We start from the raw sequence: 115,343 nt of genomic DNA on the forward strand, positions 1-115,343 counted from the left end.
TCTTATGGGGTCAGTCCCCATACAGCGGGCGCTTTTTTGTTATTCAGATTTTTCGCCTTTCAGCAGACACATAAAAACGATAATCAGGATAAAAGCAATCAAGGCCAGGAATGGAATGGTTATAAAACCAAACCAGTTAATATATTGGCCTGAGCACGGCACGCCGCTTACACAAGGCTTAATGCCGGTAAAGCCGGGCACTTTTTGCTCTAAGTAGTGCATGATCGAAATAAATGCCCCGATAATCGCCATGGGGAGCACATATTTTTTCACGCGTGTGTCACCTTGAAAGGTGGCGATGCCTAAAATCAGGACGAGCGGATACATGAGGATACGCTGGTACCAGCACAGTTCACATGGAATGAACTTTCTGATTTCACTGAAATACAGGCTGCCAAGCATAGCGACAAGAGCCACAACCCAGGAAGCATATAAAAATACAATTCTATTTTTCATATGATTACTTCCCTTTCAGCTCTTTTTCTATCGTTTTTTTGATTTCATTATAATCCGCAAAATTTTTGATCACTTTATCATTTACGTAAATCGTCGGTGTTGCGTTTACGTTCATTTTTTGATTAAGGTCAGAATCCTTTTCCACTTGAGAAGCGAATGTTTCCTTATCAAGATTGTCCTTGAGCGTCTCAGGTTTTACCTTTGTGGTGCTTTTTGCAAGATCACCGAGAACGGCTGGGGTCACCCATTCCTGTTCTGTGTCCGGCTGTTTTTCGAACAGCTTTTCATGGAATGCCCAGAAAGAGTCAGGATCTTCTTTCCATACTTCTTCTGATGCAAGAGCCGCTAATCTAGAACCCTTTCCATGAAACATGACGTTCACGAATGAAAATTTCACATCGCCCTTATCAATAAAGTCTTTTTGTATTTTTGGGAAGATGTCACTGTTAAACACCTTACAAGACGGACATTTGTAATCTCCGAATTCCACTACAGTTACCGGTGCATCATCCTTGCCAAGCACAGGCTGGCCTTTGATAGAAGGCTGTCCGGAAACCGCTTCATTGCCTTGTTCCGTTTTGTTATTAATGATTACAATGGCTGCTAGCAATACAACAACCACAATCGTAAGGATGACCGCGAATTTCGCAGAAGACTGCTGTTTCTTTTTCACTCCGACACCTCATCGTTTTCAAATTAAAAAAGAAGCGGATCGCAATTGACCCACTTCTTTATTTTAACAAGACAAGTGCCTATAAGAAAACCCCGAAAAAATGAATTCTCTCCGACAATTTATCTGTTTTTGAGACGCATAACGCGCATGGCGTTTGCCACAGCGAGCAGGGTAACGCCGACATCTGAGAAAACCGCTTCCCACATGGTCGCAATTCCAAATGCTCCAAGAATGAGAAAGATCGCTTTTACCCCTAAAGCAAAGCCGATGTTTTGCCACACGATTCGCCTTGTCCGTTTCGCAATCCGAATCGCTTCCGCTATTTTCGACGGCTGATCTGTCATCAGCACGACGTCTGCGGCTTCTACCGCAGCGTCTGAGCCAAGGCCTCCCATGGCCGCTCCGATATCCGCGCGCGCAAGCACCGGCGTATCATTGATGCCGTCACCGACAAAAATGAGTTTTTCGTTTGGCGAAAGCTTGGCTTCCAATGCTTCGACCCGCGACACTTTATCCTGCGGCAGCAGCTCCGCATATACCTCGTCAATGCCAAGCTGTTTTCCGACGGCTTCTCCCGTTTGTTTCGAATCACCTGTCAGCATAACTGTCTGTTTGATTCCAAGCGACTTCAGATCAGCAACCGCCTGTGCTGCATCTTCTTTTACTTCATCCGCTATGATGATTGCTCCGGCATAGCGTTGATCAACAGCAACGTGCACGATTGTTCCGGCATGTTCATCCGGGACGCCCTTAACCTGTTCTCTATCCATGAGCTTCTTATTCCCAGCAAGGATTTCTGTTCCGTTTACTTTTGCAAAAATGCCGTGGCCGGATATTTCCTCGTATGACTCTATCGCATCAGATGAAAGTATTTTCCCGTAAGCTTTACGCACAGATTCAGCAATTGGATGCTGGGAGTGAAGCTCAGCATATGCCGCCGCTTCAAGTAATCTGTCCTTTGTAAATCCTTCCGCAGGTTTGATTTCTGTCACTTCAAAGCTTCCTTTTGTTAATGTTCCTGTTTTATCAAACACCGCGTATTTGACTTGATTCAAGGCTTCTAAATAATTGCTTCCCTTCACAAGCACTCCGGCCTTTGAGGCTGCGCCGATTCCGCCGAAGAAACCGAGCGGTATAGAGACAACAAGCGCACATGGACAAGAAATTACTAAGAAAATAAGTGCGCGGTACACCCAATCGGAAAGTGTGGCGCCAGGAATCACCAGCGGCGGGACAAAGGCCAGCAATACCGCGATGATCACAACAGCTGGTGTATAATACTTGGCAAACTTCGTGATAAAGTTTTCTGTCCGGGCTTTACGGCTGCTCGCATTCTGAACCAAATCTAATATTTTTGATACTGCAGATTCCTGGTAGCCCTTTGTGACTTCAATAAGCAGAACGCCGTTTTGATTGATAAAGCCTGACATCACATCTTGTCCTTCTGCAGCTTTTCTCGGAACGGACTCACCTGTCAAAGCAGACGTATCAACCATCGCTGATCCCTGCACGACCTTACCGTCAAGGGGTATGCTTTCTCCCGGATTGACCACAATGATGTCTCCTGTCTGTACGTCCTCCGGAGAAACCAGTTCGATGCCGTTCTCTGTTTTGACATTGGCGTAATCAGGCCGTATGTCCATTAACGCACTGATTGATTTTCTGGACCGGCTGACCGCGGCTCCTTGAAAAAGCTCACCGATTTGGTAAAACAGCATAACGGCGACACCTTCAGGGTATTGCTGAATCAGAAAAGCACCGATTGTGGCAAGAGCCATTAAGAAATGTTCATCAAACACCTGACCGCGGCTGATGTTTTTGACTGCACGGATGATAATGTCACCGCCGATGATCAAGTAGGCAGCGAGGAAAAGTATAAATTCAATGGGTCCGGAATGAACGACATATGCTGCTGCTCCGAGTATGATAGCCGCCGCCATTCTGATCAGCATATTGATCATTCGATGACGATAGCCGTCATCAGCTGATTTCTTTTTATGCTTTTGACGAACCGTTACGTGCGGATCGATTGATTTCACTTTTTTCTCCACCTTATTGGTGACCCATTGCTCTTCTTTTCCATCGGCTGAGACAGTCAAGGTGCTTGCCGCAAAATTAACCGCACATCCGTCAATGCCTTTTATGCCTTTGACTCCGTTTTCGATTTTTTGGGCACAATTGCTGCAATCCAAACCGTCCAGAACGTATTCCTGTTTCACTAGTCTCACCTTACCTTCCGATTTAGGGTTCCCTCTTCAAAGTGTATCAATGAGTGTTGGTATTGAATTTATATATATGAGCACATACTCATATATTGGTTACATCTATTATATGGCGTTTCCCAAGAAAGTGTCAATGAAAAACAAAAACCGGCATATGGCCGGTTTTTATTTTACTTTCTGCAGACGCAGCGCATTCAGAACAACAGAAACGGAGCTGAATGCCATTGCTGCTCCCGCTATCCACGGCGCTAAAAATCCGAGCGCTGCGATTGGGATACCGAGGCTGTTATAACCAAGCGCCCAGAATAAGTTTTGTTTAATGTTTTTCATTGTTAATCTGCTCATGCGAATTGAGTCGGCAATGCTGTTCAGATCTCCGCGAATCAACGTAATATCCGCTGTTTCCATGGCAATGTCCGTGCCTGTTCCGATCGCCATGCCAATATCGGCTGTGGCAAGCGCCGGCGCATCGTTAATTCCATCGCCCACCATGGCCGTCTGACGGCCTTCTTTTTGCAGGCGGGAAATTTCCGCCGCCTTTTGTTCAGGAAGGACTTCCGCAATGACACTCGTAATTCCCGCTTCCTTCGCAATCGCTTCTGCAGTTCTGCGATTGTCACCTGTCATCATGATGACATCCAGGTCCAACTCTTTCAGACGGGCCACTGCCGCCCGTGACGTGTCTTTTATCGTATCAGCAACGGCTACGAGTCCCGCTGCTTCCCCATCAATGGATACAAGCATAACCGTTTTTCCTTCTGCCTCAAGTTCTTCCATTTGAGCAAGAAGAACCCCATGCTCAACCTGTTCGCTCTCCATTAACTTTCTTGTGCCGACGAGAATGGTTTTGCCTCCGGCTTCAGCCAAAATGCCTGCGCCAATCTTTGCTTCAAAGCGGGTCAGCCTCGGTATCTCAAGCCCTTTTTCTTTCACGCCGGCAACAATCGCTTCACCGAGCGGATGCTCTGATCCCGTTTCGGCTGCCGCCGCAAATTGAAGCAGATCTGTTTCTTCAAAACGGCCGAACGGAATGGCATCAGTCAGTCGCGGCTTCCCGTTTGTCACAGTTCCGGTTTTATCAAGAACAATCGTATCGAGACGATGTGTTTTTTCTAAATGCTCGCCGCCTTTAAAGAGAATTCCGAATTCAGCAGCGCGCCCAGATCCGGCCATAATGCTCGTCGGAGTGGCAAGGCCGAGGGCGCAAGGACATGCAATGACAAGAACCGCAATGAACTTGCTGATCGCTTCGGCAAAATCGCCGGGAGCCGCCCAAAGATACCAAATGAGGAAAGTGAGAACGGCAATCCCCAATACGATAGGCACAAAAATGCCGGAAATCTGATCAGCGAGACGCTGGATCGGCGCTTTTGACCCTTGTGCTTCCTCGACAATTTTGATGATATGAGAAAGTGCCGTATCCCTTCCAACGTTGACAGCTTTGATTTTTAGGAAGCCGTTTGAGTTGACGGTTGCACCTGTCACGCTGTCACCTGGATTTTTGTCAACAGGAAGACTTTCTCCTGTAATCATCGATTCATCTACTGCCGAGCGGCCTTCAACCACTTCCCCGTCGACAGGAATTCGTTCGCCCGGTTTGACGTAAACAATGTCATTGACTAGCACTTCGTCTATCGGAATAATTTGCTCCTGTCCGTCTCTTACGACAGTTGCTGTTTTCGCTTGGAGCTTCATCAGCTTTTTAATTGCATCCGAAGAACGGCCCTTTGCTTTTGTTTCAAACAGCTTGCCTAATAAAATCAGCGTCAGCAAAATCGCGCTTGTTTCATAGTAAAGGCCGTCTGTATGCCCATGGGAACCAAGGCTTTGGATGGTAAGATAAAGACTGTAAGCATAAGCAGCCGTCGTTCCGAGCGCGACCAATACATCCATATTGGCGCTTTTATTTCTGAGCGCCTTATACGCACCCGCATAAAACGGCCAGCCGATCAGAAACTGGACCGGTGTCGCCAACGCAAACTGCATCCACGGATTGAGGAATATATCTGGCACCCAAATAAACGATGTAAACGTAAAATGGCTCACCATCGCCCAAAGCAATGGAAATGACAGAACCGCTGAAAAGATCAGTCTCGCCGTTTGCTTCCGTTCTTCTTTCTTTTTAGAAGCTGCCGTTTCTCGTTCCTCATCACCCTTCAGCTGAAGCTTATATCCCAGCTTATCTACCGCTTCTTTCAAATCGCCGACAGACGCTTCTTTTGGATTGTACTCGACCGTAACCGTTTCTAAAGCGAAGTTTACAGGAGCATTTGTGACGCCTTCTATTTTGTTAAGCCGCTTTTCAATCCGATTGGCGCAGGCTGCACAAGTCATGCCTTCAATATCGAATTCAGCTTTTTCTGTCACGACGTGATAGCCCAGTTTTTCTATTTTTTCCTGAATCGCTGCAGCCCCTGTCTCAGCGGGATCGTAGGTGACATTTGACGTTTCCATTGCCAGATTGACATTGGCATCCGTTACACCGGGCATCCGCTTCAGGCCTTTTTCAATTCTGGAGGCACATGCCGCACAGGTCATACCCGATACCTGCATCGCGATTTCCTTTTGTTCACTCAATCTACTCACTCCTTTATATACACCCGGGGGGTATATAAAAATGAAAGAAATATCGCGCCTCCCTAAAGGCGCGACACCTTGAATCAATCGGCTACATCATAGCCCTGGTCTTCTATCGCTTCCGAAATTTCCTTGACTGATACTTTGTCAGCATCAAACGAAACGTCGACTTTTCCCGCTTCCAGATTGACATGAACAGCACTGACGCCGTCCAGTTCTCCTACGCTCGTTTCCACAGCTTTGACGCAGTGCTGACAAGACATTCCTTCAACTTGCAATGTTTTTTGTTCCATTTGAATTCCTCCTGTTTATCTTTCTGTTTTCATCCTACCATACCCCCGTAGGGTATTACAACAAAAAAAGACTTTATGATTTTGTGAACTTTTTAAATACGTCCAAAAGCTCAGAAATGGCCTGTTCCCCGTCTCCGCTTTTGATGGCATCTGCTACACAGTGATGGGCGTGGTCCTCAAGCAAGTGAAGCGCCACATTTTTCATTGCCGCCTGAACAGCTGAAATCTGCACAAGAATATCTACACAATATCTATCGTTTTCCACCATATTTTGAATGCCTCTGACTTGGCCTTCTATCCGTTTCAGCCGGTTTATGATTTGATCCTTTTCTTTCGAGCTTTTATGGTTTAATGCTTTATGTTCGTTATGCTTCTCCATGCGTACACCTCTGTTTCTTATATTAATTCCCATTATACTGATTGTCCAAACTGTTGTCTAAGCATGCCGCCGCAAAAAATGAATCAGTTAGGTTTTACCATTTATACAGGAGGGTATATATCTCTTGTGAAAACGCTTTTAAAGGGGAGAAGAAAAGTGGATACAATAAAGGTTGGGATATTAGGGTACGGACTGTCTGGTTCTGTTTTTCACGCGCCGCTGCTTGCTGTTCTGGAAGAGTATCACATCAGCAAAGTCATGACATCGCGGACAGAAGAAGTGAAACGGGATTTTCCGGATGCAGAAGTTGTGCATGAACTTGAGGACATCACAAATGACCCGGCCATTGAGCTTGTCATTGTCACCACACCGAGCGGCCTTCATTACGAGCACGCTATGGCATGCATTCAGGCCGGAAAACATGTTGTGATCGAAAAACCGATGACAGCGACGGCCGAAGAAGGGGAGAAATTAAAGAAGGCTGCCAATGAAAAAGGTGTATTGTTAAGTGTCTATCATAACCGGCGCTGGGATAACGACTTTTTAACGATTAAAAAGCTGATCGCTGACGGATCCCTTGAAGATATCAATACATATCAAGTCTCCTATGACCGCTACAGACCTGAGGTTCAAGCACGGTGGCGGGAAAAAGAAGGCTCGGCCACTGGTACGCTGTATGATCTCGGCTCCCACATCATAGACCAAGCCCTGCATTTGTTCGGGTTGCCAAAAGCCGTGACTGCAAACGTAATGGCCCAGCGTGAAGATGCCGAAACCGTTGACTATTTTCATTTGACTCTGGATTACGGCAAACTCCAAGCCATTCTATACGGAGGATCGATCGTTCCGGCAAACGGCCCTCGTTATCAAATCCACGGACAGCATGCCAGCTTTATGAAATACGGAATCGACGGACAGGAAGACGCACTCAGAGCGGGAAGAAAACCGGAGGATGACAGCTGGGGAGCGGATGATCCGGAGTTTTACGGAAAGCTGACAACCGTTCATGGCACGGACAAAAAAACAGAAACCATCCCATCAGTAAATGGCTCCTACCTTACCTATTACCGCAAAATAGCAGAGAGTATACGCGAAGGCGCTGCGCTGCCTGTCACCGCTGAGGAAGGAATTGATGTTATTCGCATCATTGAAGCCGCAATAAAAAGCAGTGAAGAGAAACGAACCATTATGCTGGAGAAATAAACAAAAGCCTCCCCAAGAAAAGGGAGGCTTTTTCATTAAAATGTTTTACCTGCTTCTTTCGCACGCGCAATCGCGTCTTCTTTGATTTGCTGTGCTTTATCAGGCTCCGCATTATGTCCCTCTACGAAAATGCCATCGAATGATGGTACACCGAAGAAGTTCATCATGATGCCGATGTAGCGGTGACCCATTTCCATTTCAGCCGCAGGGCCTTCAGAATAGTAGCCTCCGCGCGCTTGGATATGAATCGCTTTTTTATCAGTTAACAAGCCGATCGGGCCTTGTTCAGTGTATTTGAATGATTTTCCTGCAACTGCAACAGAATCAAGATACGCTTTCATTACTGGCGGGAATGAGAAGTTCCATAAAGGAGTAACGAATACGTACTTATCAGCAGATGCAAATTGATCACTAAGCTCTCCCAGACGGCCCACTTTCGCTTTTTCGCTTTCAGAAAGCTCTTCAAAGCCTGTGCCTGACTGCAGCTTGCCCCAGCCGCTGAATACATCCGCGTCAATGTGCGGGATGTTTTCTTTGTACAAATCGATATGTACAACTTCATCATTTGGGTTCGCTTCTTTGTAAGATTCGATGAATGCTTTACCTGTTGCCATACTGTAAGAAGTTGCTTCATCATGCGGGTGAGCAGTGATATACAATACTTTTGCCATTTTTACCAGCCCTTTCGTTTTTAAAAATCACACATCAATTATTATCATACAGACGCATTATGATTATTCTTTCTCTATTAGTCTTTATTATAGGGGCTCTAAAAATTACTTTCAAGTAAAACATCTTGAATTAAAGATTATTTCGCTTTTCGAAAGCTGTCCGCAAGCCCGAATACAGTGCGGAGAGCTCTTTACTGATACGCGGGTAATAAGGAACATGCGGCACTTGTATGTCAGCCGGCATCCTTTTCATCAAAGCGGTTTGCTCAGCCTGTTCAAAAAACACTTTTAGCTGGTTCATCTCTTTTTCAGAAAACGGAGCAGGCGGTCGATGATGGGCTTGGGCCGAGAGCAAATAATACCCTAAGTGCTGAGCACCGGAAATGGCAGGCCAAAGCACATCTGCATTCGCGTTAGGAAAGTCCCCAAGCGCCTTGTCATACGCATCCCGAAGCCTAACCAGACTCACCCTTAACTTGTTCTCGTCTGCTTTCTGCCCGGTCAACAGTTTCTCCATAAAGTGCCCTTCCAGCCGAATCACGTCCCGCATTAGTTCAGGCAGCCGCTTCGTTGAAAACCGTCTCCACAAAACCATCGTTCCCAATAGCCCGATTACACTGCCAACAGCTACATCCGTCAGCCTCGCTATCATAAAATAACCGACGTCCGAGCCGCCATGCATGCTTTCTGTTATGACAAGCGCATTTGCGGTCAAAAAAGGAACCGCCAGCGCATAATTGCGGACAATCAGCATCTCAAGAAGACATTGCAGCGCTGCAATACACAACGCAATATAAACACCGCCCGGCTTAACAAACAGGATTGCTCCTGCCAGCCCAACACCGATCACGGTTCCGATTGAACGCTGAATGGCCCTGTGAAGCGTAAAGAGAACAGTAGTGCCAAGCATGACCGCTGCTGCCGAAAGCGGAATCCAATAGGAGCGTGCAAAGCCGAATGTGAGGGCAAACATATCGGCGGCAAACAGCACAATTCCGTACTTTAATGCCCGTATCAAAACGGGAGACTGCCAGTCAAAGGCATTTCTCAAAAAGTAAAAAGAGGCTGGCAGGCGGCTCGGTTCCCCGTCCGATTGCTTATCATTCCGTCCTGAAGCGAAAGACAAAGCCTCATTGATTTCTTCAAACAGCTTCCGGCTTGGCTCAGATTCATTCTCTTTAATCTGAAACGCACTGGAACTACGAGCATGCCCCAGCGCATCTCCGGTTTGACGGAGTGCCTTTTCAATCTCGGCCGTCTCTCTGTCTGGCGTTTCAGCTGAAAAATGAATAATGGCAAGGAATATGTCGTCAGCTTTTTCGAGCAGGCGGAAAAATCGTTCATCATACTGTGATTTTTTCCGCCTGTTCCCCTTGCCGAGAACCGTTTGACGAGCTGTTCTGAGCATAAGCACCGTCTGATGCTGCGCATTATGAAAGCCTTGCGTACCGACGGCTGAAAGACATGCAGCCAGCTGATGATATGTTTTTTGCAGCACCGCCTCCTCCGGTCCATGTTTGTTCCATAACCAGCCGATTAAGGCGATACCCATGGCGAAAATGCCGCCGAGAAACGTCAGTCCCGATCTGAACAACGCTTGTGAAGGATCGGCCGGCAGCCCGGAGCTGACTAAAAAGGCAAGGACAAAAAACATCGGCGCAGGACCTTGTATACCGAGCGCGCTAAAAATAAACATCGCAGCTGCACCAATCAAGCCCAGGACAGCCGCCATTATCCAAACCGTCCCAGACAAAATAGTGCCTAATCCAAATGAGAGCGCGATCCCAATGGAAACCAAGAGCAGCTTCAAAGCGCGCTTTTTATACGATTCACCGCCCGCATATAAATAAACAAAGCCCCCGATGCTTGCAGTTAAACCATAATCCGTGTGACCCGCCAATGCGCCGATCAGCACAGGAAACCCTGAAGCGATCCCTGATCCGATCGCCTTTTTCCATGGAAATGGATTCGCATGAATGCGAAAGGCATCCTTCACGATGCTTGGCATGGTTCTTTGATTGTTCTCAACAGTTTTGTTCATTTGACAAAATCCTTTTCTATGAATGTATAGGACTTTTCCCGATTATTCACTATAGTATGCCCCAAAAACGCCTTCGCAGAGACCATACGTCTCTGCCTGTTTTACATCAGTTTATTCGCAATATCCTGAATCGGCTTGATCCAGTTGCTGTACGTCAGCTCGGCAGCTTTTTTCCGATCCTTTTCCCTACATGCCGCAATGATTTGTTCATGTTCTTCAATCGAATTTTGCGGCGATTTAAAAAAAGACAAAAATAAAAGCAGCGCCTAACAGCACTGCTTTGTCCATTTGCTTTCTTTTAAGAGAAGATGAATAAAAAATAAAGGATAAATCAATAGATACCCATTAAACAGCCACCAAACAAGATCGAAGTCCAGGCTGAATGTCCAGAATGAAATCGCCTGAAGGCCTGAACAACAGGTCAGCACAAGAGAAATCAGCGCCATCAGCTTCCAGTCAGCACTGTTCTTCCGCTGCAAGTACAAGCTGTACAATCCTGTGAAAGAGATCAGGATATCCAGCGGGAAAAAGGACCAGTTCCAGGCGATCATAAACGGATGGTCATGATGTTTAAACGCCCAGCTTTCCGGTATCAGCGAAAACCCAGCTGACAGCCAGTACAAGATAAAACCGATATCAGTCACGAGAAAAAACAGTTTCATATATCTCATTTGTACTGCCCGCTTTTATGTATCGGCTCAGACTGCGCCCCATGATCGATCAGGTTTAAAGACACAACACCGCCGATAATCAATCCGATTGAAATGAGTTTCATGACGCTAACATTCTCTTGAAAAAACAAAAAACCAACGACTGTAATCAGGACAATCCCCATCCCTGACCATACAGCATAAGCGACAGAGACATCAAATGATTTTAGCGTAAGCGTCAGAAAGAAAAGACTCCCGCCATAAAAGAAAATCAACAGCACACTGGGAGTAAGCTTTGTAAAACCCGACGATAGCTTCATGCTGACCGTCCCGGCAACTTCAAACAGAATCGCTAAGCATAGAAACACCCAATTCACGTAGCATCAGCCTCCTCATCAGCTGTTATGCCGTTAAACAATACATCTACAATCGATTCAAGAACCTCTCCTGTCGTGAACTGATGTTTGAGCGGATATTCGGGATCATACACTTGGTTGATGCTTCCTATATACATGTGAACAAACAGGTCCGGATTGATGTTTCTGATTCTCTTTTGCTGTTTGCACTCGTTTAATAATTCAAGGACAATTGTCCATTCTTCCTTAATAAACGTATCTAATGTAAGCCACGCATCGTAATGGTATTTCTTCAGATCACTTAATAATCCCATATTCAGCAGTTCCATCCCCTGCGGAAGACCGATCAGCATTTTTTTCACTTTTTCAAGAATGTCTAAACTTTCATTTTCATAGATGTCTTTTTCCATTTGCTTCATCTCTGCGATAAATTGCTCAACGACCGCTTCCGCAAGCTTGTCTTTTGATGAATAATGCGCATAGAGCGTCCGCTTGCTCGTTCCCAGCACTGCTGCCAAATCATTCATCGTAAATGAAAATCCTTTCTGCCTGATCAGCCGGATGGTTTCCTCCAGAATTCTTTTTTCCAAATCAGTCCCTCGCTTTCGGTACTGATAAAACTATATCGGTACCGAAATTATACGACAGAAATTTATGGAAATCAACAACACTAAAAAAACCTCTCCCAAAAGGAGAGGTTTAAAAGACACTGCGAACCAAACCGCCGTCCACCCGAAGCGCCGCGCCATTGATCGCGGAGGAAAGCGGACTGCTTAAAAATGTAACGAAGTGGGCGATTTCTTCCGGACGGATCAGTCTTTGAATAATGGATGTCGGCCGGTTTTCTTTCATAAAACGTGCCTCAGCTTCTTGAACAGTCAGGTTTTCATCAGGATACAGCGAATTCAGCATGGTTTCCACACCCTCTGTTAAGGTAGAGCCCGGCATGACGGTGTTGACCGTCACATTCGTGCCAGTTGTCAGCTCCGCCAAACTGCGGGAAATGGACAGCTGCATCGTTTTTGTCGCACTGTAATGGGCCATTTCCTGTGACGGCATAACCGCCGCTTCACTGGCAATGAAAATCACACGCCCTTCTTTTTTCTCTATCATGTTGTGCAAATACTTGCGTGTCAGCCTTACCCCGCTCATAATGTTTACTTCAAAAAAACGAAACCATTCATCATCGGGAATATCAAAGTACTCCGCCGGTTCAAAAATCCCTAAATTGTTGATCAAAATATCAACCTCTGGATATGCCTGAAACAGCTCATTGCAGCCTTCTTCTGTTCCCAAATCAAATGCAGCCGGATATAGGACCGCTTCGGAATGTTGTGTTTTCAATTCATCTATCGTCTGATTCACTTTCTCTTCCCGGCGTCCGTTAATGATCACTGCCGCGCCTTCTTCCGCTAACGAAGAGGCAATGGCTTTTCCGATCCCCGATGTCGAACCAGTCACCAGTGCGGTTTTTCCTTGTAAATTCAGCTTCATTCGTTCATCCCTCCGTTTTTGATTCCTCTTATTTATTGACAGAAATGCGTTTGGTGAAACATCTGCTCTGCAATCAGTATGAAACAGCTGGGATTGAAATGGAAGTACGCACTTTTTGGTGCCTGTGATCTGGAGAAAAAATAAAGCAGAACCCTCTAAGAGGTTCTGCTTTATTGATGTTGTTGATAACCATTATATGTTTGTTCCTTGTAGAAAGGTGTACAAACTGCTTGAGAATTATTAAAATTTTTTTAATTTTAATAATAAGACATTAGAATATGCCTTTGAAAATGTGAACCCTGACTATGCTGAATCAAATAACCTGTGCAAAGTGATTTACTCATTGATACCAGAAGAAAAATAAATTTACAATCACATTTCAATAAAAATGTCATAAAACGGAAAGTGAACCGAATTACAAATTATTGTTAATATGCGCCTGAGCTGAAAGCACCCGACATACCTGAACTAAAAAGAAAGACTGAGAAAAGCGAACAGAAAATACGTGAGGCCATGCACTTTCTAGGAATAAAAAATATGAATTATTTAAAAAGCCCTCCTCATGTGAGTTGGGCTTATTTTGTGAGGATGATATCTTTATCCTTCCTCAATAGGATTGTGTTTTGTTGCTTTAAATATTGTTATAACTTTTTTCACTATCCTTAGTAATACATAGACCATCAGAACAGCGATTAAATAATTAACCACATTAAACTCTGTCTTTATAAATTCTGTTGGAGTAAATAACAAAAACCTATTTCCTACAAATCCATCATAGCTACGATAAATCACAAATTGAATAGGGAAACCGAGCGCATACCCCAGTTCTGAAACCTTCTCATAGGGTATTACAAAAATCGAAATAAGTGGAACTAGAAAGCTTATCAAACCTAACTTGTATTTTTTCAATCGGTTTTTCATGCAATCACTCCCTTCCCCTTATATGTTACCCGGCAATTATAACATATCCAAATAAATAAATTTATTGAAAAATATAAAAATTTTGGTTTTTTATGGATCCCGGGACTTTTATATGTTTTAATTGGTTTGTAAGAACTAAATTGAATGGAGGTTGAAAGTATGAAAAGGATTTTAGTCTTAGTCATTGCCCTTGGCTTGGCTTTGGTTCCTTTTGCTTCAGCCAACGCAGAATCCACAACAAAAGAAATTGCTGAAACAAAGAACCAGGTGGAAAAATTAGAAAAGGACCTTGGTTTTGAATTAGTGGATGTCTCAAGTGAAGAATTTTCAAGTGTATCTAAAAAGGATTTTTTGAAGTTTGACTCAATTCAGGATTTTGAAGAGTTTATCAAAGATGCTCAACAGCCCCAAGAGTTTGAAGAGACTATTAATGTTAGTGAAGATACTCCCCTAATAAAACCACAAGTAAGTGACTCACATGTTATCAATTGGTGGGCTCCATTTACAGGTTGGGGTATGACAGGGATGGCTTGCTGGAAAAATATCGCGTTTAATTATCAATATAAATTTGTGAATAAAAAACCTCAGTTTACTAAAGTGTCAGGTATTAACTCTTATGTTACTGGTCTTAACGTAGCTTGGTGGAAACAAACTGGAAAAAGTTATAACATCACTACAACCAAAACAACTAAAGACACTGCAAAAATTAAAGTAGTTGGAGCTATGGTTCTCGGTGTAGACATAAAAGGTTTCACAATTGGAGCAAAAATTGGACAAACTTGGAACGGTAGTTTGCGTTTATATTAGAAATAAAAAGGGGTGATTGTTACCCCTTTTTATTTTATTTGATTTACGCAAAAAAGTGCATACATAGGGACAGTTAAAAGCTTATGTTCAGTAAGATTTATTATTTCAATAAAAATTCAAGTTTTGCTTTTGTTTTTTATCCATACAGCCGTTATCCTTATGCCTAACACGTCATAGAGAAATTAAAAGACATAAAAAAGCGCTGAAACACAGCGCCAGTAAATTCTTCTTATAGGGTTCTCGGTTCTTTTTAGGATACAATAGCAACCAGTACAATTAAAATAACGAAAGAATTAAGGGTTAAAAAATAGCACTCCATCAATTCATACATTCACATGCGTCATACTCGATCAATAAAAAGTGCAATTCTTTGGTAATCACTCAAAAGATTGGACATAAGAATATTGCCAAAATGTTACCGCAGTGCCCTCGAAAGCTTCGGAAGCCTTGATAGCACTGCGGTCCCAAAGTATGTATGGAGACGGTGGGAGTCGAACCCACGTCCAGAAACATCGATTACTTAAGCGTCTACGAGCGTAGCCTGCATATTTATGTTTTCACTCATCTTCTTGCCTGCGGGCGGGCCTTCCGAGAGCTAGTCTGTTCATCTCTTCTTACGTTCTCAGACGGGAACGCAAGCGTAGCCTACTTGGATGTGCTCTTCACAGACACATAGGCAATGTCAGGAAGAGCTCGCTGCGCTTATTAGGCAGCTAATGCTACGTTTTGGTTAAAACTGTTAGTTTTGCCAGTTATATTTAAGTGCGTGTTTACGAGATCGCCTCTCGGCTCGCAGCTCAAGCTCGATCCATCCCTGTCGAATCCGTAACGTCCCCCTGTTATAAGGGAAATACGGGAGAAAATATCAAGCTCTCACTCAAACTGGCTATAGTCTTATTATAACACGATCACGGTTCTTTTCAATTGTCAAATCCTTGAAATGAAAAGCATTATGATCTGATCGTGAACACAGTATAGCACAGGCCTGATTTTTGAATCAAGCACTATGCCTTTAGAAGCCTTTTTGACTGTCTCTGAACGCTCTTTCGATTTCCCGCTTCGCGTCCTTGCGCTTCAGGTCTTCCCGTTTGTCATAGTTCTTCTTCCCTTTTCCAAGGCCGAGAAGCACTTTGGCAAAGCCGTTTTTCAAATACAGCTTCAGCGGAACGAGGGAATAGCCTTTTTCCTTTGTTAACCCGATCAGCTTATTAATCTCCTTGCGATGCATTAACAGCTTTCTCGTCCGGAGCGGATCGTGGTTATAGCGGTTTCCCTGCTCATACGGGCTGACGTGCATATTGTGAAGAAACACTTCTCCCCGTTCGATTTTGGCAAAGGAATCCTTAAGGTTTACGCGGCCAGCGCGAATCGATTTGATTTCGGTTCCTTGCAGAACGATGCCTGTTTCATAGGTTTCTTCTATAAAATAATCGTGATTGGCTTTCTTATTTTGAGATAATACTTTTCCTGACCCTTTTGGCATGCCAGAACCTCCTCTCTCTAAGGAAAAACTGTCCACCTTTTGCGATACGCTCTATTTTACCAAATGTCACGTACCGCTACAATGAAAAGCTATTTCCGAAAGAAAGCAAATAGAGCGCTGCGGCCCTATTTGCTGGTTGAGCTGCTATTTCTTCTTTTTCCGTTTCTGTTTCGGCGCGTTTTGGAAGCCGCGTTTTTTCTTTTTCTTCTTCGGCTTAGTGAACCACTCCCCTTTTTCCTCAGACGGAGCTGGAGAAACAGGCGTATTGGTGCTTTGGACGCGCTTTCTGGCAGGCTTTCCGCGTTTTCTGCTCCGACTGCTGTCCAGTTCTCTCGGACGACGCGGAGTGCCCTTCATGCCGACGATTTCAAAGTCGATATTGCGCTCGTCTTTGTTGACATCGACAACCTTGACTGTGATTTCATCTCCAATGCGGAAGACGTTGCCTGTCCGCTCGCCGATCATCGCAAAATGCTGTTCGTCAAAGCGGTAGTAGTCATCCGTCATAAAGCTGACGTGGACGAGTCCTTCGATTGTATTCGGCAGCTCGACGAACATTCCGAAGTTTGTCACTGAACTGATCATCCCGTCAAACTCTTCACCGATTTTATCAAGCATGTATTCCGCTTTTTTCAGATCATCCGTTTCACGCTCGGCGTCAACTGCACGGCGCTCCATTGTTGATGTATGCTCGGCGATATCCGGCAGGCGTTCAGCCCACTTTTCCTGTGTCGCTTCATCGACTTTGCCGTTGATTAAGTACGTTCTAATCAGACGGTGGACGATTAAGTCCGGATAACGGCGAATCGGTGATGTGAAATGCGTATAGAATTCCGTTGACAGACCAAAATGCCCCAAGCTTTGCGGGTCGTATTTCGCCTGTTTCATCGAACGGAGCATGACAGTAGATATAACTGTTTCTTCAGGTCTGTCACGCACAGCGTCCAGAATGCTTTGCAGCGCGCGCGGATGAATATTTCCCGCCGTTCCTTTCACCACATAGCCAAATGTCGTCACGAACTCTAAAAACTTTTGCAGTTTTTCAGCATTCGGCTCTTCGTGAATCCGGTATATAAACGGTACGTTCATCCAATGGAAATGCTCCGCTACCGTTTCGTTCGCCACAAGCATAAATTCTTCAATCAGTTTCTCGGCGACAGAGCGTTCTCTGATGACAACGTCTTTAACCGCGCCTTCGTCATCGACAAGCACTTTCGCTTCCTTGAAATCAAAATCAACGGCGCCGCGGTTCATCCGCTTATCGCGCAGAATTTCAGCCAGACGCTCCATGTCTTTAAACATCGGAACGAGAGGCTCGTATTTTTGTTTCAGCTCTTCGTCATCGTCAACAAGAATTTTATTCACATCTGAATAAGTCATTCTTTCCGTTGTTTTGATGACACTTTGGAAGATTTGGTGCTCCGTCACCTGTCCCTGACTGTTAATTGTCATTTCACAAGAAAGTGTCAGGCGGTCAACCTTTGGATTTAAGGAACAGATGCCGTTTGACAGTCTGTGCGGAATCATCGGGATGACTCGGTCAACCAAATACACACTCGTCCCTCTTTCGAGCGCTTCTTTGTCAATCGGCGAGTTTTCGGTTACGTAATGGCTGACATCAGCAATGTGAACGCCAAGCTTGTAGCTTCCGTCATCAAGCTTCGTCACGGTAACTGCATCATCCAAATCCTTCGCGTCCGCACCATCAATGGTGACAATTACCTGATCACGGAGATCACGGCGGTCTTTCAGGTCTTTTTCGTCAATTGTGTCAGGCGTACTTGATGCCTGTTCCATTGCGTCAGCAGGAAATTCTCCCGGCAGGCCGTGCTTATGAATGACCGATAAAATATCAATGCCCGGATCATTTTTATGGCCGAGAATGGTTTCAATCTCGCCCTCTGCGTTCATGCGGCCTTCAGGATAGCTCGTCAGCTTGACAACAACCTTGTGCCCTTCCGCCGCTCCGTTTTTCCCATTTTTCGGGATAAAGATGTCACTCGTGATTTTTTTGTCGTCCGGAATGACAAAGCCGAAGTTTCTTGTTTCTGTATACGTACCGACAACCCGCTGAATCGCTCTTTCTAAAATGCGGATGACGGTCCCTTCCTGTCTGGAGCCGCTTGACTGTGAATTCAGCCGAACCATGACGATATCGCCGTTCATTGCCGTATTCAGCTCAGTAGGCGGAATAAACACATCGCTTAATGACGTATCCTCAGGCAGCAAAAAGGCGAATCCTTTTGCATGTGCTGAAATCTTTCCTTTTATTAAATTCATCTTCTCCGGAATGCCGTAGCGGTCGCTTCTCGTCCGTACGATAAGCCCTTTGTCTTCCAAAGTGACTAACGCTTTGACGAGCTCTTTAAACTCCTCGGCTTCCGTAATATTTAAAATCTCCTCAAGTTCCTGAACGGTCAGAGGCTTGTACGCCTCTTCCTTCATAAACGAGAGAAGCTTATCCATAAATGCTTCTTTTTCCATTATCCGACCTCCTGTTGATTACCAATCGAGCTTCTCTAAAAATTCATACACATCCTGATGGACGAGGTCACGTTCTTTGTCGAGCGTAATGACATGGCCTGATTCCTCGTACCATTTCAGCTGTTTCTCATCAGTTTCCACTTCGTTGTAAATAATATTTGCGCTTTCGGTATTAATCATGTGATCATGACGGGCCTGCACCACAAATGTCGGTGAATAAATCATATCGACATTGTTTCGCACATCGGCAATTAAGTCTTGCAGCGCCTTGAGGGTGTTCATCGGCGTTTTTTCGAATTCCTTCATTTCCTCTTCAATTTGCTCCGGGCTTTTCCCCTCGAACTTTTTGTAATTGCGAGCGTATGAAAGAACGCCCTGATACATGACCTCTTCACTCTTAATATGCATTGGCGCGCACATTGGGACAATTCCCTTTATGGGTACAGTGTAACCCAATTTCAGCGAAAAAACCCCGCCAAGCGACAGTCCGCAGGCAGCAATGCTCTCATAGCCTTCAGATTTTAAGTATTCATAGCCATCCATCACGTTTTTCCACCAGTCTTCAGGCCCTGTATGTACAAGTTCTTCAGGGGGAACGCCGTGTCCTTCATATTGAGGCGCGTGGCATGTATAGCCCCGTTCATTCAAATAACGTCCCAGCATTCGTACGTCCGCTGTATTTCCTGTAAAGCCGTGCAGCAAAAGCACCGCTTTGTCTCCGCCTTTAAATGTAAATGGTTTTGGTGTCACAACTTTCATGCTCATGTCTCCCTTTCTATCTGCACGATCATTTTAGTTTTCCACAGTTTGATCAGAAAAAAACACTCTGAATATCAGCCAGAAACGTGAAAAAGGCCTGACTTCACATCAGACCTTATACAAACATTGCCCTATAGGATATAAGCAAGCGCAATCGTTAACACGAAAAACAAGACTGCCAGCACAACCGTGATGCGGTGCAAAATCAAATCAAGACCTCTTGCTTTTTGTTTCCCGAAGAGCTGCTCCGCTCCGCCTGAAATCGCACCAGATAATCCGGCGCTTTTACTGGATTGAAGCAAAACGACAATAATAAGTGCAATGCTGACGATAACCAATAAGGTAATCAAAACCGCGTGCATCCCTTACACCTCCAGACTCACTGGCCTACATTACTTCTATTTTACATGAAAAGGGTTGGCATGTCACGCTGTATCAGACGCCAAAAGGCCGGATAAGACGTTTTATCTTGGTTACCCTATTCATATGAAAAGGTCAAAAGGAGAAAAACGATGCCCCTTATCAGCATAGCCAGCAGAAAACATCTTTATTATGAGGAATATGGACAGGGAATGCCTATCATTTTTATCCACCCGCCGGGCATGGGACGTATGGTTTTTTATTATCAGCGCCTTCTCTCCGAGCATTTCAGGGTGATTTTTCCCGATTTAAGCGGCCACGGCGACAGTGATCACGCGGATCAGCCCGCCTCTATTTCTTATTACGCAGATGAGATTGTGCAATTCATGGACGCTCTGCACATTGATAAAGCTGTGTTATTCGGGTATTCCGCCGGCGGCTTAATCGCCCAGCATATCGGCTTTACCCGCCCGGACAAAGTGTCACATCTTGTTCTGTCCGGCGCTTATCCGGCTGTTCATAACGTAATCGGAGAGAAGATTCACAAGACGGGGATGTATCTGCTCGAGAATAACGCCGGTTTGCTCATAAAAATCCTTGCCGTCAGCCATACAAAAAACAAAGAACTTCGAAACTTATTAACAGGCCATATGAAAAAAGCAGACCTTGCCCATTGGCATCAATATTATCAGGATTCGCTCCGCTACAGCTGCATTGAACAGCTGCCCCATTTACACATGCCCATGCTGTTTATGTATGGCGGCCTGCGGGACTGGACCTTCCCAGCCTCAGGCTATTACCGCAAAGCTTGCAGCCATGCCGAATTTTTCAGATTGGAATATCAGGGGCATCAGCTACCGACAAAACAATGGAAAACATGCAACGAACTGGTGACAGGGTTTGTGCTGACACATCATTCATAGGAATAGAAAACGCTTGGCTTCCTTGCGTTTTTTGTTAATTCATTGACTTTTGTCAATAAAATCATAGTAAAAAAGATCCTCAAATTTCAAATTAAAATAGTGAAGCATTTTACCGATCACAAGCTGCCCCGGCCGTCTTTCTCCATTCAGCACGCGGCTCAGTGGCGGGTGAGACTCCGATTTCCAGCGCAAGCTGATTAAGCGAATAATCGTTATTGACCATATACTGCAAGACATAATCACGTCTAATCTGTATCTTTTCTACTGGCACTTTCCTCACCTTCCGTTCCTGAAAAAACTTTTTTCTATACTTTACATTACGGCTTATGTTAACTTTTGTCAATACATTTCCAGCCTACCTATTCCCTTTAGTCAATAAACATACTAAAATATGAGTAACAGTGAGGGACGGGGTGAGACATATGGAAAGCTTTGGCGAACAATTGCGGGCATTGCGCGAAGAGAGAAAGTTAACAGTCAACCAGCTGGCGACTTATTCTGGCGTAAGCGCGGCTGGCATCTCCAGAATCGAAAACGGCAAACGGGGCGTTCCCAAACCTGCCACCATCAAAAAACTGGCAGAGGCCTTAAAAATTCCTTACGAAGGGCTTATGTATAAGGCTGGTTACATCGAAGAAGTACATGAAGACAGAGCTCCTTATGAAACGAAGTGCAAGCTGCTTGAAAAAGCGGAGGCCTATGACCTGAAAAACCTTGCTCTTCTTGAGAACGAAAAGTGGCAATATCTCAATAAAGAGGATTTGCTCATGCTGGATCATTATTTTTCGTTTATTTCAGACGAAGCCAAAAAACGGTCTGCTGATGACTAACTCTTGATAGGAATGCGAGGCGATCACCATGTCACCGTTCGGACAGCAATTACGGGAGCTGCGCCGCGCCCGCAAACTGACAGTGAATCAGCTTGCGGTGTACTCAGGCATCAGCTCGGCCACCATTTCAAAAATTGAAAACGGCAAGCGGGGCACGCCAAAACCTGCCACTATCAAAAAACTGGCGGCAGTACTGAAAGTGCCCTACGAAAACCTGATGGCTACCGCTGGTCATATTCAAGCCTTTCCAGAAGAAATCCGCGAGGCTTCGGAAAGCTATCAGTCCATTTATGACATTTACCAGACTGCAGTCACTCGCGGAGCGGAGCACCTTCCGATTTTCAACAGCCAAAAATGGGAACATCTCTCAAAGCAGGATATTGAAAATCTCAGCAAATACTTCGATTTTTTAGCCTCGGAAGCGAAAAAACGCGCCTCTTCTTCATAATCCCCTGCTTCTCTTTCTGCATTTTATCAATCACGCTTGCATACCTTCCCTCGTTATTTGCGTTATAATAGTGACAGACGAGGTGAAAAGTATGAACCAATCAGAAATGTGTCCTAGATTTGAAAAAGCAGTCGACATCTTGAGTAAACGCTGGGTCGCTTTGATCGTATTTCAGCTCTTGAACGGGTCGCAGCGATTTAGCGAAATTGAAGCAGCACTTCCAAATCTAAGCGGCAGAGTTCTGTCAGAACGGCTGAAAGAACTTGAGCTTGAAGGAGTGGTGAAGCGGGATGTCATCCCGGAAACTCCGGTTCGCATCGAATATTCATTGACCGATAAAGGAAAGGCGCTAGCCCCCATTTTGGGTGAGATTTCAAAATGGGCAACGGATTGGATTGACCCTTCCTTTCTTGACTAATTGCTAAAACGGTTCTGATCTCAAAGACGAGAAAAGGAGCCGTTTTTTTATTTTTTATTTTCCAGTGAAAAAACGATTTCTCAGCCGATATATAGTACATCCACACATTACGTTTCTAAAGGAGACCACTATATGCGACTGACGATTTCCCGCAAATTCAGCCTGGTATTTTTGACACTGATCCTGATCAATTTACTTATAGGCGGAATAGGCGCTTTTAATATGCAGCACATCATTCAAAAGACAGATGAAATCAACACAAAATGGATTGACGGCATCAAAGAAATTACTTCGATCAATTATTTGACCGAGCATCTGTCTTCTAAAGAAAAGGATTTTCTGATTTTCACAGACAAAAGCAAAATGGATACGCTTGAACAAGACATGAATCAGATCCTTGAAGACATCAATCAAAAGCTTGATAGCTACGAAAAAACGATTTCCAATGACAAAGAACAGAAACTGTTTGAGCAGCTTCAAACTGAAGTAAACACCTATACTGATATTCATACGCAAATTATAGAAAGCGGCCGCACGAATGACATGGACAAAGCAAGAGGTTTATTGGTGCAGACTGAGGCCAGATTTGAGGATATGAAAAAATCAGTCACTCAGCTCGTTGACTTTAATAAAGAAGGCAGCAACACAGCGGTAAAAGAAACGAAGGACGCATACCATAAAGGGCTCATTTACACTGCTTTGCTTCTGGCAGCATCTATCATTATCAGTATTTTCATCTGGCTTTATATCACGCGAAACATTGTAAAGCCTATCATTCGCATGAAGGAGTCTGCCAATCATATTGCCGAGGGAGATCTGTCGAATGACATGGAGGCGCTCAACTCAAAAGACGAGCTGGGCGATCTGAACGAAGCGCTGCAAAAAATGGTAGGCAATCTGAGAGATATTGTCGGATACTCCAAAGAAATATCAAGCCGGGTTCTTTCTTCTTCACAAGTGCTGGCAACCGCAACAAATGAAACAAGATCCGGCAGCAAACATATTACCGAGACAATGAACGAAATGGCTGAGGGCTCCGAACAGCAGGCCCAAGACGCCGTGACGATTGCCGAATCGATGAATGAGTTCACCGAAAGCATTGATAAAGCCTATAATCGCGGCATCACCATCAGCGATACGTCTCAAAACGTCCTCGAACTCGCGGTAAGCGGAAACGAAAATATGGATACATCATTACAGCAAATGAAAACCATCCATCATATCGTTCAGGAGGCCGTGCATAAAGTGAGGTCACTGGAACAGCATTCTCAGGATATCAACAAGCTCGTTCAGGTTATCAACGGCATTGCCGAGCAAACGAATTTGCTGTCACTTAACGCCGCGATTGAAGCTGCCCGCGCAGGAGAAAGCGGTAAAGGCTTCGCCGTTGTGGCAGAGGAGGTCAGAAAGCTGGCTGACGGCGTTTCTGATTCTGTCCAGGATATTACCCGGATTGTCAACGGGACACAGCAGGAAATCCACACTGTCATTGGGTACTTAGAAAGCAGCTTTACAGAAGTCGAAAAAGGAACAGAAAACCTGACAGACACCGGACAAGCTATGCAGCATATCAGACAATCGGTCACTCACGTTGCAGACAGCATTAAGGAAGTAACGGATGGCCTGAAGCAGTTAACAAACCAATCGATTACCATCAATCAATCGATTGAAAATATCGCTTCTGTATCTGAAGAGTCGGCTGCCGGCATTGAAGAAACATTTTCGATTACCGAGCAGTCCGCCCATTCCATGGATCAAGTGCTCCAGAATGCTAAAGAGCTTGAGAAGCTGGCGAAGGAGCTTAATGAGAAGATGGATCAGTTTACAATCTAAAGAAAAAAAGAGGCTGGAGTCATCCAAGCCTCTTTTTCTATTCTATGCAGCTGTTTGAACGCGTTTCGCTCTCGTTCGTTTTTTCTTTACCGGACTTAATGCCCTCTCCAGCCAGGCCATGAGCAAATCAGCTGCAACCGCCATCACCGCAGTCGGTATCGCGCCGGCGAGAATAATCGCTGTTCCGTTTGTCGCGTTTGAGCCGCGGACGATCATATCTCCAAGGCCGCCGGCTCCGACAAATGTGCCGATCGCTGTAATCCCGATGGCAATGACGAGAGCCGTGCGCAAGCCTGCCATAATGACAGAAAGCGCGAGTGGAAGCTCAACCATCCGGAGAACTTGGAATTTCGTCATGCCCATTGCTTTTCCCGATTCTAAGTAGGCATGTTCAATGCTGACTATGCCTGTGTACGTGTTTCGGATAATCGGCAGAAGGGAATACAGAAATAATGATACAATCACCGTGTTTGCGCCGAGCCCCATGACAAGCATCAAGACGGCCAGCATGGCGAGCGCCGGGATTGTTTGAATAACGTTTGTTACGGCGAACACCCAGGCTGACAAACGGTGAAAATGCGCAATGAGGATTCCGACCGGAACCCCGACGACAGCGGCAAACAAAACGCCGTAAGCCGACATGAGAAAGTGCCGGCCGAATTCTTCCATGACGTAGCTGCCGTTCTGCGCATAATACGTCATGACCTGTTCAAGCATGTTCATTGACTTCGTCCCCCTTCACGATTCGAAGTAGTGGTGCTTTTCTAAATATTCCTTGGCAACGACTGAAGGCTCTTTTAAATTGCCGTCGACTTCATAGTTGAGCTCCTGCATTGTGGCTGTGTCGATTTTCCCGATCATTTTCTGAATGACGCCTTCAAGCTCAGGATGTTCTTTGAGCACTTGTTCCGGAACAACCGGAGAGCAGTCGTACGGCGGGAAAAATTGCTTATCATCCTTTAGCATTTTAAGACCATAGGACTTGATTCTTCCATCAGTCGAATACGCAAGCACAATGTCCATTTTTCCGCTCTTCACCGCGTCATACACAAGGCCGATCTGCATTGGATACGTGCCTCCGAATGTCATGCCGTAGGTTTTCGTAAAATCCTGATAGCCGTTTCCCTTGAGCTTCATCCAATAGTTATCGACACCCAGCTTTAATTGCGGCGCCCATTTTTTAACGTCTGATACGTTTTCTAAATGATATTGATCGGCCAGTTCCTTACTGACCGTAAAGGCATATGTATTATCAAACCCGTAGGAGTCATACCATTTTAAATCGTATCTTTTTTTAAACTCCCACTGTGTCAGCGCCAGCGCTTTGTCCGGATCTTTCTCAGGTTCCATTCTCAGCGTTCCTGTCAGCGCATCGCCGGTATATCTTGTGGCCGCAATGTCGATTTCCCCGTTCATTAAGGCCTGCTGCTGCACCGCGTTGGAGCCGAGATTTTTAATGGTTGTTGTTTTGAGATCAGTATGATGTTCGATCAGCTGCCCAAGCATGCTGGCGATGATTTCTGATTCGCTCATGCTTTGCGCGCCGATTTTAATGGTCTGGTCTGAAGCAGCGCTGAGACCCGGAAGTGAACAGCCGCTCAACGTCAGCATTGCTGCGAGCGTTAACCCGATCATCCATTTGAGATATTTTCTTTTCATGAGCCGCCTCCTTATGAAACTTCCTTCAATCTCTGCATGCCGGCAGGTGTCAGTTTTCGTTCAGTCACCGCCAGCACGTAATCTATCACAATCGCCAATATCGTGACGGGCACCGCGCCCCCGATGATATATTCCGGCTGATATAAATTCAGTCCGATAAAAATGTAATCACCCAAACCGCCGCCTCCAATAAAGGAAGCGAGCGTTGCCCAGCCGATTAAGTAAATCGTCGATGTTCTGATTCCCGCCATGATCACAGGCGCGGCAAGCGGCAGCTCCACCAGGCGGACTTGTTCAGCCGGTGTCATGCCGATGCCTTTGCCAGACTCAAGCAGATTTTTGTTGACGCCGCGAATGCCGGTATACGTGTTGCGGAGGATCGGTAATACAGAATAGAAAAACAAAGCCGCGATCGCTGGAACCTTCCCGACACCCAGGAGCGGAATAAAGAAGGCAAGAATCGCCAGACTCGGCAGCGTTTGAATGATATTGACGATGCCGATAATGGTGCCGGCGCCCTTCTTCATTCTAGTAAGCACAACCCCGAGGGGTACGGCAACGAGTACGCCTAAAATAACAGCAATGAGCGATATCGTGATATGCTCATATGTTTTATAAAGGAGCTCGCCCCCGTTGGTTTGCAAAAATTGAACAATATGATTCACAACTTATCGCCTCCCTATGACAATACCGCGAGCTGCTTTTCTTCTCCCCAGAGAGAGTCATACACAATGTCGACCAGACTCGCTCTCGTCACAATTCCGATTAAGCGCCGGTTTTCATCCACAACAGGGACGTATTTAACACCCCGTTTTAAAATTTTGCGGACCGTGTCTCGCAGCAGTGTGCCGCCCAATACTGTGTAAAGATCTTCATGTAAAACCTCTCCTACGAGATTGGCTTTTTTCCGGCATTGATCAATGATTTCAACATCCACATAGCCTTGCAGAACGTGCCCGTCATCGACGACAAGCAGTGAATCGACACGCTCCTGCCTCATTACCTGAATCGCTTCAGAAAGCGTTTTATCCGCGGTGATCGTCACAGGCTGTGTGTTCATAATCTGGTCAACCCGTTCCACATCCGGGCTGGATGACTGAATCAGCCGCTCCTTGCCGATAAATTCCTCAACAAATTCATCTGCCGGATTTCTCAAAATATCATCGGGCGTTCCGACTTGAACGATTTCTCCCGCTTTTAAAATCACAATCCGGTCTGCCAGTTTAATCGCTTCATCCATATCGTGGGTAACAAATACGATGGTTTTATGTAAGGTTTTTTGCAGTTTTTTAAATTCTTCCTGAAGGGAATCCCTCGTAATCGGGTCGAGTGCCCCAAACGGTTCATCCATTAAGATAAGCGGCGGCTCCGCGGCAAGTGCCCGTAATACACCTATTCGCTGCTGCTGCCCCCCGCTTAATTCATGAGGGTAACGGTCTAAATATTCTGGCCCCATATCGACCAATTTTAGAAGCTCACGCGCCCGTTCTTTTCGCTGCTGCTCCGGCCATTTCAACAGCTTAGGGACAAGTGAGATGTTCTGCTGAATAGTCATATGCGGAAACAGGCCGATCTGCTGAATGACATAGCCGATCTTACGCCTAAGCTCTACCGGGTCCTGTTCCATGATGTTTTCGCCGTCAATGAAAATCTTGCCGGCAGAAGGCTCAATTAATCGATTAATCATTTTCATTGTTGTTGTTTTTCCGCAGCCGCTCGGGCCGATAAAACAGATAAATTCACCTTTTGCAATTTTAAGATTCACGTTGTTCACGGCTTTTTTGCCGCCTTTGTATGTTTTCGAGACATTTTCTAATGTCAGCAAACATCGCACCTCCAAAGTTAAGTTTATTCAATTCGTTCAGTTTGTATTTAATTTTTCAGACAATTGAATGGTTCCCATTATAGAATAAAGTTTATAAAATAAAAAGTTTACAATTTGTTCATATTATTTATAAAGTATGTGTAAACGCTGATTTACCCGCATTGACCTGTAATGATCTCCTTATTGCTCCAATTTCCTGCCAAATTCTCTTGTTGCGGCATTTCCGCCGCATCAAAAATGTGGTATATTGACATCGGAATTGTTAGCTGAAAGGATTGAAACCGTTGGAGAAAGATCCGATAACGATCATTGAACAAGCTGAGGACCATTTAATAGAAAGAATCGCGGAAAACATGCATGCATTTGGAATGCCCTCTACCGTCGGACGTGTGCTGGGCATTATTTATATGAATCGAAAACCGATGACGCTGGCCGAATTATCTGAAGCGACCGGCATGAGCAAAACACGCATGAGCCAGGTTGTGCGGGAAATGCTTGATGCCAACATCGCCGAGAAAGTGTTCGAAAAGGGCGTGCGAAAAGATTTATATGAGGTGGAGCAGGATTACTACCAAACGTTTATTACCCTGTTTACAGCCACTTGGAGCAAAGTCGTCAGCAAAAACAAAATGATGCATAAAAAACTCAATCGGGAACTGCTCAGCGTCTTGGACGAAGAGCTTACTCCTGAAGCGGAAGAAAAAGTGAATGAGCTGCTGAAGGAACTAAAAGAATGGCTCGATTATTATAATTGGCTCGGGCGATTGATTGAGTTTTTTGAAAGCGAAGAGATTTTTAAATATGTGCCGAAGCCGTAAAAAACGCCCTGTCATTCACAAGGCGTTTTTTCTTATGCGGCGCCGGCCAGGTTTTTCTTCTTTTTCTTTTTAATCGGGCTTAACGCGCGCTCAAGCCAGCCCATGACCAAATCGGCAATTACCGCCATCAGAGCCGTGGGGATTGCGCCCGCTAATATAATCGCGGTTCCGTTTGTTGCGTTTGATCCCCTGACGATGATATCTCCGAGACCGCCTGCACCGACAAATGTCCCGATTGCCGTAATCCCGATGGCGATGACAAGCGCGGTGCGGAGGCCGGCCATAATGACAGAAAGCGCAAGCGGAAGCTCGACCATGCGAAGGACTTGAAATTTTGTCATTCCCATCGCTTTTCCGGATTCAAGATAGGCGTGTTCAATGCTGATAATGCCTGTATACGTATTTCTGATAATCGGCAGAAGAGAATACAGAAATAATGACAATATCACCGTATTAGCGCCCAGCCCCATGACAAGCATCAGCACGGCGAGCATGGCGAGGGCCGGGATGGTCTGAATGACGTTCGTCACCGCAAAAATCCATCCGCTTAATGTTCTGTACCTGGCTATCAGGATGCCGAGCGGAATCCCAACAATGGCGGCAAACAAAACGCCGTACACCGACATCAGAAAATGGCGGTAAAACTCCTGCAGCACGTAACCGCCGTTTTGCGAATAGTAAGTGCCTAGCTGCTGTAGTACTTCCATATAATCTGCCTCTTTTCTTAATCAAAATAATGATGTTTCTCTAAAAATTCCTTTGCTACGACAGACGGCTCCTTCAGCTTGCCATCCACCTCATAGTTAAGCTCCTGCATCGTTTCCGTATCGATTTGCCCAATCAGCTTATTGATAACGCCTTCAAGCTCAGGATGCTCCTTAAGCACCTTTTCCGGAATCACCGGTGAACAGTCATACGGCGGAAAAAAACGCTTGTCGTCTTTTAAGATTTTCAGATCATAGGCTTTAATCCGTCCATCCGTTGAATAAGCCAATACGGCGTCCATTTTCCCGTTTTTGACTGCGTCATAGACAAGCCCGATCTGCATCGGATAGGTTGTGCCGAACTCAAATCCGTACGTGCTGACAAAGCCTTTATACCCGTCGCCTTTCCGTTTCAGCCAGGCATTGTCGACGCCCAGTTTATATTGGGAAGCGTTTTTCTTCAGGTCAGACACGGTGTTGATATGCTCCTTTTCCGCAAACTTTTTTGTCACGGTAAAGGCATATGTGTTATCAAAACCGTAGGAATCAAACCATTTATAGGCAAAGCGCTTTTCAAATTCATTCTGCACAATATTCAGCGCTTTTTTCGGATCTTTTTCCGCTTCCTTGCCGAGGGTGCTTGTTAAATCCGTCCCGGAATAGCGCGTGGCAGAAATATCAATGTCACCGCCGAGCATCGCTTGGTGCTGAACATAGTTTGACCCGAGGTTTTTGACTAAAGCGGTATTCAAATCTGTATCATGTTCAATAAGCTGCGCCATCATGTTCGCTAAAATTTCTGATTCTGTCATGCTTTGCGCCCCGATTTTGATCGTATCGTCTGAAGCGCCGCCGAGCCCCGGCAGAGAACAGCCGCTCAGCAGCAGGACAAAGGCGAGAGCGAGCGCGCCGAGCCGTTTGATTTTTTTTGTTTTCAACAGAGCCAACTCCTTACGAAACTTCCTTCATCCCTTGCAATCCTTTCGGCGTCACCTTTCGTTCTGTCACGGCCAGCACATAATCAATAATAATCGCCAGGATCGTGACCGGCACGGCGCCGCCAATAATATATTCAGGCTGATACAGGTTCAAGCCGATAAAAATGTAATCACCGAGACCGCCGCCCCCGATAAACGAGGCAAGTGTCGCCCAGCCGATTAAATAGATCGTTGACGTGCGGATTCCCGCCATAATGATCGGAATCGCCAGCGGGATTTCGACGAGCCGAATCTGCTCCCAGCCGGTCATACCGATCCCTTTTCCCGATTCCAGCAGATTTTTGTTGACACCTTTGATGCCGGTATACGTATTGCGCAGGATCGGCAGCACCGAATAGAAAAATAAAGCGACAATCGCAGGCACTTTTCCTACGCCGAGAAGCGGAATAAAAAAGGCTAAAATCGCCAGACTCGGCAGGGTTTGCACAATGTTGACCACGCCTATAACCGTACCTGCACCTTTTTTCATTCTAGTGAGAGCAACACCGAGCGGCACTGCAACGATAATGCCCAATACAACGGCAATGAGTGAAATATATAAATGTTCTCCTGTTTTATACAACAGCTCTCCGCCGTTCGTTTGCAAAAAAGTCATCATTTGATTCATCTTAATAGAGCTCCTCCCCTGGTCAGATCGTCATGAGCTGGTCTTCCTCGCCCCATATGGAATCGTATACGATATCAACAAGGCTTGCTCTCGTCACAATTCCTGCTAAATGGTTCTCCTCATCCACCACAGGAACATACTTGATGCCCTGCTTCAAGATTTTTCGGACCGTATCGCGAAGAAGCGCCCCTTTTTGCACGGTATATATATCGGAGCGGTATACATCGCCAACGACGCTCGCTTTTTTGCGGTTTTGATCGATCATTTCCACATCAACATAGCCCTTCAGCACATTTTGCCGGTCTACAACGAGCAGTGAATCGACACGTTTTTCTCTCATTAGCTGGATCGCCTGGGAAAGCGTTTTGTCCGCTGACACCGTCACTGGCGTTCTGTTCATCATTTGCTCAACCCGCTCGATATCCGGCCTTGACTGGATCAGGCGTTCTTTCCCGATAAATTCTTCAACAAATTCATTTGCCGGGTTCCGGAGAATCTCATCAGGTGTGCCGACTTGAACGATTTCTCCCGCTTTTAAAATCACGATCCGGTCAGCAAGCTTAATCGCTTCATCCATATCGTGGGTTACAAACACAATCGTTTTATTTAAGGTTCTCTGCAGTTTTTTGAATTCTTCCTGAAGGGAATCACGCGTAATCGGATCAAGCGCTCCGAACGGTTCATCCATCAAAATGAGTGGGGGTTCCGCAGCCAGTGCGCGCAGCACACCGATTCTTTGCTGCTGACCGCCGCTGAGCTCATGGGGATAACGGTCTAAATATTCCGGGCCCATATCGACTAGCTTTAACAGCTCTCTCGCCCGTTCTTTCCGTTTTTCCTCAGGCCATTTCAGCAGTTTCGGTACGAGTGAGATGTTCTGCTGGATGGTCATATGGGGGAACAAACCAATCTGCTGAATCACATAACCGATTTTTCTCCTCAGCTCAACCGGATCCTGTTCCATAATATTTTCTCCGTCAATAAAGATCTTTCCTGACGATGGTTCAATCAATCTATTAATCATTTTCATCGTCGTCGTTTTTCCGCAGCCGCTCGGGCCGATAAAACAGATAAATTCGCCCTTGGCAATATCTAAATCAATGCTGTTCACAGCTTTTTTGCCGCCTTTATATACTTTTGATACTTGTTCCAATTTCAGCAATCCGTGCACCTCCGCAGGTTTCCTTTAAATTTTCTGAAAAGTATAATCTTTATTTATTATAGTTTGAACTTTGTAAAATAAAAAGTTTACAATGTGTTGAAATTATATGTTATTTACAGATTATTTATTGTTATGACCAAGACGGAGAGGGTGTTCTTACAATTACGCCGGATCCCTCCCTCTTCCTCTGTATTCAGCTATTTTCAACAACTGGCAGAAATATGTTATATTGACACCATCAATTGCCATTTGAAGGGATGATCAGCTGTGGAAAAAACTGCTCTCGACATCATTGAACATGCTGAAGAGCATCTCATTGAGAAGATTGCCGAAAATATGCATACGTTTGGAATGCCTTCAACTGTCGGGCGTGTGCTTGGAATTATCTATATGAATCGAAAACCGATGACCTTAAGCGAGCTCTCGGAGGCAACAGGCATGAGCAAAACACGGATGAGCCAAGTTGTCCGCGAAATGATCGATGCCAATATTGCCGAAAAGGTGTTTGAAAAAGGCGTACGAAAAGACCTATATGACGTCGAGCAGGATTATTATCAAACCTTCATTTCTTTATTTGCGGCGAACTGGACAAAGGTCGTAAGCAAAAACAAAGTGCTGTATAAAAAATTAAACCGGGAGCTGACTGATCTTTTACAAAGGGACGGGCTAACCCCGGAAGCGGAAGAGAAAGTCAATCAGTTGCTGAATGAATTAAGAGAATGGCTCCATTACTATGACTGGCTGAACAGATTGATTGAATTCTTTGAGAGTGAGGAAGTCTTTCAATACGTGCCTAGAACGAAAGAAAGCAGTTCCCTGAAGTAGGGGAACTGCTTTCTTTTGTTAATAAAATTTTAAAATTCGGTTTTAGGATTTTATCAGTGTCTGCATAGGAAAAAAGAAATATTCTCCACCCTTGTAGCAGAAGGCGATTTCTTGATAAACGTTTATAGCCTGTCAGAAACGCTCCATGCTACAATGAAGTGACAAATGGAATAGGAAGGACGTATACAGATGTTCAAAAAAATTGCAGCAGATGCACTGGGCTTATCTGATATCGGAAAAATTATCGAACCTCAGGATTATGACAAAACAGATGCTGATGACTATGTCATGCATGAAGACAATGAAAAAATTTATTTCTTGATTAAAACGAAAGCAGACGAATACTGCTTTACGAATCTGGCTCTGATCCATGTAGACGGCGCACGCGCCACTTCCTCAAAACGAACGTTGAAACGCTATCCTTATTCGCAATATAAAATCTCTGATGTTTTTCTGGAAACTGCCGGAAAAGTCGATTTGGATGTTGAGATTAAGTTCAAGCTGGGCGGTGAACAATTCGACATCGATGTGCACAAAGACCAAATTGAAAAGTTAAAAGACCTTTATAAAGCACTGCTTCGCATCGCTGAAACAACCTATGAAAATGATATTTTAATCAATCAAGCGGAACAAAGCTTGGATAAAGCCGTGACGATTCTTCACCATACCCGCCCCGAACACGTCAATATTGAAACACAATATAAAGAGCTGACTGAATTCGGATTCAGATGGCTGACATCCGTTCGCTCGCAGTATCATATTAAGGATTTTGGAGATGTATTTGAGAAATATATGAATAACTAACATAAAAAAAGACACAGCTGGTATTAGGCTCGTGTCTTTTTTTGTGTGGTATTTTTGTATGAATATTGGTTACTTTACAACTTTTTTCTTTTATAATAAAACTATTAGTCTATTTTCCCTATATTACAGATAAAGGAGTTATTTTATGTATTGTCCTCAATGCGGCCATCAAACAGATGGCGGAAAGTTTTGTGAGAAATGCGGATCGCCGCTCCCTGGTCAATCAGGCCAGCAGCAGGCAGTTCAAACTGGAGCCGCTGCAAAACAAGCGGCAAAGCAGTTCGGTTCTTTTGTCCTGGCCGTCCTGAAACGCCCTTATCAGGAATGTAAAACAACAGGCGGAGAACAGCTGATCAGCGCGGTTATTACGATGGTTCTATTCAGTTTGCTGACCCCTTTGATGTTTTATACTCTTTTTTCAGACGGTCCCGGAAGCGTAAGCTTTACAGCAGTCTTTTTAGAGCCAACCATTTACTTTGCCCTGTTTATTTTCGGTTTGCATGCACTGATCTTTTTCGCCTTGAAACTCGCGGGAAACCAAGTATCTTTTAAAGATTCATTTTCCAGATTTGGTGCGTTTCTCATTCCGTTTACAGCTATTTTGATTCTTGCCCTTTTATTGTTTTTATTACAAACAGACATTTGCTTCACCGTGTTAGCCGTTGGTTTAATCGGTGCATTCTTTGCCATTCCTCCTGCAATGCTGAGCAGTTACCAGCATTCATATAAAGGAAAGGTTGATATGATTTACTCAACGATTGTGATTTATCTGATCACCTGCGTTACATTTCAGCTTATTATCGAACACTATATTAAAGAGATTTTCCGTTATATGTTCTTTTAAAAAACAACCCCCATCACCTGCTGGTGATAGGGGTGTTTTTTATTGAATCGATGTTAAATAAATTCTTCCGTCCTTCACTGTACCGGTATAGGTCCAGTTATATGTTCTAAGCTTTGGACTGCCGCCTGATTTTGTGATATAGAATTCTTCATACGTCTTAATCGTAATCGCTGATCCATTTTGACTCCAGCTTTTCACTTTATAGTTATTAAAGTCTTCTGTTGTCCCCTCTTTATTTAATTTCGTTACGAGATGCTGCTGGTCGGAATAAAGGGAACTGCCTTTTTCAAGGCTGTCTGCCATCAGTGAGAAATTATTTTGATTGACGGCATCTGCCTGACTTTGCAGATAACTGCCCATAAATAATGTCACTTGTTCATCTGTAACATCACCGCTTGCAGAGCTTTCACTGTTTTTGTTTTTCGAGCCTGCCCAGGCGGATGTGTATGTCTCCGGTTTATCATTTTTGATTTTCTTTACATTTGTTCCGGCAGATTCGAATGTTGATTCTGCATCTTCGAAAATCCACTTCTTCTGTTTTTTATCATATGAAAGGAGATATTCGTAACTCGGACTGTTATCAGTCATTTCGGATTTTGAATAGTCGTTATACGAAGCAGACTGGTGAAGTTCTTTCCCTGTTACCGATACCTGCCACGTCCCGTCATTTTCCTGAGAGAGTGCGAATGTATCCAGGTCAAAATCAGTTTCTAAGTACTTGTCTTTTAAATATGAATCCGTGTTTTTCATAGAATCGACGGTATCCTTCGTCTCTGCCTTCCATTTGGCACTCGCCTCTGTCATCTGGGCTGTATTCCCGTCTGATAGCGCTTTGGAGTACTGTTTTGTGGCTTTGACAATCGTGTTCATAATCGTTTCCTGTGTAGCTTGATCAGGAATTAATGGTAACTCCATATCTTTATGATCGATCGGAACGCCCGCTGTTTTTATTTTTCCCCACGGAAATTCCGCTTCGACCGCAGCCGTCATTGATCCGTCTGTCAGAAGCGGACCGTAAGTTACGGATTTGAACGGGTCTTTATGAATCGATTTGCCGTTAATCAGCAAATCTCCCTTCCCGCTCTTGATGTCATCTGCTAAGCTGAATGTCACATCGTCTGCTTCCAATGAGAGATCCACACGAAAGCTGTTATCGCCAACCGCCTGAATGTCTTCCTTTTTCACAAGATCGACTACATCGTTTTTCAGTTTGGCTGAGACTGTATATTCTCCGGGAATGTACGGTCCGAGGGTTTGTGCTTGATCCGCTTTCTTTACAGATCCGGCATCCTCTTTATTGACATATAGATCGGTATTTTTATAATTGCTGGTCACTTCAAAATAAACAGGTGCTATCTTTAAGTCATAATGGTCAAATATCAGCAGGCTTTTTCCGTCTTTCTCTGCGTATACGATATCCTTTTGAGGTGTTTCAGCACGCAGTGATGCAAAAAGCTCATCTTTTTTGTCAGGATGATCCTTTAAATATGTAAGAAACGGTTTTACATTATTTTTAGTAAGCTTAAGCTTGTCATTTACCGGCGTAAGGAGAGACGCGATTTGGTCTTTATCCTCATCATTTACAGCCTGTTCAAACTTGTCGACTAACCTATCCTTTGAAGTAAAGTACGCTCCGGTTTTATATGCGGCAAATAATATGACGCACGCTGCGGCAATGCTGCTCCATAAAATGATGGTTTTCTTAGGGATTGGTTTTCGCGGAGCCTGCCTCGTTTCAGCAGTGCTTGCTGTTTCTTTTTGTACCTGTCTGCTGCTCCCACCGATCGGGGTGCCGCATTCTTTACAAAACTTGGCCCCTTCATTATTTTTTTGACCGCATTCCTCACAAAACATGTGACTTTCCTCCTATTTGTTATCAACTATTTTGTACATATTTCCTATGTTACATATTTTATAATAGAATGGTATGAAATTGGAGGAAATCACGAAAATATCTCTATAAACATATGAAAAGGTGGAATGACGATGCAACATCTCACCATTCAAAAAGCAATAAACCATGATCAAGCGCTGTATGAGCTTCTGCTGCTTGCCGATCCTTCAAAAGAGATTGTTGATGAATACATTGCCAGAGGAGAATGCTACACAGCTTATATATCGGGCGAATTAGCTGGTGTATACGTGATCATCACAACTAGACCGCAAACCGCAGAAATCGTTAACATCGCAGTAAAACAAACAATGCAAAAACAGGGCATTGGCAAGCTTCTTATCCGCGACGCCATTGAAAAAGCGAAACACATGGGAGCAAAGGTGATTGAGATTGGCACTGGAAATTCCAGCATCCATCAACTGTCGCTTTATCAAAAATGCGGGTTTCGCCTTCAAGCAATTGACCATGATTTTTTTATCAGACACTACGATGAGGAGATCTTTGAAAACGGCATTCAATGCCGTGATATGGTGAGGCTTTATTTGGATCTTTAAAAGCACAAAAAAGCCGCCGAGACATATCTCGGCGGTCATTTTATTACTTGTTTAAGTTGTAGAAAGAGTTAATACCGTGGTATTGAGCAGTTTCAGCCAACTGATCTTCGATGCGAAGAAGCTGGTTGTATTTCGCAACACGGTCCGTACGAGACGGAGCACCTGTTTTGATTTGTCCTGCGTTTGTTGCCACAGCGATGTCAGCGATTGTGCTGTCTTCTGTTTCACCAGAACGGTGAGAGATAACAGCAGTGTAGCCTGCGCGTTTCGCCATTTCGATCGCATCGAATGTTTCAGTCAATGTACCGATTTGGTTTACTTTGATCAGGATAGAGTTGCCTACGCCGTTTTTGATACCTTCAGCAAGTTTTTTCGTGTTTGTAACGAAGAGGTCATCACCAACAAGCTGAACTTTTTTGCCAAGACGCTCAGTAAGAAGCTTGTGGCCTTCCCAGTCGTTTTCGTCAAGTCCGTCTTCGATAGAGATGATTGGGTATTTAGAAACCATTTCTTCGTACCAGTCAACCATTTCAGCAGATGTTTTCACAACGCCTTCGCCAGACAGATGGTATTTACCGTCTTCTTTGTTGTAGAACTCAGAAGATGCAGCATCCATTGCAAGCTTCACTTCTTCGCCAGGTTTGAAGCCGGCTTTTTCGATTGCTTCAACGATTGTTTGAAGCGCTTCTTCGTTAGAACCAAGGTTTGGAGCGAATCCGCCTTCATCACCTACAGCTGTGTTCATTCCTTTAGCAGAAAGAACTGATTTCAGGCTGTGGAAGATTTGAGCGCCCATGCGAAGTGCTTCACGGAAGTTAGGAGCACCTACAGGCATGATCATGAATTCTTGAATATCCACGTTGTTATCAGCATGCTCTCCGCCGTTTACGATGTTCATCATCGGTACAGGAAGCGTTTTTGAGTTGAATCCTCCAAGGTATTGGTAAAGAGGAATCTGTAAGAAATCAGCAGCTGCGCGCGCACAAGCCATAGATACGCCAAGGATTGCGTTCGCACCGAGTTTGCCTTTGTTTTCAGTACCGTCAAGCTCGATTAAAAGCTGATCGATTGCGTTTTGTTCAGTTACATCAAAGCCAAGAAGCTCTGGAGCAATGATTTCGTTTACGTTGTTAACAGCTGTTAACACGCCTTTTCCAAGGTAACGGTCTTTATCGCCGTCACGAAGCTCAACTGCTTCGTATTCACCTGTAGAAGCTCCGCTTGGCACTAATGCGCGGCCGAAAGCTCCTGATTCTGTATATACTTCAACTTCAACTGTTGGGTTGCCGCGGGAGTCTAATACTTCGCGTGCATAAACATCAACAATGTATGGCATGAGTTTTGTCTCTCCTTTTGATTTCAACTTATTTTTGAATTAAAGATGTTCCTGTCATTTCTTTCGGTTTTTCAACACCGAGAAGGTCTAATAACGTTGGTGCAAGGTCGCCTAGGATTCCGCCTTCACGCAGCGTAATGCCTTCTTTCGTAACAATCACAGGGACTGGGTTTGTCGTATGCGCAGTGTGCGGTTCGCCTGATTCTGTAATCAGAATGTCAGCATTACCGTGATCAGCGGTAATGATAGCATGTCCGCCTTTAGCGAGAATCGCGTCAACGACTTCGCCTAAGCATTCGTCCACTGCTTCAATTGCTTTAATTGTTGGTTCAACCATTCCGGAGTGGCCGACCATATCAGGGTTTGCGAAGTTAAGAATGATCGCGTCATGCTTGTCAGCTTCAATTTCTTTGACCAACGCGTCCTTCACTTCATACGCACTCATTTCAGGCTTCAAGTCATATGTTGCAACTTTCGGCGAGTTGATGAGAATACGCTCTTCACCCGGGAATTCAGCTTCACGGCCGCCGCTCATAAAGAACGTGACGTGCGGATACTTTTCAGTTTCTGCAATTCGAAGCTGTTTTAATCCGTGCTGAGATAATACTTCTCCGACTGTGTTATCAAGATTTATCGGTTTAAACGCCACATAGCCGTCAACTGATTCACTGAAGTGAGTCAGGCAGACGAAATGCAGGTTCTTCGGATAATTCTCGCCGCGGTCGAAATCGCGGAAGTCTTTGTTTGTGAACGTGTTAGAAATCTGGATGGCGCGGTCCGGTCTGAAATTATAGAAAATCACAGAATCACCATCTTGGATTTTCGCAACAGGCTCACCGTTTTCTTTTGTGATGACGGATGGAATCACGAATTCATCGTAGATACCATTCGCATATGAATCATCCACAACATCCATTGCGCTGCGGTATGTTGGGCCTTCGCCGTACGCCATTGCGCGGTACGCTTTTTCTACACGGTCCCAGCGTTTGTCGCGGTCCATTGAGTAGTAGCGTCCGGAAACGCTGGCGATTTCTCCAACACCGATTTCCTCAATTTGTTCGTTCAGCTGCTTGATGTATGTTTTCGCTGTTTGCGGACCTACATCACGGCCGTCAAGGAAACCATGAATGTAAACCTTTGTCAGCCCTTCATTTTTCGCAAGCTTTAACAGCGCGAATAAATGGTTGATATGGCTGTGCACGCCGCCGTCTGATAAAAGGCCGAACAGGTGCAGGGCTTTGTTGTTTTCTTTCGCGTTGCTAATCGCGTCAAGGAATGTTTGATTGCGTTCGAACTCCCCTTCACGAATGGCAACATTTACGCGTGTTAAGCTTTGGTACACAATACGTCCCGCACCGATATTTAAGTGACCTACTTCGGAGTTCCCCATCTGTCCGTCAGGAAGACCTACAGCCTCGCCTGAAGCAGTCAATGTTTGATGTGGATACTGGTTCCAATAGCGGTCAAAATTCGGTTTTTTCGCTAAAGCGACTGCGTTTCCTACTGTTTCGTTTCGTAATCCGAACCCATCAAGAATGATGAGTGCAGCTGGTTTTTTACTCATATTGACCTTCCTCCAATAATTGAACGAATGACTGTGGCTCAAGGCTCGCGCCGCCGACCAAAGCACCGTCAATATCGGACTCTGCCATATATTCTTTAATGTTTGCAGGCTTTACGCTTCCGCCATATTGGATGCGAAGCTTGTCTGCAGTTTCTTGGCTGAAGCTTTCAGCGACGGTTTTACGGATATGCGCACACACGTCGTTCGCATCTTTCGCTGTAGAAGATTTGCCTGTTCCTATTGCCCAGATTGGCTCATAAGCAATAACAGAAGCAGCAACTTGTTCTTCAGAAAGACCAGCAAGGCCTTTTTTCACTTGGTCTGCAACAAGATCATTTGTTTTGCCGGCTTCGCGCTCTTCAAGCGTTTCACCCACACAGATGATCGGCACAATGCCGTGTTTGAAAGCAGCATGTGCTTTTTTGTTAACTGTTTCATCAGTTTCAGCGAACATTTCACGGCGCTCAGAGTGGCCGATGACGCAGTAGTCAACGCCAAGGTCTTTCAGTGCAACCGGGCTGATTTCGCCTGTGAACGCGCCGCTTTCTTCGAAGTGCATGTTTTGAGCGCCGACTTTCAGGTCAGTGCCTTTAACAGCAGAAGTAAGCTTTTCTAAGAAAAGTGCTGGCGCGCAAACAACAGCTTCCGCTTTGTCTGCTGCTGGAATGGAAGATTTCACTTCTTCAACGAAGCTGACAGCTTCGCCGAGTGTTTTGTTCATTTTCCAGTTACCGGCGATAATTGGTTTTCTCATCTGTTCCACTTCCTTATAGCAGTTTTGAGATTATTTATCGTTAAGTGCAGCTACCCCTGGAAGCTCTTTGCCTTCCATAAACTCAAGGGATGCGCCGCCGCCTGTTGAGATGTGGCTCATTTTGTCAGCAAGGCCGAATTTTTCAACCGCTGCCGCAGAGTCTCCTCCGCCGATGACAGAGTATGTATCTTTCGCCTCTGCCAATGCTTCCGCAACCGCTTTTGTTCCTTGAGCGAACAAGTCGATTTCGAATACGCCCATCGGTCCGTTCCACACGACAAGTTTGCTGTTTTTGATTACGTCAGCATACGTTTCGCGTGTTTTCGTACCAATGTCGATTGCTTCTAAATCACTAGGGATTTCAGAGATCGGCACAATTTTCACGTTTGCATCGTTAGAGAAATCATCTGCAACGAGTACATCTTCAGGCATGTAGAAGTTAACGCCTTTTTCTTTCGCGCGGTCCATAAATGATTTCGCAAGCTCGATTTTATCCTCTTCAAGAAGAGATTTACCGACTTCATGGCCAAGCGCTTTAACGAATGTATAAGCAAGACCTCCGCCGATGATCAGGTTGTCTACTTTATCAAGAAGACTTTCGATCACACCGATTTTGTCTTTTACTTTCGCTCCGCCGATGATTGCTGTGAACGGGCGGTCAGGGTTAGAAACCGCTTTTCCGAGTACGTCAAGCTCTTTTTCCATTAAGAAACCTGCAACTGCTGGCAGATGCTCGGCAATTCCAGCTGTAGATGCGTGAGCACGGTGGGCAGCACCGAATGCGTCATTTACATATACATCTGCAAGCTCAGCAAATGCTTTTGCAAGCTCAGGATCATTTTTCTCTTCACCAGGGTAGAAACGTACGTTTTCCAATACAAGAACGTCTCCGTCCTTCATGTCAGAAATTTGTGCTTTTACAGCATCGCCGTAAGCTTCATCTGCTTTTTTCACTTGTTTGCCAAGCAGTTCGCCGAGACGTGCAGCGACAGGAGTTAAACGAAGCTCCTCAACCACTTCGCCTTTCGGACGGCCTAAATGGCTCGCAAGAAGGACTTTCGCGCCTTGTTCTGCAAGGTGTTTGATTGTTGGAAGCGCAGCACGGATACGTGTATCGTCTGTTACTTCCCCGTCTTTCATTGGAACGTTAAAGTCAACGCGGCAGAATACAACTTTGCCTTTTACGTCGATGTCTTTGAGAGTTTTCTTATTCATGCCTAGGAGATCCTCCTTCAAAATGGTTTGCATACAGCACGAAAAACGTGAAACCGTCTGGTCAAGCGATAACTCCGCCAGGGCAGATCGCAGTCTTTTTCGGCACAGGGCAGTTCGTCTGAAGCCAGGGCAGCGGCCTTAGGCGAAAGCGCCGGCAAAACTGCTGAAACGCGGTCGTTTCTCTTTCACAGAACGTTTTCTGAAAGCCGGTCTTCATGGAAAAAGGGAAAGGGAGTCCGTCCCCTTCCCTTGTCCGCTTTCATTATAGCGCTTCTATTCAAAAGAACCAAGTCAGGTCCTTTTTTCAGCTATAAATTAAAGACCTTTTTTTGCGATGTAAGCTGCAAGGTCAACAACGCGGTTAGAGTAGCCGCTTTCGTTATCGTACCAAGAAATTACTTTTACCATGCTGCCTTCCATAACCATTGTAGAAAGAGCATCGATTGTAGAAGAGTTTTTGTTTCCGTTGTAGTCGCCAGAAACTAATGGCTCTTCGCTGTAGCCAAGGATTCCTTTAAGATCGCCTTCAGCCGCTTCTTTAAGAGCTGCGTTTACTTCTTCAGCTGTTACTTCTTGGTTCAGTTCAGCAACCAAGTCCACTAGAGAAACGTTTGGAGTTGGAACACGCATTGCTCCACCGTTCAGTTTGCCTTTTAGTTCAGGAAGAACTAGAGAAACTGCTTTAGCAGCACCAGTTGATGTTGGGATGATGTTTTCAGCTGCTGCACGCGCACGACGGTAGTCTTTGTGCGGAAGATCAAGGATTTGCTGATCGTTTGTGTAAGAGTGAACAGTTGTCATCATACCGCGTTTGATGCCGAATTTATCGTTAAGTACTTTTGCAAACGGCGCAAGGCAGTTTGTTGTGCAAGATGCGTTAGAGATAACATCGTGGTTAGCCGCATCGTATTTATCTTCGTTAACACCCATAACGATTGTGATATCTTCTTCGTTAGCAGGAGCAGAGATGATTACTTTTTTCGCGCCAGCTTCTAAGTGTTTCGCAGCGTCTGCGCGTTTTGTGAAGAAACCAGTAGATTCAACCACGATTTCAACGCCTTGTTTGCCCCAGCTAAGTTTAGCAGGATCGCGTTCTGCAGAAACTTCAATTGTTTTGCCGTTAACAACAAGGTTGTTACCGTCAACTGAAACTTCAGCGTCTAATTTTCCGTGTACAGAATCATATTGTAAAAGGTGAGCCAGCATGTTAGCATCTGTTAAATCGTTAACCGCTACTACCTCAACTTCAGGATTGTTTAATGCTGCGCGGAATACGTTACGTCCAATACGACCAAAACCGTTAATACCGACTTTTACTGCCATGATTGTTTCCTCCTTTAAATAAGTGAGAGATATTTATATTGAGGGATTATTCATCCCTTAATAACTTCTTTGCGGCTCCTTCGTCTGTGACGAGAACCGTGTTGCGGGGCTTTTTAAAGTAAGCCTCGATCGCCTCGGCTTTTGATGATCCGCCCGCTACCGCAATAATATCGGGGATGGCGTCTATGTCATCCAGCTGCATTCCCACAGAATGCACTTTGTGGACCACTTCGCCGTCCGCGTTAAAATAGTAGCCAAACGCTTCTGTCACCGCGTCGTTGTCATCTATTTTCTTTAAGTCTTCTAAAGGCGTATTTCTCCGCTCAGCCATAGTTTTAGCTTCGCCGATTCCGTGAATCAGCATACTCGCTGATTTAATGGTGTTCAGCACCTCTTTGACTGAAGGCTCTTCAATAATAGATGAATAGGCGCCTTGTGACAGCTGTCCCGGAACAAACAAAAGCCGGTAAGTGCCTGAAGCCTTCTCCGCCATATGCGCGCATATGGTGTTCGCCTGGTTTTTCACGTCTTCGCCTAAACCGCCTCTTGCGGGCACAAACAAAAGCTCGCGGTTTTTAGAATCCGGCGTCATCATTTCGGCGACAGCTTCAATTGTCGTACCGCCAGTTACAGCGACGATATTTTTGCCTGAAAATCTTTTTTTCATACATGCGACAGCTGCTCTTCCCATTTCTTTTTTGACCCATGGGGATTGGTCGCTGTCTCCGGATACGATAATGGCATCCTTTAGATTTAAACGTTCCTTTAATGTCTTTTCCAAAAGAGTCAAACCTAAAACATCTTTCATCGTATCTTCCAGAACGGAAAGCAGTTCGTAGCCCTCTTCTGTCAATGTCATGCCGTTTGTTTTAATATCGACCAGGTTCTGTTCCTTTAAAAACTGAACCTCGCCCCTCAGCACACGCTCGCTGATTCCGAGACTGGCAGACAGGCTTCTTCGCCCGATGGGTTCTGTCAGCCTGATATACTGCAAGATTTCAAACCTCTTTTGCATAACGATCAGAAGATCAGGCAATAATTTTTTTTGAGCTTGTATTAACTGGTTCATGACTCAAACGTTCCTTCCTTTTTTTGCTGGACATTATATGTCCCGCTATGACAAAAAACGTCCCATCATAGCCAAAAAAAATTATTTCTGCTTTCTTTAATTATTTTAACAGGGTGGAATTGTTTATTCAACTGTTAAGAGCCAATTCATCGACAATATTCGCAGAGTTTTCATGCCGCGGGGTTTTATCCAGCAATATTTTTTCCTTTATATCTTTATCTTATACAGAAAACGCCAAAAGGTGCATCCCAACATAAACAGCCCTTCCAATAGAAAGGGCCGCCTTTTTAAAGCGTTTTCATTTTATCCAGAGCTTTTCAATCTCTTCGAGCGATTTGTTCTTTGTTTCCGGGCAGATCGTAACGACAAACAGGAAGCAAAGGATATTAATCACCGCAAAGATCCAGAATGTATAGGCGAGCCCGAATGAGTCGATCATCATTGGCACAAACTGTCCGATCGCCCAGTTTGCTCCCCATAAGAAGATGGTCGCAATCCCTGCGGCTCTCGCCCGAAGATGATTCGGGAAGATTTCAGAAATCATAATCCATGTGATCGGCCCTACAGATACACAAAATGCCGCCACAAAACCTAAAATAAAGAAGATCAGCATAAATCCGCTTGTTAACTGAAAGTAGAACGACGTTCCGATTAAGATCATAAAAATAGCCATAAAAGCAGAACCGATGGACATCAATTTTTTTCGTCCGACTTTATCAATCAGCAAAACCGCAATAACTGTAAAAATGACTTCTACAACACCGACAATACAGGTTGTCACAAATCCGGCATTTTGACCGAATCCCATCATTTTGAAAATTTCCGGCCCGTAGTAAGTAATCGCGTTCATGCCGATGACTTGGTTAAAGAGCGCCAGCAGGATTCCAATGACAAGCGCCTTTCTGAGACCCGGCTTGAACAGCTGGGAGAGCGATCCCATTTGTTCTATTTTTAAAGAGTTCTCAATGTTCTTTAATTCTTCTTTTGCGACAGTTTCCCCATTAATACGTGTCAGTATCTTTAAAGCTTCATTTGTTTTGCCCGCTTTCGCCAGCCATCTCGGACTTTCCGGCACGACGAGCAATACGAGGAAAAAGATCACGGACGGCACCATTCCATAAGCAAGCATCCATCTCCAGCCGGTGTGAACGCCCCATTCGTATGTTCCAGACCGCTGCACAGCGAGATTAATAAAGTACGTTGCGGATATGCCCAATATTGTAAAGAGCTGATATAAGGAAGAAAGGCTTCCCCGGATGGCTGGCGGCGCCGCTTCCGTAATATACGTAACAGAGAGTGATGAGCCCATCCCAATCCCAAGGCCCCCGATAATCCTTGCAATGATTAAGGTAGACACATCTTGAGAAAGCGCCGAAACAATTGCTGATATCGCAAATAACAAAGCGGCTGTCATTAAAATTTTTCTTCGTCCGAACCTGTCGCTTAAAAATCCGGATATCCCGACGCCCGCCACTCCTCCAATCATAATGCTGGAAATCACAAGACCTTCCATAAACGGACTCAGGCTGTATAAATCTTTCAGAAAACCGATGGCGCCTGAAATCACTGCCGTGTCATAGCCGTACAATAAGCCGCCAAGTCCCGCCGCGCATGAGATCAAAATGACAAATCCCATTGAATGGCTTCTTGTTACAGGAGCATTTGGTTCTAATTGAGTTGGAGTATTCTTCATTTCCCTGCCCTCCCGAATGTTGAGTAAAGCGTTTACATTTACTTTTGTAATTGTACGTACTTATATTAAAATTTAACGAAAATTTCATTTAATTAGTACGTACAAATATAGAATAATCTTATTTGCACTTTCTGTCAATGTTTTCTTACAAAGAACGCTGTGATATACTGAAATTTGTCCGTATACATTTTGGAGGAATAGATATGTTACCAAAATACGCTCAAGTAAAAGAAGAAATCAGTTCATGGATTAATCAAGGCAAAATACTGCCTGATCAAAAGATCCCTACCGAAAACGAGTTAATGCAGCAATTCGGCGTCAGCCGGCATACCATTCGCAAAGCGATCGGAGACCTCGTATCACAAGGTCTGCTGTACAGCGTGCAAGGCGGGGGAACCTTTGTCGCTTCACGCTCTGCTAAATCAGCGCTGCATTCCAATAAAACGATTGGTGTTCTGACAACCTACATATCAGACTATATTTTCCCGAGCATCATCAGAGGAATCGAGTCCTATTTAAGCGAGCAAGGATATTCCATGCTGCTGACCAGCACAAACAACAACCCGGACAATGAAAGAAGAGGGTTAGAGAACCTGCTGTCCCAGAATATCGACGGACTTATCGTGGAGCCGACAAAAAGCGCCCTGCAAACGCCGAATATCGGCTACTATTTAAATTTGGAGAAAAACGGAATTCCTTTCGCGATGATTAACGCTTCATACGCTGAGCTTGCCGCACCGAGTTTTACCTTGGATGATGTGAAAGGCGGCATGATGGCGGCTGAGCATCTCCTTTCTCTCGGCCACACGCACATGATGGGCATTTTTAAAGCTGATGATACACAAGGTGTGAAGCGGATGAACGGGTTTATTCAGGCGCACCGGGATCGTGAGCTATTCCCTTCTCCGGATATGATTGTGACATTTACGACGGAGGAAAAAGAATCAAAGCTGCTGGAGAAAGTGAAGGCCACACTGGAGAAAAACAGCAAGCATATGCCGACAGCCATTCTTTGTTATAACGATGAAATTGCGCTGAAGGTGATTGATATGCTGCGGGAGATGGATATCAAAGTGCCGGAGGATATGTCTATCGTCGGATATGATGATTCGCATTTTGCCCAAATCTCCGAGGTGAAATTAACCTCTGTGAAGCATCCGAAATCCGTGCTTGGAAAAGCAGCTGCCAAATATGTCATTGACTGCTTAGAGCATAAAAAGCCGAAGCAGGAGGATGTCATTTTTGAGCCTGAATTGATCATCCGCCAGTCCGCACGAAAACTGAATGAATAAAAAAGCAATGTATGGGTCTCCCCGCTACATTGCTTTTTTTATAATTGTTATCTGTTTTTCCAAACGTCTGCGATGATTTCAAACGAACGCATTCTATCTGTATGTTCAAAGGTTTCTGAGTTGACCATAATTTCATCAGCCTGTGTCGTATTGACAAAGTCTTCGAGCTTCGCCTTCACTTCTTCCGGACCGCCGACAATCGTCGAGCTCAGCTGCTCATTGACCATTGCTTTTTCATACGGGCTCCAGATTTGATCCATATCCTCAACAGGCGGCTTAAGCTGATTCGGCGTGCCGCGGACAAGGTCAAGAAATCTTTGATAATGCGAAGTCGCAAGGTGCTGCGCTTTCTGGTTTGTATCTGCCGCGATAATGGTGACGCCGACCATCGCATACGGTTCATCGAGCACGTCTGACGGCGTAAAGGAATTGCGGTACAGCTCCAAAGCGGGAACCGTATTCGCCGGTGAAAAATGAGCGGCGAATGCAAACGGAAGACCTAGTTCGCCTGCCAGACGGGCGCTGAAGCCGCTTGAGCCCAGCAGCCAAATCGGCACATCTATGCCCTCTCCCGGAATGGCGCGGACTTGATTGCGCACATTTCCGGATGGTTTAAAGTAATTGCGCAGTTCCTCTAATTGTTCCGGGAAATCTTCACCGCTGTTGATGTTTCTGCGGAGCGCTCTTGCTGTCAATTGGTCCGTTCCCGGAGCACGTCCGAGCCCCAGATCAATCCGTCCGGGATACAGCGTTTCCAGTGTGCCGAATTGCTCGGCAATCACTAGTGATGAGTGGTTCGGAAGCATAATACCGCCGGAACCGACGCGGATTTTCTTTGTGCCGCCGGCAATATGGCCAATCAGAACCGCTGTGGCAGAGCTTGCGACACCTTCTATATTATGATGCTCAGCGAGCCAGTAGCGATGATAGCCCCATTCCTCAGCACGGCGCGCTAAGTCCATGCTGTTTCGGAATGATTCCGCAACCGTTCCTCCCTGAACAACCGGAGATAAATTCAAGACAGAAAGCAAGGTATCTTTGCGTTGTTGAGTAGACATGTTTTTCTCCTTTGCAATTGTGATATCAGTAAACAGCCTCAAGCTGACAAGTCATGATCGAAAGGACTTCTATCACACCATAACACAACTGCAATCAGGAATAAAAGAATTTGATTCGATGAAATTCGAACAATATAAAACGAACGGTTTGGCACCGTTATTTTGCCCCAAACAGTTCCTGCGCCATATCAATAAATAGTTTAGCCGCCAGAGAAGCCTCCTTTAATGACGGAACAGCAAGCTGCACATCACGGTATACCGGCGGGTCCAGATCCCGCGTCACCACATGCTCCGGCAGCGGCATGCCCGACATGGACATTTCTGATAAGATCGCCAGGCCCAGTCCTTCTCTGATCATACTGATCGAGGTGTTCATGTTATAGACTGTGAAAGCGGCGTTCAGCGTAGCACCCGCCTGCCTGAACATATCGATAAAAGGTGATTCATAGCCCCCGTCACAGACGATCATCGGTTCGTGATCGAGATCTTTCAGCGTAATGGCCGAACGGCTGCAAAGCGGGTGATCGTCCCTGAGAACGACGGACATTTTGTCTTTTTTCAGCGGAATGTACTCGATTTCCTCCGTCGGATACAGAAGAATGCCGACATCTATCATTCGCGTGTGAAGCCACTCCTTGACTTCATCTACCGTTCCTTCGTGCAGCACAAGCTCCAGTTTCGGATATTTTTGTTTAAACTCACTGATCAGCTTCGGCATAAAATAAGCCGAGGCAGTTGAGAATGTGCCGATATGGATCGTTCCCAGTTCAAGCCCTTTTTCCGCGGCTGCCACTTGCTCAACTTTTTCAATGCCTTTTAAGACTTCCCTGATGTGGACTAAGATCTTTTTCCCCGTATCGGTCAGCATCAGGCCATTGCGGCGGTCACGAATGATCAGCTTCACATCAAGCTCAGCCTCGATCGCAGAAATCGCATGGCTGACAGCCGGCTGTGTCATGTTCAGCGCCTGCCCCGCTTTTGTAAAGCTCCCCGTTTCAGCTATTTTTACAAAAACCCTTAATTGTGTAATGGTCATAACAATTTACTTATGCTCCTTATAAAAAAGATTCATTTTATTTATCTTATATTCTACAGTATCATAATGAAAAAGTTCTACAAGGAGTGATTGAAAAGTGAAACAGCTTTCAAAAACGCAGACAGCTATCCTTCTCGCCTTTCTCGTCATCACGTGGGGCATCAATTGGCCGCTGTCGAAAGCAGCGCTCGCCTATTCGCCGCCATTATTGTTCGCGGGCATCCGGACGCTGATCGGCGGGCTTTTATTAGTCATCGTCGCACTGCCGCGTATTCATAAATTGCGATTAAAAGAAACGTGGCCGATTTATCTTGTTTCTGCACTTTTAAATATTACGTTATTCTACGGCCTGCAAACGATCGGGCTGAATTACCTCCCGGCGGGACTGTTTTCCGCGATCGTCTTCTTTCAGCCGGTGCTGATGGGCGTGTTTTCTTGGCTTTGGCTCGGCGAATCCATGTTTGCGCTGAAAGTGATCGGGCTTATCCTCGGTTTTGCGGGAGTAGCTGTCATCAGTGCCGCAGGCTTTGGAGGGCATATTTCTGTCATTGGGGTTCTGCTGGCTCTCGGCTCCGCACTCAGCTGGGCGCTCGGGACAATATATATGAAAAAAACAGGCAGCCGCGTCGATTCCATCTGGATGGTCGCTTTGCAGCTGACGATCGGAAGCGTGTTTCTGCTTATATCCGGCTTTTGGACAGAAAGCTTTTCTGCGATCCAATGGACAGTTCCGTTTATTACGAGCCTGTTGTTCATCTCTGTCTTCGTTATCGCGCTTGGATGGCTTGTCTTTTTTACACTTGTCGGTTCAGGAGAAGCAAGCAAGGTCGCATCCTACACCTTTTTGATTCCGCTCATTTCGATCGTGGCAAGCTCCATTTTCCTTCATGAACCGCTTACCTTAAGCCTCTTGGCGGGTCTGCTGCTGATTGTGACGAGCATCTGCCTCGTGAATTCAAAATCAAAAGCACAGAAAGCGGCGGCGATTGGTGTAAATGAGAAGGCTGCACAATAATAAAAAAACCTCTTGTCGTTGTGACAAGAGGTTTCTCATTTACTGATGTTTACGTCCATTGATCCAATAAAAAATTGTAATCAAAAGATAAATCGCGGCAGTGATGAGGGTAATGACAATTGACGTTGTCATGATGACCCCGATCAGAATGGCGAGTAACGCCAAAACCGCAAACCATGTCGTGTACGGGAACCATTTTACATAATAGGCCGGTGTTTCTGTTTGCTCTTTTCTCGATTTCAAATGAGCAAATCCGATGATCAGCCAAATGAATAAAACGGTATACCCCAAAGATCCCATTAAGTAATTAAAGGTTTGGCTTCCTGCGAACAGAGAAATCAATACGCCAATATATAGAGAGGAAGTGCACATCAGAATCGCAAACATCGGTACATTTTTCGATGAAAGCTTCGAAAAGATCTTCGGGAGCCTTCCGTCAGTAGCCTGTGTATATAAAATGCGTGATGATCCGTATAAACCTGAATTCATTGAAGAAATGATCGCCAGCAGGATGACTGCGTTCATGATATGATCCGCGCCCGGAATGCCTACCATTTTAAAGACCATGACGAAAGGACTTTCTGGAACGGAATTGACTTGATTCCATGGAATCAGGCTGACGATGATGAAAAACGGCAGCAGGTAGAACGCGACAATCCGTGTCAATGTGCTGCGGACTGCTTTCGGGACAACCTTTTCAGGATTCTTTGTCTCAGCAAGCGTCACACCGATAATTTCTGTACCGCCGTAGGAGTAGATCACGACAAGCATCGCCGTAATCAGCCCTGTGCCGCCGTGCGGGAAAAATCCGCCGTGCTCTGTCAGGTTTGAAAACCCGGCAGCTGTATGATCACCGAATGATACAAATAAGAGCAATAATCCTAAAATAATAAAGACAATAATAACGGTAATCTTGATCATTGCCAGCCAATATTCAGTTTCGGCAAAGATTTTAACAGAAAGCAAGTTCACAATCGTGACGATAAGAGAAATCCCTAATGCCAGCACCCAGATCGGGCAGCCCGGCAGCCAATATTGAATAAAGATCGCAGCGACAACAGCTTCAGCCGCAATGTTAAGCACCCACATTTTCCAGTATATCCAATCCAAGAAATAAGCAGCGTAATTTCCTAATACCTGCTGGACAAGATCTCGGAAGGTTCTGGCGTTACGATTGCGCACAGCCATTTCCGCGAGCCCCTGCATAATAAACAGCAAAATAATTCCGCCGAGCAGGTATGCGATAATGACAGATGGACCTGCCACATCGATCGCTGAGCTGCTCCCTTTAAATAAACCTGCGCCGATTGCTCCGCCCAGCGCCATCATCATAATATGGCGGGACGTCATCGTGCGTTTTAACGTCTGATTGTCCTTTTTCATCCTCTTGTACCTCTCCTTCTCATTTTCAAAAACAAAAAAAGCCCGCCGTCTCCTATCTAATAGATAAAGAGACGACGAGCCTTTGGCTGACCGCGGTACCACTCTTGTTGATTCTTCGTAAAGAATCCAGCTTTTGACCTGTAACGAAGGTTAGCCGTTAAAACATAGGGAATATTCAATCTATTCCGTTCCGTCTTACCACTCCCGGGCGAGTTCAAAGAAGAATCAGGCTGCGTCGCACCACCCCGCAGCTCTCTTTTCTGATCTCTTTCTTTTACTGCTCCCATTCTATGTGTTGTAGTTTTCTGAAAAACTTAAATTTTATGATCTGAATATATTAACATAATATACGTGCTTCTCTTTTACCTGTCAATAACTTCAGAGAAAAAAGAAACTGTTATTTTGTCCCTTTTTGGATGGCTTTCCAAAAGGATTCTGACTCGTTTCCTAATGCATAGACTGAGACACCTGCTATTTTATATTGCTTTGCCAGATGGCTTTTCGTTTGAACGGTTTTCTCATTTTCATACCACACGACATGTTTATGCTTCTTTTTGTCAACGTAAGAAAACGTCATCGAACCTGATTTTTTGTTGAATGCCGGCTTTGCTTTCTGCTTCTTGATGAGGGACTTAAGTTCATTCCATTCCCGCATGGCGCTGCCGCTTCCGTCTTTTACATCCCAGTCATAGCCGTACGCAGGGATTCCCATAATGACTTTATTGGCTTTGATTTTTTTGACTGAAAACTGCAGAGAGCTTTTGATCCAGCTTGTGCTTGCCACTGATCCCGGCTCGCCCCATATGCCGTGTTCGTCGTAAGTCATGACTTGTACGTAGTCGGCATATTTACCGATTTTCGCATAATCATACGGCCAGCTCCAGTCATCGTTTTGATCATCGGCGCTTTTGGCCGGAACGGAAACCATTGTTTTAATATGTTTCTTTTTCAGAGCCTGTGAGACATATTGAATGAAGCTTGAGTATTTGGATCGGTCTTCTGGATGCACTGCTTCAAAATCGATATTGATACCGTAGTATGAGTGCTTTTTGGCCAGTTCTATCAGCTGATCTGTGAATCGTTTTTTCGCTGTTTTATTACTCATGACTCGACTCGCTAAATCTCCGTCAAAATCGTATATGGCGTCATTATAGTTTGAAATGACAGCCCATGTCTTGATTTTTTTCTTTTTCGCATATGTCAGCTGCTTGCTCGGGGCATCGCCAATGACTTGTCCGTTTTTTTCAAAGGCAAACGTATCTGTGGCGATGGAATTCATGTATGAATGATATTTCGTAAGAGAATTGTATGAGGCCGTATCTCCAGTGGTGTAGCCTAATGTCATGCCGGCTGCCTTCGCTTCTGTTTTTGTATACATAAACAGCACGATCGCAATTGCCAGTGAAACAGCAATAATCAGCCATTTTTTCATCGCATTTCCTCCTTTTTCAAGTCATACTCTTCTCATCGGCCAAAAAATTGGAAGTTGAAGTTTTTTCAAGCAAAAAGCCCGGCAGCACATGCCGGGCTTCCTGAGATCAGCGATCAGATACGAGAATGTATGCAGCCTTTACAGGTCCGTGCACCCCGACGACCAAATCCATTTCGATGTCGGCTGAGTTGCTCGGTCCGGTAATGTAGTTGACGCATGAGGGAACAGTGACGCCGTCCGCAATGTTTTGGCGGATGATATCACTGGCTTGCGTCATTCTCGGTACAATGCTTGATTTCGGCACAATCGCAATATAGGTCGTCGGCAGAAGGCTGACGGACCGGCCGATGTCTTTTGAGGAAAAGAGGACAACCGTCCCCGACTCAGCCAGTGTGATTTCACTGAATGTGATCCCTACATTGGCTTGCTCCGCTTTTTTGATATTTTCTTCGCCTTTGTCAGCATCCCACTCCCAGACCGGTGTTCCATCGCTCGGCCAGTCTTTGGTAAGCAGGCTTTTTAGTCCGTATGCTTCAAAGCGGGAGTCTTTCGGAATGATGACAGGGCCTCCGGAAAACCGGCTGACTTGTTCGCGGAGGGCATCGTAAAGGCCGGTTGAATCGGTTTCAATCAGCTCTGTATGGATTTTGACACAATGGTTTTTGAGCACTGTCACTAAGTCATCTGCTGAATATCCTTCAAGTGTTTTATATTGCGGCTGGTGCGCCCACTCAGGGACTGCCACGCCTCCTGTTCTTCTTTCACGGCCCAGGCGTGATGCGATCCGGTTTAAAAAGCTCTCCTGGTTCTGAACGGTTCCCTTCGTCATCACTGCTCCTCCTTCGTGCGTTCACTTGTTTCTCTGTCTGTAAACCAGTCTCTGAATCTTGATTTATGCGGTGCCGGGAAGTCGCGGATCTGAGTCCAGCTTTTGAGCGGGCCGGGCCCTTTCGAAATTTTTTCGTCCTCTGTAAAAGGCGTCATGGCGACTGGCGCCCATTTTGAGCCCATTTTATAAAGCGACAAAGAGGACGCGCCAAGTCCGAACGCTTTCATCGCAAGCTTTTCGCTGATCGGCGCTCTTCCTTCTTTTTCGACGATGTTCTGGCGATGCTTGAGAAGCAGCTCGTGAAGTGGAATTTTGACCGGGCAGGCTTCTGAACAAGCCGCGCACAATGTAGACGCGTACGGGAGCTCCTTAAAATCGTCATAACCGCCGAGCAGCGGCGATAAAACCGCTCCGATCGGCCCCGAATAAATTGAGCCGTAAGAGTGTCCGCCGACATGGCGGTACACAGGGCAGACATTGATACAGGCGGCACAGCGGATACATTGCAGCACAGACTGGAATTCCGTACCGAGAATGTTGGAGCGGCCATTGTCAACAATGACAAGATGGAATTCCTCCGGCCCGTCCACTTCCCCTTCCAGCCTCGGGCCTGTCAAAGCCGTAATATAACTTGTCAGCCGCTGTCCGACAGCGCTTCTTGTCAGCATGCTGACAAGCACTTCAAATTCAGAAAATGACGGGACAATCCGCTCCATGCCCATCACGGTGATTTGCGTTTTCGGCAAAGTGCTCACAAGCCGTCCGTTACCTTCATTGGTCACAAGGCTGACAGAGCCCGTGTCAGCGATGGCGAAGTTACAGCCGGTAATGCCGATATCCGCTTCCAGAAACTTTTCCCGGAGGATGGTGCGCGCATGCATGACGAGCTCTTCCGGTTTTTCTGTATGTTGATAGTCCAGCCTCTCTTTAAACACATCGCGTATCTGCTCTTTATTTTTATGAAGGGCGGGCGCTACGATATGTGACGGCGGATCATGATCATCAATCTGCAAAATATACTCGCCGAGGTCGGTTTCGACGACTTCGCAGCCTTCCTGTTCCAGCACCTCATTCAGATTGATTTCCTCTGTGACCATTGATTTTGATTTCACGATTTTCTTCCCGTTCTTCTTTTGAATGACATCGCGAATGTAAGAAGACGCCTCTTCCGATGTTTCCGCGAAATAGACATGCCCGCCTCTTTTCGCCACATTTTCCGCAAGCTGGCCGAGATAGAAATCGAGGTTTTCAAGGACATGCTGCCTGATTTCCTCTGATAGCGAGCGCCACTCTTCCCAGTTTCCCAGCTCTTCGGCTGCTTCAAGGCGCCGTGTCCGCAGACGTTCCTGCGCACCTGAAACAGCGCCTCTCATAAATTCATTATCAATCCCCTGTGATACCCGCTCTTTAAAAGCGTCAGTACCGATTTTCATCGCCATGATCCTTTCCCCCTCTGAATCCAGTTTTATCTGCTGTTGAGCACTTCGGCGATGTGCATCACTTTGACATTCTTGTCTTTTCGGTCAAGCCGTCCCCCGATATTCATCAAACAGCCGCAGTCAGCACCGATCAGCACCTCTGCTTCCGTTTCCTCCACGCATGCGACTTTTTCATCGACCATCTGTTCAGAGATCTGCGCCATTTTGACGGAGAATGTTCCTCCGAATCCGCAGCAATTGTGTTTGCCCGGAAGCGGCGTGAATTCAAGCCCTTTCACATGGCTCAGCAGCTTCATCGGCTCCTCCGATACCCCGAGGAGCCTTGTCATATGGCATGACGTATGTAAGGTTGCTTTTTTATGAAGGGTTGCGCCGACATCCTCCACCCCGAGGACGTTCACGATGAAATCCGTTAATTCATACGTTTTATCCGCAAGCTTCTGCGCTTTATCCGCCCATTTCGGGTCATCTTTAAACAGGTGCGGATACTCCCTGAACATTGTGGTGCAGGAACCGGATGGACTGACGACATAATCTGACTCCTGAAACGTTTCAATCATTCGTTTCATTGCTTTTTTGGCATCATTCACGTAACCGCTGTTGTATGCCGGCTGGCCGCAGCAGATCTGCCCCTCCGGAAAATCAACCTCACACCCAAGCCGCTCCAGCAGCTCAACCGTTGCTTTTCCTACGTTTGTTTGAAACATATCAACAAGACAAGTGACAAAAAGTGAGACTTTCATGATGAACCCCTCTCTCATCCCCAATATATGATCAGGTCATCAGATGACCTGAGTTAAAATAACTATATGAATATCGTACACTATTCTGATAATGGAAGGAAAGGGTTTTCTGGGGATATTTTCATTTGCGGGCATATAAAAACACTCCTGATCTTTCAGGAGTGCCGTGATGGTGAAAAACATATGGTTAAATCCAGCCCTTTTCCTCAGCAATGCTGGCGGCTTCTGTCCGATTTTTCGCATCAAGCTTTTGGATGATTTCTGATATATAGTTTCGGACTGTGCCTTGAGATAAATAGAGTTCAAGCGTAATATCTTTTGTTGTCTTGCCTAAAGCCGCCAGCCGCAGAATTTCTTGCTCTCTTACAGTGAGAGGATTTTCGTCTCTAATCATATTAAACGTCAGCTCCGGGCTGAACACTCGTTTTCCCTTTACACACTTTCGGATGGCATCGGCCAGATCGTCAATTTCCCCGTCTTTCAGCAGGTAGCCATGTACGCCGGCTTTGACGGCGCGTTCAAAATATCCGGGGCGGGCAAAGGTGGTTAATATAATGACCTTGCTGCCGCAGCCTTTTTGCATTAATGCCTCTGCCACATCCAGCCCGCTTCGAACCGGCATTTCAATGTCCATGATGCACACATCCGGCTCCAGCTTCAAAATGGCTTTTAGCGCCTCTTCCCCGTTTAATGCTTGTCCGATGACTGTCATATCCTTTTCTAAATCAAGCAGAGATCCCAAAGCGCCTAAAAGCATTCGCTGGTCCTCAGCAATAAACAGACGAATCATTCTTTTCGTCCTCCTATCATTCTGCTTTTTTAATAAGCGGAATCGTCAGTGTCAAAACCGTTCCGTTATGGGCTGAAAGCGTTAATCCTCCTTCAATGAGCATGAGCCGTTCTTCCATTCCCCGCAGGCCATTCCCAAATGTTTTCTCCTTTGCCGCTCCCTTTCCGTCATCCCGTATGACAATCCTCATTTTGTCAGCAAACTGAGAAATGGTGATGGCGCAGTGGGTTGCTTTACTATGCTTGATGATATTGGTCACGGCTTCCCGCATACACATACTGATAATGTTTTGAGTGACGGGAGATATTGCTGAAAAGTCTTCGTCTCCTTCGTATTGAAAGGTAATGTTCCCCGTTTTTAATATGTGCTGAATGTTGGCGAGCTCCTCCGTCATCGTGACCGTTCTCATATCAGAAACAAGCTCACGAACTTGCTTAAGTGCGGCTCGTGAGCTTGTTTCCATTTCTTTTGCCTCAAGCCGTGTCCGTTCTGGATCAGATGTTGCCAGCCGCTGAATCAGCTGGCTTTTTAATGTAAGGAGCGACAGGGTATGGCCGAGGGTATCGTGAAGATCACGGGCGATTCGAACGCGCTCCTCCCTTTTGGAGAGTTCCCTTATCTGTTCGTTTGCTTGGTCAAGCTTCGTTTCAAGCTCTATTCTCCGAAACATAGAACGGATTCCGAATGGAGAAATGAGCATGATGACCTGAAATGGAAGAATAGAGAAAAGCTCCCGAATTGAGACCGAATTCGCAAATAATTGATACAGACAAGGGAGCAGCAACATGAAGATTAAACCGCAGAAAGCACGGTTAAACTTCGTTTTCTCTCTGTAATACCCAACAAAGTTTGCCGGGAAAAAACCTAAGTACATATAGCTGATATCATAAAACAGACTGTATATAAAAATAACTGCCATTTGCACGATGAGCCAACACGTAAACGATCCTCTGCCCAAGCTGCAGAACAACTGGCGATATGCTGCGACAAAAAGGACCAGCATGCCATATCCAATCACCTGTTTGATGCCTGATTCTTTCAATAAAGAGAGGAACGGCATAATGGTGTACACCAGAAAGATATAAGGGAAAAACCCGAATTGCTTCGGGAAAATTGATATTGCCTTTTTCATGTATTACACCGCTTCTTGTTTTCTTCTAATATACTTAGATAGTAGCATGAAGAGCATCAAATAAGCGATTAATATCAGAATATTTTTCCAGGATGGGAATTCGCCTCGGACAAGTTCCCACGCTCCGCTCCCGAAATGATAAGACGGAAGCCACCGGCCAATGTTCTGCATCATGTCAGGCATGATCTCAAACGGCATCCACATGCCACCGCCTAAAGCCAGCAGCATGTAAAGCACATTACTGATTCCGGCCGCTGTTTCTACTTTTCTCATGAGGCCTATTAGTGTGCCTAATGCTAAAAACGGCAATGCGCCAAACAAAATCCACAGTCCGCTCATGATCCATTCAAACGGTGACAAGGCAATGTCATTGATAATGGCGCCGAAAAGAAAAATGACGGTAATGGATAAAACGTGAATCACACTTTGGCCAATCATCTGAGCTGATAAATAAATATGATCCGGAAGAGGCGTAATGCGGATAAAGGCAGTCCAGCCCTGTGACCGTTCTTGAACCATACGGATTCCAAGCGTCATGATGGAAGAACCCATCACGCTGAAGACTGTCATCGACATTAAGTAATGGGCGTCCCATGCACGTTGATCAGGGACGTTGGTATTCACTACATTGGTAAAGAGATAATAAAAAGCAATCGGCATCATCAGCGACCAAAGTACAAAGTACTTATTCCTAAGCACCCTTTTCATTTCAGCTATGCTTTGCTTCTGGAGCATGTTCACTCACATCGCCTCCCTGTTTCCGTCAGCCAGCTGACGAAATGCCTCATCAAGCGTTCCTTGCTCAATTCGAATATCGCGTGCATGTATGTTTTCTTGAAAGATCAGCGCTAAAACTTGGTCTGTATTTGATGTTTGGATGATGGTTCTCTGATGCTTTTGGATCACTCGCTCTACTTCCGGGTGACGAGACAGCTTTTCCAATGATTCATCTGAATGGAGCGTAAAAGAAACAGACTGTTTTTGAATCCTAGAGCGGAGCTGCATTGGTGAGTCGTCTGCCACAAGCCGTCCATCAGCAAAAAATAAGATTCGCTGTGCGGCATCATCTGCTTCCTGTAAATAGTGAGTTGAGAAAATAATCGTTTTCCCTTGATCCGCCAGTCCATGAATGGTCTGCCAGAATCGATGTCTTGATGATGTGTCCATTCCGACTGTCGGTTCATCGAATATAAGCAGCTCCGGGTTCCCGGCAAGAGCCAAAGCAAAGCTCAAACGGCGTTTTTGTCCGCCGGATAATTTTTCTGCTCTTGTTTTCAAGTCTTCTTTTGTGAGTGCTGTTAACGAAACGAGTTCTTTCATGGACAATGGATTCGGATAATAGCTTCGGAAGAGTTCGAGGATTTCATTCACCTTTAGACCCGGCATGACACTCACTTCCTGCAGCATCACGCCTATTTTTTCGCGAACCCGTTGATCATCGGGAAGCCGGTTAAATAGTTTGATTTCTCCCTTAGTCGGTTTCAGCAATCCTAATATCATGGAGATAACGGTCGTCTTCCCTGCCCCATTCGGTCCGAGAATGGCTGCAATTTCTCCTTTTTCAATGCTGAAGCTGATGTTGTTTACAGCTGTTTTTTGCTGGAAATGTTTTGTCACATTGCTTACTGATACTGCCTCATTCATCACATGAGCACCTCCTGATGGCTTACATTGATTGTAAAATGACTGAGATGATGATGTTAGTATGGGGTGTCATGATGATTGAGTGACAAATGTCATATTCTTTCCCGCCGCAGGTGCCTAGGCCATCCATCCTCTACATCTTCCAATTCATCCAGCTCTCCTATGCCGGATGTCCTCTTTCTTTTAAACTGCTATTTACTTTCATAGAAAGACACCCTCTTCAAACCGCCCGAGTGTTATGATATACATATTGAACTTTATTTTACTCTCCAGCTGAAAGGAGCCAATCATGAACGAAGCGATTTTGTCTCGAAATGATGTGAAGGTGAAAGGCAGCGGCAAAGCATCTATCATTTTTGCACCTGGTTTTGGATGCGATCAAAGCGTGTGGAATGCCGTGGCGCCGGCCTTCGAAGAAGATCATCAGGTCATTTTATTTGATTACGTCGGTTCGGGACATTCAGATTTGCGCGCATATGACCTGAATCGTTACCGGACACTTGACGGCTATGCCCAAGATGTTCTAGATGTTTGTGAAGCTCTAGATCTGGAAGATACCGTGTTTGTGGGTCACTCTGTCGGAGCTGTGATTGGGATGCTTGCTTCCATCCGCCGTCCGGAACACTTTTCCCATCTGGTGATGGTGGGCCCTTCTCCTTGCTATTTGAATGATCCGCCTGAGTATTACGGAGGATTTGAGGAGGAACAGCTAATTGGTTTACTGGAGATGATGGAGAAAAATTACATAGGCTGGGCAACTGTATTTGCGGCCACCGTTCTGAATCAGCCAGACCGGCCTGAAATCAGGGAAGAGCTTGAAAGCCGTTTTTGTTCTACTGACCCTGTGATTGCCCGCCAATTCGCGAAAGCAGCGTTTTTTTCTGATCACCGGGAGGATCTTTCGAAGGTAACGGTTCCCTCTCTTATTCTCCAATGCGCAGATGATATCATCGCACCGACAACAGTAGGTGAGTATATGCATAAGCACCTGCCTTATAGCAGGCTGAAACAAATGGAGGCTCGCGGGCATTGTCCCCACATGAGCCATCCTGAAGAGACGATACAGCTGATCAGCGATTATTTGAAAGCACACGTGTGATATGGAACGAAAGGGATAGAGGTGACCCTCTGAATGGACAAACAATTGAATAATGCACCATGCGGTTTCCTCACTTTGTCAGAAGAGGGTTCAATTATAGCGGTCAACCGTACCCTGCTCAACATCCTAAAATATGAGCAGGAACAGGTAATCGGCCAGCATATGGATACGATCTTGACCGTTTCCGCACAGCTTTTCTACCAGCTTTATTTTGTTCCGCTTTTGAAACTGGAGCAGCACATTGAAGAAATGTACATTTCCCTGCAAACAAGAGATGGAGAAGAAATTCCCGTCCTTGTCAATGCGGTTGTAAGAGCTGATCGCGGTGCATCTGTCACCGAGTGTGTTCTGATTCCGATGCGGAAGCGAAATGAATATGAAAATGAACTGCTGATGGCCAGAAACGCGGCCCAGGAAGCTTTGTTTGCCAAACAGAAAGCCAATGCAGAATTAGAAATTGCTTTAGGAAAGCTGAAGGCTAAACAAGAAGAGCTTCTTGAGATCAACAAACAAAATCAGCAATTTAAATTAAACACCAAAAGAGAGCTTGAGCTCGCCAGAAAGATTCAGGAAAACTCGTTGACTGAACCGATTGTAAATGATCAGATTCAGATTGAGTCTTATTACAAAGCATCCAGTGACTTATCAGGTGATCTATACGGATTTTATCAAATCGATGAACACCGTTACGGCATTATTATCCTTGATGTGATGGGTCATGGGATTTCATCTGCTTTGATTACGATGTCTCTTCATCCTTTGTTCCAGCGCCAGATCACGCAAGGTCTCAGTCCCGTCAAAGTCATGAAAGAATTAGACCGCCATCTTCACAGCTTGTTTCAAAATGATGAGGAAGCAAGACATTATTGCACTGCCATTTATCTCGAGATTGATACAGCCCGGCAAAGAATTGATTATGTCAACGCAGGGCATCCCCCGGCATTATGGCAGGGCGCCGGAGGAACCCAAAATCTGCTGCAGGCAACTGCGCCTCCGATCGGGATGTTTGAAGACACGGTGTTTCAGTCAAGCAGCCTTCCATACACGGAGGGCGGAAGGCTTCTTCTTTATACAGATGGCGTGATGGACCCTACGGCTTCATGTTATTTATTTGATTTATTGAAGGAGCATCCCGAGTTGCCTATTACCGACCTGAAAGAGAAAATGCTTACATCACTGCATCAACATAAGGAAGCCCATCATAAAAGTGATGACGAATGTTTTATAGTAGTTGATTTGAAATAAAAACATCCATGAGACATAACAATGATTTGTTACATCTCATGGATTTTCTGTTTCAGCGTTTTTTCGGGTTATGTCCTGACTCCGCATATTGAAACACCTGCAAGGAAGGCAACGGGTGTCCGTTAAAATCAAACAAAGCTTGATTATCCACAGCGCTTCCCCCATACCATTTCCCGGCATCTTCAGGGTCGTATTCGGCAGCGTAGCTGGAGGCCCAGCCTGACCCGTACGTTTCCCATAACACTTTGTTTTTCTCTATTTGCGTTTTCGGCCCGACTGGAATCCACGCAGGCTCCCAATAGAAAACGCCAAGTCCTGCCGTGCCCGTATTTGCTACAGCCTGCATCACATCTCTTATCGCATCTGCCTGGCCTTGAACGGACATTGGATATGGCAGCGTCTGCCCGCTTTTTGGCGCTGTATTTTCATGACCGTCGCCATCCTCAGCGGTATAGGTGTATGATGTCTCCGCGACCATAACTTTTTTGCCGTACGTATCAGCGACAGCCTTCAGCACGGAGGTCAAATTCTGTACTGTGCCGTGCCAGAAAGGATAATACGAGCTGGCAAACACATCATAATCCACTTTGTTTTTGCGTAGTGTTTCTGCAATAAATGAATACCTTCCAGTCGTTTCAGGATTGGTAAAATGCAGTGCGACCAGAATGCCGCGGTTTGTTTCCCTGACCGCTCGGCTTCCTTCGTTAAACAATTGGCTCATCTTCGCCCAATCGGTTTCGCCGGCAAATGCCCCTGTTGTTTCATTTCCGACTTGAACCATGCCGATGTTGACGCCTTCCTTGATCATCTTTTGAAGGCTTTGTTTCGTATACTCATAGAGCTTTGCTTTTTTAGCTTCAAAGCTGAGATTCGTCCAAGCTTTGGGCACCTTCTGTTTCGCAGGATCGGCCCAGAAATCAGAATAATGAAAGTCGGCCAGCACCTTCATTCCGTTCGCTGTCGCTCTTTTTCCGATTTCGATCGCTTTTTGGATATCATTGTTTCCTCCTCCATACCCGTTGCCATTTGAATCATATGGGTCATTCCAGATGCGGACGCGAACATAGTTGACGCCAGCTTGTTTTAAGGTTGTAAAGATGTCCTGAGGTTTTCCGCTTGTATTGTAAAAGGTGACGCCGCTGTTTTCTAAAGCAATAACACTGGACACATCTGCCCCTTTGATAAAATCCTTGTTCATACCCTCTACTTTTTTAACGAAAAGCTCATCTGTCTGAAGCTCTGGTACATGTTTCTCCCCCTCAATGGCAGCGGCATATCCCGTTGAACTGAATGCACTCCACACGATAACAGCCGCAAAGAACATTTTCACTCTGCTTCTCATGATTCCACCCCTCTCTCCAAAGTAAGCGTTTTCAAATATACAAGAAAAAAGAATCCGCCCAAATCGAGCGGAGCATCAGCCTAATGTGTGTTTACGACGATTCTCACTTCATATTTTTCCATCGTCAGGTCGCCTGACAATATGTCTCCTGTCATCATATCCTTCACACTCTGATCAAACGTGACCAGCTGCTTTTCTTCCGTAAAATTCATGACAAAAATATAATCATGGTCCTGATCCTGCCTCGCTTGTACGGAGACGCCTTTTCCGTGCCGAACCAGAAAAACAGGAGAAAGCGACAGGTCTGTGATCAGTCCTTTATAGAAATCCCGATGAAATTGATCTTCTAAACGCGCACCGATAAAATACGCCTTGCCCTGCTGATATTGATGGCTTGTCACCGCTGGCGTACGCGCATAAAAATCTTCTTGATACACCGCTTCTGCTGATGCGGTCTTGACATCGATCACCGTTGCATAATCCCTCATTTCATATGTTTGGCTGCGATAGCTGACAGCATTTCGATCCTTCGGATACAGCGTGTCAGTTTCAAGAGGCTCAATCCCGAAAATAGCCTGCAGGTCCGGATGCCATCCGCCTGTGTACGTTAAATCATGCTCATTTACAATTCCGCTGATATACGTCATGACTAAAGTGCCCCCGTTAGCCGTAAACGCTTTCAAACGGGAAATGGTGCCTTCGCTCATCAAATACAGCATCGGGACGATCAGCAGTTTATATGGTGAAAAATCTTGTTCTTTCGTGATGACGTCGACAGGGATATCGTGTTCCCAGAATGTGCGATAATGCTGCTGAAGCGTTTGCGGATAACGTTTTGTCGCCTTCGCAAACCCCTGAGCATCCTCGAGCGCCCAATGATTTTCCCAGTCATATAAAATAGCGGTTTCAGCGGGCCTCTTCGTTCCGACAACCTCGGACAGCCGTTCTAATGTCTCGCCGACTTTGGCCACTTCTTGAAAGACCCGGTTCTTCGGGCTATTGTCATGATCCACTACTGCCCCGTGCAATTTTTCTGATGACCCTCGTGATTTACGGTATTGGAAATAGAGAACGCTGTCCGAACCGTGGGCAATCATTTGCATGGACGACAGCAGATTCATGCCCGGGCGCTTCGCCTTGTTGACGTTGTGCCAATTGACTGCGCTTGGCGTACACTCCATTAATAAGAAAGGCTGCTGCTTCAGGCTTCGGTACAGGTCGTTGATAAAGCCGACCTTCATCGCTAAATCAGCTGTGCTTTCCCAGTCATTGTGCCAAACCGGATAAGCGTCCCAGCTGATGACATCGACATGCTTCGCAAATTTGCTGTAGTCGAGGCCTTGATACGGTATCAAATCCGGTGTATCAGCCATAAAGTTCGTTGTGATAGGGATATCAGGCGTCAGTTCCTTCAGCGGAATGATTTCATTTTCATAAAACGAAATCGTTTGATCGGTGACAAACCGGCGCCAATCTAAATTCAAGCCATGCAAGCCATTTTCACCGATCGGCGAAGGGCTTTCGATCTGTGACCAGTCATTGAATGTATGGCTCCAAAAAGGAGTCCACCACGCATGATTTAATGTCTTGAGGCTGTTGTCATATTTCGATTTCAGCCACTCCCTGAAAGCATGCTGGCACTGTTCGCAGTGGCAATCTCCTCCGTATTCGTTTGAAATATGCCACATTAACAGCGCCGGATGATTGCCATATCTCTCTGCTAATAACCGGTTGATGTGGCGCGTTTTTTCACGGTAGGCATTTGATGTGATGCAGTGGTTGTGCCTTCCGCCGTGCAGCTGTTTGACTCGGGAAGCATTGACACGTAAAACTTCAGGATAGGTTTGCGATAGCCAGGCAGGACGCGCTCCGCTTGGCGTTGCTAATATGACTCTGCCGCCTATGCTGTGAATCTGTTCAAAAATATCATCCAGCCATTCAAATTGATATACGCCCTCCTCCGGCTCAAGCGCGCTCCATGCAAAAATGCCGACAGAAAACGTATTCGTATGAGAAAGCTTCATCAGCTTGATATCATCAGCTAAAATATCGGGCCGATCAAGCCACTGATCAGGATTGTAGTCTCCTCCGTGGAGCATAAATTTTGCTTCTGTTACGTGCGTTTTTTCAAGCTTCGACATCATATTCTCCTCCTTATTCTCCTAGCCTTTCGTTCCCCCTGCGGTTAATCCGGACACAAAATTCTTTTGCAGCATGATAAAGATGACGGCAACCGGGATGCTGATGAGCAGGGCTCCGGCCGCAAATGTCGTATAGCTGGCCCCCATGACATCGTTCACTAAATTGAATAGGCCGACGGGCAATGTATATGATTCAGGCGTTCTCAATATCGTTGAGGACAGCACAAAATCTCCGAGCGGGCCGGTAAAGCCGTTCATAGCGACCACTGCCGCCATCGGTTTTGATAATGGCAGAATGATCTGGAAGAAGATTCTTGTGCTGCTGGCCCCGTCAATCTTGGCGCTTTCGTCTAAATCCATCGGGATGGAATCCATGTACCCTTTCATCAAATACGTATTCATCGGGATCAGGCCGCCGATATAAAGCAAGATTAACAGCCAGTGGCTATTGATCATCCCCAAGATTTGCGCCAATACGAACAAGGCAATTAAAGCCGAAAACTGGGGAATCATTTGCAGCAATAAAAAGAGGGTTAAAGCGTATTTCCTCCCTTTAAATCGAAAGCGTGAAAACGCATAGGCGGTAAATGTCACACAGATCAAAGACCCCGCCATCGTAAACAGGCTAATCTTCATTGAGTTGATATACCACTGCACATATTGAAGGCTTTCTTTGCCCGCAAATAATTCCTTGTAATGGTCGAATGTCGGATGCTTCGGAATGATGGATGTACTGATCAAGCTGTTTCCGGGGTTAAAGCTAGCGCCTGCCGTCCAAAGGAGAGGATAAACGATGATGACCGTCATACAGGCTAACAACAAGTAAGAGAAAAGGAGACGGATAAATTTTCTGACCTTCATATCTGCCAGCATGCTTCATGCCTCCTCTTTAAAAGACTTCGTCCGCCTGAACTGCCACAATGCAATGGAAATGACGAACACAGATAATAAAATCGTTAAAGCCGCGGCGAGTGAATATTGGCTGGACTGCATTGTCAATTTATAAATCCACGAAACGAGGATATCTGTCCCGCCAGCTGTTGATCCGGTGACAGCCGGACCGCCGCCATTGAATAGATAGATAATATTAAAGTTATTAAAATTAAACGTAAACTGAGTAATGATAATCGGAGCCATGGCAATGAACACCATTGGAAGCGTGATGTATCTCAGCTTTGCGAAGACAGAAGCGCCATCAATCGTGGCTGCTTCATACAGATCGTCCGGGATCGACTGCAACACGCCTGTTGAGACAAGAAAGATGTACGGAAACCCGAGCCAGCCCTGCATGAGAATCAGCGCAAGCCTAGACCAATTGGCATCTGTCATCCACGGAAGAGGCTCTATCCCGAAAAAAGCCAAGATGTCGTGATTCATCGCACCGAAGCTGTCATTAAACAGCCCTGCAAAAATTAAAATCGTTACAAATCCGGGAACGGCCCAGGGCAAAATCAGAATCGTCCGGAAAAAGCGTTTAAAACGAATGTCTTTCTGATTGACAATGATCGCGAGAAAAATCCCTAAACTGACTTGCAGTGTGGATGCGGCAAGTGTCCAAACCACCGTCCAAGCCAGCACATCAAAAAAAGTCGATCTCCAAATATCAACTGTGAAGATGTTTGAGAAGGTTTGAAAACCGACCCAATCGATTAATTTAGCAGGAGGGGAATGGTACAAATCATAGTTTGTAAAAGCTACTGCAAAGCTGAACAAGATCGGAAAAACCACGGCGAATATTAAAATAAACAAAGATGGGCCGCTGACAACATAAGGATAGCCCTGAGAAATGATATTTTGGTATTGTTCCTTTAGGGAACCCAACGGCTTGTTTTCATCACGCCGTTTTCCGCTTTGAAACGCATCGCGAAGATTCGCATAATACACCGCAAGGCCAAAGCAGGTCACAATCACAGCGATAATCCCTTCCGCCAGGAGAAACACGGAATTATCCCGCGGCACTTCTGTTCCCAGAGTAAAGATTCCCCAAAACCCCATATTGAGCAGATCTCCAAAGACCGCAAAAAACGATGCGCCTAAGAAAAGAAAGACAAAACCTTTTATCCATTGCTTGTTATAAAATTGCCCCAGCCCCGGGATGATTGACAGGAACAAAGCGATTTGACGATGCTGCACCGTTTTCACCTCTCTTACAATACAAATCTAGCTTTCTCTTTATTTTCCGCTGTGCTTTGCCTTGATTTGTCCTTTGGCCGTTTCAGCTGCTTGATCCAATGCTTGTTTGGGATCCGCTTTTCCTGTTGCAATCGTTTGTAATGCCGAATCAGCCGGCGTCCATATTTCATTCATTTCCGGGATATTTGGCGTCAGCTCTGAGAAGCGGGATTGTTCAGTAACAGCCCGTGCCGCCTCGCTTTTCATAATAGCCTGGTCATTGGCTAAGGATTTCACAGCAGGGACTTCCTTCGTTTGTTCATATCGTGTTTTAGAATTCTTTTCGTTCGCGAGAAAAACGGCTAATTCTTGCGCCAGCTCCGCATTCTTTGAAAACGCACTGACGTTGTAGCTTTTGACGCCGATAAAGGAGCTCATGTTTTTCCCATTTTCCAGCTTCGGCAGTTTCGTTATGCCATAATTGATTCCTGCTTTCGAAAAGGCTTCTACATTCCACGGGCCCGAAATAATCGCGGCGGCTTTTCCTTCTGTGAACAGTGATTCCAGCACATTAATCCCTTGTTCTCCAATTATGCCGGCCGGGAATAAGCCCTCTTTGTAAAACTTCTGAATCAGCGCCGCACCTTTGACAGCGCCTTCATGATTGATCCCGATGTCAGACGGGTTATAGCTGCCGTCATGATTCTTACCGAAAATGTATCCGCCGTATCCGCTCATCACACTTTCCGCGTAATAAATTTGATCGAACAGGGCTAAAAATCCAAACTTGCTTCCGTCAGCTGTCTTTTTAGAATAGTCGTACCACTCTTCCAGCGTTTGCGGCAATTCCTTCTCTGAGATGAGATCTTTGTTGTAAAAAAGCACTGTCGTTTCGACCGCTTTAGGCAGCCCATAAAGCTTTTGATCTACCATTTGAGACTGAATGGAAGCGTCAGTATAGAGCGATTGAACGTCCTTTTCGACATGTAATTCCTTAAGTAATCCTTCCGTCACAGCCGTTCCGATTTGGTCACCTGGCATTGTTAACACGTCAGGCCCCGTGCCGGCCGGTCCGTCCATCCGCAAATCTTCAATCTGCTGGGCATACGGTTTTTCCACGACTTTAACCTTTACATCATGCTCTTTTTCAAACGCAGCAACGGCGTCTTTAATGCCGATGCTCTTTTCTTTATCCTCCCACACGACAAGCTCTGACCCTTTCGAACTTGATTTAGCACTGCTGCTTTCCTTTGGGCCGCAAGCCGCCAAGGATAAACTGACAGCCGAGCAGAGCATGAGTACGGAACACTTTTTTACCATTTTCATTGATTGTCACCCTTTCGGTATGAATGAAAGCGCTTTTAAAATAATATAGCACGCCTGAGAAAATGTGTAAACAAACTATTTACTTCTATCAGTAAATTTTTTTACCTAAATAAAAAAATGACTTAGTGTCCTAAGCCATTGTTAATTCATACTCTTTCTGACGATTAATTCCGCCCCTATATATAATGTTTTTACCGTTCTTCTTTTGTCTTGCACTTGTTCAAGCAGCATTTCAACAGCATTTTTACACAATTCATGTATATCAATATGAAACGTCGTCAAAGGAGGCGAAACATACTTTGCGAAGCTGATGTTGTTGATGCTTACAACGCTCACCCTGTTCGGTATGGCAATTCCCTTTTCATTCAGGGCTTGCAGACAGCCTACTGCAATCGGGTCCGCCGCGATCAAAAAAGCGGTCGGGAGCTGATCACCTAATGTGTCAATCGCTGCTGTCATCAAGCGGTAGCCATTTTCTACAGAGAACCCGCGATGACAGAAAATATACCGCTCGTCCAGCATGCCTTTTTCCCGCATATAGGATCTAAAGGTTTGTTCACGGATGTCCATTTCATCCTGATTGTTGTTGGGGTTTTTGTATGTGCCGCCGATAAACCCGATGGTCTTATGCCCCTTCTCGCTCAGGATGTTTACCGTCTTCCTTGTCATTTGGGCTAAATCAGGCCTTACCGAGTCAAAATGATCGGGATCAGGAGTTGAATCGATAAAGACGCCGTTTTCAGTGAGATTTCTGAGGAAAGCCAGCTCTTGATCAGAAAATGTGCCGACAGCAATAAACCCTTCGATATGTTCAGGAATGCTTTCGATTCCATCCGATATTTTATAAGTGGTCATGTCGATATTGAATGCTTTCGCCAGTTTCTCTACCTCTAATCTCATCGTTTTAAAATAGACATCTTCTAATTCTTCTTTATCTGTCAGCCAATATAAAAACACAATATGTTTCACTAGCGGCCTTACTGTTTTCTTGCGGTAATTGAGCTTTTCTGCCGCTTCATAGATTTTCTCCCGTGTCTCATCAGGAACAGAAAGGCTTTCATCGTTATTTAAAACGCGGGAAACGGTTGAAATCGAAAATCCCGCTTCCTGCGCGATATCTTTAATTGTCGCCATTGCATCTGCCTCCATTATTCAGCTTGCCGCACATTTTAGTAAAATATTTTACTTCCTTTTCCGTAAATGTCAAGTGCACAAGGCCCTTACTGCATCATGTAAAAAGACTGAACCATTTGCGGCTCAGTCTCGGTTGTTTGTATCATGCGGCACCGGCAGAATTGCCCGGGAAATGAGTTGGTTATTGCACATTTTCCTCGAAATATCCCGAAAGCACATCTTCCACATTCGTTAAATGCGCCAGCATGGCAGCCTCCGCCTGCGCTCCATCCTGTGCTGCCACGGCCTTGTAAATCCGTTCATGCTCCTCATAAAGCCGCTGAACTGAGGTCTTTTTGGAAAACAGCCAGATTTTCCGTGTTTCTCTCATCGTTTCCAGCAGCAATGATGAAACATGATTCATCAAATGTTTGAGAAGATCATTTTGGGAAGCGTCAGCAAGCGCCAGATGAAATGCGAAGTCTGCTTTCTCGCCCAGCTCCCCGTCCGCTTCAATGCTGCTCATTTCCTTTAACGCAGCATGAATTCTTTCGAGATCCTCTTCTGTCCTTTTTTCAGCAGCTAATGACGCCACGCCGATTTCAAGCAGTTTTCTGACCTCGAGCAGCTGCTTGACGTCCTCTTTTTTCATAAGAAGCGCGGCTGAGAGCGGCTGAGAAATTTGATTCGGTTCAAATTCCTTCAAGTACGTGCCTTCTCCCTGTTTCATCTCGACAAGCCCCATCGCTTTTAATGCAGAAAGTGCTTCGCGGACCGCTGAGCGGCTGACTTGAAAGCTTTCAGAAAGCGCCTGAACGGAGTCCAATTTATCTCCCGGCTTCAATTCGCCGTTTTTGATCATATCTAATAATGCATCCGCCACTTCTTCATATATTTTCTTTGTTTTAATCTGTTTGTATTTCAATGCAATTCACCCCGTAACTTGTAGGTCTGGCTGGTTACGATCTATTATACTCTGTTTTGGGGGCCGCCAAAAGATTTTGACAATTTTGTCAAAAAGTCTTGTACTTTGATTTTTTTCAAAATATAATGCTAGGTAACTGGTCTTATTACCCAGTCATCAGATGATCATATCATCTTTAGAAACCGCTTACATATAACGCCAGTTTATGTTTCAAGGAGGGGTTTGGGATGCAATGGACACAGGCATTTACGCCTATAGGGGGAAATTTGCTTTTATCAGCGCTTGCCGCACTTGTACCGATTATTTTCTTTTTTTGGGCACTCGCGATTAAACGGATGAAGGGGTATACAGCGGGCTTGTCCACCTTGGGGATCGCGCTTGTGATTGCTGTATTGGTTTATCGGATGCCGGCGGAAAAAGCGCTGATGTCCGCTACACAAGGAGCCGTATACGGGATTTTGCCGATCGGCTGGATCATTGTAACGTCTGTTTTTTTGTATAAAATCACTGTGAAAACGGGACAGTTTGATATTATTCGCAGCTCTGTTCTCTCGATTACCGATGACCGCCGGCTTCAGGCGCTTCTGATCGCTTTCTCATTCGGTGCTTTTTTAGAAGGAGCGGCGGGCTTCGGGGCGCCGGTCGCCATTTCTGCCGCGCTGCTGGTCGGCCTCGGCTTTAATCCTCTTTATGCAGCGGGAATCTGTTTGATCGCCAATACAGCCCCTGTGGCCTTTGGGGCGATTGGGATTCCGATTACAGCCGTAGAAGGGCCGACAGGGATTCCGGCGATGGAGATTTCGCAAATGGTCGGGCGGCAGCTGCCGTTTCTATCCGTATTTATTCCTCTTTATTTAATTATTATCATGAGCGGGTTCAGGAAAGCCTTTGAAGTTTGGCCGGCGATTCTCGTTTCCGGTGTTTCCTTTGCTGTTGTTCAATATCTCAGTTCTAATTTTTTAGGGCCTGAGCTGCCGGATGTTTTGTCGGCTCTGGTTTCGATGGCTGCACTTGCTGTGTTTTTAAAATGGTGGAAGCCGAAAACAACATTCCGGTTTGCCAGTGAACAGGAATCGGCCGCTGCGATTGAAACAGCGAAAACGAATCCGGCAGCACCTGCGTACAGCGGCGGACAGATATTCAAGGCCTGGTCGCCATTTCTGCTGCTGACAGTCATGATTTCTGTATGGGGCATTCCCTCTGTCAAATCGGCGCTGACCGGGCATTATGAAGGCTCCGCTGTTTTCTTGAAGTGGCTGAATGCTGTTGGAGAAAAATTGACTTTTGCCCCCGGTGTGCCTTTTTTGAACAATCAAATTGTCAATGCTGACGGTGCGCCGATTGAAGCGGTTTACAAGCTCGAGGTGCTTGGTTCGGCCGGCACCGCGATATTGATTGCCGCTGTGCTGTCAAAGTTCATCACGGCGATTTCGTGGAAAAACTGGGGATCTGTTTTTCAGGAAACGATCCAAGAGCTGAAGTTTCCGATTTTGACCATTGCTTCTGTCGTTGGTTTTGCCTATGTCACCAATTCCTCTGGAATGAGCACGACACTCGGGATGACACTCGCGCTGACAGGTTCAATGTTTACCTTCTTCTCGCCTGTTCTCGGCTGGCTCGGTGTCTTCATTACAGGCTCAGATACTTCTGCCAACCTGCTGTTCGGCAACCTGCAGAAAGTCACCGCATTATCAGTCGGCATGGACCCTGTTCTGTCTGTCGCTGCCAACTCATCAGGCGGTGTCACAGGAAAAATGATTTCGCCGCAGTCGATTGCGGTGGCCTGCGCCGCGGTAGGACTCGCGGGAAAGGAATCAGATCTTTTCCGCTTTACGATTAAGCACAGCTTGTTTTTGCTGCTGCTCGTTTGTATCATCACCTTTTTGCAGCATCATGTGTTCAGCTGGATGATTCCGTAAAAAAATCCTCCCGTCAAGGGAGGATTTTATTTATACCGTTTTCTCGACGCCGATGACGGAATGTTCATTTGATCGCGGTATTTTGCCACGGTTCGTCTGGAGATTTGGATGCCGTGCTGTTCATATAGCAAATCAGCTAGCTTTTGATCTGAGAGCGGTTTTGTTTTGTCCTCTTGATTGATCAGGTCTTCAAGATGCGTTTTGACTGCATAGTTAGACGCATCTCCATCTCCTGAAGCCTCGGCTTTTGCTGAGAAAAAGAGTTTCATCTCAAACAGTCCGTACGGCGTTTGTATCGTTTTCCCTTTAATTGCCCGGCTCACAGTTGATTCATGAAGGCTTAGGCAGTCCGCTACCTCCCTGAGAGTCAGCGGCTTCATTGCGCTTCGCCCTTTCAGAAAGAAATCCTTTTGGCGCGTGATCAGCTCATTTACAATTCTCGTGATCGTCTGTTTTCGCTGTCGCAGCGCACGGCTAAGCCAGCGCCATTCCTGATATTTCGCAGATAAATAAGAGGCGGTATCCTGACAGGAGCCGGACGATAAAAGCGTTCTGTACTGAGGATGCAGGTCTATTTCTGGAAACGAGCGGGTATTCAGCTCCGCTGCGATGTGCCCGTTTTTCACGGTGATAAAAATGTCAGGCTCGATATACACATCTTGCTCTGGCCGGGCAAATAGAAGGCCCGGTCTTGGATGAAGAGCTGCGATGTCATCAGAGATATCTTGAATGGTATGAAGCGGAATTCCCGTTTCTTTTGAAAGCGCTTTCCAGTTTTTTTGTGCAAAAGCATCAAAATGAGCTGAAACAAGCATTTCCGCTTGTTCATTTCTGTTCGGCAGCCGCTGTAATTGAAGAAGGATACATTCCTGCAGAGATCTTGCGCCGATTCCAGCCGGCTCTAACGACTGGAGTTTTGCCAAAACAGCTTCCGCTTCCTTGATTGAAACCGATAATCGCCGTGCTGCCTCCTCCACTTCTTCTTCCAAGTACCCGTTCGAATCAAGCGAATGAATCAGATAATTGAAAATCTTTTTTTCAGAGTTTGTCAGATTCATATCAAGTGACTGCTGTTTTAACACATCCTGCAATGTTTTTTGCGGATCACTTAATTGAAGGCCTGCTTCCTGTGCATTCATCCTGTTTTTGTTTATTTTATGGTAAGATAGTGGCGGTGTGTCTGATTCCTTTCGTTCAATAAGAGGGTTTTCCAGTGAGAGCTCATCAATGTATTCGGCGAGTTCTGCCGAATGATAGCCAAGCAGCGTGATGGCCTGCCTGAGCTCCTGTGTCAGTTGAGGCTTTAATACTTGTACTTGCTGAAGTTTCATATCCATCTTGCTCACTCCCCTTTCTTCATTGTACATGATTGAGATCACACCGTATACATTTATGAAAAAGGAGCTGCCAAAGAAATGTCTGAACTTTTTTCCGTACCTTATTTTATTGAGAATTTTAAACAGCATATCGAAATGAATCAGTCTGAGGATAAAATCCATGCGATGAACAGCTACTACCGTTCCGTCGTCTCAACGCTTGTGCAGGACCAGCTGACGAAAAACGCAGTCGTCTTGAAACGGATTCAGCATTTAGATGAAGCGTACAACAAAGTCAAACGGGGAGAATCAAAATAAACCTTCCGCTCACATGTGAGCAGGAAGGTTTTCCTTCTTTGAAGCGCTCTGGATGAGTCGAGTATTCGGCACGCCTTCCATCCAGGTGTGATAGTAATTGGCGTTTTTCCCGTAGGAATTATCAATGACCGTGTTTTCTTTTTGAAGAAGAGAGGACAAGATGTGGCCGTGCAGTCTAGACGTTTCCACCGATTCGTAACGGCTGAAAAACCGAATCGCTTTTTTAACGATATAATCCGAGTATTTTTCCCATATATACGCGATGGGCAGAGGGTTGCCTGCTTTTTTGTTCAAGACGTTCAGCGTTTGCAGAAAAGCGATCGTCCGGCGGTCTGAAGCTGACAGCACCGTGCGCCAATCGTAGCTTTCCGCTTTTGCGTCTTCCTGAAGCTCCTTGTTTGCTTCATGATCTGTTCTGATAAATCTCAGCTTTTGATTGATCGGCTGCTGCGTTGGAACGACGGGAAACAGCTGATGAGCCATATCAGGCAGAAGCTTAATATGATTGCTTGTAAAGTAAGCCTGTGCTGTTGCATAGGAGGCTTTTTCCCTTGTGATGATGTGGAGATTCGCATGTTTAGAAAATATCTCCGCTGTCCGTTTGAGATTGTCTTTGTTTTGAAAATAAATTGATTGCGGCAGGATCACGATTTTGTGGTTCGGATAGGTTTGGACGATTTTCTCTCTAAAGTCTTGATAATACGGATACAAGTCCCCGAAGTTGCCGCCTCCCTGGCAGACGATGATGAGGTTCGGATCCAGCTTTCGTCCAACTGGAAAATTGTCGGGATTCCAGCGTTTTCTGACCCGGATCCCATGTTCTTTAAAAAATGCTTCTGTTCCCTTCATAATAAATAAATCCCCTACATTTCCGTATAGAGGATAGTCGGCATATATGATCTCGGACTGTTTCGGAATGACATCGAGCAGCCCGGACAGTTTCTGTTTCAGGCTGATCATCGAATACTTGCTGTCCATTTCTTCACCTCGGCAGTTTGGAATAAGTGTACTAGCACATCAATGACCCGGTCTTGCTCTTTTTCCGTCAGATTTGACCCTGATGGGAGACAGATCCCTCGTTTGAAAAGTTCTTCGCATATGCTCCCATTACCTTCATGAGAATAAAATAAAGACGGTGCAAACAGCGGCTGGGTATGGAGCGGCTTCCACAGCGGCCGCGCTTCAATGTTTTCTTCAGCAAGACGCTGAACCGCGTTGTATGGATTCAGCCCGTTATCAAGTGTGAGTGTGGTAAGCCAGCGATTGGATACGCCTGCTGCATACTCCGGCATAAAGCTGACGCCGTTTATGTGACCGAGTGCATTTTTGTATCTTGTGAAAATGGCCCTTCTTTTCTCCACCCGCTCATCCAATACCTCAAGCTGGGCAATGCCCACGCCGGCGAGGATATTGCTCAGTCTGTAATTGTGTCCGATTTCGCTGTGCTGATAATGAACAGCCGGCTCTCGTGCCTGCGAAGCGAGAAATCTTGCTTTTTCAATGGCGGCTTCATCGTCTGAAACGAGCATCCCGCCCCCCGATGTGGTAATAATTTTGTTCCCGTTAAATGAAAAAATGCCGAAGCGCCCGAATGTCCCGCTTTGCTTCCCTTTATATACTGTGCCGAGAGATTCGGCTGCGTCCTCAATGACAGGAACTCCGTATGCGTCACACAGGCTTATGATGTCATCCATTTTCGCGCTTTGCCCATATAAATTGACGGCAATGACCGCTTTTGGCAGCTTTCCGTTTCTTTTCGCATCCTCCAGCGCTCTTTCAAGGGCTTTCGGCGACATATTCCACGTATCAGGCTCAGAATCAATAAAGACGGGCACCGCTTTTTCATATAAAATCGGATTGGCGGTCGCCACAAATGTAAAGGACTGGCAAAACACACAGTCTCCTTCTTTTACCTCAAGCAAACGCAGCGCCAGATGAATCGCCGCCGTTCCAGAGCTGACCGCAGCCGCCCCTTTTACGCCGACGCGTTCAGCCAATTGTTCTTCAAATGAATTCACGAGAGGCCCAAGCGGCGCAATCCAGTTTGAGCGAAAGGCTTCTGAAATATAGTGCTGCTCTCTGCCGCTCATGTGAGGGGGAGATAAGTAGATTTTTTTATGCATATAATCATCCTTTGTTTTATGTTTGAATGGAAGAAATAATGCGCGCCGGGGCACCGGCCGCCGTTACCCTGTCCGGTATGGAACGGATCACCGCGGAGCCGGCGCCGACAGTGCTCCAGGCCCCGATTGTGAGCTGCGGTATGACGGACGCGCCGATTCCGACGTGAGCGCCTTCCTGAACAACGACCGCTCCTGACAGCGTGACACGCGGGGAAAGATGGACATAATCGCTGATTTGATTGTCGTGCTCTGCCACTGCACCCGTATTGATGATGCAGTGGGCGCCGATACGCGCATCCGCCTGAATGATCGCGCCCGCCATAATTACGCTCCCTTCTCCGATGACAGCGGACTTGCTGACGATGGCTGTCGGGTGAATCAATGTAATGAAATCTTCTTTCTTCAGTCCCAGTCGCTCTGCCAGCTGTTTTCTGACACTGTTGTTTCCGATGGCGATTAGGAACAACACATCGGGGACCAGCCTGCGCACTTCAGAAATGGCTTCCGGCGGGCCTGTGCACCACTCTTTTCCGGCTTCAAACGATCTGAATTTATCATCCAGCACAGCGGTTAAGCGCGTGTCTGGCCGGGCGTTTATCAGCTCTCTGATCACCTTTCCGTGTCCGCCGTCACCCACAATGGCCACGTTTCTCATGAGGACACATCTCCGCTTCCTGTAAACCGTTCCGCCGTCACATGATTGGTTTGCTGAATCCCTTCTGAAACAAGCACTTTTCGCACCGTCAAACATAAAATTTTCAAATCGAGAAAAAATGATCGGTTGTCAACGTACCAAACATCGAATTCAAATTTCTTTTCCCAGGAAATTGCGTTTCTGCCGTTGATTTGCGCCCAGCCTGTGATACCCGGCTTCACCTCATGGCGCCGTGCCTGCTTTTCTGTATAAAGCGGCAGATAGTCCATCAAAAGCGGCCGCGGACCGACAAGGCTCAGATCACCTTTTAGGACATTCAGCAGCTGCGGAAGCTCATCGATGCTCAACTTCCTGATCAGCCTGCCCGTTTTCGTCAGCCGGACTTCATCAGGCAGCAGATTTCCTTCACTGTCCCGTTCATCCGTCATCGTTCGGAATTTATAAAGGGTGAACGGTTTGCCGTGCAGGCCCGGCCTTACTTGCTTAAAGAAGACGGGTGATCCTATTTTCAGCCTGACAACGGCGATGGTGAGCAAAATGATGACACTCGTACAGCACAATAACAAAATGGCGGCCGTCAGATCAAAAAGTCGTTTCAGGATCAAAGATTCACAGCTCCTTTCGTTTTTCGAAACCGTTTCAGTACCAGCTGTCTTTCCTCTTTCGTACAAACGAGCGTAAAAGCGAAAACGGCGTAGCAGCAGCTGACTGTCATTCCCGCCGCGATTAGTGATGTCCAGCCGTCAATCTTCACAAAGAACCGGATCGCCTCACAGACCGCCCAGGCAAACGCAGCTGCTGAAAGAGGCCCGATTATGCCTTTGAAGAACACGTGCTTTTTGTAGCCGGTAATGCGGGATACGTAAAGCGGCGTAAAGATGGCATTTTTTAAAATAAGGGAAATCGCCCCAGCCAATGTAATGCCGTACAGGCCAAAATGAGCCGGCCCGCTCAGGGCGACGGCCAGCACCACATTCACCGCGCCTAACAGCAGGGTAACGATCGCCGGTGTTTTTTGTTTATTAAAGGCGGTCCATATATAGAACATTGGCATAAAGGCGAGGCTGACCACCAAGTATCCGGCATGAATATATAAAAGCGGTGCTATAGACGAAAAGGACGGTCCGAGCCAGATCGTCAGAAAAGGCCCCGCCAAACCGCCCAATAAGGCAGCGGGAAGCGCAAGCAGAAGACCGTTCAGCCTCACTGCCTTGTTGGCGTAATTCACCAATCCATCCATATCGCCTTTTGAATAATACGAAGTCATAAGTGGCGCAAACAGGGATGCGACCGTACCAGCCAAGCTGCGCAGCAGCAGCGGAAACTGGATTATCGCCGCGTATTTCCCGGATGCAGACGCCCCCAGCACCAAATTGGCGGTTAATAGATCAATCTGCAAAAAAAGCAGGACGCCGATTTGATTGACGGAGCTCCATGTGCCCGTCTGAAACAGCTCCTTGCTTGTGCGGAATGAAAGATCCTTCATACGAAACGAGAACCACGGAATCAGCTTTTTGAAGAAATAGAAAGACAGCACAGACGCGATGGCAGCACCAGCTAAAGCGGCAAGCTGGATCTGCCAGATTTTCGGCGTGAAGCATGCAAACAAGAGCAGCACAGACAGCACGCGTACAAGCATTTGCACCGCCTGAATTGAGCTGGTGATGTATAGGCGGTTGGCATAAAATGGAGCAGCGCCGAAACCCGCCATCAGAAACGTTAAAATGAACAGCAGACTGCCGATCAAAATCGACAAACGCACATCGGCCAAAAGCGCTGGCGGCACGTTCATGATACGGTCAATAAAAAAAGCCGAACCCGCAAGAGGCAGCAAAAGAGGCAATGATATCAGAACAGACGCCGCCAAATAGTTGCTGATATACGCATTTGCTTTATCCCACTCTCCCCTGTGGGCGGCGACAGAAAAGAACCGCACAACAACCGAGCTGAGCGCCACGGTGATAATTGAAAAGTAATTAATCACATTTTGTGTCAAATGAACAAAGCCGAACGCTTCCACACCAAGCGTTTTGACAATAAAAGGCGTCATCCAGACTGACAGGAATACGGACAAGAGAAAAGCCGTGAGATTAGCGCTGAAGTTTATCGTGAATTTCATGCCTGCTTCGCACTGCCTTTCATCGTCCCCCGCTGCTCGAAAAACAGCTTGATGAGAAATATGAGCCGCAATTTGCACAGTCCTAATACCAAACGCTCGCCTCTTAATAATTTCTCATGCTGAAACGGTGTATTTCTGACAGCCTGCCGCACCATGTCATAGGATAAAATCTGCCTGATCTGCTTTTTGATGTCTTTCGGCGGATTTGGAGAAGCACAGGCATTTGCCAGAAGCATCGGAAGCTGGTGCTTGCAAATGTACACATTTAAATCTTCTTTGCATGCACCTGCTAAACCGTAATGATTGTAGAATGCTATTTTAGCCTGATATTGCTTTTGAATCTGTTCATCCATCGCCGGCTTATAAGGCATTTCCGTCAGGCTGTTCGGGTTTTCACGATAGATGTACAAACCCTCATCCAACATTTTCACCCGCTCCGCTTCGAAAAAAGCGGACAAATTGAAGGGAGAGTCTTCAGCAAAACGGATGTCCTCATCAAACATCAGATTTGCCCTTTCCAAAAGCTCACGGCGATAAACATAACGCCATACATACCAGATAAATCTCGTTTCGTGAGCATGTTTGAGCCGTTCAGCAATTTCCGCTTTTGTCAGCACGCGGTTTGTGTCAAGCTGCGGCGGCACATATACCCGACTGTCCGCTGACTGCTTGTAAAAACCGCATCCAGCGATGTCGAGCCGGTTCTCCTCCGCTTCTTCAATCAGCCTCTGGAACATGGCGGAAGATACATAATCGTCTCCATCGACAAAGCCGATGTACGTGCCCCGCGCGGCCTTTATTCCCGCATTTCGTGCTGAACTCAGCCCACCGTTTGTCTGATGAATGACCCGGATTCTCGCATCCCGTTTTGCATAGTCCTCTGCAATCTCGCCTGAACGATCCGGAGTTCCGTCATTCACGAGGATGATTTCAATATCAGAAAGCGTTTGACGAAGCAGAGAATCGATGCATTCCTCTATAAATGCTTCAACGTTATACATCGGGACAACAATGCTGACGACCGGGGTCATTGCGCTTCACCGCTGATTTTGTCCCGCAGCCCTTTAAAATACACATCTCTCGGAAAGCCAGCACGGGGTGTTTCTTTTGTTAACAGCTCTTTTACTGCGTCTGTCACGCGCTCGGGGTCCGGATGTTCAATCAGCTTCATGAATGGGATGTCTTTGAGCCATTGATAGCCCTCCATCACCTTGTGGTCGAAGGAACGGATGACGACACACGGCGTTCCTGTCAACGCGCAAAAAATCATGCCGTGAAGCCTGTCAGTGACAACAGCTTCTGCGCTTTGCAGCTTAGACCACAGCGCTTCAAGTTCCTGCTCTCGTGAATCGCGGCTGACCCGGCGCCCGATCGTTGTTGTAAAGGATTGGATTTCGCCGAATTCTTCAAAAAGCGCGGCCTTGACCCGGTTTCTCTCATCCTCCTGAAGGACGCTTTCCTGATCCTCGCGCAAACACATATAAACCCCTTCGCGCTCTGCGGGGGTCTTGCTTCTATTTAAATACAGCACCATGTCCGGCTGCTTCAAAATCGTTTTTTCTTGAAAATGCCGTTTCATAAATTGATACGTTGTTTCATCCCGAGCCATCAGCAATAGGCCGGGGTGCGCGTTATAAATTTTCTGTGCCCGTTTCAGCTCTTTGCGCCCCTTTTTCGTGTCAGAAAAATGAGCCGTTGCCGGAAGCTGGACAACTCGATAGTCGTGAAATGTTTTAATGATAAAGCGGCGCGTCCACTCCTCATAACGGTATAAATCCCCCATGTTTCCGCCGCCGATGATAAAGACCATATCCTCCGGATGGCGCGAGCGGAGCAGCGCTTTCGCTGATTTGTAAATGTCCTTCATATCGACCTCGACGATGTCAAAATCGGGATATTCCCGCTCAAGAAATGCCTTGCTGGCATAAGCAATCGCGTGGTCTCCCAAATTGTCATGAGACGGCAGCAGGGTCAGTATGATTTTTTTCTGATGTGCTGCGGCCTTTACCGGCTGATCGGCCGCACCCAGCCAATATTGGGACGGGTATTTGACCTTAAGCAGCAGCCATTCTGCAAGATTGATTTTCAACGATTGTAACGACATGTCCTCACCCTCTGTTCCTCATTTTGTACTCGATTACCCGCTGATACACGGCCGATGCCATAGCGACGAACGGAATCATTCTGTATTTCGCCATCAGAAGCAGGCATGACCGTTTTGCATCAAAAGGCGCAGTACCCGTTTTTGAGAGGCTCTCCTGAAACACCGGGTCCGCGCAAATCACGCCGACATTTCTAAGCTTTTCAAACAGCCGGCCGCTGCCGCTTGTTTTCCATTCGTTCAGCATACAGATGCTGCTGTGAAGCACGATAAAGGTATCAAGCTCCTTTCGGTACTCCTCCATTTTGTTGTTCTCCTGTAAAAAAGCCGCATTCGCCTCATACAGCGCAAGTCCTGATTCAAACAGTTTTTTCTGATAGCGCTGCACGATGGATGATAGGTGAATTCTGTAATGATAGAGCGGCGCTTTTACATAGGATACCGAACGGGCGAAAAAATGAGCCCGGAAGCTGAAAAACTGATCCTCGACATGCTCCAGCTCGCCTCGGAGGGGAAACGACAGCCGGTGTGCTTCAATCATGCTTCTTCTGTAAAGTTTGTTCCATGAAAACCCTCTGACCTTCCCTTCGAATAACGCCTTGATATAGTGCTCCTTCGGCTGCCACTGATAGGTTTCCGCAATGTCAGAGAGCATCGTTTTTCCAGTGTCCTCAAACTCCGCGGCGTAATTGCAAATGACCAGATCAGTTTCATCGCCTGCTGCCTGGAGCATCCGCTCGCAATAATCAGGCTCGATCCAATCATCTGAATCGATAAACGCGATAAAATCGCCGCGTGCCGCCTCGATGCCTTTATTCCGAACCGCGCCGAGCCCTTGATTCTCCTGATGTATCACTCTGAACCTGTTGTCGTTTTTGGCGTATTCCTCCGCGATATCAGGGCTGGCGTCTGCTGAACCGTCATTGACGACGATGATTTCAATATTGTCCACCGTCTGATTCCGCAATGATTCTAGACACGTTTTGATATATGTTTCTGTGTTATAAACAGCGACTAACAGACTAACCGCAGGTGTTTCCATAATGACCGGCTCCTCTTGCATAAATTACCGGGAAAAAATCGTTCTGTAGGGCAGAACGGACGAATCAACCGGCATAAGCAAATAACTGTAAAGAAAATAACAAACAACGATAGCGATATAGATAAGGGCATTCGATTTTTCATCAAAGATCCTGACGAAATAAGGGACTAAGATCATTTGATACAGGCCGAAATAGATATTGAATCTGGCAAAGATCACGTCCTTTGTGGCCAAAAGCCCGAACAAAAACCCGAGCAGGCACAAATTGACGACGATATCGATTTGCGGCCACAGCTTCCGCAGACGCGCTCTGTAGCAAAAGGCGAGAAACAGCGGCAGAACCAAGACAGCGATTTTGATCACATTCATTCCATTTGTGTTTGTCATGAGCCATTTTTCATAATGACTGTATGAGCTGTTTTCAAGCACAACGACAAACACAGAAATAAATTTTTGATATAAAAACGTCATGCCGAGAAATAAAGCGGATAGGCCGAATATCGCCGGTGACCAGGCTTTTCTTCTGACAATAAAGTACACTGGAATCATAATCAGCACCGAGGAATGAAAGAGCGAGCTGATCAGCACGATCAGAAAATATCGCTTCCAGTTCCCGCTGATGATATAACGGATCGCCCAAAACAAAGCAGCGGCCACCATGTATTGCCTGATGCCGTTAAAAGACGCGTAATAATGGAAGGTTCCTAAAAATAAAAAGACACTCAGCTCAAACGGCCTTCCGTAGTCAGCGAGTGTCTTCATAATAAAGCTGTAGGTCACGGCCGCAACCGTTATATACATGATTTGGGGATCTTTCGTGATGAAATTCATCAGCCAAAGCAGTGCGGTAAAGCCCGGATCTGTCGCCATTTTCGCTGTCCCGAAACCGAATATCTGCCACACGTTTTGATAATCGCCCGCCATTTCGTACAGCAGCGTGTACGTCTGAAAATCCGTGCCGACTCTGTAGCGGAGACCCGACACGAGCACAAGTGAGGCGAGCGGAATCCAGATCAGAAGCTTATTCGGCCGATACCCCGTAGCGAGCGAATCGTCACGGCCGCCGCACATTTTAGCGAACCAAGACCAAATATATACAATTCCCATATTGACGGCATATACAATCATCGTTTATAGTCCTTTTCCGCTGCTGATGTTGTACACATTCAGCAGCTCTCCTACATTTTGCTGTGCATCGTAGCCGAGTTCGGCAAGTGTTTCTTTGATGAGCTCCCGCTTCGGCCTGCCTGAGGCGGCCGCCCTTGCAATGGTTTCAGCCCAGATACCGATCGGCTCAGAAAGACTCAATCTCGTCACAAGCCCGAGACCGGCGTCGACTTTTTCTGTAATGTTGTCTGAAATGATGCATGGAAGCCCCGATGCCTGCGCTTCCACAAGCACAACCGGCAAGCCTTCGTACAGAGACGGCATGACAAACACATCAAATGTGCGCATCAATTCATGAATGCGTTCTTCAGTGCCTAAAAAAAGGACCTCTGAAAGCAGATTCAGCCGCCGCACCTCCTCTTCCATTTTCTCGCGCAGCGGCCCGTCTCCTGCGAGAACGAGCTGAAAGCGGACCCCTCGTTCCTTGAGATGTGCGGCAAGCTTTAGCAGAAACGCGTGGTTTTTCACTTCATGAAACCGGGCCACATGGCCAATGATCAGACGGTCAGCCGCTATGCCGCGTGCTGTTTTTTCTTCATCAGCCCTCTGCCCATTTGGAGCGAACAAATCAAGATCAATCCCGTTCGGAAGGAGATGAACGCGCTCCCTTTCCATGTTGGACTGCCCGAATAAAAACCTGCCCGCATCCTCTCCGCAGGCACACAATGCTGTCGCATTCGCCAAGATAAGCTGCCTAAACACCATCAGCTGCAGGCGATCCTTCCAATTGAAGCCGGTCTTCCACGACGTATTGTGGGAATGGCATACCCTGACCGGCACTCCGGCAAGCCTTGCCGCAAGGGCGATAAAGCCCGTTTGGAAATCCGTGTGGGCATGGACCGCGCTGAACGGCCCGTTATCTTTTATCGTGTTTCTCACATTCCTCACAAATGTAAGGGGATTGCTTTGTCCGATGCTCGGGACATAAAAAAGCCGCCCGCCTAAAGATAAAATTTCTTCATCATAAGCGCACGGATCATTTCGATACGTTAAAAAATCAAATTGTACTATGCTTCTGTCCATTTTCCGATATAAATTCATCACCATGGTTTCCGCGCCGCCCCTGTTCATGCCGCTGAGAACATGGAGCACGCGTTTTTGGCTGCTACTCATGCTTGACAAGCCCTTCCTTTTGGTTCGTCACTCTATTTTTGTGGTAGCGGTTCATCACGGCTGGAGGCATAAACGCGCGGATTAACGGTTTTGCGATATATATGTAATCATATAAAGGGAGCTTCAAACGTCTGCATGCCTGATAGACAAGGATGGCATTGTCAATTGAATACGTAAATGACCGCCGTTTGAATGCATCGCTGTCTTCCCTTACTTTATACAAGGCCTCCTGGAGATTGTAGCCCCTGAAGCCCTCTTCAAAAAAGCGAAGCCACAAATCAATATCCTCCATCCGTCTCGTCCGCCGCACCGAACGGTAGCCTTTCAGCGTGCGGTAGGCGCTGGCTCTCATCATAATCGTTCCGTGGCAAAACGGGGTCCCTTTTGCCATGATGGCCGGCTCTGGAACAGAAGGCAGGATGCGTGTGCCTCTTACGCCACATTCATCAAACACAAGCATGCCGGTGCCAACCACCTGATAGTGGCGGTGTTTTTCTAAAAACGCGACCTGCTTTTCCAGACGGCGCGGAAACGAAAGATCGTCTCCGTCCTGGCGGGCGATATATTCGCCTGTCACATGCGAAAGACAATGATTTAATGAGGCGGCAAGCCGCTTGTTAGTTTTGTTTTGAATCAGCTTGATGCGGTCGCTGTAATGAGCGGCATACTGCTTCGCAATGCGGAGCGTGCCGTCTGTTGACGCATCATCGCACATAATCAGCTCCCAATTTTTATAGGACTGGCTGAGAATGGATTCAATGCTTTCCGCCAAAGTGCGTTCACAATTATAAATGCCCATAATGACAGAAACTTTCGGTCCTGAGTTCATACGCTTTTCTCCTTTGTATCCATATCCATGTACGCGGAATAAATATCTGCCATTTCTTCCACCGTTCGCGCCTCCGAAAAGCGCAAGGCTGTTTTTCGGCCTTCCTGTCCCAGCCTTCTGCAGAGTTCCGGCTGATTGTAAAGCTGTTCAATCCGGCGGGCAAAAGCGGCACCGTCACCGATTTTGACCAGAAAACCGTTTTCTCTATCCCGGATGATTTCCCGATGCCCGCGGTTATCCGTGGCAATCGCCGGTTTTTCCGCCGCCATCCCCTCAAGCACATTCATGCCGAGGCCTTCTCTGATGCTGGATGCGACAGATACATCTGCCAGCTGAATCAGCTCGTGAATGTCGCGGCAAAAGCCGTAAAAGCGGACATTGCCGGAAGCGCCAAGCTTTTCAGCCAACGTTCGATACGTTTGTTCCATCGCCCCTTCTCCGGCAAAAACAAGGCGGAGCGACGGAATTTTTTCTTTCAGCAAGGCTGCGGCTTCAATTAACAGCTTCTGGTTTTTGTTCAGATTGAGCTCAGCCGGATAAACCAATATAAAATCGTCTTCACGGAATCCGTGTTTTTCTCTGAGTCTTTGCTGTTCTTCCAGGCTGACAGGCCGGAACCGATCGGTATTGACGCCGATGCCGTGAATTTTTTGCGTCTTTCCGCCCGGCCTTTGAAGTCCTTTTGCCCGAGTGTAATCCTCTTCATTGATCGTGATCAGGCAGTCGGTATATGCCGAAAGCCATTTCTCAACCGGATAGTAAAGAAGCCAATTTTTTATCGGCGCTCCGCTGCAGAAGTGAAAGCCGTGCGCTGTGTACAGCACCTTTGTTCCGTGCCGCCTTGCCTGCCTCGCCGCTAGTCTGGCGAGCACGCCGCCGACCGGCGTATGGCAATGGACAATGTCATATTGATTGGTGTCGATCACGTCCTTCAGCTGTCTGTAAACGGCCAGATTCTGAGGATGAAAGGGTGATCTGCGAATCGGGATGGAGAATTTCTCATCCACATACGGCAGCTTGGTTTGTCCGCTCGCGGCGACATGAACCTCCCAGCCCATTCGTTTAAACCATTTAAAGTAAGGGAGGTGAAAGGCCTTAAAATGATAATCAACAGTCGCGCAAAACAAGATCTTTTTCGTCATCTTCACTCCCCCTAATGAACACTGGCAGCCGTCATTTTGTCTGATGTATTGATCGCCGCAAACAGCCTCGCTCTCATATCGGCTTCCGGCAGCTCATTAAAATCCTCGATAAAGCGCATCAGCACTAGCCAATCGCCGTCCACCGCTTTGCCGATATGGATTTTCGGAAAGATTTGTTCAGCGTGCACTTCATTTTTATTCAGCAATTCCTCATACATTTTTTCACCGGGACGAATGCCTGTGAATTCGATTGGAATCTGCTCAGTCGTGTAGCCGGACAAATGAATGAGGTTTTTGGCAAGATCCACAATCTTTACGGGCTCTCCCATATCGAGAACGAAAATCTGACGCCCCTTCGCCAGTGCCCCGGCCTGAATGACAAGCCTTGAGGCCTCGGGAATCGTCATGAAATAGCGGGTCATCGCCGGATGTGTCACCGTCACCGGGCCGCCTTTTTCAATCTGTTTTTTGAAAATCGGAATGACGCTGCCGCGGCTCCCGAGCACATTGCCGAAGCGGACAGCGACAAATTTTGTGCTGCTGACTTTTCCGAGATTCATAATAATCATTTCGGCGAAACGTTTTGTCGCCCCCATTACATTGGCCGGGTTCACCGCTTTGTCCGATGAAATCAGCACGAACGTTTCTGTTCCCGACATATCGGCTGCTTCCGCGACATTTTTTGTTCCGATGATGTTGTTTTTGACAGCCTCTTCAGGATTGTGTTCCATTAAAGGCACATGCTTATGGGCAGCTGCATGGTAGACAACGTGCGGCTCGTACTTCTTCATCAAGGTAAACATTTTATCGCGGTCCTGCACATCCGCAATTTCCGTATGGAACACAATCTGTTTGCCGAACCGTCCGTTCAGCTCTGTATAAATTGAATGAATGCTGTTTTCTCCATGGCCGAGCAGAATGATTTCCTTAGGCTGAAACGTGCTGATCTGTCGGCAGATTTCCGAGCCGATTGATCCGCCCGCTCCCGTGACAAGAACTGTTTTTCCCTTGATGCGGTTCGAAATTTCGCTTGTGTCGAGGGTCACCGGCTTTCTGCCGAGCAAATCCTCAGCTTTTACATCTCTGATTTGCCCGGCAGTTCGTGTGCCAAGCAGCATTTCATCAAAATGAGGCATAATTTTAATGTTTACTCCAGTTCGCACACATTCTTTATATAACACCTGAAGCTCATGGGTGCGGAGTGAAGGAATGGCAATAATAATATAGTTAATTTTGAGCTTTTGCACCGCGGGCATGATACTTTCTTTTCCGCCGATCACGGGAAGCCCCATAATTTCTAATTTATGCTTCGTTTGGTCGTCATCAATAAAAGCGACAGGTATGATGTCAGGATCATCTTTTGAAAGCAGCTGCCTGACCATCAAAGTCCCTCCTGAGCCCGCCCCGATAATCAGGGCGCGGGACGAGGCGCTGCGGTTTTTTCTGATGCTTTCTTTTAACACTCTGGACAAAACACGGGTTCCTCCGATAGACAAAAGCTGAAGCACCCAGCATGCGGTTAACAGACGGAAGAACATCGTATGATACACAGCATACTGTATGACGCCGGTCACAGCGGCTGAAAGGGTAATGCCCTTAAGCAGGACGATCAGCTCACCGATTCCGGTGTATGTCCACACCTGTTTATACTGACGGAACAGGAAAGCACATACATGATAGCTGAGGAGCAAGCTGACAGCGGTAAGCAATAATGCTCCGGAGTCATAAAATTGATAGGAATCTTTTAAAAATTGATATCCTGCAATAACTGAATTTAAAACGAGATAAGTATCCAGCGCAATAATCATTGACAGTCTTCTCCGGTAACTCAACCTTTTCCCCCCTAATTCTTTTATCGGTTTAGCTGCGGCGGTTTTCGTCCTCAAAAAAATCGGCAGCAGCTAAACCGACAACACGTCCTATGTATATATCAGATAAGTGGGCATTTAACCCGTCCTCACGCCCCGCCAGCGACGACCAGCATCTAAGGCAGCAATATCAGCTGCCCACAGCAGAGCCGAGTGCCTCCATTGATACAGGTCAGGAGACATCACCTTTACAATCCATTTAGTAGGAATAGTGTTCCGATTTCTTCATTTTCTTTTTGTTTAAAAGTGCGCCTAACAGCTTTGCATTGGATTGTTCCAGGGCATCCTTCGCTTTTAGGACGGTATCGGTTTTCGTTTTTCCGCTTAAGACGACGAGCACGCTGCCGTCTGTCTGATTTGCTAAAATCTGAGCATCTGCTACAGCCAAAAGCGGAGGGGAATCAAAGATGACGAGGCTGAATTGTTCATAGATGTCCGAGATTAAATCTCCCATTGCTTTTGAAGACAGCAGTTCAGCCGGATTCGGGGGGGTCGGTCCGCTTGTCAGCACATATAAGTTATCGATCGGTGTCTTTTGCACCGTCTCACTGAGTGAAGCATTACCGACCAGCACATTTGTCAGCCCGGTTACATTCTCAATCTGGAACGTCTGATTGATGGTCGGCTTTCTTAAATCGGCATCCACCAGCAGCACTTTCTTTTCCTGCTGCTGCGCAAAGACAGCCGCAAGATTCGCTGCACTGAACGATTTACCTTCACCAGGCACAGAGGAGGTGACGAGGATAGACCGCAAGTTGGTCTGGACGGATGAAAACTCAATGTTTGTCCGAATGGTGCGATATTGTTCCGCAACAATTGATTTATTGTGTAAAACGGATATTTGAGCCAAACCTCGCCTTGCTTTCTTTTTTCTAAAGATCACTCGCTTCACTCCCCGAAATGTTTTATCCCGCGATTCCGCCCTTTTTGGACATCAGGGACGGAGCCTAAGCATGGCAATCCGGTTCTCTCGCTGAGCTGACGTGCGCTTTTGCACGAATCATCGAGAAAATGCAGAAAAAATGCCAGTGTAATGCCGCCCATGACAGCAGCGCCAAAAGCCATGACCATATTTCGCAGCCGGGCCGGCTTGATCATCGGGCTTTCCGAAGCTTTCGCCTCTGATAAAATATGTACGCCTTGTACATTCATTCTTTCATCTACTTCTTTTTCAAACTTATTCACTAATGTGTTCGCAATCTCAGCCGCTTTCGCCGGATCATGATCCTGGACGGCAACGGTGATAATTTCTGATTCATTTTCACTGCTGGTAATCACTTTTCCTTTCAGCGAGGAAGCCGATTCAGAAAGATGCAATTCCGCCTTGACCTCTTCCATCAAGGCAGTGCTTTTCATAATCGATTGGAACGTGCTGCTGTACTGAAGATTTCGCTGGATGTCACTGAGATTCGAGTTTTCTTCACCGTCTGATTCATGAACCAGCACTTGCGTCGACGCCTGATAGGTCGGGGAAACAACCTTAAATTGCACAAATCCCGTAATAAGGGTGACGCCGATTGTGATGAGCAGAATCAGCACGAATCTGTGTCTGACAATCGCATATAATTCTTTAAAACTCATATTCTCATTCATGTATTCATAGCCTTCAGGCTTCCCGCGCCCCTTTCTGTTAATGATTGGATTATAAAAGAAAACTTTATTATTTAAAAATTGCAAAATAAGCCAATAAGTTCTCTTTAGAGAACAAAATCATGATTTTCCTCTTATTTACTGCACTTCCCTTATTATTTTAAATTTTATAAAGAACGAATAATTCCTTATAATGAACGAAATAACGACAGGAATAGAGGAGAATTACATATCATGATTGGAAGAATTATCCGTTTGTACCGTAAAAGAAAAGGCTATTCTATAAATCAGCTGGCTGTTGAGTCAGGTGTATCTAAATCCTATTTAAGCAAGATTGAAAGAGGCGTTCATACGAATCCGTCCGTTCAATTTTTAAAAAAAGTTTCCGCCACACTGGATGTAGAATTAACAGAATTATTCGACGCAGAAACGATGATGTATGAAAAAATCAGCGGCGGTGAAGAAGAATGGCGCGTACATCTTGTGCAAGCCGTACAAGCCGGAATGGAAAAGGAAGAGTTGTTCACTTTTACGAACAGACTGAAGAAAGAACAGCCCGAAACCGCAACCTACCGCAACCGTAAACTGACAGAATCCAATATAGAAGAATGGAAAGCGCTGATGGCGGAAGCAAGAGAAATCGGTTTGACCGTCCAGGAAGTCAAATCCTTTTTCAAAACGATGGGCAGATGAATATTGGTTAAGGGCTTACATTCGAATCCGCAGGGTAAATCTGTTTATAATGGGGGAAAAAGGGAGAGAAAGCGATGTCTCATAAAACAGTTACGATTCCCTTCAAAAGGAGAATAACCATGGGGAAAACCGGCTACATTGGCGCTGTCATCGTTGTGGCAGCTTGTATCATCATTTTGTCTGCAGTTGTATTTTTACGGGACACAACCTATTATCAGCTCATACGCTGGACTGGAATCATACTGTTTTTCGCAGGAATTGTGATGGTTCCCGCATATTCAGCAAAAAGAAAACCCGGGAAAGAGAAGTAACTCTCTTTTCCGGGTTTTTCGTTTCTTACAATTTTCCCGCGCGAATATCGTCTGTCATTCCTTCATAAGGGGCTTTCGAAATCACTTCTTCATTGTCGGCACCCTCGTTTTTCAGAAATGTAATTTCCGCAAATTCAGGTACAACGTATTTTGGATACGTTTCATATTTTTCGCGGGATTCTTTCATCAGATCAATGTGGTCATTTTGATAGCAGACCGTAATTTCAGGATGTTCATGCACCCATTTCGGGAAGAAAATAATCCCGTGCATACGTTTTTCATTCGGCATAAAGTTTAATGAAACATCTGTGCCTGTCGGCTCTGTCCAAGATACTTTATATACGCCTTCTGTCAGTTTGACAATATTGACTTCCTGATCCCGAACCCAGCGCCCGGCAACCATTCCGCTATGAATTCTATAATCGATTGTATGGTCGTTTTTAATATAAATCTCGTATTCCCATCCGTTTTCATAAGTATAAATCATGTGGCTTCCGATAAAGTTTTCCATCTTTCACACTCTCCTTAGTCTTTACTGCACTTCATAAATGTCTAGTCGAACGTAATCAGGGGTTCTTTCTGCGGAACCGATAAACAAGCGGTCATGCAACCATTGATAGGCTTCACTTCCTGCTTCAAATGTCGGCACCGTACGGAAATAAACATGCTCCGGATCAATGATTTCCCCGGCCGCGGCTTGTTTTCGAAACGGCTCGCTGACTTGCCGTATTCCATTGTTTTCGATGTAAATGAGTTCATGATCTGCTGTTTCAATCACATACCTGGCAGATAAATCTGTTCTGCCGTCAGCGCGAATGATTTGTGAATCGCCACCGCCCGGCAAAATACGTCCCTTTACTTCTCCGGTTATTGTTCCCGAACGAATCGGAATCAATCGTCTCAGTCCCAGGCCTGTCTCACCAATGGTAATAGGCGGATCAACCTTAATTTCTAAAGAGGCGAATGGTTTTAAAACCGGCTTCTTCATAAGCACCACCTCACCTTCAGAAAAAACATGTAACTATTTACATGTTTACTTTAACACTATTGCATGTAGCTGTCAAACAATAGGAGCATAAAAAAACAAGGACTGTTTGTAGACAGTCCTTGTTAGCTTTGATAGGCAAGATATGTGCTGACAGTGCTTTTTGCAAGACAGTCAGCGGAATCGATAATCGGAATCTCACTTTGAATATGATCTAACACCGCATTTAAATCCGTACAGGCTGAAATTATGAGGTCTGCATGCTGACTGATTTCTTCATATAGCTTCTGCCACAATGCTTGTGTATGCTGTATATGATTCGGCTGTTTGATTCCGGCAATGAGCTGGTTCACAGCCTGCTGCCAATGGTCCTTGTGAACAACTTCTTGTCCATTTGCCTCCAGCCCTTTTTGGTAGATGGCGGATTGGATGGTTGGTTCTGTTCCTAAAACCACCGCTTTTTTTGCAGGATGCGGAATTTCTTTTATCGTTTCCTCAATGATATGTAACAAGGGAACCGACAATGCCTGCTGAATCTCTTCATAGTAGACATGTGCCGTATTACAAGGCAGAGCAATGAAATCAACGCCTGTTTTCTCGAGCTTTACCGCTCCATTAATAATCGCTCTTTTCATCTCATCATGGTCAACGGGACGATCTGCATAGAAGGGTGTCGGACATGAATAGATCATCATGTGCGGATAATCGATATCGTTTGCAGCGCCATACAGCTTCTGACAGTAATCAATTACCTTATCAATAAACGGCGAGGTCGATTTTGGCCCCATTCCGGCTAATATTCCGATCATTACGTTCATTCCTTTCTAATTCGTACGGACCGCTTCTTCTTCTGTGCCATCTTCATAGATGATAAAGCTTTTCGCAGCATCATCACCTAACATAAATTCGACTTCAACAGACAATGATCTCAGAAAGAAACGGGTTTCCGAGGAAGGAAATAATTCCAGTCTCAGCTGCCCGGTGATCTCCAAATAAAGCCGTTCATTCTCGGCTGTCACCTGTGCAGCTGTCCCATCCTGAAACGAGTAGCTGCCAACATAGCGGCTGTATATCGCCGTATCAATTGCTTTTTTCTTTTTATCAGCAGGACGTTCCGGAATTTTATATGGCTGGCCAAATAAAATATTTTCCGCCGCTTGCAGAATTGCTTGTTCATATTCAGCATCCTCTTCCTTATTGCTCAAATAAATCAGCGTTTTACGATGATCGATATATCGGATCATCTTCGTCGAATAGCCGGGCCATCCTCCGCTGTGGCTGACGATCCGTCCTTTTTCATGACTGTTTTGCAGCACCCAGCCAAAACCGTAATCGATTGTTTCCCCATTGTTCAGCTGTACAGGAGAGAACGCGGCTTCCTTAGAAGCATCGCTGATCAATTTGTCCTGATATAAAGCCTGATCAAATCGAAACAAATCACTTGTGACAGAGTTAACTGTACCGTCTCCCTGTATGCCATCGAGGTACACAACGTAGTTCGTTTCCTCAAGATCATCAGGTAGGACGTACGTTTCGGAATGTACATCATACACATATCCATATGCATAATGATCCATCCGCTCAGGCCGAAGCCTCCTATTATACACTCTCGTTTCATTCATGCCGACCGGTGAAAAAATACATGTTTTCATATAATCCGCATAGCTCTTGCCGGATGCTTTTTCAATAATAACCGCCAGCAGCACATACCCCGTATTGCTGTACAGCCAGCCTTCATTCGGCTCAAAATAACCAGGCAGCCCCTCATTCATCAGCATATCCACAATATCCTGATTCACCGCAATCTTGTGTGGATCCCAACTTGTTAAAAACCATCCCATATAATCAGGAAGCCCTGACGTATGGTTCAATAAATGCTTAACCGTTACACCCTGATACGGAAAACCGGGCAGCCAGCGCTCCACTTTGTCTTCATACCCAAGAATCCCCTTCTCCTCCAGCAATATGATTCCCAAAGCTGTAAAAGGCTTTGACAGAGATGCTAATTCAAACAAAGAGTTTGTTTGCAAGGGGCGTTTTTCCTTCAGTTCCGCATAACCGAAAGAGTGATGATATAAGATATCGCCATCCTCCGCAGCCAGAACCGTCCCGTTGAACTGATGGTTTTCGCCTAATGTCTCAAATAACGTCTTGAGATGCTTCCTTTTAGTCTGCTTCATTCTTCCACCTCCCATATCTCTGTACGTTACTAAGCTATTAACGTTTCAAATATTTTGAAAATAACAAAAAAGTTGATCATTCCTCAAACAAGAAAAATCAACTTTAATATAGCGGCTTAGATTTACATGAATCAAATATCCCCTTTTTACGAAGTCAGAGAAGGAACTCTAGCGGCTGCAAAACGAGTTCTCGTAGTCTCTTGAATTGTTCCGGCGGCAGTACTTCTCATTGCAACTGTCACCGTGTCTTTTGCGTTTAACTGAAGAATTTCCGTAATGGCTACGACTGCCGGGAGATTCCCTGCTTGAGTTTCATTATTTCCGCCTACCACATCTTGATTCACGAGAAATACGACTTCTAAGTTGAAGTCAACATTCGCATTCGCTTGAAACTCAACTGCTGCATTAAGAGAATATACGCCTGCTGTTCTCGGTGAAAATGTAGATGTGTCGGGGTTATATTCATTCGCCAAATCAAATTGCTCATTTTGAAATAAGACTCCGCTAGCTGCATTTGCAGCCACTGACAAATTCATATTGCTCGTGGCTCTGAAAGCAGAAATAGGCTGGTTAGTAATTGGTGCGAAGGACTGGTTTTGTTGAGAGGTTGGGGTGTTTCCATTTCTGCCTTGCATGACACTTGGTGATAAAAGAGGTTCCGGTCGATCGTTCCTCTTAATCCATTTTGATGGCCGTGGCGGTATGACTTTTTCCTCCTTAAAAATCTTTCGCTTCTATCATTTGTTGGCTAGCAATACATTATTATATTGGTCGTTACTGACATTGAACGAACTACTGCTTTTGATCCAAGATGAATTTCAAGTCATGCTTCACCCTGGATGATCATTTTCTGAATCATTACTCAAAAGGTAACTTTATGCCCATGCATCAGGCGTTATAAAAAATCAGAGAATGAAAAGAAATAGCCATCTGTATTAGTTCTTTAGACCTGTAACTTTTAAATCCTTTTATGATTTTCTATCAAACAAAAGAGGAAAATAGACCAGTTGCAATCCAAACGAGAGTCTAATAGAATGATGTCGAAAAGTAAATCACGCAGGTTTGTTACTGATAAAGCAGGCAAGACCTAAAATGTGTAAAGGGCAAAGTGTATTCTTTGGCGTCACCCCTTACATATTTTAGGTCTTTTTTTATTGTGCGTAACTGACTTGCCATCTTCAAACAGGAGGGCTGGACGAAGCAGACCGCTAACACAGTACATAAAAAAGGAGACATGAACGATGAACATCAAAAAGTTTGCAAAACAAGCAACAGTATTAACCTTTACTACTGCACTGCTGGCAGGAGGCGCGACTCAAGCGTTTGCGAAAGAAACGAACCAAAAACCGTATAAGGAAACTTACGGCATTACCCACATTACCCGCCATGATATGCTGCAAATCCCTGAACAGCAAAAAAATGAAAAATATCAGGTGCCTGAATTCGATCCATCCACAATTAAAAATATCTCTTCTGCAAAAGGTCTGGACGTTTGGGACAGCTGGCCATTGCAAAACGCTGACGGCACAGTCGCAAACTATCACGGCTACCACATCGTCTTTGCATTAGCCGGAGACCCTAAAAATGCGGATGACACATCCATTTACATGTTCTATCAAAAAGTCGGCGAAACGTCTATTGACAGCTGGAAAAACGCTGGACGCGTCTTTAAAGACAGCGACAAATTCGATGCAAATGATTCTATCCTAAAAGATCAAACGCAAGAATGGTCTGGTTCAGCTACATTTACATCTGACGGAAAAATCCGTTTATTCTACACTGATTTCTCGGGTAAACATTACGGTAAACAAACACTGACAACTGCACAGGTTAACGTATCAACAACAGACAGCTCTTTGAACATCAACGGTGTAGAGGATTATAAATCAATCTTTGACGGTGACGGCAAAACGTATCAAAATGTACAGCAGTTTATCGATGAAGGTAACTACAGCTCAGGCGATAACCATACGCTGAGAGATCCTCACTACGTAGAAGATAAAGGCCGTAAATACTTAGTATTTGAAGCAAACACTGGAACTGAAGATGGCTACCAAGGCGAAGAATCTTTATTTAACAAAGCATACTATGGCAAAAGCACATCATTCTTCCGTCAAGAAAGTCAAAAACTTCTGCAAAGCGATAAAAAACGCACAGCTGAATTAGCAAACGGCGCACTCGGTATCATTGAGCTAAACGATGACTACACACTGAAAAAAGTGATGAAACCGCTAATTGCATCTAACACAGTTACAGATGAAATCGAACGCGCGAACGTCTTTAAAATGAATGGCAAATGGTATCTGTTCACTGACTCTCGCGGATCAAAAATGACGATCGACGGCATCACATCTAACGACATTTACATGCTTGGTTATGTTTCTGATTCCTTAACTGGCCCATACAAGCCGCTGAACAAAACAGGCCTCGTGCTAAAAATGGATCTTGATCCTAACGATGTGACCTTTACTTATTCACACTTCGCTGTGCCTCAAGCTGAAGGAAACAATGTCGTGATTACAAGCTACATGACAAACAGAGGATTCTTTGCTGACAGACAAGCAACGTTTGCGCCAAGCTTCCTGTTGAACATCAAAGGCAAGAAAACATCTGTTGTAAAAGACAGCATCCTTGAACAAGGACAATTAACAGTTAACAAATAAAAACGCAAAAGAAAATGCCGATATCCTATTGGCATTTTCTTTTATTTCTTATCAACATCATAAAGGTGAATCCCCTATGAACTATAAAAAAGCAGGCAAATGGCTAACCGTATTCCTCACCTTTGCAGGAATACTGCTGTTTATCGATTTATTGCCAAACGAAGAACCTGTCAAAAAAACAAAACCAACACATAAGCCAGACTACCGGGCTGCATATCACTTTACGGCACCCGACAAATGGAAAAATGATCCCCAAAAACCGCTCTATTTTGATGGGAAGTATCATTATTTCTATCTTTATAACCAAGATTATCCAAAAGGCAACGGCACAGAATGGCGCCATGCCGTTTCAGAGGATTTGGTGCACTGGACCGATGAAGGCGTGGCTATCCCGAAATATACAAACCCAGACGGTGACATTTGGACCGGTTCTGTCGTTATGGATAAAGAAAACACAGCCGGATTCGGGAAAAATGCACTTGTTGCGATTGTGACACAGCCTTCAGCCAAAGACAAAAAGCAGGAGCAACATTTGTGGTACAGCACAGACAAAGGAAAATCATTCAAGTCCTACAGTGATAACCCTGTTATGCCTAATCCGGGCACAAAGGATTTCAGAGACCCGAAAGTCATATGGGATGACCAGGATAACAAATGGGTAATGGTCATGGCTGAAGGAACAAAAATCGGCTTTTATGAATCCGATAATCTCAAGGACTGGCATTACACAAGCGGATTCTTCACGGAACAAGCGGGAATTGTGGAATGTCCTGATCTCTACATGATGCGGGCAAGTGACGGAACGAATAAGTGGGTTCTCGGTGCCAGCGCGAACGGCAAACCTTGGGGCAAACCAAATACGTACGCCTACTGGACCGGGAGCTTCGACGGAAAAGAATTTACAGCGGATCAGACCGAAGCCCAATGGCTTGACCACGGCTTTGACTGGTACGGGGGCGTGACGTTCGAAGACGGCAAAAGCACAGATCCATTAGAAAAGCGGTATGCGCTTGCCTGGATGAACAATTGGGATTACGCCAACAACACACCGACAATGAAGAACGGCTTTAACGGCACAGATTCTGTCATACGCGAAATCCGGCTACAGGAGCAGGACGGCACATACAGCCTCGTCTCACAGCCGATTGAAGCTTTGGAGCAGCTGACCGTTTCAACTGACGAAATAGAGGATCAGGATGTGAGCGGATCAAAGACACTTCCCATCACAGGTGATACGTACCAGCTTGATATGGATCTTTCTTGGTCAGAGCTGAAAAACGCAGGCGTCAGACTGAGAGAGTCAGAAGATCAAAAGCGCCACATTGATGTCGGCATTTTCGCCGAAGGCGGCTATGCGTATGTCAACAGAGCGGCCACAAATCAGCCTGACAAAAGCAATACCTATGTCGAAAGCAAGGCTCCTTACGATGTAAGCAAACAAAAGGCGCATTTGAAAATTCTCGTCGATAAAACAACGATAGAAGTATTTGTCGGCGACGGGAAAACTGTTTTTTCAAATGAAGTATTCCCAAAACCTGAAGATAAGGGCATTACTCTTTATTCTGACGGCGGCACAGCCTCATTCAAAAATATAACGGTGAAACATTTTGATGCGATTCATGAATAAAAAACAGGTGCGGCGCTTGCTGCACCTGTTTTTTTATTAGAGCGGTATTCTCTGTTACATATTGGGCATTGTAAGGAATATAAGGCTGGTTTCTAAGGAGGAAGCGGATGTCTAAACAAGGAAATTTTCAAAAATCAATGTCGCTGTTTGATCTGATTTTGATTGGGATGGGTGCCATCTTTGGGTCAGCATGGCTGTTCGCTGTCAGTAATGTCGCTTCAAAAGCAGGACCCTCCGGCGCTTTTTCCTGGATTATCGGCGGAGCCATCATTCTGTTAATCGGGCTCGTGTACGCGGAGCTTGGGGCCGCTCTGCCCCGTACCGGAGGCATCATTCGATACCCCGTTTATTCACATGGCCATCTTGTCGGCTATTTAATTTCATTTGTCACGATTGTCGCTTACACTAGCCTGATTTCAATTGAAGTGACGGCTGTGCGTCAGTATGTGGCCTATTGGTTTCCCGGCCTGACCATAAAAGGATCTGATTCGCCGACCATTGCTGGCTGGATCTTGCAATTCGCCTTGCTCTGCTTGTTTTTCCTGCTGAATTATTGGAGCGTCAAAACCTTCGCTAAGGCGAATTTCATCATATCAATTTTTAAATATATTGTACCGATTACCATCATTATCGTGCTGATCTTTCATTTTCAGCCTGAGAATTTATCTATTGAAGGATTTGCGCCGTTTGGTTTTACAGGTATTCAGGCTGCGATTTCGACAGGCGGCGTGATGTTTGCGTATCTCGGCCTGCACCCGATTGTGGCTGTTGCTGGTGAAGTGCAAAATCCAAAACGAAATATCCCGATCGCTTTAATCATTTGCATTATCGTTTCAACCATCATTTACACGGTTTTGCAGGTCACCTTTATTGGCGCAATCCCGACAGAAACGCTAAAACATGGCTGGCCCGCAATCGGGCGGGAGTTCTCATTGCCGTTTAAAGATATTGCGATTATGCTCGGTTTAGGCTGGCTTGCAACGCTTGTCATTTTAGACGCCATTCTGTCTCCCGGAGGAAACGGGAATATTTTTATGAATACGACGTCTCGCCTCGTTTACGCCTGGGCGCGTAACGGCACATTATTTAGCATATTTTCAAAAGTGAATAAAGAAACGGGGACACCCCGTGCTTCACTCTGGCTTTCGTTTGCCCTGTCCATTTTCTGGACACTTCCCTTCCCTTCGTGGAACGCGCTCGTCAATGTCTGTTCTGTCGCGCTCATTCTTTCTTATGCGATTGCACCGATTTCTTCAGCTGCGCTGAGGGTCAATGCGAAGGACTTAAACAGGCCGTTTTATTTAAAAGGAATGAGCATTATCGGGCCGCTTTCCTTTATCTTCACGGCGTTTATCGTGTACTGGTCTGGATGGACAACCGTTTCCTGGCTGCTCGGTTCACAGCTCGTGATGTTTTTGATCTATCTCTGTTTCAGAAAATATGCGCCTCAAGAGGATGTCAGCCTTGCCCAGCAGTTAAAATCAGCGTGGTGGCTCGTCGGGTTTTATATCATGATGCTGATCTTTTCCTTCATCGGGTCTTTCGGACACGGTTTAGGCATCATCAGCAATCCAATCGACCTCATTTTGGTCGCCATCGGCTCACTTGCGATTTACTACTGGGCAAAGTACACAGGGCTCCCGAAAGCGGCCATTGATTATGATAAATAAAGAAGCAAGAGTTTTTCTTGCTTCTTTATTCTTTACAAACGCACATACTCGCGATAAAATGAATGATAGTCAGTCATTACAGGAGGTGTTCCTTATGCCAAAACAATCATCGGGCAAATATGAAAAAATTCTGCAGGCCGCCATTGAAGTCATTTCTGAAAAAGGTCTCGACAAGGCCTCTATTTCTGATATTGTCAAAAAGGCCGGCACTGCCCAAGGAACGTTCTATTTATATTTTTCATCTAAAAACGCCCTGATTCCGGCAATCGCAGAAAATCTTCTCACCCATACCCTGGATCAAATCAAAGGGAGACTGCATGGAGACGAAGGTTTTTGGACCGTTTTAGATATATTAATTGATGAGACATTTCTCATTACAGAACGCCATAAGGATATTATCGTCCTCTGTTACTCTGGGCTTGCGATCGACCACTCCATGGAAAAATGGGAGACGATCTATCAGCCTTATTATTCCTGGCTCGAAAAAATCATCCATAAGGCGATTAAAAACCATGAGGTGACTGAAGGAATCAATGCGAAATGGACAGCCAGAACGATTATCAACTTGGTCGAGAACACAGCTGAACGATTCTATATCGGATTTGAACAAGATGAAAATATTGAAGTGTTTAAAAAAGAAATCTTTACTTTCTTAAAACGAAGCTTAGGTACAGCTTAAAAAATGACTGGGTAACACCGCTCATTTTTTAATGCCTTAAAAATGACTGACGTTCATTCACAAAATAGAGAGGTGTTTCATATGAATTGGGTGCTTGTGTTTATTGCAGGTCTTTTAGAAGTTGTTTGGGCTTCCTCCCTTAAACATGCCGATTCGCTTATAGATTGGATAATCATTTTTATCTTGATCGCAATCAGCTTTATACTGTTAATCCGCTCTTATCAAAAAATCCCGATGGCCGCGGCATACACTGTATTTGTCGGAATCGGAACCGTCGGAACTTATATCACCGGAATTGTTTTGGGCGAATCCTTCTCAGCAGCGCAAATGTTCTTTTTAGTTATATTGCTGGCCGGTATTTTAGGAATGAAGCTATTTACGAAAGAAAGCACATCACAGCCGGGAGGTGGAAAATAATGGAATGGTTTTTATTAGTGGTTGCCGGCATTGAAGAAATTATAGCTGCGGTTGCCATGAAATATATAGACGGTACAAGAAAAAAATGGCCGATCATTGTGATGACTGTTGGTTTTGGCTTATCCTTTTACTGCCTTTCACAAGCGATGCTGGCCCTGCCTGCCGGCGTCGCTTATGCCGTCTGGACCGGCATTGGCAGTATTGGCGTTTCGGCGGTCGGCGTCATCTGGTTTAAGGAGCGGTTTCAGCTGCCACAGCTGATTTCCCTTTGCCTTATCCTCGCCGGGGTCATCGGCCTGCGTCTTACGGCTTAATCATAAGATAAGGGCATATACAGCTGTATATGCCCTTGCCGTTAAGCGTCTTGATGTTTTTGAAGATGAAGCGGCGGCGGGATGAGCCAGCCTTTGTTTTTTAGCAGCCTTAAGTATTTTGCGCCGGTTGCCGCTTTAGATATATGGAATTGTCCAAACATCATGGCAATATCCTCACGAATTGACTGTCCCATAATTTTGCTGCATGTCACAAGACCTGCAGCATTTTGCGCTGCCGCAGAGGCCGCTACATCCGGATCAAGAAACCGCGCACCCGGCGGAATATCTTTAAGATCTGCAGCCGGCGGTTCAGGAGAAGCCGGCGGGAGCGCCACACCGTTTTCTTTCAGGATCGCATTGACCTGTTTTATTTCATCTTGGCACTTCTCAATCGATTCACGAAGCAGCTTTTTCAGGTCGTCATCACCGACATGATGCAATAACATCTGGTAATTGCCGACCATTTTATTGCCCGCCATCACATAACTCCACAAGCTGAATACCTCACCGTAATGCATCGGTTCATCTTGCGGATTTCCGCTTAAAATACCCATGTTCATCCTCCTTACAGATTCAATATCGCACATCTCATAACGTGCCCGGCTGGAGGAAAATTTATGTTCCGATGAGAAAGATTTTTGAAACAAAACAAAAAAGACAAGATCGGCAATGCCAAACCCTTGTCTTTCCTGTTGTTCTATTGGACGCGCTCGGAGGGATTCGAACCCCCGACAGACGTGGTACCGGAAACCACCGCTCTATCCAACTGAGCTACGAGCGCATATTGACTGCGTTATAAGAACGTCAGCTCAACTAATTATACGATAATTCCATTCAAATAACAACCCTCTATTTCAAGAGCGGTTTTTTTAAAACAGACACATCATCTGATTTGGCAATCTGACATATGATGGTTTGAACCCCTGTATTTTTGGGGAAAATGGGAAAAAGAGACGACTTTGCATATCCAGCCAGCTTTTTGTTTGACCTTTATTGACCAAAAATGTATCATGTAACTACATACTTACCTAAAAGGTGAAGGAGGAGCATTATGAATTTAATACCTACAGTCATTGAACAAACGAACCGCGGGGAAAGAGCGTATGACATTTATTCTCGTCTATTAAAGGATCGTATCATCATGCTTGGATCTGCGATTGATGACAACGTTGCGAACTCCATCGTGTCACAGCTTTTATTCTTAGAAGCAGAAGACCCTGAAAAAGATATTTCTATTTACATCAACAGCCCGGGCGGCTCTATCACAGCCGGTATGGCGATCTATGATACCATGCAGTTTATTAAGCCGAAGGTATCTACAATTTGTATCGGTATGGCTGCATCAATGGGCGCGTTCCTGCTTGCTGCCGGCGAAAAAGGCAAACGCTATGCGCTTCCAAACAGTGAAGTCATGATTCACCAGCCTCTTGGCGGTGCGCAAGGTCAGGCGACAGAAATTGAAATTGCCGCGAAACGCATTCTCTTGCTTCGCGACAAATTAAACAAAGTCCTTGCTGAACGTACTGGCCAGCCGCTTGAAGTGATCGAACGCGACACAGACCGCGATAACTTCAAGTCTGCTGAAGAAGCGCTTGAATACGGCCTGATTGACAAAATCCTGACTCGCAACACAGAAGAACAAAAGTAATACTGCGTAACCTGCAAGAGCGATGTCTCTTGCAGGTTTTTTCATTTGAAGGAATTCATTCTCTAACGATTCTTAAAAACTTTTTATTTTATACTGCTCCCATTCCTCATTCAACAGCTCAAGCGTCAAATCACAAGTGTTTCTCACAACCAGATCAGCACCAAGCATTGACTGTTCATGACCGACTCCAACCGCAAACATCCCGGCAGATTTGATTGCGGAAATGCCTGCTTCAGCATCTTCTATTGCCGCACAATCAGCCGGGGAAACACCGAGCAGCGCTGCAGCTGTTAAAAAGATTTCGGGATCAGGTTTCCCGTTCGCGAGAGCTGTCGGGTCAACAATGGCATGAAAATCATCAATGATCTCCAAACGTTTTAAAATCTCTGGAGCATTGCGACTTGAAGACGCTAACCCGATTTTTATATTTTCGCCTTTTAACTCACAAAGAAGCCTGCCGATTCCCGGCAAAAGATCTTTCGGCATCAATTTGCTGATCAGCGTTTGATAATATTGATTTTTTTGATGCATAAGTTCTTGTTTCTCTGCATTTGTATACTTTGTTTCCGCACCGCCAAGGATAAGTATGCTTTCAAGTGACTCTTCTCTGCTGATTCCTTTTAGGCTTTCATTCACACCCTTGTCAAAGGGAATATCGATTTGTTCGGCAATGTGCTTCCAAGCGAGAAAATGATATTCAGCTGTATCTGTTATCACTCCGTCTAAATCAAAAATGACCGCTTTCATATGCTAATGCCCATCACAGCTTCATAAGGTTCGAGGCAAATGCTCTTCAAGTCAGCTCGCTCATGCGAATAGTTCGTAATAAGCACTTTCCAATGCTCATGAATCAAATCTGGAGGCACTTCGAACAGAGCCTTGTCTTCCGACATATTCACAACGACGAGAAGCTTTTCTCCTTGATATTCACGGAGGTACGAAAAGATTTGCCGATCATTCTCCTGCAGCAGCTGAAAATCTCCATATATCATGATCTTATATTGCTTTCGTAATTGAATGAGCTTTTGATAGTAATAGAAAATCGAATCTTTATCTTCTAAGGACTCTTCCACATTGATATCTTGATAGCGGGAATTTACCGCTATCCAAGGGTCTCCGGCTGTGAATCCCGCATGTTTTCCGGCATTCCATTGCATCGGTGTTCTCGCATGATCCCGTCCTTTTTTTGCCACAGCTTTTAAAAACTCTTTTTCTGACATCGTTTTGTTTTCGACGACTAGTTCACGATATGCATTTTTTATTTCAAGATCGTCATACATCTCCAGCGGCATATCACTGTTGACCATGCCGATTTCTTCTCCCTGGTAAATAAAAGGTGTTCCTTTCATCCCGTGGAGAACCGTTGCAAATGCTTTTGCACACTGCTTTCGCAGCTTGCCGTCATTGCCCCAGCGGGAAATAATTCTCGGCTGATCATGGTTTTCAAAATACAGGGTATTCCAGCCGACATTCATTAACGCGGACTGCCACATTGTCATCGTCTTTTTTAAAGCAACCACATCAAACGGCTTGATCTGCCATTTCCCATTTGGCGAGTTTTGTTCTGTATCAATATCCATATGTTCAAAGGTAAAGATCATATTCAGCTCTTGTCTGCTTGCATCTGTGTACTTTTTCGCCTCTTCAATATCAGAGCCGTTTGCCTCTCCGACCGTCATGCAGTCGTAATGAGAAAGCACTTCCCTGTTCATCTCTTGGATAAATTCATGAAGGCGGGGGCCATTCGAATGATAACGTCCGACGATATAGCTGCGGCTGTTATCTGTTTCGTAGTCCGGAAAATCGGTGTACTTGGAAATGGAGCCGATCACATCCATCCGCCAGCCGTCAACGCCTTTGTCCATCCAAAATCTCATCAAATCATATACTTCCCGGCGCACCGCTTCATTTTCCCAATTTAAATCAGGCTGCTTTTTCGAAAAGTAGTGCAAATAATACTGCCCTGTTCCTTCATCGAATGTCCACGCCGGGCCCGAGAAGATTGACCCCCAATTATTCGGCTCTGAGCCGTCCGGTTTAGGGTCTTTCCAAAAATAATAATCCCGGTAAGGATTGTCCTTTGACTTGCGGCTTTCAGCAAACCAGGCATGCTCATCTGACGTGTGGTTCACGACCAAATCCATGATGATTTTCATTCCGCGTTGATGCACTTCGTCAATTAACTGAAACATATCTTCATTTGTCCCAAATTTTTCGTACATGTTTCTATAGTCGCTGATGTCATAGCCGTTATCATCCTGCGGGGAATTAAACACCGGGGAGAGCCAGATCACATCCGCCCCGAGATTTTTGATGTAATCCAGCTTTTGAATCACGCCTTGCAAATCCCCGAATCCATCTCCATTGGAATCATAAAAACTGCGCGGGTAAATTTGATAAACGACTGCTTCTTTCCACCATTCACTCATCAGGCGTTCTCCTTTCACATCGTCCGTTTAGGACAACCGGTTCATCATAAACTTTCATGTGCAGCGGCTCGCCTTTTACAAGCTCAAAGATGGCGCCCATTTCGTCAACCGTAACATTGATTAATCTGTTTCGATAATTAATTTTGAATGAATATCCGTCCCATTCTTTCGGCAAAAACGGAGCAAATGACAGCGTCTCATTCGTAATACGCATGCCTGCAAAGCCTTGAACGATCGCGAGCCAGCTTCCCGTCATTGATGTAATGTGCAGGCCTTCTTCCGTGTCATGATTGTAATTGTCAAGATCAAGCCTTGCTGTACGCTTATATAATTCAAGCGCTTTCTTTTCCATCTTGAGCTCGGCTGCGAGAACCGCATGGACAGAGGGCGACAGGCTTGATTCATGAACAGTCATCGGTTCATAAAATTCAAAGTTTCGCCGTTTTTCTTCCATTGTAAAACGGTCATGAAAAAGATAAATGCCTTGAAGAACATCTGCTTGCTTAATAAAATTGGAGCGGAGAATTTTGTCCCATGACCAATTCTGATAAAGAGGCCGCTCAGCTGGATCTAATTCATCCGCTGATTGCAGGTCTTTGTCCAAGAATGTGTCATGCTGAATGAAAATTTGCAGGTCTTCACTATACGGATAGTACATGTGCTGGATGATATTTCTCCAGGCCTTGAGTTCTTCTTCCTGCACATCGAGCAGGCGGCGTTTTTCCGCTGAAATACTTTCGAGATTTTCTAATGTATACTCCAACGTCCAAGCCGCAATGACATTTGTATACCAATTGTTGTTGACATTGTTTTCGTATTCATTCGGCCCTGTGACGCCGTGGATCATATATTTGTTTTTTCGTTTCGAGAAGTGAACGCGGTCAGCCCAAAACCTGCTGACTTCCACGAGAACCTCTATCCCGTATTCTTTCATATAGTCACGGTCGCCTGTATATTGGACATAATTGCAGATCGCATAGCAAATCGCGCCATTGCGGTGGATTTCTTCAAAGGTGATCTCCCATTCGTTGTGGCATTCATCACCTGTGAACGTCACCATCGGGTAAAGTGCCCCCTTCATCCCCAGTTTGGCGGCATTCCGTTTAGCTGCCTCCAAATGATGATAGCGATACAAAAGCAGGTTTTTCGTCACCTCCGGCTCGGCTGTCGCCAAATACATCGGCACAGCATATGCCTCAGTATCCCAATAGGCGGCACCTCCGTATTTTTCGCCAGTAAATCCTTTCGGCCCGATATTCAAACGGGCATCGCCCCCATAATATGTCGAGAATAACTGAAAGATATTGTAGCGGATCCCCTGCTGAAGTTCCTCATCCCCTTTAATCTCTATGTCCGCTTTTGCCCATCTTTCCTTCCATTGCTCAGTGTGACTCCGTTTAGCTTCTTCATATCCGTTCTCAAGAACACCCGCCAAAAGCTCCTTGGCTTTCGATAAAAGCTCTGCCTCCCGAACATCACGGGAAGTCGTGACAATAATAAACTTTTTCAAAGAAGCCTTCGTTTGGTAACTGTAGCGATTCTCGACATACATTCCAGCTGTTTGAGAGCTTTCACTGACAAAGCCCTCTGTCACGTTTGCCATTGCAGCTGAAACAGTAAAGCGCGGTGTTCCAAATGGATTTTCGATCGTTTTGGCGACTAAATGGCCGCGGTGAGGATCAGCACCTTTCGCTTCTTCCTGCCAAAACTGTTCTTGGTAGTTAGAATCTTCATTTGCGACATTTCCGTCCAGGTAAGGAACAAGCGTAATGACAGCATCTTCTGTCAGGCACTCCGCTTCATAGTGAATCGCACACAGCTCTTTTACGGCAAGGCTAAGAAATCGCTCCGACCTGATTCTGACGGTTTTATCCTGAATGCGGACAACAGCGCTTCGCCGCAGAATCCCCTCTTTCATGTTGAGTTCTAACTCAAATGATTCGATTTGGTTCTGATAGAGATCGACTTTTTCACCGTCTACATATACACCTATGCCAATAAAGTTCATCGCATTGATCACTTTTCCGAAATATTCCGGATACCCGTTTTTCCACCAGCCTACCCGCGTTTTGTCAGGAAACCACACGCCTGCAATATATGTACCTTGGTGGCTGTCGCCTGAATAGCCCTCTTCAAAATTCCCTCTGACTCCCATATAGCCGTTAGCAAGAGAAGTCAGGCTTTCCTGCAGCCGTGTATGTTCCTTTTGAAATGTATTTGTTTTGATTTTCCATTCATCAATCTCAAATAACCGCTGATTTATCATAATTTCCTCCCGAATGTAAGTTTCCATTATAACGGCGGGTTTTGGCCAAATATCTAAATGCAAAAGAGATCATCAAAGTGACGCCACACGAATGGATCATCAATACAGTGATCAAGTCAAAATGAACCATACCGATAGCAGCTGCCGCGCATGCCGGCAGTGCCGAGGCGCAAATCGCCGTAGATGCTGCTTCCTTGAATGACGCAATAGAGATCATGTTTGATCGTTTTGTGATCCAGATGCCACCCGCAATAACAGCCGTTAAAAAAAGCTGGATCATAAAGATTACCGCATATGCCAGCATCATGATCATCGGCTTATACTGTGCCAACCACAATTTGTCGATCAAAACCTCTACATCATGGACGTTCGGTTCCTTAAGCTCAGCCTCCAATTTCCCATAGCCAACAGAAAACCCCGTTCCGTTTTGATCGGTGATCACCAGTTGATCAGATTGAAATACGATAGCGTTATCATATCCAGTTACTTTCAACCGCCCATTTTCACCGCTTGTCTGATATTCATGCTTCATATCGACAGCCATCAAATTCTGCTCATCTTCCATTCGATCAGAGCTCTTCCCGCCCGTCAGTTTTCCGTTTCTGATTTTAAAGCCTTGTAATTGATCAGCAAATGTATCATTAACCTTTTGAAAAGCTGATGGCATGAAAGATGTAACACTGAAGCGATCCATTTTCATAAACGAAACCGTCAACGGCGCCATCAGGGAGGCCGTCAAAAACATAAAGAGAAAGGAGAGCTGCAGCCAGCTGAATGTATTCCCGTAACGGCAAACACCAGATGGGGATGCAGCCGCTTTCAGGCAGCGGATAATAAAGCTTTCATTTTGCAGATTCTTCATCGAATTACCCCTTTGTTCCGCCGGCTGTCAGCCCGGACACAAAGTTCTTTTGGAGAATAAAGAACAAGACGCATATCGGCAGTGCAGCCAATATAGCTCCGGCCGCAAACAGGGCGACTTTTTGCTGCTGCGGATTTGAAATGAAGGACTGCAATCCTACAGCGATGGTCAGCCTTTCCGGTGAACGAAGCAAAAACTTTGCCAGCAAATAGTCGCCGAACGGAGCCATAAACGCCCAAAGCGCTTGTACCGCAAGCATCGGCTTAACAAGCGGCAGAACAATGGAAGCGAAAATCCTCAGATGTCCCGCCCCGTCAATTCGCGCAGCTTCATCAATTTCTCTCGGCACAGTATCAAAATAACCTTTCATCAGCCACGTGTTCATCGGAATTCCGCCGCCGATATAGATCGCTGTCAAAAACCAGTATTGATCAAGTGCGCCTATCAGCATTGCCAGAACGTAAAAAGCAGTCAGCGCTGCCATCGTCGGCACCATTTGAATGATTAAAAAGAATACCAGGCTCTTTTTTCGGCCTGCAAACCGATAGCGGCTGTACGTATACCCGGCAAGCGTCACAATCATAACCTGCAATACCATGACCGATAGCGCAATGACAAGTGTATTGCCGTACCAATGAAGATAAAGTGTCTCATCAAATAGCCGCTTAAAATGATCCAAAGTCCAAGAACCCGAAAAATCAAGCTGAAAAGCCGTTGCATTTCCGACACGGAAAGCGGATGATGCCGTAATCAGCAACGGATATATAATGACAATACTTAACAGCGTCAAAAATAAATAGGTACAGATTCTATTAAGCATTCTGGCAGTTCTCACATTCACCTACATAACCTCCTCATTGCCAAAAGCATTCGATTTTTTAAAAGCAATCAGGGAAATTCCAATGACAATGAAAGAAATTAACAGTGTAACAGCTGCGGCAACGGAATATTGCGGTGATGTGCCTGTTGTCAGTTTATAAATCCACGAAATTAAGATATCTGTCGACCCGGCCCCAGCTCCTGCGCTGCCTGGTCCTCCCTCATTAAATAAATAGATGATCGTGAAATTATTGAAATTAAACGTATACTGAGTAATCATTACGGGTGCTGTCGCAAATAAAATCATTGGAAATGTAATATGCCGAAAACGCTGAATAAAAGTAGCCCCGTCAATCTTTGCCGCTTCATACAGTTCACCTGGAATGGCCTGAAGCACTCCCGTTACCATGACATAAATATATGGAAATCCGAGCCAAGTCTGAATCATAATGAGGGCTGTCTTTGTCCAGAAAGGATCGGTCTTCCACGCGATCGCCGGCAGCTCTACGAACGGCAGGTGATTTAATAATGGAATCACCTGTGCATTCATCGCCCCTATGCTGTCGTTAAACATGTTGGAAAAACTCATGATTGTAATAAAAGCCGGAACAGCCCATGGAAATAAGAAAATCATTCGAAATATCCGCTTGCCCTTTATAAAATCCTGATTGACGAAAAGTGCCGTCACGATACCCAAAATGATTTGCAGCGTTGTTGCACAGATTGTCCAGATAATTGTCCAGCCCAGTACATTCATAAATGTTTCACGATAGGAGCCAAGGAAAAAAATATTCAAGAAATTTTTAAAACCGACCCAGTCAATCAGACTATTAGGCGGAATATGATAAAAATCATAGTTTGTTAATGCAACAAACAGAGTCACCAAAACCGGAAAAATAATCACAAACACCATCATGATATATGCCGGCAGTGTAAATAAATATGGAAACCCTTTATCACCCGCATGACAGATCATATCCTTGGCCGTTGTATTGACCTCCAAACCCGCCGCTTTCATAGCGGCGGTCTTACGCGAATCATGAATATTAAAGATATAGAACATGAGGAAAATCAGCGTCACGATCAATTGCAGCGTGCCTTCAATCAGCATAAACAGTGAGTGGTCTTCACCGGGAACACTTCCCAAGGTCATCAATCCGGTTAGCGCTTGAATGCCGAAAACGCTTAATTCAAGAGCAAACAAACCCGTGATGACAAGAAACAAGATCCCCTTTGAAAACTGCTGATTCGCAATCTGCCCAACTCCTGGAATGATCGATAAAAGCCCTGCCTTTCGTTTTTGCTTTGCAAGTGTGTGGTGTGTATTCATTTTTTCGCCCTCTATTCTTCCGGACGCCCGCCGTTTTATTTCACATACTTTTCTTTGATATTGTCCTTTATGACATTTACAGCATCATTCGCTGATGTTTGCGCCGCTTTTTTTCCTGAAACCGCATCAAAAATCAAACTTTCCGCTCCCGTCCATACTTCAGCCATTTCCGGAATATTCGGAGTCGGTGTCGCTGTTTCATATTGTTTAATCACAGCTGACGTCAGCTCATTTTTTTGCTCATCCGCTTTCTTCCTTGCAGCTGTATTGGCCGGAACTTCGTTTGTATCCTCATAAAAAGCGTAAGCATTGGCATCATTTGTAGCATACTCAAGCCATTTTTCAGCCAGTTCGGGTTCTTTTGTATATTTTGAAGCAACCCAGCCCTTGCCGCCGGCAAAAGGAGCATATTCTTCTCCATTTGGCAATGTCGGAATAGGAGCCGCTCCGTAGTTCAATTTAGCCTCTTTATAGTTGGCAGCTGACCAAGGTCCGCCGATGATCGCACCCGCTTTGCCGTCTAAAAACATCTGCTGAATAAAATCGTCAGCGCTTGAATTGTCTTGCATGCCTTTTGGCCAATAGGTTTTAAACCATTTCTCCGCATATTTCACCGCTTCTACAGCCCCTTTATTGTTCAGGCCGATGTCTCCAGAATCTGTTCCGTTTTTTCCAAATACATATCCGCCGTAACCGGCCAACAAACCGTACGACATATAAAAGTCAGTCCATTTCGCTAAAAAGCCGGTTGATTTTCCTTTTTCCGAAGCAAACGCAAATCGGGAATCCTCTGTTAATTTTTCAAGATCTTTAAATGTTTTTGGTGCTGTTTGTAAGAGATCTTTGTTGTAATACAAAACAAGTGTTTCAATGACTAGCGGCATACCATACACCTTGCCGTCAACCGTTACCTGCTGCATTTCTTTATCGCCAAAACTATTTGTATTAGATGGCTTAATTTCAAGTAAATGTCCTTGCTGGCCCAAACCGCCGATCCGGTCGTACGCTGCAAGCATAACATCAGGTGCATTACCTGCCGGGCCATCAAGAGGAAGCGCTTCCAATTGCTCGAACATTTGCTTTTCAACAATTTTTATTGTGACATCATTCTCTTTTTCGAACTTTGCTTTTATGCTTTCAATGGATTCTTTATAGGTTTCTTCGACAGACACAGTCAGTACTTTTTTGCCATCAGAGCTTGCCGGATCTTTTGAATTTGAACAGGCGGCGAGACCGAATGTTAGGACTGATGCCGCCAATAAAGCGAACCCCTTTTTAAAAAGGATCATCTCTTTTCCCCCTTCTATTTATGAATCTATAACAATTGTATGGGTCTATAGAAAGCGGTTACAACATCTTTTGATTTGTTACCGATAACAGAATTTAAACAGGGGCGGCAGCACCCAAAATAAAAAATTCTCCCGGCTGAACGGCAATCACATCGCTATGATGGAGCGGCTGCTCTGTCCATACATCGTAGATTTTCTTATTCCTTTCAATATTCAAATCCCGTAAACTGACAAGTTGAGCCGCATCCCCCTGATTAAAGAAATAAATCAGTGTTTTTTCATCAAGAGTCCGTGAAAAACTAATAAAGTTGTTTTGGTCATCCAGCAGATTCCACTCAAGATTTCCCTCAGTCAATAAAGTGTTTTCCTGTTTGCGTAAAGCAATTAACCGTTTCATAAATAGAAGCATTTCTTGATTTTGCTTTTCTTTTTCCCAAACCATACATTTCCGGCATAAAGGATCATTTTCGCCGTCCAGCCCGATTTCTGTTCCGTAATAGATGCATGGTGAACCTGTCTGGGCAAACATAAAGGCCAGCAAAGCGCGTGCTTTTTTCTCGTCATTGCGGCATCTGGTCAAAAGGCGTTTTGTATCATGGCTGTCCAGTAAATTAAACATCACCTCATTGACCTGCTTCATCCCATTCATCAAATGTGCATTTACACGGTGGGCCATACGCGAGGCTGGAATCGCCCGGTCAGCAAAATATTCAATCATAGGCTCTGTAAAAGGATAATTCATCACCGCATGAAATTCATCTCCTCTAAGCCAAGGTTCGGCAGAATGCCAGATCTCTCCTAAAATATAAAGGTCAGGCTTTTCAGCTGATACGGCTTGCCTAAATGTCTTCCAAAAAGCGTGATCCACTTCATTGGCCACATCCAAACGCCAGCCGTCAATGTCAAATTCGCGAATCCAGTACAAAGCAATATCAAGCAAATATCTCTGTACTTCGGGATTAGCCGTATTTAGCTTCGGCATATCAGGTGTAAACGCAAACCTATCATAATTGCCTTCTTTGACAGGAAAAGAGTGAATATGGAACCAATCTTTATAGCGGGATTGAGCTCCGTTTTTCACAACATCCTGCCACTGCGGAGAAGCGCTGCCTATATGATTAAAAACAGCATCAAGCATAATTCTCATCCCCCGCTGATGAAGCTGGCTGACCAATGTGCGAAAAAGCTCCGGATCTCCAAAATGCGGATCAATGGAATAGTAGTCCAGCGTGTCGTATTTATGATTAGAAGGCGCGGAAAAGATCGGAGTTACATAAATTCCGTTCACCCCTAAATCCTCTAAATAATCAAGCTTGTCAACAATTCCTTGCAAATCTCCTCCAAAAAAATCATTGACGTCCGGATCCTTGCTCCCCCACGGCAATACATTCTCCGGCGATAAGTCTTCTCTTCCATTAGCAAAACGCTCCGGAAAAATTTGATACCAAACCGTTGATTTGACCCACTCAGGCGCTTGGAATGTATCGGCCTCGTGAACAAATGGAAGTTTAAAATAATAATGGATCGTCTCCAGCGTTTTTTCGTTATAAGGGCATACACCTGAACTTCCGAAAAAGATGTCTTCCTGATGGTCTGTTACAACAAACGCATATTGCAAACGCCTAAATGGCGGCACCACTTCAGCAAACCAATAATCATGCATTTCTGTTGCGGCAATTTTCCTCATCGGCAGCTCGTTTGCCGACCACCTGCCGTCATTGTACTCATAGGGATCACCCCAAATGAATCGAATGTGGTCTGCATCACCTTTTTTCGTCCGAATCTTGATATGCACTGTCCGCCCGTCATAAGAATAAGCATCAGAACTGAACGGCTGATGATGAATCGCTGCATATTCCATCATGTCTCCCCCTTTGATTTCCGTTTTATATAGGCCGGCTCTTAGTTTGAAAGTATCATGATGAAATAGCAGGAACAATCCTTTTTACCTTGTTACCGATAACAGAATAAGGCTCTTACAGAGTTGATTCGCGTACAATTAACTCCGGCTCAAAAAATAGATTTCCTTGGGCAGCACCGTCTTCATTCATTTTTTTCAAAAGCATCCTCGCACAGGCTTCCCCCATTTCAACAACAGGCTGTCTGACCGTAGTCAGCCGAGGCGAGGAGATACGATCAAGAAAAACGCCGTCATTCCCGGTCACCGCAACGTCTTCCGGAATTCGTTTCCCAAGCGATTGCACTGCACGAATGACGCCGAGCGCGATTCGATCGGATGCACAGACAAATGCGGCCTGATTGTCCAGGGATTTCAGCACTTCTTTTGCAAGGCATTCACTTTTTTTAGAACTGTTGTCGATCCGGAAAATATTCGTTTTTCTAAAGCTTTCATTCATCGCCCGAATATACCCCTGTTCTCTGGAACGTTCAAAAGGCTCATCTAAATCAATGCCAAAAAAGACAACTTCCCGCTCCCCCAGTCCTATAACGTGGCGGGTTGCCATAAAAGTGCCTTTCTCGTTATTCACATCAATAAAGTCATAGCCCATTTCATTTTCCCCAAATACGACCAGCGGCTTTTCAAAGGCTTTGATCACACCTTCAAAATCGGTCTTTCTCAAGCCGGTAGCAATAATGCCGTCGCATTGGCCAATATTGAGAGAGTTTCTTGTCACAAGCTGCAGAGCATAATGATTGCGATCCAGCTCCCGGCTGATTCCGGTCAGCAGGTTCATGTAATATGGTTCTGTCGTATCCATTTCCTCAAGAATCAACAGTTTGACAACCTGTGTTCTGTTTTGCACAAGCGCTCTTGCCGCATAATTAGGGATGTAATTCAGCTCTTTCATTGCAGAATGAACAAGCTTTTTCAA

109 protein-coding genes, 1 tRNA gene, 1 other RNA gene, 2 pseudogenes and 1 other annotated feature (1 of these 114 running past the window's edge) are annotated in these 115,343 nt (G+C 45.5%); of the genes and pseudogenes, 27 read left to right on the top strand and 86 right to left on the bottom strand.

The annotated features are described in order from the left end of the window. Positions 1–39: 39 nt before the first annotated feature. The 6 genes from BSI_RS20660 to csoR form a co-directional block, all read right to left on the bottom strand. Positions 40–456 carry a disulfide oxidoreductase gene (locus BSI_RS20660; RefSeq protein WP_003235152.1) on the bottom strand — a complete coding sequence of 139 codons (417 nt, stop codon included), beginning with the start codon at positions 454–456 and terminating at the stop codon, positions 40–42. A 4-nt stretch (positions 457–460) separates the two neighbouring features. Beyond that, the gene (gene bdbD / locus BSI_RS20655) at positions 461–1,129 is read right to left on the bottom strand and encodes a disulfide bond formation protein BdbD (protein WP_003235153.1); all 669 of its coding nucleotides are present in this window, start codon (positions 1,127–1,129) and stop codon (positions 461–463) included. Positions 1,130–1,248: 119 nt separating this feature from the next. Next, positions 1,249–3,357 carry a heavy metal translocating P-type ATPase gene (locus BSI_RS20650; protein ID WP_162532066.1) on the bottom strand — a complete coding sequence of 703 codons (2,109 nt, stop codon included), beginning with the start codon at positions 3,355–3,357 and terminating at the stop codon, positions 1,249–1,251. 159 nt (positions 3,358–3,516) lie between these two features. Then, complete coding sequence (copA, locus tag BSI_RS20645) at positions 3,517–5,928, bottom strand: copper-exporting P-type ATPase CopA (RefSeq protein WP_003235155.1); 2,412 nt, start codon at positions 5,926–5,928, stop codon at positions 3,517–3,519. 83 nt (positions 5,929–6,011) lie between these two features. Then, positions 6,012–6,221 carry a copper chaperone CopZ gene (gene copZ, locus BSI_RS20640; protein ID WP_003235156.1) on the bottom strand — a complete coding sequence of 70 codons (210 nt, stop codon included), beginning with the start codon at positions 6,219–6,221 and terminating at the stop codon, positions 6,012–6,014. 73 nt (positions 6,222–6,294) lie between these two features. Then, positions 6,295–6,600 carry a copper-sensing transcriptional repressor CsoR gene (csoR, locus tag BSI_RS20635; protein WP_003235157.1) on the bottom strand — a complete coding sequence of 102 codons (306 nt, stop codon included), beginning with the start codon at positions 6,598–6,600 and terminating at the stop codon, positions 6,295–6,297. Positions 6,601–6,726: 126 nt separating this feature from the next. Between csoR and iolW the strand changes: the two genes are divergently transcribed. Further along, positions 6,727–7,803 (top strand): scyllo-inositol 2-dehydrogenase, encoded by a 1,077-nt coding sequence (gene iolW, locus BSI_RS20630; protein ID WP_032731632.1) that lies wholly within the window; start codon positions 6,727–6,729, stop codon positions 7,801–7,803. A 35-nt stretch (positions 7,804–7,838) separates the two neighbouring features. Here the strand turns inward: iolW and azoRB are convergent, their stop codons facing one another. The 8 genes from azoRB to BSI_RS0120665 form a co-directional block, all read right to left on the bottom strand. Then, positions 7,839–8,474 (bottom strand): FMN-dependent NADH-azoreductase AzoRB, encoded by a 636-nt coding sequence (gene azoRB, locus BSI_RS20625; protein ID WP_003235159.1) that lies wholly within the window; start codon positions 8,472–8,474, stop codon positions 7,839–7,841. A gap of 130 nt (positions 8,475–8,604) precedes the next feature. Next, positions 8,605–10,515 carry an FUSC family protein gene (locus tag BSI_RS20620; protein ID WP_003235160.1) on the bottom strand — a complete coding sequence of 637 codons (1,911 nt, stop codon included), beginning with the start codon at positions 10,513–10,515 and terminating at the stop codon, positions 8,605–8,607. A 101-nt stretch (positions 10,516–10,616) separates the two neighbouring features. Then, the gene (locus tag BSI_RS20615) at positions 10,617–10,766 is read right to left on the bottom strand and encodes a hypothetical protein (protein ID WP_003235161.1); all 150 of its coding nucleotides are present in this window, start codon (positions 10,764–10,766) and stop codon (positions 10,617–10,619) included. 15 nt (positions 10,767–10,781) lie between these two features. Then, positions 10,782–11,186 (bottom strand): YvaD family protein, encoded by a 405-nt coding sequence (locus BSI_RS20610; RefSeq protein WP_003235162.1) that lies wholly within the window; start codon positions 11,184–11,186, stop codon positions 10,782–10,784. Next, the gene (locus tag BSI_RS20605) at positions 11,183–11,542 is read right to left on the bottom strand and encodes a DMT family transporter (RefSeq protein WP_003235163.1); all 360 of its coding nucleotides are present in this window, start codon (positions 11,540–11,542) and stop codon (positions 11,183–11,185) included. Before BSI_RS20605 ends, BSI_RS20610 begins: the two co-directional genes overlap by 4 nt. Beyond that, complete coding sequence (locus tag BSI_RS20600; protein WP_003235164.1) at positions 11,539–12,111, bottom strand: TetR/AcrR family transcriptional regulator; 573 nt, start codon at positions 12,109–12,111, stop codon at positions 11,539–11,541. Before BSI_RS20600 ends, BSI_RS20605 begins: the two co-directional genes overlap by 4 nt. A 109-nt stretch (positions 12,112–12,220) precedes the next feature. Continuing rightward, a complete protein-coding gene (locus tag BSI_RS20595) occupies positions 12,221–13,015 on the bottom strand; it encodes an SDR family NAD(P)-dependent oxidoreductase (RefSeq protein WP_003235165.1) in 795 nt (264 codons plus the stop codon). Positions 13,016–13,612: 597 nt separating this feature from the next. Continuing rightward, positions 13,613–13,936, bottom strand: a complete 324-nt coding sequence (locus BSI_RS0120665) for a hypothetical protein (RefSeq protein ID WP_032731633.1) — start codon at positions 13,934–13,936, stop codon at positions 13,613–13,615. A 159-nt stretch (positions 13,937–14,095) separates the two neighbouring features. Between BSI_RS0120665 and BSI_RS20590 the strand changes: the two genes are divergently transcribed. Beyond that, positions 14,096–14,743, top strand: a complete 648-nt coding sequence (locus BSI_RS20590; protein ID WP_003235166.1) for a hypothetical protein — start codon at positions 14,096–14,098, stop codon at positions 14,741–14,743. 473 nt (positions 14,744–15,216) lie between these two features. On the opposite strand, the gene ssrA is transcribed toward BSI_RS20590, so the two are convergent. The 5 genes from ssrA to secG form a co-directional block, all read right to left on the bottom strand. Further along, positions 15,217–15,579, bottom strand: a transfer-messenger RNA (tmRNA) gene (gene ssrA / locus BSI_RS21900). A gap of 176 nt (positions 15,580–15,755) precedes the next feature. Beyond that, positions 15,756–16,226 (bottom strand): SsrA-binding protein, encoded by a 471-nt coding sequence (gene smpB / locus BSI_RS20585; protein WP_003220025.1) that lies wholly within the window; start codon positions 16,224–16,226, stop codon positions 15,756–15,758. Positions 16,227–16,370: 144 nt separating this feature from the next. Beyond that, positions 16,371–18,710, bottom strand: coding sequence for a ribonuclease R (rnr, locus tag BSI_RS20580; RefSeq protein WP_003235167.1), 2,340 nt, complete (start codon positions 18,708–18,710; stop codon positions 16,371–16,373). A gap of 18 nt (positions 18,711–18,728) precedes the next feature. Next, on the bottom strand, positions 18,729–19,469 hold the full coding sequence (locus tag BSI_RS20575; protein WP_003235169.1) for an alpha/beta hydrolase: 741 nt from the start codon (positions 19,467–19,469) through the stop codon (positions 18,729–18,731). A gap of 131 nt (positions 19,470–19,600) precedes the next feature. Beyond that, complete coding sequence (gene secG / locus BSI_RS20570) at positions 19,601–19,831, bottom strand: preprotein translocase subunit SecG (RefSeq protein WP_003220028.1); 231 nt, start codon at positions 19,829–19,831, stop codon at positions 19,601–19,603. A gap of 150 nt (positions 19,832–19,981) precedes the next feature. Here secG and BSI_RS20565 point away from each other — a divergent pair, with 150 nt between their 5' ends. After that, positions 19,982–20,752 carry an alpha/beta fold hydrolase gene (locus BSI_RS20565; RefSeq protein ID WP_003235171.1) on the top strand — a complete coding sequence of 257 codons (771 nt, stop codon included), beginning with the start codon at positions 19,982–19,984 and terminating at the stop codon, positions 20,750–20,752. Between the two features lie 39 nt (positions 20,753–20,791). Here the strand turns inward: BSI_RS20565 and BSI_RS0120670 are convergent. Beyond that, positions 20,792–21,023, bottom strand: a pseudogene (locus tag BSI_RS0120670) (helix-turn-helix domain-containing protein). Positions 21,024–21,174: 151 nt separating this feature from the next. Here BSI_RS0120670 and rghR point away from each other — a divergent pair. The 4 genes from rghR (at position 21,175) to BSI_RS20545 (ending at position 24,281) form a co-directional block, all read left to right on the top strand. Further along, the gene (gene rghR / locus BSI_RS20560; RefSeq protein ID WP_003235175.1) at positions 21,175–21,582 is read left to right on the top strand and encodes a transcriptional repressor RghR; all 408 of its coding nucleotides are present in this window, start codon (positions 21,175–21,177) and stop codon (positions 21,580–21,582) included. 28 nt (positions 21,583–21,610) lie between these two features. Next, on the top strand, positions 21,611–22,030 hold the full coding sequence (locus BSI_RS20555) for a helix-turn-helix domain-containing protein (protein WP_003235177.1): 420 nt from the start codon (positions 21,611–21,613) through the stop codon (positions 22,028–22,030). 91 nt (positions 22,031–22,121) lie between these two features. After that, a complete protein-coding gene (gene catR, locus BSI_RS20550; RefSeq protein WP_003220037.1) occupies positions 22,122–22,448 on the top strand; it encodes a catDE operon transcriptional regulator CatR in 327 nt (108 codons plus the stop codon). Positions 22,449–22,580: 132 nt separating this feature from the next. Further along, positions 22,581–24,281, top strand: a complete 1,701-nt coding sequence (locus BSI_RS20545) for a methyl-accepting chemotaxis protein (RefSeq protein WP_003235179.1) — start codon at positions 22,581–22,583, stop codon at positions 24,279–24,281. A gap of 42 nt (positions 24,282–24,323) precedes the next feature. On the opposite strand, the gene opuBD is transcribed toward BSI_RS20545, so the two are convergent. The 4 genes from opuBD to opuBA are packed head-to-tail and all read right to left on the bottom strand — an operon-like array spanning position 24,324 to position 27,765. Further along, positions 24,324–25,004: a choline ABC transporter permease OpuBD gene (gene opuBD / locus BSI_RS20540; protein WP_003235180.1), complete on the bottom strand. Its 681-nt coding sequence runs from the start codon at positions 25,002–25,004 to the stop codon at positions 24,324–24,326. A 15-nt stretch (positions 25,005–25,019) separates the two neighbouring features. Further along, positions 25,020–25,940 (bottom strand): choline ABC transporter substrate-binding lipoprotein OpuBC, encoded by a 921-nt coding sequence (opuBC, locus tag BSI_RS20535; protein WP_003235183.1) that lies wholly within the window; start codon positions 25,938–25,940, stop codon positions 25,020–25,022. A gap of 11 nt (positions 25,941–25,951) precedes the next feature. Beyond that, positions 25,952–26,605, bottom strand: coding sequence for a choline ABC transporter permease OpuBB (gene opuBB / locus BSI_RS20530; RefSeq protein ID WP_003235185.1), 654 nt, complete (start codon positions 26,603–26,605; stop codon positions 25,952–25,954). 14 nt (positions 26,606–26,619) lie between these two features. After that, complete coding sequence (gene opuBA / locus BSI_RS20525; protein ID WP_003235189.1) at positions 26,620–27,765, bottom strand: choline ABC transporter ATP-binding protein OpuBA; 1,146 nt, start codon at positions 27,763–27,765, stop codon at positions 26,620–26,622. Between the two features lie 284 nt (positions 27,766–28,049). On the opposite strand from opuBA, the gene BSI_RS20520 reads away from it, so the two are divergent. Beyond that, positions 28,050–28,583: a GbsR/MarR family transcriptional regulator gene (locus tag BSI_RS20520; RefSeq protein ID WP_003235191.1), complete on the top strand. Its 534-nt coding sequence runs from the start codon at positions 28,050–28,052 to the stop codon at positions 28,581–28,583. A 32-nt stretch (positions 28,584–28,615) separates the two neighbouring features. Here the strand turns inward: BSI_RS20520 and opuCD are convergent, their stop codons facing one another. Genes opuCD through opuCA form a run of 4 tightly spaced genes read right to left on the bottom strand, consistent with a single transcriptional unit; the run spans position 28,616 to position 32,054 of the window. Then, positions 28,616–29,290, bottom strand: coding sequence for a glycine betaine/carnitine/choline/choline sulfate ABC transporter permease OpuCD (gene opuCD / locus BSI_RS20515; protein WP_003219981.1), 675 nt, complete (start codon positions 29,288–29,290; stop codon positions 28,616–28,618). Positions 29,291–29,307: 17 nt separating this feature from the next. Next, entirely contained in the window at positions 29,308–30,225 is a 918-nt protein-coding gene (opuCC, locus tag BSI_RS20510) for an osmoprotectant ABC transporter substrate-binding lipoprotein OpuCC (RefSeq protein WP_003235193.1), read from the bottom strand. A gap of 13 nt (positions 30,226–30,238) precedes the next feature. Further along, a complete protein-coding gene (opuCB, locus tag BSI_RS20505) occupies positions 30,239–30,892 on the bottom strand; it encodes a glycine betaine/carnitine/choline/choline sulfate ABC transporter permease OpuCB (protein ID WP_003235195.1) in 654 nt (217 codons plus the stop codon). 22 nt (positions 30,893–30,914) lie between these two features. After that, positions 30,915–32,054 (bottom strand): osmoprotectant ABC transporter ATP-binding protein OpuCA, encoded by a 1,140-nt coding sequence (opuCA, locus tag BSI_RS20500; protein WP_003235198.1) that lies wholly within the window; start codon positions 32,052–32,054, stop codon positions 30,915–30,917. Positions 32,055–32,321: 267 nt separating this feature from the next. Here opuCA and opcR point away from each other — a divergent pair, with 267 nt between their 5' ends. The 3 genes from opcR to BSI_RS20485 all read left to right on the top strand — a co-directional run bounded on the left by opcR (position 32,322) and on the right by BSI_RS20485 (position 34,527). Next, positions 32,322–32,879 carry an opuC operon transcriptional regulator OpcR gene (gene opcR / locus BSI_RS20495; RefSeq protein WP_003235200.1) on the top strand — a complete coding sequence of 186 codons (558 nt, stop codon included), beginning with the start codon at positions 32,322–32,324 and terminating at the stop codon, positions 32,877–32,879. Positions 32,880–33,068: 189 nt separating this feature from the next. Continuing rightward, a complete protein-coding gene (locus BSI_RS20490; protein ID WP_003235202.1) occupies positions 33,069–33,683 on the top strand; it encodes a PH domain-containing protein in 615 nt (204 codons plus the stop codon). 145 nt (positions 33,684–33,828) lie between these two features. Further along, on the top strand, positions 33,829–34,527 hold the full coding sequence (locus BSI_RS20485) for a zinc ribbon domain-containing protein (RefSeq protein ID WP_003235203.1): 699 nt from the start codon (positions 33,829–33,831) through the stop codon (positions 34,525–34,527). Between the two features lie 39 nt (positions 34,528–34,566). On the opposite strand, the gene BSI_RS20480 is transcribed toward BSI_RS20485, so the two are convergent. Continuing rightward, positions 34,567–36,381, bottom strand: a complete 1,815-nt coding sequence (locus tag BSI_RS20480) for a zinc ribbon domain-containing protein YvbJ (protein WP_003235205.1) — start codon at positions 36,379–36,381, stop codon at positions 34,567–34,569. A gap of 132 nt (positions 36,382–36,513) precedes the next feature. On the opposite strand from BSI_RS20480, the gene BSI_RS20475 reads away from it, so the two are divergent. Continuing rightward, entirely contained in the window at positions 36,514–36,975 is a 462-nt protein-coding gene (locus BSI_RS20475; RefSeq protein ID WP_003235206.1) for a GNAT family N-acetyltransferase, read from the top strand. A 43-nt stretch (positions 36,976–37,018) separates the two neighbouring features. Here the strand turns inward: BSI_RS20475 and eno are convergent, their stop codons facing one another. The 7 genes from eno to araE form a co-directional block, all read right to left on the bottom strand. Next, a complete protein-coding gene (gene eno, locus BSI_RS20470; protein ID WP_003235209.1) occupies positions 37,019–38,311 on the bottom strand; it encodes a phosphopyruvate hydratase in 1,293 nt (430 codons plus the stop codon). A gap of 28 nt (positions 38,312–38,339) precedes the next feature. Next, entirely contained in the window at positions 38,340–39,875 is a 1,536-nt protein-coding gene (gene gpmI / locus BSI_RS20465; protein WP_003235212.1) for a 2,3-bisphosphoglycerate-independent phosphoglycerate mutase, read from the bottom strand. Further along, positions 39,868–40,629, bottom strand: coding sequence for a triose-phosphate isomerase (tpiA, locus tag BSI_RS20460; protein WP_003235214.1), 762 nt, complete (start codon positions 40,627–40,629; stop codon positions 39,868–39,870). The genes gpmI and tpiA overlap by 8 nt, the downstream gene beginning before the upstream one ends. Before the next feature lie 30 nt (positions 40,630–40,659). After that, entirely contained in the window at positions 40,660–41,844 is a 1,185-nt protein-coding gene (locus tag BSI_RS20455) for a phosphoglycerate kinase (protein WP_003235216.1), read from the bottom strand. Between the two features lie 315 nt (positions 41,845–42,159). Then, positions 42,160–43,167 (bottom strand): type I glyceraldehyde-3-phosphate dehydrogenase, encoded by a 1,008-nt coding sequence (gap, locus tag BSI_RS20450; protein WP_003219957.1) that lies wholly within the window; start codon positions 43,165–43,167, stop codon positions 42,160–42,162. 46 nt (positions 43,168–43,213) lie between these two features. Further along, a complete protein-coding gene (gene cggR / locus BSI_RS20445; RefSeq protein WP_003235219.1) occupies positions 43,214–44,236 on the bottom strand; it encodes a gapA transcriptional regulator CggR in 1,023 nt (340 codons plus the stop codon). A gap of 298 nt (positions 44,237–44,534) precedes the next feature. Beyond that, positions 44,535–45,929 carry an arabinose-proton symporter AraE gene (gene araE / locus BSI_RS20440; RefSeq protein ID WP_003235220.1) on the bottom strand — a complete coding sequence of 465 codons (1,395 nt, stop codon included), beginning with the start codon at positions 45,927–45,929 and terminating at the stop codon, positions 44,535–44,537. A gap of 203 nt (positions 45,930–46,132) precedes the next feature. Here araE and araR point away from each other — a divergent pair, with 203 nt between their 5' ends. Continuing rightward, positions 46,133–47,221: an arabinose utilization transcriptional regulator AraR gene (gene araR / locus BSI_RS20435; RefSeq protein WP_003235221.1), complete on the top strand. Its 1,089-nt coding sequence runs from the start codon at positions 46,133–46,135 to the stop codon at positions 47,219–47,221. Positions 47,222–47,268: 47 nt separating this feature from the next. Here araR and BSI_RS20430 read toward each other — a convergent pair whose 3' ends face one another. Continuing rightward, complete coding sequence (locus BSI_RS20430; RefSeq protein ID WP_003235224.1) at positions 47,269–48,279, bottom strand: LLM class flavin-dependent oxidoreductase; 1,011 nt, start codon at positions 48,277–48,279, stop codon at positions 47,269–47,271. Between the two features lie 157 nt (positions 48,280–48,436). Then, positions 48,437–49,315 (bottom strand): LysR family transcriptional regulator, encoded by an 879-nt coding sequence (locus BSI_RS20425; protein ID WP_003235226.1) that lies wholly within the window; start codon positions 49,313–49,315, stop codon positions 48,437–48,439. A gap of 97 nt (positions 49,316–49,412) precedes the next feature. Between BSI_RS20425 and BSI_RS20420 the strand changes: the two genes are divergently transcribed. After that, a complete protein-coding gene (locus tag BSI_RS20420; RefSeq protein ID WP_003235227.1) occupies positions 49,413–50,330 on the top strand; it encodes a DMT family transporter in 918 nt (305 codons plus the stop codon). 39 nt (positions 50,331–50,369) lie between these two features. Here the strand turns inward: BSI_RS20420 and BSI_RS20415 are convergent, their stop codons facing one another. The 9 genes from BSI_RS20415 to BSI_RS20375 all read right to left on the bottom strand — a co-directional run bounded on the left by BSI_RS20415 (position 50,370) and on the right by BSI_RS20375 (position 59,725). Continuing rightward, a complete protein-coding gene (locus tag BSI_RS20415) occupies positions 50,370–51,713 on the bottom strand; it encodes an amino acid permease (RefSeq protein WP_003235229.1) in 1,344 nt (447 codons plus the stop codon). A 64-nt stretch (positions 51,714–51,777) separates the two neighbouring features. Continuing rightward, positions 51,778–52,013 (bottom strand) — a binding site (T-box leader). Between the two features lie 97 nt (positions 52,014–52,110). Next, complete coding sequence (locus tag BSI_RS20410) at positions 52,111–53,145, bottom strand: glycosyl hydrolase family 18 protein (RefSeq protein WP_003235232.1); 1,035 nt, start codon at positions 53,143–53,145, stop codon at positions 52,111–52,113. Positions 53,146–53,251: 106 nt separating this feature from the next. Then, positions 53,252–53,974: a lactate utilization protein LutC gene (lutC, locus tag BSI_RS20405; RefSeq protein WP_003235234.1), complete on the bottom strand. Its 723-nt coding sequence runs from the start codon at positions 53,972–53,974 to the stop codon at positions 53,252–53,254. Next, a complete protein-coding gene (gene lutB / locus BSI_RS20400; RefSeq protein ID WP_003235236.1) occupies positions 53,974–55,413 on the bottom strand; it encodes a lactate utilization iron-sulfur protein LutB in 1,440 nt (479 codons plus the stop codon). The genes lutC and lutB overlap by 1 nt, the downstream gene beginning before the upstream one ends. A 26-nt stretch (positions 55,414–55,439) precedes the next feature. Next, positions 55,440–56,156 carry a lactate utilization iron-sulfur protein LutA gene (gene lutA / locus BSI_RS20395; protein WP_003235238.1) on the bottom strand — a complete coding sequence of 239 codons (717 nt, stop codon included), beginning with the start codon at positions 56,154–56,156 and terminating at the stop codon, positions 55,440–55,442. Between the two features lie 187 nt (positions 56,157–56,343). Further along, positions 56,344–56,946, bottom strand: a complete 603-nt coding sequence (gene yvfU, locus BSI_RS20390; RefSeq protein WP_003235239.1) for a two-component system response regulator YvfU — start codon at positions 56,944–56,946, stop codon at positions 56,344–56,346. A 16-nt stretch (positions 56,947–56,962) separates the two neighbouring features. Continuing rightward, the gene (locus BSI_RS20385; RefSeq protein WP_003235241.1) at positions 56,963–58,078 is read right to left on the bottom strand and encodes a sensor histidine kinase; all 1,116 of its coding nucleotides are present in this window, start codon (positions 58,076–58,078) and stop codon (positions 56,963–56,965) included. Between the two features lie 3 nt (positions 58,079–58,081). After that, a complete protein-coding gene (locus BSI_RS20380) occupies positions 58,082–58,819 on the bottom strand; it encodes an ABC transporter permease (RefSeq protein WP_003235242.1) in 738 nt (245 codons plus the stop codon). Further along, positions 58,820–59,725, bottom strand: a complete 906-nt coding sequence (locus BSI_RS20375; protein WP_080030772.1) for an ABC transporter ATP-binding protein — start codon at positions 59,723–59,725, stop codon at positions 58,820–58,822. Between the two features lie 286 nt (positions 59,726–60,011). Here BSI_RS20375 and rsbQ point away from each other — a divergent pair, with 286 nt between their 5' ends. Next, entirely contained in the window at positions 60,012–60,821 is an 810-nt protein-coding gene (gene rsbQ / locus BSI_RS20370; protein WP_003235244.1) for a sigma factor SigB/phosphatase RsbP regulator RsbQ, read from the top strand. A gap of 33 nt (positions 60,822–60,854) precedes the next feature. Further along, positions 60,855–62,066, top strand: coding sequence for a phosphoserine phosphatase RsbP (gene rsbP, locus BSI_RS20365; protein ID WP_003235245.1), 1,212 nt, complete (start codon positions 60,855–60,857; stop codon positions 62,064–62,066). Between the two features lie 52 nt (positions 62,067–62,118). Here the strand turns inward: rsbP and ganB are convergent, their stop codons facing one another. The 7 genes from ganB to lutR all read right to left on the bottom strand — a co-directional run bounded on the left by ganB (position 62,119) and on the right by lutR (position 71,025). After that, entirely contained in the window at positions 62,119–63,408 is a 1,290-nt protein-coding gene (gene ganB, locus BSI_RS20360; RefSeq protein ID WP_032731636.1) for an arabinogalactan endo-beta-1,4-galactanase, read from the bottom strand. Between the two features lie 80 nt (positions 63,409–63,488). Next, positions 63,489–65,552 carry a beta-galactosidase GanA gene (ganA, locus tag BSI_RS20355; protein ID WP_003235250.1) on the bottom strand — a complete coding sequence of 688 codons (2,064 nt, stop codon included), beginning with the start codon at positions 65,550–65,552 and terminating at the stop codon, positions 63,489–63,491. A gap of 18 nt (positions 65,553–65,570) precedes the next feature. Further along, complete coding sequence (gene ganQ / locus BSI_RS20350; RefSeq protein ID WP_003235252.1) at positions 65,571–66,422, bottom strand: galactooligosaccharide ABC transporter permease GanQ; 852 nt, start codon at positions 66,420–66,422, stop codon at positions 65,571–65,573. A gap of 3 nt (positions 66,423–66,425) precedes the next feature. After that, positions 66,426–67,682, bottom strand: coding sequence for a galactooligosaccharide ABC transporter permease GanP (ganP, locus tag BSI_RS20345; RefSeq protein ID WP_003235254.1), 1,257 nt, complete (start codon positions 67,680–67,682; stop codon positions 66,426–66,428). A 39-nt stretch (positions 67,683–67,721) separates the two neighbouring features. Beyond that, positions 67,722–68,987 carry an arabinogalactan oligomer ABC transporter substrate-binding protein GanS gene (ganS, locus tag BSI_RS20340; RefSeq protein WP_003235257.1) on the bottom strand — a complete coding sequence of 422 codons (1,266 nt, stop codon included), beginning with the start codon at positions 68,985–68,987 and terminating at the stop codon, positions 67,722–67,724. A 141-nt stretch (positions 68,988–69,128) separates the two neighbouring features. Continuing rightward, positions 69,129–70,121, bottom strand: coding sequence for a galactan degradation operon transcriptional regulator GanR (gene ganR / locus BSI_RS20335; RefSeq protein ID WP_003235259.1), 993 nt, complete (start codon positions 70,119–70,121; stop codon positions 69,129–69,131). 181 nt (positions 70,122–70,302) lie between these two features. Beyond that, entirely contained in the window at positions 70,303–71,025 is a 723-nt protein-coding gene (gene lutR / locus BSI_RS20330) for an L-lactate utilization/bacilysin biosynthesis transcriptional regulator LutR (RefSeq protein ID WP_003235261.1), read from the bottom strand. Positions 71,026–71,252: 227 nt separating this feature from the next. Between lutR and lutP the strand changes: the two genes are divergently transcribed. Continuing rightward, positions 71,253–72,944: an L-lactate permease LutP gene (lutP, locus tag BSI_RS20325; protein WP_003235263.1), complete on the top strand. Its 1,692-nt coding sequence runs from the start codon at positions 71,253–71,255 to the stop codon at positions 72,942–72,944. A gap of 26 nt (positions 72,945–72,970) precedes the next feature. Here lutP and rpoN read toward each other — a convergent pair whose 3' ends face one another. Then, entirely contained in the window at positions 72,971–74,281 is a 1,311-nt protein-coding gene (gene rpoN, locus BSI_RS20320; protein WP_003235265.1) for an RNA polymerase factor sigma-54, read from the bottom strand. Positions 74,282–74,359: 78 nt separating this feature from the next. Here rpoN and yvfG point away from each other — a divergent pair, with 78 nt between their 5' ends. Next, positions 74,360–74,578 carry a protein YvfG gene (gene yvfG / locus BSI_RS20315; RefSeq protein ID WP_003235267.1) on the top strand — a complete coding sequence of 73 codons (219 nt, stop codon included), beginning with the start codon at positions 74,360–74,362 and terminating at the stop codon, positions 74,576–74,578. A gap of 9 nt (positions 74,579–74,587) precedes the next feature. Here yvfG and BSI_RS20310 read toward each other — a convergent pair whose 3' ends face one another. The 15 genes and pseudogenes from BSI_RS20310 to BSI_RS20240 all read right to left on the bottom strand — a co-directional run bounded on the left by BSI_RS20310 (position 74,588) and on the right by BSI_RS20240 (position 90,330). After that, positions 74,588–75,556: a polysaccharide pyruvyl transferase family protein gene (locus tag BSI_RS20310; RefSeq protein ID WP_003235269.1), complete on the bottom strand. Its 969-nt coding sequence runs from the start codon at positions 75,554–75,556 to the stop codon at positions 74,588–74,590. After that, the gene (locus BSI_RS20305; protein WP_003235271.1) at positions 75,535–76,701 is read right to left on the bottom strand and encodes a DegT/DnrJ/EryC1/StrS family aminotransferase; all 1,167 of its coding nucleotides are present in this window, start codon (positions 76,699–76,701) and stop codon (positions 75,535–75,537) included. The genes BSI_RS20310 and BSI_RS20305 overlap by 22 nt, the downstream gene beginning before the upstream one ends. A gap of 16 nt (positions 76,702–76,717) precedes the next feature. Next, on the bottom strand, positions 76,718–77,356 hold the full coding sequence (locus BSI_RS20300; protein WP_003235273.1) for an acetyltransferase: 639 nt from the start codon (positions 77,354–77,356) through the stop codon (positions 76,718–76,720). Continuing rightward, positions 77,353–77,961: a sugar transferase gene (locus tag BSI_RS20295; protein WP_003235274.1), complete on the bottom strand. Its 609-nt coding sequence runs from the start codon at positions 77,959–77,961 to the stop codon at positions 77,353–77,355. The genes BSI_RS20300 and BSI_RS20295 overlap by 4 nt, the downstream gene beginning before the upstream one ends. Next, positions 77,958–79,475 carry an MATE family efflux transporter gene (locus BSI_RS20290; protein ID WP_032731643.1) on the bottom strand — a complete coding sequence of 506 codons (1,518 nt, stop codon included), beginning with the start codon at positions 79,473–79,475 and terminating at the stop codon, positions 77,958–77,960. The genes BSI_RS20295 and BSI_RS20290 overlap by 4 nt, the downstream gene beginning before the upstream one ends. After that, positions 79,472–80,506: a glycosyltransferase gene (locus tag BSI_RS20285; protein ID WP_003235278.1), complete on the bottom strand. Its 1,035-nt coding sequence runs from the start codon at positions 80,504–80,506 to the stop codon at positions 79,472–79,474. Before BSI_RS20285 ends, BSI_RS20290 begins: the two co-directional genes overlap by 4 nt. After that, on the bottom strand, positions 80,503–81,579 hold the full coding sequence (locus BSI_RS20280; protein ID WP_003235280.1) for a polysaccharide pyruvyl transferase family protein: 1,077 nt from the start codon (positions 81,577–81,579) through the stop codon (positions 80,503–80,505). Before BSI_RS20280 ends, BSI_RS20285 begins: the two co-directional genes overlap by 4 nt. Positions 81,580–81,583: 4 nt before the next feature. Beyond that, positions 81,584–82,618 carry a glycosyltransferase family 2 protein gene (locus tag BSI_RS20275; protein WP_003235283.1) on the bottom strand — a complete coding sequence of 345 codons (1,035 nt, stop codon included), beginning with the start codon at positions 82,616–82,618 and terminating at the stop codon, positions 81,584–81,586. Positions 82,619–82,642: 24 nt separating this feature from the next. Then, the gene (epsG, locus tag BSI_RS20270; RefSeq protein ID WP_003235285.1) at positions 82,643–83,746 is read right to left on the bottom strand and encodes a biofilm exopolysaccharide biosynthesis protein EpsG; all 1,104 of its coding nucleotides are present in this window, start codon (positions 83,744–83,746) and stop codon (positions 82,643–82,645) included. After that, positions 83,743–84,898 (bottom strand): annotated as a pseudogene (locus tag BSI_RS20265) (glycosyltransferase family 1 protein). Before BSI_RS20265 ends, epsG begins: the two are co-directional and overlap by 4 nt. Beyond that, positions 84,891–85,727 carry a glycosyltransferase EpsE gene (gene epsE / locus BSI_RS20260; protein WP_003235289.1) on the bottom strand — a complete coding sequence of 279 codons (837 nt, stop codon included), beginning with the start codon at positions 85,725–85,727 and terminating at the stop codon, positions 84,891–84,893. Before epsE ends, BSI_RS20265 begins: the two are co-directional and overlap by 8 nt. Continuing rightward, entirely contained in the window at positions 85,724–86,869 is a 1,146-nt protein-coding gene (locus BSI_RS20255; protein WP_003235291.1) for a glycosyltransferase family 4 protein, read from the bottom strand. The genes epsE and BSI_RS20255 overlap by 4 nt, the downstream gene beginning before the upstream one ends. 11 nt (positions 86,870–86,880) lie before the next feature. After that, positions 86,881–88,701, bottom strand: a complete 1,821-nt coding sequence (locus BSI_RS20250) for a polysaccharide biosynthesis protein (RefSeq protein WP_211317075.1) — start codon at positions 88,699–88,701, stop codon at positions 86,881–86,883. Positions 88,702–88,936: 235 nt separating this feature from the next. Then, on the bottom strand, positions 88,937–89,620 hold the full coding sequence (gene epsB / locus BSI_RS20245; RefSeq protein WP_003235296.1) for a protein tyrosine kinase EpsB: 684 nt from the start codon (positions 89,618–89,620) through the stop codon (positions 88,937–88,939). Between the two features lie 5 nt (positions 89,621–89,625). Continuing rightward, positions 89,626–90,330: a YveK family protein gene (locus BSI_RS20240; protein ID WP_032731797.1), complete on the bottom strand. Its 705-nt coding sequence runs from the start codon at positions 90,328–90,330 to the stop codon at positions 89,626–89,628. A gap of 231 nt (positions 90,331–90,561) precedes the next feature. Between BSI_RS20240 and slrR the strand changes: the two genes are divergently transcribed. Next, a complete protein-coding gene (gene slrR, locus BSI_RS20235) occupies positions 90,562–91,020 on the top strand; it encodes an HTH-type transcriptional regulator SlrR (protein WP_003235300.1) in 459 nt (152 codons plus the stop codon). Positions 91,021–91,139: 119 nt separating this feature from the next. After that, positions 91,140–91,331 (top strand): hypothetical protein, encoded by a 192-nt coding sequence (locus tag BSI_RS20230; protein WP_003235302.1) that lies wholly within the window; start codon positions 91,140–91,142, stop codon positions 91,329–91,331. Positions 91,332–91,356: 25 nt separating this feature from the next. On the opposite strand, the gene padC is transcribed toward BSI_RS20230, so the two are convergent. The 5 genes from padC to BSI_RS0120680 all read right to left on the bottom strand — a co-directional run bounded on the left by padC (position 91,357) and on the right by BSI_RS0120680 (position 95,131). Continuing rightward, positions 91,357–91,842: a phenolic acid decarboxylase gene (gene padC, locus BSI_RS20225; protein WP_003235304.1), complete on the bottom strand. Its 486-nt coding sequence runs from the start codon at positions 91,840–91,842 to the stop codon at positions 91,357–91,359. Between the two features lie 21 nt (positions 91,843–91,863). Then, positions 91,864–92,319 carry a DUF3237 domain-containing protein gene (locus tag BSI_RS20220; protein ID WP_003235306.1) on the bottom strand — a complete coding sequence of 152 codons (456 nt, stop codon included), beginning with the start codon at positions 92,317–92,319 and terminating at the stop codon, positions 91,864–91,866. Positions 92,320–92,441: 122 nt separating this feature from the next. Continuing rightward, a complete protein-coding gene (locus BSI_RS20215; RefSeq protein ID WP_003235308.1) occupies positions 92,442–93,125 on the bottom strand; it encodes a broad specificity amino-acid racemase RacX in 684 nt (227 codons plus the stop codon). 15 nt (positions 93,126–93,140) lie between these two features. Then, entirely contained in the window at positions 93,141–94,496 is a 1,356-nt protein-coding gene (locus tag BSI_RS20210; RefSeq protein ID WP_003235310.1) for a serine hydrolase, read from the bottom strand. Between the two features lie 146 nt (positions 94,497–94,642). Next, positions 94,643–95,131, bottom strand: a complete 489-nt coding sequence (locus BSI_RS0120680; RefSeq protein WP_258173526.1) for a C1q-like domain-containing protein — start codon at positions 95,129–95,131, stop codon at positions 94,643–94,645. A gap of 606 nt (positions 95,132–95,737) precedes the next feature. Here BSI_RS0120680 and sacB point away from each other — a divergent pair. The 6 genes from sacB (at position 95,738) to BSI_RS20180 (ending at position 101,866) form a co-directional block, all read left to right on the top strand. Next, the gene (gene sacB, locus BSI_RS20205) at positions 95,738–97,159 is read left to right on the top strand and encodes a levansucrase (protein WP_003235314.1); all 1,422 of its coding nucleotides are present in this window, start codon (positions 95,738–95,740) and stop codon (positions 97,157–97,159) included. 76 nt (positions 97,160–97,235) lie between these two features. After that, complete coding sequence (gene levB, locus BSI_RS20200; RefSeq protein ID WP_003235315.1) at positions 97,236–98,786, top strand: 2,6-beta-fructan 6-levanbiohydrolase; 1,551 nt, start codon at positions 97,236–97,238, stop codon at positions 98,784–98,786. A 107-nt stretch (positions 98,787–98,893) separates the two neighbouring features. Continuing rightward, positions 98,894–100,456, top strand: coding sequence for an aspartate/proton symporter AspP (gene aspP / locus BSI_RS20195; protein WP_003235318.1), 1,563 nt, complete (start codon positions 98,894–98,896; stop codon positions 100,454–100,456). A gap of 94 nt (positions 100,457–100,550) precedes the next feature. Further along, positions 100,551–101,135, top strand: a complete 585-nt coding sequence (locus BSI_RS20190) for a TetR/AcrR family transcriptional regulator (protein WP_003235319.1) — start codon at positions 100,551–100,553, stop codon at positions 101,133–101,135. 81 nt (positions 101,136–101,216) lie between these two features. Next, positions 101,217–101,552 carry a DMT family transporter gene (locus BSI_RS20185; protein ID WP_003235321.1) on the top strand — a complete coding sequence of 112 codons (336 nt, stop codon included), beginning with the start codon at positions 101,217–101,219 and terminating at the stop codon, positions 101,550–101,552. Continuing rightward, positions 101,552–101,866 (top strand): DMT family transporter, encoded by a 315-nt coding sequence (locus BSI_RS20180; RefSeq protein WP_003235324.1) that lies wholly within the window; start codon positions 101,552–101,554, stop codon positions 101,864–101,866. Before BSI_RS20185 ends, BSI_RS20180 begins: the two co-directional genes overlap by 1 nt. Positions 101,867–101,907: 41 nt before the next feature. Here the strand turns inward: BSI_RS20180 and BSI_RS20175 are convergent, their stop codons facing one another. Together BSI_RS20175 and BSI_RS20170 are read right to left on the bottom strand one after the other, a co-directional pair. After that, the gene (locus BSI_RS20175) at positions 101,908–102,420 is read right to left on the bottom strand and encodes a DUF3231 family protein (protein ID WP_003235326.1); all 513 of its coding nucleotides are present in this window, start codon (positions 102,418–102,420) and stop codon (positions 101,908–101,910) included. A 151-nt stretch (positions 102,421–102,571) separates the two neighbouring features. After that, positions 102,572–102,647: transfer RNA gene (locus tag BSI_RS20170), tRNA-Arg, on the bottom strand. Positions 102,648–102,917: 270 nt separating this feature from the next. On the opposite strand from BSI_RS20170, the gene clpP reads away from it, so the two are divergent. After that, positions 102,918–103,514 carry an ATP-dependent Clp endopeptidase proteolytic subunit ClpP gene (gene clpP / locus BSI_RS20165; RefSeq protein WP_003219849.1) on the top strand — a complete coding sequence of 199 codons (597 nt, stop codon included), beginning with the start codon at positions 102,918–102,920 and terminating at the stop codon, positions 103,512–103,514. Positions 103,515–103,586: 72 nt separating this feature from the next. Here clpP and pgmB read toward each other — a convergent pair whose 3' ends face one another. The 9 genes from pgmB to BSI_RS20120 form a co-directional block, all read right to left on the bottom strand. Beyond that, positions 103,587–104,261 carry a beta-phosphoglucomutase gene (gene pgmB / locus BSI_RS20160; protein WP_003235328.1) on the bottom strand — a complete coding sequence of 225 codons (675 nt, stop codon included), beginning with the start codon at positions 104,259–104,261 and terminating at the stop codon, positions 103,587–103,589. Next, the gene (locus tag BSI_RS20155) at positions 104,258–105,943 is read right to left on the bottom strand and encodes a glycoside hydrolase family 13 protein (protein ID WP_003235331.1); all 1,686 of its coding nucleotides are present in this window, start codon (positions 105,941–105,943) and stop codon (positions 104,258–104,260) included. The genes pgmB and BSI_RS20155 overlap by 4 nt, the downstream gene beginning before the upstream one ends. Then, positions 105,936–108,209, bottom strand: a complete 2,274-nt coding sequence (mdxK, locus tag BSI_RS20150) for a maltose phosphorylase MdxK (protein ID WP_003235333.1) — start codon at positions 108,207–108,209, stop codon at positions 105,936–105,938. Before mdxK ends, BSI_RS20155 begins: the two co-directional genes overlap by 8 nt. Next, complete coding sequence (locus BSI_RS20145; protein WP_003235335.1) at positions 108,187–109,071, bottom strand: DUF1189 domain-containing protein; 885 nt, start codon at positions 109,069–109,071, stop codon at positions 108,187–108,189. The genes mdxK and BSI_RS20145 overlap by 23 nt, the downstream gene beginning before the upstream one ends. 4 nt (positions 109,072–109,075) lie before the next feature. Continuing rightward, the gene (mdxG, locus tag BSI_RS20140) at positions 109,076–109,912 is read right to left on the bottom strand and encodes a maltodextrin ABC transporter permease MdxG (RefSeq protein WP_003235337.1); all 837 of its coding nucleotides are present in this window, start codon (positions 109,910–109,912) and stop codon (positions 109,076–109,078) included. Then, complete coding sequence (mdxF, locus tag BSI_RS20135) at positions 109,913–111,220, bottom strand: maltodextrin ABC transporter permease MdxF (RefSeq protein WP_003235340.1); 1,308 nt, start codon at positions 111,218–111,220, stop codon at positions 109,913–109,915. 35 nt (positions 111,221–111,255) lie between these two features. Beyond that, positions 111,256–112,509: a maltodextrin ABC transporter substrate-binding protein MdxE gene (mdxE, locus tag BSI_RS20130; protein WP_003235342.1), complete on the bottom strand. Its 1,254-nt coding sequence runs from the start codon at positions 112,507–112,509 to the stop codon at positions 111,256–111,258. Between the two features lie 94 nt (positions 112,510–112,603). Further along, positions 112,604–114,373: a maltogenic alpha-amylase gene (gene mdxD / locus BSI_RS20125; protein ID WP_032731646.1), complete on the bottom strand. Its 1,770-nt coding sequence runs from the start codon at positions 114,371–114,373 to the stop codon at positions 112,604–112,606. 112 nt (positions 114,374–114,485) lie between these two features. Further along, positions 114,486–115,343, bottom strand: partial view of a LacI family DNA-binding transcriptional regulator gene (locus tag BSI_RS20120; protein ID WP_003235345.1) — the 3' portion only. Its footprint extends 93 nt past the window's final position; 858 of the gene's 951 nt are visible here — the last part of the coding sequence; its start codon lies beyond the right edge, outside the window; its stop codon occupies positions 114,486–114,488.

The organism is Bacillus inaquosorum KCTC 13429 (genome assembly GCF_000332645.1).
GTDB classification, from domain to species: Bacteria; Bacillota; Bacilli; order Bacillales; family Bacillaceae; genus Bacillus; species Bacillus inaquosorum.

Bases quoted from the DNA above. Each gene is read 5' to 3' on its own strand.
- ganR (WP_003235259.1), bottom strand. From the start codon at position 70,121: ATGGCGACAATTAAAGATATCGCGCAGGAAGCGGGATTTTCGATTTCA.
- araR (WP_003235221.1), top strand. From the start codon at position 46,133: ATGTTACCAAAATACGCTCAAGTAAAAGAAGAAATCAGTTCATGGATT.
- BSI_RS20290 (WP_032731643.1), bottom strand. From the start codon at position 79,475: ATGAAATTCACGATAAACTTCAGCGCTAATCTCACGGCTTTTCTCTTG.
- lutP (WP_003235263.1), top strand. From the start codon at position 71,253: ATGCAATGGACACAGGCATTTACGCCTATAGGGGGAAATTTGCTTTTA.
- mdxD (WP_032731646.1), bottom strand. From the start codon at position 114,373: ATGATGGAATATGCAGCGATTCATCATCAGCCGTTCAGTTCTGATGCT.
- rghR (WP_003235175.1), top strand. From the start codon at position 21,175: ATGGAAAGCTTTGGCGAACAATTGCGGGCATTGCGCGAAGAGAGAAAG.
- BSI_RS20145 (WP_003235335.1), bottom strand. From the start codon at position 109,071: ATGAAGAATCTGCAAAATGAAAGCTTTATTATCCGCTGCCTGAAAGCG.
- ganA (WP_003235250.1), bottom strand. From the start codon at position 65,552: ATGATGTCGAAGCTTGAAAAAACGCACGTAACAGAAGCAAAATTTATG.
- BSI_RS20300 (WP_003235273.1), bottom strand. From the start codon at position 77,356: ATGAGAAACGTGGCCATTGTGGGTGACGGCGGACACGGAAAGGTGATC.
- rpoN (WP_003235265.1), bottom strand. From the start codon at position 74,281: ATGGATATGAAACTTCAGCAAGTACAAGTATTAAAGCCTCAACTGACA.
- clpP (WP_003219849.1), top strand. From the start codon at position 102,918: ATGAATTTAATACCTACAGTCATTGAACAAACGAACCGCGGGGAAAGA.
- BSI_RS20220 (WP_003235306.1), bottom strand. From the start codon at position 92,319: ATGAAGAAGCCGGTTTTAAAACCATTCGCCTCTTTAGAAATTAAGGTT.
- BSI_RS0120665 (WP_032731633.1), bottom strand. From the start codon at position 13,936: ATGAAAAACCGATTGAAAAAATACAAGTTAGGTTTGATAAGCTTTCTA.
- csoR (WP_003235157.1), bottom strand. From the start codon at position 6,600: ATGGAGAAGCATAACGAACATAAAGCATTAAACCATAAAAGCTCGAAA.
- ganB (WP_032731636.1), bottom strand. From the start codon at position 63,408: ATGAGAAGCAGAGTGAAAATGTTCTTTGCGGCTGTTATCGTGTGGAGT.
- lutC (WP_003235234.1), bottom strand. From the start codon at position 53,974: ATGACGAAGGGAACCGTTCAGAACCAGGAGAGCTTTTTAAACCGGATC.
- BSI_RS20595 (WP_003235165.1), bottom strand. From the start codon at position 13,015: ATGAAGCTGAATTTACAAGGAAAAACCGCACTGGTGACTGGTTCGACA.
- yvfU (WP_003235239.1), bottom strand. From the start codon at position 56,946: ATGATTCGTCTGTTTATTGCTGAGGACCAGCGAATGCTTTTAGGCGCT.
- BSI_RS20275 (WP_003235283.1), bottom strand. From the start codon at position 82,618: ATGGAAACACCTGCGGTTAGTCTGTTAGTCGCTGTTTATAACACAGAA.
- BSI_RS20305 (WP_003235271.1), bottom strand. From the start codon at position 76,701: ATGCATAAAAAAATCTACTTATCTCCCCCTCACATGAGCGGCAGAGAG.
- BSI_RS20175 (WP_003235326.1), bottom strand. From the start codon at position 102,420: ATGGGTATTTTAAGCGGAAATCCGCAAGATGAACCGATGCATTACGGT.
- tpiA (WP_003235214.1), bottom strand. From the start codon at position 40,629: ATGAGAAAACCAATTATCGCCGGTAACTGGAAAATGAACAAAACACTC.
- BSI_RS20210 (WP_003235310.1), bottom strand. From the start codon at position 94,496: ATGAAGCAGACTAAAAGGAAGCATCTCAAGACGTTATTTGAGACATTA.
- rsbP (WP_003235245.1), top strand. From the start codon at position 60,855: ATGGACAAACAATTGAATAATGCACCATGCGGTTTCCTCACTTTGTCA.
- gap (WP_003219957.1), bottom strand. From the start codon at position 43,167: ATGGCAGTAAAAGTCGGTATTAACGGTTTTGGTCGTATTGGACGTAAC.
- copZ (WP_003235156.1), bottom strand. From the start codon at position 6,221: ATGGAACAAAAAACATTGCAAGTTGAAGGAATGTCTTGTCAGCACTGC.
- BSI_RS0120680 (WP_258173526.1), bottom strand. From the start codon at position 95,131: ATGCAAGGCAGAAATGGAAACACCCCAACCTCTCAACAAAACCAGTCC.
- pgmB (WP_003235328.1), bottom strand. From the start codon at position 104,261: ATGAAAGCGGTCATTTTTGATTTAGACGGAGTGATAACAGATACAGCT.
- BSI_RS20455 (WP_003235216.1), bottom strand. From the start codon at position 41,844: ATGAATAAGAAAACTCTCAAAGACATCGACGTAAAAGGCAAAGTTGTA.
- eno (WP_003235209.1), bottom strand. From the start codon at position 38,311: ATGCCATACATTGTTGATGTTTATGCACGCGAAGTATTAGACTCCCGC.
- slrR (WP_003235300.1), top strand. From the start codon at position 90,562: ATGATTGGAAGAATTATCCGTTTGTACCGTAAAAGAAAAGGCTATTCT.
- BSI_RS20410 (WP_003235232.1), bottom strand. From the start codon at position 53,145: ATGAAAAAATGGCTGATTATTGCTGTTTCACTGGCAATTGCGATCGTG.
- BSI_RS20185 (WP_003235321.1), top strand. From the start codon at position 101,217: ATGAATTGGGTGCTTGTGTTTATTGCAGGTCTTTTAGAAGTTGTTTGG.
- cggR (WP_003235219.1), bottom strand. From the start codon at position 44,236: ATGAACCAGTTAATACAAGCTCAAAAAAAATTATTGCCTGATCTTCTG.
- sacB (WP_003235314.1), top strand. From the start codon at position 95,738: ATGAACATCAAAAAGTTTGCAAAACAAGCAACAGTATTAACCTTTACT.
- BSI_RS20285 (WP_003235278.1), bottom strand. From the start codon at position 80,506: ATGACCCCGGTCGTCAGCATTGTTGTCCCGATGTATAACGTTGAAGCA.
- lutB (WP_003235236.1), bottom strand. From the start codon at position 55,413: ATGGCGATGAAAATCGGTACTGACGCTTTTAAAGAGCGGGTATCACAG.
- gpmI (WP_003235212.1), bottom strand. From the start codon at position 39,875: ATGAGTAAAAAACCAGCTGCACTCATCATTCTTGATGGGTTCGGATTA.
- BSI_RS20555 (WP_003235177.1), top strand. From the start codon at position 21,611: ATGTCACCGTTCGGACAGCAATTACGGGAGCTGCGCCGCGCCCGCAAA.
- rsbQ (WP_003235244.1), top strand. From the start codon at position 60,012: ATGAACGAAGCGATTTTGTCTCGAAATGATGTGAAGGTGAAAGGCAGC.
- ganS (WP_003235257.1), bottom strand. From the start codon at position 68,987: ATGAAAATGGTAAAAAAGTGTTCCGTACTCATGCTCTGCTCGGCTGTC.
- BSI_RS20575 (WP_003235169.1), bottom strand. From the start codon at position 19,469: ATGAAAGTTGTGACACCAAAACCATTTACATTTAAAGGCGGAGACAAA.
- mdxE (WP_003235342.1), bottom strand. From the start codon at position 112,509: ATGATCCTTTTTAAAAAGGGGTTCGCTTTATTGGCGGCATCAGTCCTA.
- smpB (WP_003220025.1), bottom strand. From the start codon at position 16,226: ATGCCAAAAGGGTCAGGAAAAGTATTATCTCAAAATAAGAAAGCCAAT.
- BSI_RS20590 (WP_003235166.1), top strand. From the start codon at position 14,096: ATGAAAAGGATTTTAGTCTTAGTCATTGCCCTTGGCTTGGCTTTGGTT.
- opuCD (WP_003219981.1), bottom strand. From the start codon at position 29,290: ATGGAAGTACTACAGCAGCTAGGCACTTACTATTCGCAAAACGGCGGT.
- levB (WP_003235315.1), top strand. From the start codon at position 97,236: ATGAACTATAAAAAAGCAGGCAAATGGCTAACCGTATTCCTCACCTTT.
- BSI_RS20490 (WP_003235202.1), top strand. From the start codon at position 33,069: ATGTTCAAAAAAATTGCAGCAGATGCACTGGGCTTATCTGATATCGGA.
- BSI_RS20660 (WP_003235152.1), bottom strand. From the start codon at position 456: ATGAAAAATAGAATTGTATTTTTATATGCTTCCTGGGTTGTGGCTCTT.
- BSI_RS20480 (WP_003235205.1), bottom strand. From the start codon at position 36,381: ATGTTTTGTGAGGAATGCGGTCAAAAAAATAATGAAGGGGCCAAGTTT.
- BSI_RS20385 (WP_003235241.1), bottom strand. From the start codon at position 58,078: ATGAAAAAGGCAATATCAATTTTCCCGAAGCAATTCGGGTTTTTCCCT.
- opuBC (WP_003235183.1), bottom strand. From the start codon at position 25,940: ATGAAAAGAAAATATCTCAAATGGATGATCGGGTTAACGCTCGCAGCA.
- secG (WP_003220028.1), bottom strand. From the start codon at position 19,831: ATGCACGCGGTTTTGATTACCTTATTGGTTATCGTCAGCATTGCACTT.
- BSI_RS20415 (WP_003235229.1), bottom strand. From the start codon at position 51,713: ATGAAAAAGGACAATCAGACGTTAAAACGCACGATGACGTCCCGCCAT.
- mdxF (WP_003235340.1), bottom strand. From the start codon at position 111,220: ATGAATACACACCACACACTTGCAAAGCAAAAACGAAAGGCAGGGCTT.
- BSI_RS20475 (WP_003235206.1), top strand. From the start codon at position 36,514: ATGCAACATCTCACCATTCAAAAAGCAATAAACCATGATCAAGCGCTG.
- opuBD (WP_003235180.1), bottom strand. From the start codon at position 25,004: ATGAACATGCTTGAACAGGTCATGACGTATTATGCGCAGAACGGCAGC.
- epsG (WP_003235285.1), bottom strand. From the start codon at position 83,746: ATGATTGTATATGCCGTCAATATGGGAATTGTATATATTTGGTCTTGG.
- BSI_RS20240 (WP_032731797.1), bottom strand. From the start codon at position 90,330: ATGAATGAGAATATGAGTTTTAAAGAATTATATGCGATTGTCAGACAC.
- padC (WP_003235304.1), bottom strand. From the start codon at position 91,842: ATGGAAAACTTTATCGGAAGCCACATGATTTATACTTATGAAAACGGA.
- BSI_RS20430 (WP_003235224.1), bottom strand. From the start codon at position 48,279: ATGTCTACTCAACAACGCAAAGATACCTTGCTTTCTGTCTTGAATTTA.
- yvfG (WP_003235267.1), top strand. From the start codon at position 74,360: ATGTCTGAACTTTTTTCCGTACCTTATTTTATTGAGAATTTTAAACAG.
- BSI_RS20610 (WP_003235162.1), bottom strand. From the start codon at position 11,186: ATGAGATATATGAAACTGTTTTTTCTCGTGACTGATATCGGTTTTATC.
- BSI_RS20565 (WP_003235171.1), top strand. From the start codon at position 19,982: ATGCCCCTTATCAGCATAGCCAGCAGAAAACATCTTTATTATGAGGAA.
- ganQ (WP_003235252.1), bottom strand. From the start codon at position 66,422: ATGCTGGCAGATATGAAGGTCAGAAAATTTATCCGTCTCCTTTTCTCT.
- catR (WP_003220037.1), top strand. From the start codon at position 22,122: ATGAACCAATCAGAAATGTGTCCTAGATTTGAAAAAGCAGTCGACATC.
- BSI_RS20190 (WP_003235319.1), top strand. From the start codon at position 100,551: ATGCCAAAACAATCATCGGGCAAATATGAAAAAATTCTGCAGGCCGCC.
- BSI_RS20620 (WP_003235160.1), bottom strand. From the start codon at position 10,515: ATGAACAAAACTGTTGAGAACAATCAAAGAACCATGCCAAGCATCGTG.
- azoRB (WP_003235159.1), bottom strand. From the start codon at position 8,474: ATGGCAAAAGTATTGTATATCACTGCTCACCCGCATGATGAAGCAACT.
- lutA (WP_003235238.1), bottom strand. From the start codon at position 56,156: ATGAAAGTCTCACTTTTTGTCACTTGTCTTGTTGATATGTTTCAAACA.
- BSI_RS20215 (WP_003235308.1), bottom strand. From the start codon at position 93,125: ATGATCGGAATATTAGCCGGAATGGGGCCAAAATCGACCTCGCCGTTT.
- BSI_RS20485 (WP_003235203.1), top strand. From the start codon at position 33,829: ATGTATTGTCCTCAATGCGGCCATCAAACAGATGGCGGAAAGTTTTGT.
- BSI_RS20425 (WP_003235226.1), bottom strand. From the start codon at position 49,315: ATGACCATTACACAATTAAGGGTTTTTGTAAAAATAGCTGAAACGGGG.
- BSI_RS20155 (WP_003235331.1), bottom strand. From the start codon at position 105,943: ATGAGTGAATGGTGGAAAGAAGCAGTCGTTTATCAAATTTACCCGCGC.
- BSI_RS20545 (WP_003235179.1), top strand. From the start codon at position 22,581: ATGCGACTGACGATTTCCCGCAAATTCAGCCTGGTATTTTTGACACTG.
- opuCB (WP_003235195.1), bottom strand. From the start codon at position 30,892: ATGAATCAAATGATGACTTTTTTGCAAACGAACGGCGGAGAGCTGTTG.
- BSI_RS20280 (WP_003235280.1), bottom strand. From the start codon at position 81,579: ATGTCGTTACAATCGTTGAAAATCAATCTTGCAGAATGGCTGCTGCTT.
- BSI_RS20310 (WP_003235269.1), bottom strand. From the start codon at position 75,556: ATGGACAGCAAGTATTCGATGATCAGCCTGAAACAGAAACTGTCCGGG.
- BSI_RS20180 (WP_003235324.1), top strand. From the start codon at position 101,552: ATGGAATGGTTTTTATTAGTGGTTGCCGGCATTGAAGAAATTATAGCT.
- mdxK (WP_003235333.1), bottom strand. From the start codon at position 108,209: ATGATAAATCAGCGGTTATTTGAGATTGATGAATGGAAAATCAAAACA.
- epsE (WP_003235289.1), bottom strand. From the start codon at position 85,727: ATGAACTCAGGACCGAAAGTTTCTGTCATTATGGGCATTTATAATTGT.
- araE (WP_003235220.1), bottom strand. From the start codon at position 45,929: ATGAAGAATACTCCAACTCAATTAGAACCAAATGCTCCTGTAACAAGA.
- aspP (WP_003235318.1), top strand. From the start codon at position 98,894: ATGTCTAAACAAGGAAATTTTCAAAAATCAATGTCGCTGTTTGATCTG.
- BSI_RS20230 (WP_003235302.1), top strand. From the start codon at position 91,140: ATGGGGAAAACCGGCTACATTGGCGCTGTCATCGTTGTGGCAGCTTGT.
- BSI_RS20255 (WP_003235291.1), bottom strand. From the start codon at position 86,869: ATGACGAAAAAGATCTTGTTTTGCGCGACTGTTGATTATCATTTTAAG.
- rnr (WP_003235167.1), bottom strand. From the start codon at position 18,710: ATGGAAAAAGAAGCATTTATGGATAAGCTTCTCTCGTTTATGAAGGAA.